The organism is Clostridium rhizosphaerae, assembly GCF_016765585.1.
In the GTDB taxonomy this organism is placed as follows: Bacteria; Bacillota; Clostridia; order Clostridiales; family Clostridiaceae; genus Clostridium_AT; species Clostridium_AT rhizosphaerae.
This window is the reverse complement of sequence record NZ_JAESWC010000002.1, coordinates 403,700-519,042: the sequence shown is the minus strand read 5'-3', so window position 1 is coordinate 519,042 and position 115,343 is coordinate 403,700. Positions and strand designations below refer to the sequence as shown.

Here is a 115,343-nt window from a genome sequence, read left to right as displayed (position 1 = left end):
TAAGTCTGCCATAGCCTTATCAGTATTTTTTTCAAAAATCCTATATATTTTTTTGAAACCAGGATTAGTAATCTTTTCTTCATTTTCGCTGATTTTTATTTTTGGAATAATTTGATTACCATCTTCAATAGCAACTAATTTGTAAACCCCTCCAAATACTGGTTCAGATTTTGCGGTTATAAGTCTTTCGCCTACACCAAAAGCATCAACTTGTGCTCCTTGACTTAGAACATCCCTTATTATATATTCATCAAGAGAATTTGAGATAACAATCTTACAGTCAGGATATCCAGCTTTATCTAAAAATTCCCTGCACTTTTTAGTTAAATAAGTTATATCTCCACTGTCTATTCTAATTCCTTTAGGTCTGAATCCCTGAGGTTTTAAAACTTCATCAAATACCTTTATAGCATTTGGAAGTCCCGATTTTAATACATTATAGGTGTCAATTAATAGTGTGCAGTTATCTGGATAGGTTTTCGCCCAAGCTGCAAAAGATTCGTATTCAGTAGCAAATAGCTGAACCCAACTGTGAGCCATTGTCCCAGCAGCAGGTATACCGAACATCTCTTCAGCAATAGTACATGCAGAAGAAGAACACCCGCCTATAACAGCGGCACGTGCACCATAAATAGCACCATCATAGCCTTGAGCCCTTCTTGAACCAAATTCCATAACGGGCTTTGCTTCAGCAGCTCTGCATATTCTATTTGCTTTTGTAGCAATTAGGGTTTGATGGTTTATTGTAAGAAGTATCATAGTTTCTACAAATTGTGCCTGAATAATAGGACCTTTCACCATAACTAAAGGTTCGTTAGGGAAAACTGGATTACCTTCTGGTATAGCCCATACATCACAGGTGAACTTAAAGTTTTCAAGGTAGTTTAAAAAGTTATCAGAAAAAGTATTTTTAGATCTTAGATAATTTATATCATCCTTTGTGAAGCTTAGACTAGACATATATTCAATAAGCTGTTGAACCCCAGCCATAATGCAATAGCCTCCGCCGTCTGGTACTCTTCTGAAAAACATATCGAAGTAGGCGATTTTATCTCCTACATTATTATCTAAATATCCATTTGCCATAGTTAGTTCATAGAAATCTACAAGCATTGTAAGATTTCTTTCATTTCTAACATTAAAGTTTTTAATATATTCCATTATGATTCGCTCCTATGCCAAAAAATAGTTTTTTATAGACATTCTTATTTTAATCCTCTAAAGTAATTATTACAATAGAATTTTGTTTATATGCATTGTATATATTATGTAAAATAGATTTTATGTCAATAATTATGAGTAAATTAGATAAGGGTGAAGTTGTATGATGAAAAATAGTATAAATAGTGAATACTTTAAGATGAGAGACTCAATTATTGAGATGGAATTTGACTATCTTGACGAGCAGCAGAAAAAAGCTGTTTTTAACAATAATAAGAATTCCTTGGTTCTCGCATGCCCGGGTTCAGGTAAAACTACAGTACTTATTAATAGAGTAGTATATTTAGTTAAGTATGGTGAAACATATCAAAGTGAACATGTTCCAGAAAATATTAGTCTAAGTGATATAGAAAATTTGAAAGAGTATGTTATAAATAAGAAAGCTAAAAAGAAGGTAACATTAGATCAAAGACTTACTTATCTTCTAGGCTTTAAAAAGGTTAATTCTAATAACATAATTGTAATAACTTTTACCAAAGCCGCTGCAGCTAATATGAAGAAAAGATTTGAAAACTTAAGTAAAGGTATGGAGGGAATGCCTTTTTTCGGGACCTTTCATGGCTTGTTTTATAAAATTCTATTAAGGCATTTCGGAAAAATTCATTTAATAGATAGTAGTGAAGGTTATAGGTTAATATCTAATATATTATTATCTCATATGGAGGAGATAAACGAAGATAAAATTAAGGAAGTAAGAACTAAAATCTCTCTATTTAAATGCGGGGACGGTGATTTAGAAAGTTTTGATACAAATATTGATAAAAAAATATTTACAGATTGTTTTGAGTCTTATGAAAGATATAAAGAAGAAAAGAATCTTATGGATTTTGACGATTTGCAAATTAAGTTTAGAGAATTTATAAATAGCAATTCTAAAATACTTAATTATTACAGTAAAGGCTTTAAGTATATGCTTATAGATGAATTTCAAGATTGTGATAATATACAGCTTGAAATTTTAAAGCTATTGAATCAATATAATTCAATATTTGCTGTTGGTGATGAAGACCAATGCATATATTCTTTTAGGGGCTCAAGACCAGATTATATGGTAGATTTTAATAAAAAGTTTACTGATGGAAACAAATTGTATCTGTCTACTAATTACCGGAGTACTAAAAACATAGTCTCAGCTGCGGCTAATATTATTAAAAACAATACTATGAGAAATGAAAAGAGTATGAATGCGTTTAGAGATGAAAATAAGAGTTTTGAAATTTTAAGTTGTTATGATGACAATTCTCAGGCTGAGACTATAGCTTTAAACATTGAAAAACTTAAATCATTAACAAATTACAGCTACGAAGACAATGCAGTATTATATAGAACAAACATTGAGAGCAGAAGCCTTATTGATGCTTTTATACGAAAGAAGATACCTTTTAAGCTTTTAGATAAAGAGTACAATTTTTTTGATCATTTTATTTGTAAGGATTTGATTGCCTATCTTAAGTTAAGTATATATCCAGAGGATGCAGTTTGCTTTAAAAGAGTAATCAACAAGCCTTTTAGATTTATTAGTAAGTTAAGTTTGGAGAAAGTTAGCAGCTCTTTTATTAAAATAGATTGCTTTGAAATAATTAAGAATCTTGAGAGTACCCCTGTTTTTCAAATTAAAAATTTAGAAAAGCTTCAAAAGGATATTAACAGACTAAATAAAATGTCTCTCTATTCTGCAGTTCAATTTATTAGCGCAGATTTAGGCTATCACGACTATATAGTAGAATACAGCAAGAAATTCAAAATACAGCTTTCAGAACTTGAAGATATTATTTTTGAATTTAGGGAGGCAGCCTCACAATATAATTCTATAATTAGTTTTATGGCACACGTAGAGCAAGTAAAGGAAGAGCTTCAAAATAACAATAAAAACTCTAATAAAGATGCTGTTACACTTAGCACTGTTCACGGGGTAAAAGGAATGGAATTTAAAAATGTGTTTATTATTAATTGTGTTGAGGAATATATGCCTCATGTTAACAGCATGGAAGATAGTTTGGAGGAAGAGAGAAGGCTATTTTACGTAGCTTTAACAAGAGCTATAGATAATGAATTTATATGTATTCCTAAAAACGTTAGAGGAAAGCTTAAGAAGCCTTCAAGATTTATTGAAGAATGTAAAATTAATATCTTTGAAAATCTTCAGGCTATGTATGCTGAAGGTGAAGAGGTAATTCATAATTCTTTTGGAAAAGGCAAAATTTTAAATATAGACAACAATGTAGTAGAAATACAGTTTGGAAACAGTATAAATAGAAAATTCGATATTGTAGTACTTCATAACAATGGTATTATAAAAAAGTTAAGCTGAGTTAGCAATTTACAAGTCTTAATTTGTTGAATAGTGATAAATATTGGTATATAATTTTATTATAAGTTTTGCTCATATTCATAGAATATGAGCTTTTAAATTATGTATAAAAGAGGTATAAAATATGGAACTTACAAATATTAATCCTAATGATATAATATTTGCACTTGATATAGGTACACGTTCTGTAATAGGAACTGTTGGTATAGTTAGAGAAAAAAAATTTCACTGCATTGCAGAACAATATATAGAGCATGAAGAAAGAGCTATGCTTGATGGGCAAATACATGATATTAATCTAGTGGCACTTGCAGTTAACAATGTTAAAAAGAGTTTGGAAGAACAGTTAGGATTCAAGCTTAATAATGTAGCGATTGCAGCGGCAGGAAGATTCTTAAGAACTTCTGTAGCAAGATCAGACCTGCAGCTAGAATATGATAGAGAAATAGATAAGGACGTTATAAGAAGTTTAGAGCTTACCGCTGTAAAGTCAGCGGAACAGCAAATAAACAAGCAAACGGATGGTAAATTATACTGTGTTGGCTACAGTGTGAAAAATTATTATTTGAACGATTATATAATAAGCAATTTATTATCGCACAAGGGTGACAAAATATCAGTAGAAGTTATAGCAACATTTCTTCCAAGATCTGTTGTTGAAAGCTTATATGCAGTTATGAATAAGGTTAATTTAACTGTAGTAAATCTTACTCTTGAGCCTATAGCAGCTATGGAAGCAGCAATTCCAAAAAGCTTAAGACTTTTAAATCTTGCCCTTATCGATATAGGCGCGGGAACTTCTGATATAGCAATAAGCAGTAAGGATTCAATAAGTGCTTATGGAATGGTTTCTACTGCCGGAGATGAGGTTACTGAAACTATAGCTCAAAATTTTCTTGTGGATTTTAATACAGCAGAAAAGATTAAAAAAGAATGTCTAATCAAAGAAACAATTACATATATTGATGTTCTAGGTATTGAAAATGAAATAAATAGTGAAGAAGTAATAAAAGTAATAAATCCTGTTGTTAATAAAATAAGTGAAGAGATTGCCTCAAAAGTAATTGAATTAAATGGAGGAAAAGCACCTAATGCTGTGTTTCTAGTGGGCGGAGGTGCTCATACCCCAAATTTAAAAGATACACTTGCTCAAAAGTTAAACCTTCCAATGCAAAGAATTGCCATTAAAGGAAGGGAGTCGGTAACTGAATGTATATGTGTTGATAATGAACTTGGCAGCATAGGTGTTACTGTACTTGGTATAGCATTAGTGTCCATAATGAGATTAGGGCATGATTTTATAGATGTAACTCTAAATGGCAAAGTCATTAGTCTTTTTAATTCACATAAGCATACAGTTTCCGATGTTATGGTTCAAGCAGGAATAAATCCTAAGGTTCTTATTGGTCGTAATGGAAAAAGTATAAGATTTGTTTTAAATGGAATTAAAAGAATTTCTTTTGGAAGCCTAGCTTCAAATGCTGAAATAAAAGTTAATAATATTCTAAGAAACATAGATTCAGAAGTAAAAGAGGGAGACAATATAGAAATAGAGTTTGCAAAGGATGGAAGTGATGCCTGTCCAAAAATCTATGAATTTCTTCAAAAGGTTGACACATTAAGTTTCTATGTAAATGATATACTGCAAATTATTGAGCCTAAGGCCTTAGTAAATGGTGCTGAAAAAGATCTGAATAAAATAATAAATGATGGAGACGAGATTAATATCATATTTCCTAAGTCTATTAAAGATTATAAAATGTACATTGATAATAAAGAAAGTAGCTTTTTTATTGATGGAAAACCTCTTGAAAATGATTATGTTATACAAGAAGGGGATAGAATTTATAAGGAGACTTTATCTTATACAATAGAAAATAAGGAAATAGAAAAAAACTATGAGTATAAAGACGAAGAAGAACTAGAAAATCAAGAGTGCAAACCAGATGCTGTCAATTTTAAGAGCGGTGTTATAAATGTTATAGTCAATGAAAAACAGGTATATTTAAAGGATAAAGAAAAATATATATTTATAGATGTATTTGATTATATCGATTTTGATTTAACTAGAGCTAAAGGGAATCTGGTTTTACTTTTAAACAATATAAAAGCAGGTTATTATGATGAACTTAACGATGGCGATAAGATAGAAATATATTGGGAATAACTATAAAAGGATTGTATGGGAGGTAGCTACAATGAATTTTTTAGATAAAGCAAACAGTATTAAAGCTGAGCTTGTGGCTTTAAGAAGGAATTTTCATTCTCATCCGGAGCTGGGATTTGAGGAATATGAGACATCAAAAAAAATTAAAAAGTTTTTAGAAACAGAAGGAATAGAATACAAAGAAACAGCGGGTACAGGGATTTGTGCTATTATAAGAGGAACGGGAAATAAGACTATTGGACTTAGAGCAGATATAGATGCCCTGCCACTAAAGGATAATAAAGCTTGTGAATATTCTTCTAAAACACTTGGAAGAATGCATGCTTGTGGCCATGATGGTCATACTACAATTCTTATGGGCGTTGCAAAAATTTTAAACAGCATGAAATCAGAGCTTAAAGGAAATGTAAAGTTATTTTTTGAACCAGCTGAAGAAACTGTGGGCGGTGCAAGGTTTATGATTAAGGAAGGAATACTTGAAAATCCTTATGTAGATTGTGTAATCGGGCTTCATGTTGATGAAAACACAGAGGTTGGTACTATAGCAGTTAAAAGAGGAGTAGTAAATGCTGCTTCAAATCCTTTTACTATAAAAATTAAAGGAAGAGGAGGACATGGAGCTCATCCTGAAGATACGATAGATCCTATTGTTATTGCCAGTAATGTTATTATAGCTCTGCAAACAATTGTAAGCAGAGAAATACCTCCTACTGATCCAGCGGTTATAACTGTTGGAAGCATACATGGCGGAACTGCGCAAAACATAATACCGGAAGAAGTTACTATTTCGGGTATTATAAGAACGATGAGAAGTGAGCATAGAGAATATGTTAAAAAGAGGCTTGTTGAGATAGTCTCCGGGATTTCTTCTTCAATGAGAGGAATAGCGGAGATAAATATTGAGGAAAGCTATCCTTGTTTATACAATAATGATGATATGTTAGACTTAGTAGAAAACAGTGCAGGAAACATTATAGGCTTTGAAAATATTAAGAAACTTAGCAGCCCAAGCATGGGTGTGGAAAGCTTCGCGTATTTTTCTATGGAAAGGCCTTCTGCCTTCTATTATCTTGGAGTGAGGAATGAAGAAAAGGGTATAATACATCCTGCTCATGGAAGCTTGTTCGATATAGATGAAGATGCATTGCCAATAGGTGTTGCAATTCAATGTCAGGCAGCTTACGACTATTTGTCTAAATGAAACTATTAATGTTGATTTATGTAATAATATTAGTATATAATTAGTTGTCTTATTTATATACTGCAGGAGGAAATAATGAGAATTGAAATAGGAACAAATGAAGCAGGTCAAAGATTAGATAAATTTATAAGAAAATGGCTTAAGGATGTACCTTTAAGTGCTATATATAAAAGTATCAGAAAAGGTGATATAAAGGTAAATGGAAAAAAGGCAAAGGAAAAACAGTTTCTTTCTGAAGGTGATATTGTTGAAACAAGAGAAATTACAAGTTCAGCGAAGAAAGAAAAATTTGAAAGAGTCGATAACAGTCATATTAAAATAACTTATGAAGATGAAAATATGGTGATTGTTGAAAAGTGGCCGGGGGTTTTGGTACATTCAGATAAGAAAGGCGGAAGCCCAACATTAACTGATTTTATGCTTTCTTATCTTTTTGATAAGGGAGATTATCTTCCGGAAAAAGAAGTAACTTTTACTCCTGCACCGTGTAATAGACTTGATAGAAACACGTCAGGTGTGGTTATATACGGTAAAAATTTTGAGAGTTTAAAGCTTCTAAATGAAATGATCAGGGAACGAAGAATAAAAAAATATTATACTTCTCTAGTAAAGGGAAGAATAAAGGATGGACTTTACGAGGCTTATATATCAAAGGATGAAAATGAAAATATATCAATGGTATATGATACGAAAAGGCCTGACACAAAAAAAATTGCCATGGAGGTTAAAACCATTCAAAGCTGCGGTACTTTTTCCCTTATAGAAATAGACTTAATAACAGGAAGAAGTCATCAGCTTAGAGCACACTTAGCCCACCTAGGCAATCCAATTGTTGGTGATGGAAAATATGGAGAACAAAAGCTTAATAGTTTTTTCATTAATAAGTATGGATTAAACTATCAATTTTTATATGCCTATAAATTAGTTTTTAAAGATTGTCCTGAAAAATTAGAGTATCTTGAAAATAAAACTATAACTGAAAGTTTACCGCCAATCTTTAAAAAGATAAAAAATGATGTATTTAAGTTTTAAAGTTTAAGGAGAAAGCTATGAAAACTCAATCTACTACAAAGGGTTTTGCAATACTTTCTGCAGCAGGGATGGTAGTTAAGCTGTTGTCTCTGCTCTATGTTCCTTTATTGCAGCATTATATTGGTGAAGATGGATATGGAGTTTATTATGCTGCTTATACTGTCTTTGCTTTTATTTATATTATTACTAATACAGGATTGTCTTCTGCAATATCAAAAATTGTATCAGAATTAATTGCTTTAAAAAATTATAAAGATGCAGTTAGAGCTTTTAAAATGGCTAGGCTTATATTACTGGTAATAGGAACTTTTATGTCAATAATGATGCTGGTTTTAGCTAGCAGCATGGCAAATCTGACACATTTTCCTAGAGCTTATCTAGCTATAAGGGCATTAGCTCCAGCAGTGCTTTTTACTTCAATAGCTTCTGCATACAGAGGGTACTTCCAAGGCAGGGGGAATATGAATGCCACTGCTGTTTCACAAGTACTTGAGCAGGTTATAAATATTATATTTTCAATTGTATTTGCAGCTATATGGAGTAAGTATGGGGTTGTTTACGCTTGTGCAGGAAGTACTATAGGAACAACTCTAGGAGCTTTAATTTCTGTTATATATTTAATGTTTTATTTCAAAAGAAATAAGGGTTTTTATGTTGATAAGATACAGAATGATGAAAATCTAACAAGGCATAGTAATGAACAGCTTTTAAAAAAGCTTTTAAATTACGCTGTTCCTTTAACTATAAGCTGGGGACTTCAGAATGCCGGCAATGTAATTGATGCAGGAAATACAAAAGGAAGACTACTCGCAGCTGGGTTTAATGACATTCAAGGAGATGTAAAATATAATTACTTAGCCAAATATCAAGTTTTAATTAATGTACCAATAACTATAATTTCTGCATTATGTGCAGCAGTACTTCCTTTAATATCTGGAGCTGCAGCTTTAAAAGATAGAAACGAAATTAAGAGGGGTATTGATTATGCTTATAAAACTTGCTTATTAATAGCAATACCATCAGCTGTTGGACTAGCAGTTTTAAGTCAGCCGATTTTCAATACTATATTTGCTAAATATTCGTCAGGTGCTGTTCTTATGAGATATGGCTCTGTGGTGCTAGTGTTTATGGCACTTGTTCAAATTCAAGCTACAATTTTACAGAGTATAGGGAAACTATATATATCTACATTTTATATAGTAATAGGTATTGGAGCTAAAATTGCATTAAATTATATATTAATTGCAAAACCATCAATTAATATTTTAGGAGCTGTTTTTGGGAGTATGGTTGGATTTTTAATCCCGCTTCTTTTAAATAACTTTATAATTAAAAGAAGTTTAAAAGTAAAATATAATCTTATACTCTTAGCTATAAAACCTCTCATTGCGTCAGCATTAATGGGTGTGACTGCTTACCTTGTTCAATTTGATGTTGAGTATGTATTGAGTTTTATTCACAAAGGGTATTTTACAATGATGCTTTCAACTCTTGCTGCCATTGCTGCTGGAGTATTTACATACTTGTATGGATTAATTTTAATAGGTGGAATAACTTCAAGAGAGCTTCAAGCGATACCTGTAAGAGTGAGAAAGTTTATACCTAAGACTTTACTAAATAGAATAAGATAAAAGGAAAGCTTAATTAAAGCTTTCCTTATTTATTATATGTATGCATAAAAAGTAAGAGGTAAATCCTAGAGTTATAATAAAAATATTTTTAAGTGCAAATAATGTAGAAGGAATTAAATTATTTGCTATAAGTAGTATAAAGTATATAAGTATACTCAGTAATATGTATATAATGAGTTCTGCAGGAGAGAAGGATATTCTGCAGTATTTTTTTATTTCTATAATATTTAATGTCAGCAAAGTTAAAGAAGTAATAATAAGTGATATTCCATATCCAAAAATATTAATGCTTGGAATCCCTGTAAATATGTATAACAGTATAACTTCTTCAATAGACACTATAAGAGAATTTCTAAGTACTATACCTTGGCGACCTAGTCCATTAAGTATGCTGAATGTAGTAGCTGATGTATAAGTCAATGGAACAGACAGAGCGGCAAATCTAATATAAGGTCCAAGATCATTTCTATTAAAGAACAGCTGCCCTAATGAGTCAGGTATACTGATTGAAATTATTAATGTTATTACGCCTAGGAGAAAAGCAATTTGCATAACTTGTGATATTCTGTTTTCTAAAGCATAGTAATCTTTTTTATCTAGAGTTTGTGATAAATCTGGTATTAAAACTGTAGACATAGAATTTACTACTATTAGTGGGAAGAAAATTATAGCCATGGACATCCCAGTAAACTTTCCGATTAAAGAAAGTGCTGTGCTGTATTCTATGCCTGCACTTATTAGTCTTCTAGGAACTATAAGGGTAGATAAAGTATTTAACCCAGTTGATATAAATCCGTTTAAACAAAGAGGAAAAGAAATAACTAGGACATCAAATAAAAGCTGTGCTCTACCTTCTTTTTTTAACGAATTATATGCTGTAGTTCGTTGCCTATTAAATCTATAAAATATGTACAACAGTATTAGACTTATAAATTCTCCTATACACAGTGCTATGTAAGCTACAGTAACAGTTTCTGTAACAGAAGGAGCAGACAGCATACTAATAACGGATACTATTACAGCTATTCTTACAGCTTTTTCAAATATATCTATAAAAGCAGGTACTTTAACCTGTGATATACCATAGAAATAACCTTTAAGTATAGAAGACAAACCTACAAATAAAAGTGCAGGAACAATAACCTTAAGAGAATATAATGTTCTACTATCCTTTATTACATGAGAGCTTATAAAGGATGAAAAAGTAAAAAATATAATACATATAATTGTTCCCCAAATAAGATCGAACATTAATGATGTATGTATAGACTTATTTAAATTTCTATAATCGTTTTTTCCAAAATAGACAGCAGCGACTTTTGATATAGCCGTTACCATACCGCCGCAAATTAAGCAAATAAATAAATTATATATAGGCATTATAAGTCCATAAAGTCCCATACCTTCGGCTCCAAGTTCCTTTGATAATATTATAGAGAACATGAAACCAAGAACACCCGTAGTTAAATTGGACAAAGTAAGAATTAATGACTCTTTAAAAAAACTATCTCTTTTCATAAAACTACCCCACATAATTAGTAACATTAATAATTATGTGGGGAATTTTGATTATATTCTATTATTTTAGATTTTCAGGGTTTAAGCATTTTAATTCATCAATAACAAAGATACCATCTTTTCTTATTAAAATATCATCAAAGTAAATTTCTCCACCGCCGTATTCAGGTCTTTGTATAAGAACCAAATCCCAGTGAACAGAAGACTTATTTCCATTTTCAGCATTATCATAGCAGGTTCCAGGAGTAAAATGTATAGAACCAGCTATTTTTTCGTCAAATAAGGTATCCTTCATTGGCTTTAGTATGAATGGATTAACGCCAATAGCAAATTCTCCAACAAATCTTGCACCTTCATCAGTATCAAAAATTTTATTTATTCTTTCTGTATCATTAGCAGTGGCTTTTACTATTTTACCATCTTTAAATTCTAATCTGATATTTTCATAAGTATAACCATTGTATACAGCTGGAGTATTGTAGGTTAAATAACCGTTAACTGAAGTTTTTACTGGAGCAGTATAAACCTCACCATCAGGTATGTTAAGCTGGCCATCGCATTTTATCGCAGGTATACCTTTAATTGAAAAAGATAAGTCAGTATCCTTTCCGGTTAGTCTTACCTTATCTGTTTTTTCCATTAATGCCACAAGTGAATCCATAGCTTTAGACATCTTACTGTAATCTAAGGTACATACATCAAAGTAGAAATCTTCAAAAGCCTCTGTACTTGTTCCAGCAGCTTGAGCCATGGAGTAATTTGGATATCTAAGTATTACCCACTTGGTTTTAGGAACTCTAATAGCTCCATGAACAGGGCTCCAAAAATGTTTCATATAAGCGGACATATTCTCCCCGGGAACATCTGAAGTTTCGGTTATGTTATGACCAGCTCTTATTCCTATATAGGCATCCATGTCAGACATTCTTTGAGCTTCATATTTAGCCATTAGTTCAAGCTGCTCAACTGAACAATTCATAAGAATAGCTCTATCTATCTCCTTATCTTTAATTGTTACAAAAGGTACTGCACCAGCTAGATATGCCTGTCTAACAAGCTCAGTAACAAGTGGAGTTTCAAGTCCAATAGCTTCAATAAGTACTTTTTCTCCCTTTTGTAAATTACATGAATAGTTAATTAAGTTTTTTGCTAAAGTAACAATTCTAGGATCTTTCATTTTTTTATTCTCCTTGTCTTTTTTATAAATTAGATTATGTTTAATCTTTTGTTAGCTAATTTATTATTATACATTAATTTATCAACATGTTCAAAGAGTGCTTTACTATTTTCAAAACTATTTGTGCAGCTGCCCACACCGTAAGAAAAATCTAAATATATTTGGAAACCGTTTAAAAGAATAGGGCACTCGCTGCATAAGTTTTTTGCCTTTGAGATATATTCTTCAGCTTCAGATGCTGAAAATCTTGGAAATATAATTACAAATTCATCCCCGCCATATCTAATTATGTCATTAGGAGAAGGAATATTAAGCTTTAGAATTTTAGAAAAATATTTTATTGCTTCATCCCCAGAAAAATGTCCATAAGTATCATTAATATGTTTAAAATCATTTAAATCCAAAACACCTATAGAGAAATCAGCATTCATATTTTTATATAGTTTTAATAATTCATCCAGCTTATTCCACATATATTTTGCATTATACAATCCTGTAGAATAATCAATAAAATTATTATTTTTTAGTTTTTCTGTATATTGAATAGTTTTAAGTTTTAAAAAAAGGTTTTTAACAAGAATAAGCCCAACCTCAGCATCTTCTTTAGAATATACCCAATCTGAGCTTTTATTGTTAAAAATAGCAAAATAATAAGTAGTTGAATTTATTTCATCATAGATAAAGTATAAGATCATAGATTTAATATTTATAGTATCATCATTTGTAAAATTAAATATATCATAGTTTCTTCCATGGGAATTTAATATAAGATTATTATCATATATTAAATTTTTAAAAAAGCCTAAGATTTCATTTTTGCTATTAGAAGTTTCTGTATGTAAATATGCTTTAGAACTTATACCTGTTTCGAAAGCGTGCTTGGTCATTATTATTCCTTTGGATAAAAAATATTTATTAAACATATTTTTTACTTCTTCATAAAGTATATCTTCAGAAAAAATTGTACTTATTTTATTGGAAAAGTTTTGAACAATCTCAAAATCATTTGCTTTTTTGCTTTCTTTTAAAGAATTTCTCCGTTCCTGTGATAAAACAAAAATAAGATTTAGTTTATATTTATTTTTAACGTAATTTATAGGCTTAAAGCATCTTTCGTTTATAAATAGATCAGTATAAAAATTAAAATGACTTTGAAGATTATAATTTTGGCTTATGACTTTCGCAGATTTTATAAGTGTATTAGTATATTCCTTAAGTTTTTTTGAAAAAGCTATATAATATAAAAGCAAAAGACTTTGTACATATATATTGCCGCTTCCATTAGAAATTAATAGGTCTGAAGCTCTAGAAAAACATAGATAACTTTCAGCAATATTTCCAGAAGCAAATTTTATATATGCTTCCAACATAACTATATTTGAAAGTTTTATAAAATGATCATTATTGCTTATATGAAGTCGTGCAAGATTATAATACTTCAAAGCATTTTCATAATCATTCATGAAAAGTCCATAGGTAATTCCTAAATCAGTATATTGTCTGCAGAGATTTTGTATATCAATTCTATTTCCGAAGTTACAGTCTTCCATAATTTTAACAGTAGCCTTAGAAAAATAAACTGCGTTATCAAAGTCACCAAGCATTTTAAAGCTTAAGGATAGGTTATCACAGGTTTTTACTGCTTCTTCTAATATTTCAGAAGCACTTGGTACCATTAACAAGGTATTTAGTGCATCGAAATGTATTTCAAGGGAAGAAGAAAAATCACCTTGAAGAAAATAGGTGTATCCTAAGGAGTTCTTAAGTTTTACTTTTTCGATAACAGAAAAGCTATCAATGCTTTTAGAGGACTCTATTGTACTTTTCATGTAATCAGAAGCTTGGCTATATTCTCCCGCTGTTGATTTTATAATAGATAATATTTTATATACAATAAAGTATAGTTCTGAAATCTTTAACTTTTCTGCAATTGACAAAGCATTAAATGCGTATTCTTCGGATTTTTCTCTTTGCCCTATATTGTGGTAGTAATAGGATAAAAGAGAAAGTATAGATAAAAGTGATATCTCATCTTTTAAATTTTCAGCTATATTTTTTGCAAGAATATAATAATTGTCGGCACCACTAGTAAACATATCATTAGTTTTTTCTAAGTATTTTCCGCAAATGATATAAACTATCATAGTTTCGTACTCGTTTACAGAGCTATTATAGTTTATATATTCAACACAGTGCTTTATATGAGTTTCAGCTAAATCAAAATTTTTTTCCTGCAGAAAGTAATCAGCTAATAAAATATTAACTAAAAATATTAGTCTATTATTAAAATTGTTCTTAGTATACTGCAGCAAAAATTCTAAAATATTAAGAGGAAGGTTTCTATTTTTAGAGTAGTAAGCGTAAATACTTGTAAGTATATTTTCAGTGAGCTCAGTGCTTATACTTCTTAATATTTCATCCGAATCAAAATCTAAAGCTAGCAGCTTTAATGAAGAATATAATTCTTTAGGAATATCTTTTTCATATTTTTGAATAAGATCGTTAATAATTCTGCTTTTTAGTTTAACTTCGGGAGAAATAAAATACAAAATATAATGTTCATTTAATACTAAATTTTCAAGTACATTTTTTATTCCATTATGTAAAATCAGCTTTTCATCAAGTAAAAGCTTTCCGTCTTTCAAATTTATCACTTCTTCTCCATAAATAATATATATATCATAACATAGAATTTTGAGATAATAAACCAACTATTTTGAATATATATGTAATAATAGGTCAATTAATGTTGAATTAATTTAGCTTTGTTATTTAATGATTATTATACATATACCTGTAAAAAAGAAAATATATATTAATAGAAAAGCATGTATTTTTATGGAGGAACTATGAAAAACTTTTTTAAGATCATTCTGCTTGGAGGAGTTGTACTAGCCTTATTTATTTTTTTAAAGAACTTTTATATAGAGAACAATATAGTTGTAAGGGACGAACAAATTGGATACTCTGAAAAATATAAAGGTTTAAAAGGTGCTGTTGATATTGTTTCTAATAATCAGGGGGATTTTTACATAGCATATAAAGATAGGATACAGTTTGTAGATGCTAAAGGTAAAAGTTATGATATATTAAAAAATAAAACGTTAAATATAAAGTCTTTAGAATACAAGGATAACATATTATATTACTCATCTGATACTAAAGTATATAGTTATAATTTAGCAGACAAAGAGGAAAAAGTTATAATTAATGCACTGCCGAATTTAGGAGATTATAAGGATAGTATTATTAGAATAAAAGGAAATGAACTTTATGTATCTATAGGAGCTGCAACCAATTCAGGTGTTGTTGGAAGAGATAATGAATGGCTTAAAGATAATCCATATTATTGCGATATATCACCTAGAGATATAACTATAAAAGGAAGAACATATGGAAACGAGAAAACGGGAGCATTTGTTCCTTATATGACTAAAAACGCTTCAGGTCAGCTTATATCAGCACACTCTCCAGGTAATGCATCTATTATACAATATAATATGGGAAATGGAAATTTAGAAACCTATGCCTGGGGAATAAGAAACGCAAAAGGGATGGCCTTCAATAGCGAGGGAAAGTTAATTGCTGCTATAGGAGGCATGGAAGATAGAGGCTTAAGACCAGTGAAAGGTGATGTGGATTATATATATGAAATTAAAAAAGGTTTATGGTACGGATGGCCGGATTACAGCGGCGGAGATCCTCTTACTTCTCCAAGATTTAAAGGAGTGGACAATAATAAATTAAGTTTTATTTTAGATAATCAGCCAACTACAAATCCTCCTGCGCCTATATATCAACATAAATCACTTTCTTCTTTGGGCTCAATGGATGTAGATACTAGAGGTATTTTAGGAGAAAAGAATTGCATATATTTTTATGATACTAGAGATAATATTATCTATAAATTAACCAATAAAGGCGTTTTAAGTGAAATGCTAGAGCTTAAGGATGCTTCTTTCGTAAGCAGTATAAAATTCAATGATAATTCAATGTTAATCCTTGATAGTGCAAATGGTATATTATACAGCATAAGCAAACAAAATAGCAGTCCTATATTTAACTTAAGCAATGATGTGATGTATTACTTAATAATAATAGTTTTAATTGGTATTATTACTGCTGTATGGAAATTTAATTATAACAATAACAAGTAAATTGTATAAGATAGTTTTTATAAATAGGAAGGAAAATGCTTAAGATGAAAGAAAGATTTGAAACAACTTACGGTATGGCAGTAAGAGGCGTAATGCATGCAGTTAATCCTATAAAAAAGAAAATACTTAAAACTAACTGCACTATACATAAATTTATTAATATGCAAGCTATAGAAATTCTTAGAAATGAAGGATATTTAAAAGAGCACGAATTCTTTAAAAAGCATATAAAGCCTTTAAATGAGGGTGTCACCTGGGCAGATCAAGATTTTAAAAGCTCCAATCATTTTTATCATTTCAGCAGCGGCAAAGGTTTATATGGATTTTCAGATGCGATGACTGAATGTAAGAAATACTATAACAAAGCTATTGCATACATGAAGATTAAGGAAGCAGATAAAGCTATGTTTTTTCTTGGCTCAGCCTGTCATTTAGTACAAGATATGACAGTTCCTCATCATGTTAATAATAGACTTTTAGATAGCCATAGAGGATTTGAAATGTGGATTATAAAGAGATTTATGTCCGACTACACATTCTTAATAGATAAAGGTATTTTAAGATATAAGACTTTAGAAGATTACATTAAGAATAATGCCTTAGTAGCAAACAATGTATATTTAAAGTATCTAAAGGTTCAAGATAAAGAAGAAAGATATGGAAAAATGGCAGCAACAATAATAAAGGAAGCACAAAATAGCACAGCAGGGTTTCTTCTTGATTTTTATGATGAGATTCATGGCAAAATTAATAAATAAGAAAATAAACAAAAATAATTCTTCCAAAATATGGAGGAATTATTTTTTGTTTGTAGAATTATATCTATAATTATTAATGCAAAAGGGGAAGAGTTTTGATGAAATTAGATATTTTAAATAAATCAAGAAAAGAAATATTTATTAATATGCAGCATGAAACATTTAAAGGAAATGTACTGGACATTGGTATGGATAACTATGGAATTATTTATAGTCTCTATAAGAAATATAATGAAGAAGCGGCTGTTGATTATGTATACGGAAAAGATGAAAAAAAGCTTATTGATAAGGAAGGTTATGATAGCTGTGTCATGCTTTTTTCCCTAAAAAATATTTGGCTGAAAGTTAATAAGAGAAAATTTTTAAAGGATATAAGTACTTTTCTAAAGGACAATGGAGTGATTTATATATGGGATATAGATAAAGGGTATTCAAAAGTATTTAGAGCAAAGATAAAAATAATGCTGGCAGAAAGAAAGCTTAAAGAAATTGTAATGGACGATTTTAATTTAGTAAAAGATAATTCTAAGGAGAGTACAATAAAACTTTTACAAGAATACTTTGAAATAATTGATTTAAAAGCATCAGATAATATATACTATATAAAGGCTAAAAAAAAGAGTTTAAAAACGAAGGAGTAAGATCCTAAAGATTTAAAGTTGAAAGGAAGTAAGAGTAATGAAGGTAGTATTGGCAGCAGTGAATTCCAAGTTTATTCACAGTAATTTAGCGGTAAGATATCTAAAGGAGTATACAAGTGATTTGAGTTATGAATGTGAAGTGATGGAATTTTCTATAAACGATAGGCTGGAAAAAATAGTAGAAGCAATTATAAGTGAAAAGCCAACGTTAGTGGCTTTTTCTTGTTATATCTGGAATATGTATTTTGTTGAACAGCTGTCTTCTATCATAAAGCTTATTGATTCAAATGTTAAGATATTATACGGGGGTCCGGAAGTTTCTTATGATAGTATAGAAACTATGAAAAACAGCAGAGCAGATTATATTATTGAGGGTGAAGGTGAGGAGAGCTACAGAGATTTTATTAAGAACTTAATTGAAGAAAAAAGTTTTAAAACCGTGAGAGGACTTTATTATAGGGAGAAAGATGAAATAATATATGGAGGGGCACGCGAGTTAATGGATTTAGATAAGCTTGTTTTTCCATATACAGACTTGGACGACCTTAACGATAAGATTGTATATTATGAAGCTTCAAGAGGATGCCCTTTTAATTGCAAATATTGCCTTTCTTCTACTATACATGGAGTTAGATTCCTAAATATAGAAAAAGTTAAGGTTGACTTGAAATTTTTAATAGATAAGAAAGTAAGGCTTGTTAAGTTTGTAGATAGAACCTTTAACTGCAGCAGTAAATTTGCTATGGATATATGGGAATACTTGATGAGTTTTGATACTAAAACAACTTTCCATTTTGAAATCTCAGCAGATATTTTAAGGGATGAACAACTGGAGCTTTTATCAAAGGCACCAAAGGGAAGGTTTCAATTTGAGATTGGTGTTCAAACAACCAATAATGAAGTGCTTAGAAATATAAATAGGTTTGTAGCTTTTAAACAAATTAAAGAACAGGTTGATAAATTAAAAAGCTTTGGAAATATTAAACAGCATCTAGATTTAATCGCAGGACTTCCAGGAGAAAACTTTGAATCTTTTAAGAAATCTTTTAATGATTTATATAGCATTGAGCCAGATGAAATACAACTTGGATTTTTAAAAGTTTTAAAAGGTACTGATATGAAGGAGGAAGCTGAAAAATGGGGTATTGTGCACTCTCCATATACACCCTATGAAGTATTAAGAACGAATGATATAAATTATGAAGAAATTATAATATTAAAAAGAGTAGAAGAAATGGTTGATAAATATTATAATTCCAACAAATTTAATAATATAATCGGCTTTTTCGTACACAGGTATAATACTCCTTTTGATTTTTATTTAGCTTTAGGTATGTTTTTTCATAATAAAGGCTATTTTAAAAGAAACATATCCTCAGTAGACTATTATAAAGTATTTGTAGATTTTTATGAGGAAATTATAGGTGAAAATTCTAGTATCTTAAAAGAAATAATAAAATTTGATTATTTAAGTTTCAATAGAAAAAAATGGCTGCCTGAATTTCTATATAGAGAAACGGATAAGAGTTTGGATAGAAATTTGAAAGATGCTGTTAAAAAAAATAACATCAGTATACCATTTGAAAGGTATCATTTAGAAAAGTTTAATATTGATATTTTAGCATTTATGAAAAACAAGACTATTAATGAAGGAAATTACTACTTGATTTTTGATGAAGATACAGATAATAATATAATAGATATAACTAATGATTTGGTTAGATTAAATTTGTTGAAGTAGAAATACACAGTATGTACTTAATTGAGATAAACATAAAGCTAAAGGGGAGGCAGTTATGGCAGTAAAAGAAATAATAATGTTTGGTAGTCCAAAGCTTAAAAGAGTTAGCAAGAGAATTGAGAAAATTGATGAAGAAGTAGTGAGTTTAGTTAAAGACTTAAAAGATTCATTATACAGCACAACAGGAATAGGGCTTGCCGCTCCTCAGATTGGGGTGCTGAAGAGAGCTATAATTATAGATCTCAGAGAAGGTGAAAAACCAATAATATTAATCAATCCTGCTATAGTTGCAAAGGTTGGAAAAGAGGAAAGCATAGAAGGTTGTTTAAGCTACCCGGGCTATGAAGGAAAGGTTATAAGGCCTAAAAAGGTTACAGTTAAAGGTGTAGACATTAATGGAAAAAAGGTTGAGTATACAGCAGAAGGACTTTTGGCAAAAGCCTTTTGTCATGAAATTGATCATCTAGATGGAATACTGTATACTGATAGAGCAAAAAAGGTATATAGATTAGAAGAATAGCATAAGGCTATTCTTTTTTTATTTTGTCTATTTACAAAACAAAGGTCGGTATGTATACTAGTGTATATACAGATGTAGATGGAGGGGTAAAATGAAAGACGTTAAAAAATTAACTTATACTGCACTTTTAACTGCATGGGTAATACTAATACCTATTTATTTTAAAGGACTTCAGGTTCAGCTGCCGCCTTTTACAGCTACAATAACTGCTCACGTTCCAATATTTATAGCTATGCTTTTAGGTCCTGAAGCAGCAGTTATGGTTGCACTTGGATCTGCACTAGGATTTTTTATTTCAGCACCTATAGTAGTTGCAGCTAGAGCTTTAATGCATGTTGTAGTGGCGTTAGCGGGAGCTTATGCTATTAAGAAGGGAATGTCTTTTAATAAGACTCTTATAATAACTGCACCAATACATGCAATATTAGAAGCTTTAATAGTTATTCCATTTGGATATACAATGTACAAGGTTCTTATAGTAGTTGGGATAGGAACATTGCTTCATCATGGGGTAGACGCAGTTATATCTTCAGTACTAGTTAAATCAATCTCAAAAGCAACACGAAAAGACCTTGTAAAAGAATTATCTGCTAAGTAATTTAGTGATAATCTAAAAACCTCCCTTTAAGCTAAAGCTTTAAGGGAGGTTTTTAGATTTATATACATCCAAGAGCAGCGTGTACTTCTTTTAGATGTTGTCTTATAGGAAGATTTTGAGGACATTTTGTCTCACAAAGTCCACATTCCTTGCAGTGATTAGCTCTATCATTTTCAGCCATAAAATTATTATAGGCGTGTGAATAGCCATTAATATCATTATACATTGAAGATTCATTTAAAAGGGCAAAATTTCTTGGTATATTAACTCCAAATGGACAAGGCATACAGTAATTACAAGCAGTACAATTTACTTTTATAAGTTCATTATATTTTTCTTTAACTTTATCTACTAATTCTAGCTCTTCCTTATTTAATGAGTCAGAAATAGAATTATCAGCTATTTTTATATTTTCAACTACTTGGTCAAAAGCACCCATTCCACTTAGTAAAAGAGTTACTTCCTTATGATTCCATATCCATCTTAATGCCCAGTCAGCGGCACTTCTTTTTACCTCTGCTGTATTCCATAAAGACTGTACCTCTTGTGGAGGATTTTTAGCAAGTTTTCCGCCCTTTAAAGGTTCCATAATTATAACTGCCATTCCTTTAGATGCAGCAAGCTTTAAACCTTCTTTGCCAGCTTGATAATCAGTATCCATATAGTTGTATTGAATTTGGCAGAAATCCCAGTTATAAGAGTTCACTATTTCTTTAAATACTGGAAGTTCATCATGGAAGGAAAAGCCTACATATTTTACTTTACCACTTTGAACAGCTTCCTCTAAGAACTTAAATACATTTAATTTTTTTAAGTCTTCCCATCTTTCTTTGCTTAAGGCATGCAAAAGATACATGTCTATATGATCTGTCTGAAGCTTTTCTAATTGCTCATTTAAATATTTGTTAAAGTCTTCATGGTTTTTAACAAGCCATACAGGGCATTTTGTAGCTAGTTTAACTTTTTCTCTATAACCATCTTTTAAAGCTTTTCCTACTAATAGTTCACTGTTGCCTTTATGATAAGGATACGCTGTGTCTAAATAATTAACTCCATTATCGATGGCATATCTTATTAGATTTATTGCTTCCTCTTCGTTTATTTTAGAATCATCTTCATCTAAAAATGGAAGTCTCATGCAGCCAAACCCAAGTGCAGACACCTTAAAGTCGTGCTTTCCAAACTTTCTATACTGCATTTAATTTTCCTCCTTCGCTCATATAAACAATATACAATTTATATTATACATCAATGTAATAACTATAAAAAGTTATTTGCGCAAATATTCTTTCAAGGAAATCTCCCAGGAAGGGAGCTCTATATCAAAACAGTTTTTAATAAGAGAGGTATTTAATATGGTGCATTTAGGTCTAAGCGCTTTATTAGAAATAAAGTTATCAGGGATTTCTATTACATCTGTTTTAATACCGATGTAGTCCAATATTGTTTTAACCCATAAAGATTTCTTAACTGCACCTGAGTTTACAACATTGTATGTACCGTATACATCAGACAGCATCATTTTTTCTATAACCTTGCTTAAATCTCCCAAAAATGTTGGAGTTGCAATGTCGCTTGAACTCATAAATATAGGAATATCTTTGTTATCTATAATGTTTTGAACAAAACAATTTTTTCCACCATATATCCAGGAAGTTCTAATAATAAAATATTTAGAACAAATTGTCTTTATCAGTTTTTCACCAGCAAGCTTTGTTTTTCCATATATATTTACAGGAATGCATTCGTCTGTTTCGTAGTAAGGACTAGTTTTGGAACCGTTATAAACATTATTGCAGGATATGTATATAATTGGAATGCTTGCTATGCTGCAGGCGTAGGCAACATTTAAACTTCCTATTGTATTTATAGTGTAAGCGGAAGTTTCATCTCTTTCGCATAAATCTATATTTGATAATGCTGCGGAATGGATAACAATATCTGGATTTAGTTTTTTTATTATTTCAGTGCATTGAACTCTATTTGTAATATCTAATGTATTTTTCTTTAAAGCAAAAACTTCATGGCTGCTAGAGAAATATTTAGAAAGGTAATGCCCAATATTACCATCAGTTCCAGTTATGAGAATTTTCATTATAGACCTCCTAAATTATAAAATAATACACTATAAATTATATGAATTACGATATGTTTACATTATCGATATTGACAATTATTTGAATAAAATATAAAATTATATTTTATGTTCAATATACAGGGAGTGAGATTAAATGTCTATTGAAGCTAAACAATTATTTATGGAAGAAGAAAAATTTGATTCTACAAAATCTTGGCTTGTTAGTGAAATAAATCTAATAGAAAATAATGATAAATATTTGCAAAATAAAATTGCAGCACTTAAAAAACAAGCAAAAGGAAAATATAGCGAGGAGTTGGAAACTTCCCAAAAACTATATGATATAACTCATAAGAACCTTCAAAATTATAATGAAGCATTATCTAACCCTTACTTTGCAAGAATAGATTTCAGAGAATATAGGAGAGAAACCGAAAGCTTTTATATTGGAAAATTTGGATTAGGAGACAGTAAAACTGGAGATGAAGTTGTAATTGACTGGAGGGCGCCAATCGCCGACTTGTATTATAGCGGCACTCAGGGAAAAGCATATTATAAAGCCCCTATTGGAGTAATAAATGGTGAGCTTTCACTTAAAAGAAAGTTTTTGATAAAAGATAATAAACTTCAGGATGCATTTGATGAAGGTATAAATGAAATAATTCTAAATAACTCAGGTGAGGAAGAAAATGCACTAATAGATGAATTTTTAAGGATAAATCTTGAGGAAAGCACAAGCAGCAAGCTTAAAGAAGTTGTTGCAACTATACAAAAGGAACAAAATGACATAATAAGAGCGGATAAAAATGGAGCACTTATAGTTCAGGGGTCTGCTGGTTCTGGAAAAACAACAATAGCACTTCACAGACTTGCATATCTTCTTTATAAGTATAAGGAAAAGCTCTCAGGCGATGACATACTTGTAATAGCTCCGAATAAATTATTTTTAGATTATATTTCTGAAGTATTACCTAATCTAGGAGTAGACAAGGTAATGCAAAAAACTTTTGAAGAAATATGTTTGGAAGTTCTTGATATGAAAGTAAAGGTATTTACAAAAGATAAAAAACTTTCTTATGTGCTTGAGGAAGCTGATGAAGAGAAAATAAGGTATGTAACAGGAGCAAGCAAGCTTAAGGGAACATTTTCCTATAAAAAAATAATGGATAGATATATAAGATATCTGGAGAAAAAAGATATAGAGGTAGCTAATATTGAAGTTGAAGGCTATACGTTGTTTGAGGCTAAAGAAATAAAAAGATTGTATGGCAAGGATATGGTTAACCTTCCTATAAATAAAAGAAAAGATGAGATAAAGAGATATTTTTTACTGAAGCTTAATGAAAAAATTAATAATATATTGGATAAGATAGATTTTTCTTACGAATATATGATTGCTAGAACAAAGAAAACTATGGAAGATGGTGAGGAGAGAAGGAAAAAACTAATTGAACTATATAATGATAGAGATTTTAAAAAAGATGAAATAAGAAAAAAATCAAAGGAAAAATTCAATGAGTATTTTGTATCTTGGAGAGAAATTGATACTGGCAAATTATATTTTAACTTGTTTAATGATATAGAGATTTTCAGTGAAGTAAGTGAAGGAAAAATACCAAATAAACTTTACGAATATATGAAAGAAGAACTAAATAGTAATATAGCTGCCGGAGTAATTGATAGCGATGATTTATCTTCCATGTTGTATTTAAAGTTCAAAATTGAAGGCATACCTGAGAAATATAGGTTTAAACATATTGTAGTTGATGAAGCTCAAGATTATAGTATGTTTCAATTATATATTCTAAAGAGTATGGCCAATAATAATTCTTTGACCATAGTGGGGGATATTGGGCAGGGAATATATTACTATAAAGGAATAGACAGCTGGAATAAAGTAATTAAAGATGTATTTGAAGAAGATGCTCTATATACACCTTTAACTCAAAGTTATAGATCAACTGTAGAAATAATTGAATTTGCAAACAAGGTGCTTAAAAAGCAGAATAATAGTCTAAAACCTGCTATGCCCGTATTAAGACACGGAAAAAAACCAAGCATAATTGAGTTTATAAGGAAAGAAGAATTTGCTGAAAGAGTAGATAGGATTGTTTCAGAAATAGAAGGTCTTGGCAAAAAAAGTACAGCCATTATTGGGAGAACCTATGAAGAATGCAAAGCTATAAAGGAAATTATGAAAAAATACAGCAGCAATAAGTGGGATTTAATAAAAGATACTAATAAGACAATGATTCTTAAAAATATAATAATTCCTTCTTATATGACTAAAGGTTTAGAATTTGACTGCAGTATTATATATAATTGTAATGAGGAAAATTATGCTGACAATGAATTAGATAAAAAGCTTTTATATGTTGCTCTGACAAGAGCTCTTCATCTTCAATATGTATTCTTTAATGGAAAAATTTCCAAAATATTATTATAATGATTTTAAAATAGGAGAAATATGATAAATATTTCTCTTTTTTTACATAAAATCAAAGGACGCATTTAAAAAAAATATATATTGTGTTAGAATATCAAAGGTGACAAAATAAATATTATAATTTAACCAATGATTATGGAGGTATAATGGATGGGGACTGTAAAATTAAAGGATAATATTTACTGGATAGGAGTTCGTAATCCAGAGCTTAGAGTATTTGATATCATAATGGAGACCAAGAAAGGAACTACCTATAATTCCTACTTGATTGATGATGAAAAAGTTGCGGTTATTGATACAGTTAAAGATGGATATTTTGACGAATTTTTAGCTAATATTAAGGAGATAATTGGGAATCGAAAGGTAGATTACATAGTTGTTCAACATACAGAGCTAGATCACAGCGGTTCGCTTGCCAAGCTTATAAAAGAATATCCAGATGCAGTAGTAGTAGGTTCAAAGGCTGCTATTATGTACAGCAAACAAATTACTAACTTTGACTTTAAGAGTGAAGTTGCAGCTTGTAAACTTAACCTTGGAGAAACAACACTAGAATTTGTTTCTGCTCCAAACCTACATTGGCCTGATTCTATATTTACATATGTTCCAGAGAAAAGTATATTATTTACTTGTGACTTTATGGGATGTCACTATTGTCCAACAGATTCAATTAGTGATTATGATGAAGAAGAATACTTAAATGAAATGAAATACTATTTTGATGTAATAATGGGACCCTTTAAAAAGTTTGTTATTAGTGCTTTAGATAAAATTAATGGGTTTAGCCTTGAAATAGTGGCTCCAAGCCATGGTCCGATTCATACAAAAAACATTGAAAAATTCATAAAACTATATAAAGAATGGGCTGTAGTAGATGCAGCAAAAGAAAAAAGTGTAGCTATATTGTATGTTTCAGCTTATGGTAATACTGAAAACATGGCAAAATTTCTAGAAAACAATATAAGAAATAAAGAAATTGAGGCCAAAGCTTTTGAAATAACATCAATGAAGCCTGAGGATTTAATACAAATTGTTGAGAAATCATCTGGCGTACTTCTAGGTTCTCCAACAATCAATCAGGACGCAGTTAAACCTATATGGGATGTTTTATCTCTTGTGTGCGCCATTACAAACAGGGGTAAGGCAGCTGGTGCATTTGGTTCATATGGCTGGAGCGGCGAAGGTGTTCAAATGATGACTGATAGATTAAAATCTTTAAAATTTAAAACTACTGAGCCGGGTTTAAGGTTTAATTTTGTTCCAAGTGAGGAAGACTTTAATAGAGCAAATGAATTTATAGATACTTTTGTAAGTAAGCTTTAATATTTTAAAAGATTAATATAAAAGGAAAGGAGGGAAAGTCATGGAGGAAAAAGTAGTAATGTCCTTTAAAAATGAGAATGGTGAGAAGGTAGATTTTGAGGCTGTAGCAGAAATTTATTTAGATGAGAAAAAATATCTTATACTTGCACCAGTCGAAGGCGATGAAGAAGATGCCTATGTTTTTAGGGTTGATAATGAGAATGATCAGGAAGTTCTTAACTTAGTAGAAGATGACAACGAGTTTTTAATGGTTAACAAAGAATATAAAAAACTGCTATATAATGAACAGTAAGATCTGCTTAACGAAGGTAGGTTACTTAATACTTAGCATGAAGGAGGAAATACATCATGAATAAAGAAACTTTAATACAAGTTTTAGACAAAAACGGATTTAGTGAAATAGAGGAAATAGATTACAAAGAAGATGCTGTAGTAGTCAGTTTTATTTATGAATTTGATAATGATGAAGTTGAAGCTGCAAGAGCATATGCTAATGATGAAAGTGAAGATGAAGAAAATGGAGACACTTGGTATGAGGAGTTTTTTCTACCATATTTAAATGACTTGGCTGTAGATAATGTAGGTGAAGTAATAGAGAATATGATGGAAGAAATGCAGATAGAAGCTCAATATGTTTCTTATGAACTTGATGAAGAAGAATACAGTTATAATGAATTTATAGCAGCATTTTTCCCAAAAGGTAAAGTTATAGAAATTGAGCAGGTTTTAGATGAATTAGAAATGTAATTTTAAAATGCAATAATATACTAGTTGAAAAAATATTTAAAAGTGATATAATAAAATTACAATAAAACCTAAGATGTTCGCAAGGCTTATATCGTTCAACCACAGTAATTAATAGGGATTTGCAACAGTTCTAAAGGATGTCAGGCTTCTTAAGATATGAAGTAGGCAGAGAATAGATGCGTAAAACCAACCTGCGAGAGTGCGGGTGTGAACAAGTAAGCTAACGGCATATTTGGGCATTAAAACTAAAGTAAATAAAACCACAAGCAAATGCTTGTGGTTTGTTTTTTATGCTGCATCTTTTGCTTTAAGTTCTTTTTTTATTTTTTCGTATTCGGTCAGGAGCTTGTCTAGTTTTTGGCTACAATCTACTACTTTTTTATCTGTCAATTGTCTGTCACTGTCTACCAAATTATTTAGTTTTTTTCTTAATTTGTCTATTTTTTTGATTATCAGCACTATATTCAGCTCCATAATACTCACCTCGTTTGCTTTAGTATTGGTGTATTTATATTGTACCATGTTTATTATAATGAAAAAGAAAAATTATAAGCCATTATTAATCATAAAGTTACATAAAATACCATATAAATATAATATCTTAATATTTGTATAGTACTAAATTTTACTATAGCACGAGTGTAAATGTTGAAAAAAGCCATAAGGAAATATGTGGAAATGACGAAGAAAGTCATAATTTTTATATAAATTAAAAGTAGAGATTTACGAAAATCTCTACTTTTAATATTTTCTAGACAACAGCATTTCAGCAAGTTCTCTTAATATATTTTTGTTATCACAGTCAGGCAATTTAGCTATTCTGTCAAAAGATCTTTTAGTGTATCTTTTAGCTAGTGCTCTTGCGTTATCAATCCCACCTAATTTATCTGTAATATCTATTATTTTACATACATCTTCATCAGTATATTCATTCTTTAAAAGTTTTTCTAAAGATGAAGTTTTATCAGCTTTAAGAGCGTATATTAGAGGAAGAGTATAAATACCTTCTTTCAAATCATTTCCTACTGGTTTTCCTACTAAATCAGCTTGTCCAGTGTAGTCAAGTATATCATCGATAATTTGAAAGGCCATTCCAATATCGTATCCGATTTTTGATAGATTACTTACCACTTCCTTTGAGCAGCCACTTTCAGCTGAGCCTACATAAAAACTAATAGAAAATAAAGCAGCGGTTTTGGCAGCTATTCTCTTTAAATATTTTTTGACACTAACTTCTTTTGAAAATTGAGAAGAAAACTGTTCGATTTCTCCTGTACATATATTAAAAATTGCTTCAGAGAGCAATTTCATATTCTCCATTGAAGTATTACTAGATAATAACATAAAACATCTGCTAAACAATAAATCTCCCATAAAAACTGCATAGTCTTTTCCGTATTTAGATTGTATAGTTTGATTCCCTCGACGAGTTTTAGCATCATCTACTATATCATCATGTACCAGAGTAGCCATATGAAGCATCTCTACCACAGCTGCCAAATTACAAAACTTTTCAGAAACATAATTTCCAAAACCAGCAGAAACAATAAGAAACGCAGGTCTTAGTAATTTGCCGCCTGAGTTTATCAAATCCAAAAGAGAATTTTCTATAGTTTTTTCACGATTAACAGCATTATTTTTCATTATATCAACTACATTTTCAAGTTCAGAATATATAAAAGGATATTTATTCCAAAGTGTATTCATTTAATCACCCTTAAAATAGTTATTATTATTTATAGTAGAATAGAAAGGTAATTTCTTTACGTATATCATTAAGTACCTCGAAGTTATACCTACAAAAAATCCGGTTCCTATCCCAGCGATAGAAAGAATAGGAAGATATACTATTATATTAATATTATGAATTACAAGTGCCGCAATTAAAACTTGACCAACGTTATGAAAGAATGCTCCAGTAATACTTACACCAATGATACTAATATAATCTTTCCCTAAACGTTTAATAAAATACATGGCTAAAAAGCTAAGTATACCACCAGATATACTGTATAGAAAACTTGAAAGCGTACCTCCAAATAAAGTGGATAATATTATTCTTAGTATAATAACAGTAAAAGTATCTCTTAAGTTAAAAATATATAAACAAACCACGGTAACTATATTTGAAAGACCTAGTTTTGCTCCGGGAGCTATGAAAGGAACGGGCAGCATTCTTTCTATTAGGTAAAGTATTAAGGCTTGAGCTACAAGCACAGAAATAAAAGTAAGCTTTTGTGTTTTCTTCATGAATACCTCCGTTAAAAGGATAAAACATCCGTATCGCTATTTTCACCTTTAATTTGAACCACAACCTTGTGGGGCAGACATACCAAAATATCTCCTGGCTTATTTATAGAACCGTCTTTTATACAAATTTGATCTCTGCAGTCAGCATCTGAAATTCTAACTTTTCCATTAGAAATTTCTATAACATTTTTGCCAAGATCAGTATCAATTGTAATTCGCTCATTACTGCTATTATCTAAGGGAAGCTTTTTAAAAAGCTTCCCTTTAACTTCAATTTCTACATATTTATTATTAAAGTTTCTGTGTGAGTTAATAAAAGCAGCTGTTGAGGAACCCAAGGCTATAACTAATAACACAACTATTACAACAATATCAAGTGGTTTTAATTTCATGGAAATTCCTCATTTCTACTTGAATTTTGTATAACTAAAAATTAATTAATCTTTAGTTATATGATGTTCCATATAAAAATATGTTTTCTTGGCTAGTGTAGTATTATTCCACCATCTTTTAAGCCAAGGCATTACATAATAGTCAAGACCTAAGGCTCTTCCTGCTCCGCCCATTAATGCTATTCCAGCAAATATAAACCAAACCTTATCCCATCCAAACATAGCTGAAAGTATAAAGTTAAGACAGAAGAATACTGAAGCTGCACTAGCTAAGAATGTAAATAGTCCAGCGACTAATGCAAGACCGATACCTATTTCAGCAACAACCACAAGTATCTGGAATTGCAAACCAAAAGGTCTAAGTAATCCCATAAAGTTTGAGAAAAACTGAGGTGGTGCACTTAATATAGCAGGTGCTTGCTGAACAGCAGTAGCAGCACCATCTGCAACTGAAGCAGATGAAGTAGCATCAGCCATAAACATAGGTATTTTAATATCTTTTAGCCAGCCTTCTTGCACTTTATTAATACCTTCAATTAACCACATAATACCAACATAAACTCTAAGTATAGCAAGCCAAAAGCTGTGTGATTTAGCCGAAGCATGACCTCCAATAATTGAACGTCTTTCTTTTACATCAAAAAATTCATGTACTATATATGACCAGCAAGCATTGAAACCAGCAACACCAAATAAATAGTGCAAGTTTACAAGATGCTTCATAGCCATAGCGATGAAACCGGAAAGTGACATACCCATAAGACTTGCTACCGCATATCTGCTGCCTATAGAAACCATTAAGCCGTGATAATTGGACTTATGAGCTTTCTTTTCTTTGTTTTCCATTTCTGCAGCAATATTATCTACAGCAGTTTCAGCTGTTTGTAGTGCAGTTTCAACAATTTGAGGAAGACCTTTTCCATCTTCTTCTAAGTATGAGTTGTCTCCAACTACATAAACATTATCATAATCAACCGATTGCATATATTCGTTTGTTTGAATTCTTCCTGCTCTTGATGTCTTAAGACCAAGGCTTGAAGCAAATTTGCTTGCTTGAACACCACAAGTCCAGATTAGAGTATTTGTTTTTATTTCATTGCCATTTTTTAAGTTTATAAAGTTTTTATCTACATTAGTTATTGGAGAACTTTTTATAATTTCAACTCCATGTTTAAGTAAGTATCTTTCTGATTTAGCTATAAGATTATCATTTAATATAGGAAGTATTTTATCTAATGCTTCTACTAACACTAATTTAACTTCGCTTTCATTAATATCATAGTTTCTGCAAAGTTTTTTCTTCCATTCTACTAACTCGCCTATAGTTTCAACTCCAGTAAAACCAGCACCTGCTACTACGAAAGTAAGCAGCTCACTTCTTTTTTCAGGATTTACTATTTTAGATGCTTTTCTAAACATGTTTTCAACATGTTCTCTTATTCTTATAGCATCTTCAAAAGACCAAATGGTAAATCCGTTTTCTTTTACTCCAGGAACACCAAAGAAAGCAGGTTCACTTCCAGCACCTAGAATCAAGTAGTCATATTCATAAGTAGATTCTTCAGAAGAAAGTATTCTTTTATTAAAGTCTATTGCTTTTATTTCATCTAGTACTACGTTAACCCTCTTACCACCAAATATTCTTTTTAAGCTTATTTGAACACTATCATGTTCAACTCTCCCGCCAGCAACCTCATGAAGCTCTGTCATAAGAGTGTGATAAGGATCCTTGCCTATGAGTGTAATTTCTACATTAGTATTCTTTTTAAACTTCTTGTGAAGCTTTTTAGCTGCAGTAACTCCTGCATACCCAGTTCCGAGTATGACAATTTTTTTTGTCTCTCCCATTTTTGACCTCCTCAGTTTGATAATATTTTATTAATGTTTTTAATGAACACTTACTTCATATATTATTTTAAACAAAAATGAGAGGCGTGTCTACATTTAAAATGAAGGAATTTCATAAATTATTAAAGATACAATAAAAATTAACTAAATTTATCAAAAACCATAAAAAAATTATATAATTTGATAACATGTTGACAATGTTTACATCTAATGTTAAAATATTAACGATGGATAAATTTAGATGTAGGGGGATTTTTTATGAAAAAAGTATTAACATTAACAATAGTGGCAGCTATGTCAATATCAGTACTAGCTGGCTGCTCAAAGGCTGCACCTGCAGCTAACAATAACACCAATACTAACTCAAATACCACTGCTGCAGCAGGAAATTTGAAAGATGGAAAGTATTCCGCAGCATTTGACCATATTGATGGAAAAGGATGGAAGCCTTTTTTAGAGATTGAGGTTAAAGGTGGAAAAATCGAAAAAGCAAACTTCAACTACAAGAGCCCAGATGGAAAATTAAAGACTGACGATGCTAATTATGAAAAATCAATGAAAGCAAAAAATGGACTAGGTCCAGTGGAATATGTTCCAAAAATAAATGAAGCTTTTGTAAAAAAGCAAGCAGCTGAAATAGATACAGTAACTGGAGCTACACATTCAGTTGAAAACGCTAAAGCATTAGCTAAAGCTCTTCTAGAAAAAGCAGCTAAAGGAGATACTTCCGAAACTGTAATTCAAATGAATGATACTTATACAGCAACTGCTAAAGACTTTGATGAACGTGGATGGAAACCACAAGTATCAGTAACATACAAGGATGGAAAAATAACAAGCGTTGTTTATGAAGAGTTAAATAAAGAGGGTAAGAAAAAGACAGAAGATACTCAATACAATACTCAAATGAAAGCTGCATCAAAGGTTTCAATGAAGGAAGCAGCTGAAACATTAGGAAAGAAATATCTTGAAACTGGTAAGGTAGACACAGTAGCTGGAGCAACAACAACTTCAAAGAATTTTGCTGATCTTGTTCAAAAGGCTATTGATTCTAGAAAATAGTATAAATACAGCAAAGGGCTTTAGTGTAAAATCTAAAGTCCTTTATTTTGTTCAAAAATTAATTTACTGTGATATAATATATTAAACATATATAGAATTTAAAAATTAGCGTAGACATGCAGATGGAGGAAGTTATGAATATTGATGAATTGATAGCAAAAATAAATTATCTATACAAAAAAAGTAAGGAAGAGGGCTTAACTGAAGAAGAAAAAGAAGAGCAGAAGATTCTTAGAAGAGAATATGTTGAAAGAGTTAAACAAAACTTTAAAGCACAACTTAACCAAATAGAAAGAAAAGTTCCAGGTAAAGGACTAAATTAAAGGAGCGATAAATATGTCCGTAACAATAGAAAATCTTATTGAGGATTTAAAACTTGAAATTATAGTTCAAGGAAAAGCTGAGAAAGAGATAAGTTTAAGTGATCTAAACAGACCAGGACTTCAATTCTCAGGATTCTATAACTATTTTGCAAATGAAAGGGTTCAAGTTGTTGGTATGGCGGAATGGAGTTTTTTAGATGCTATGCAGCCAGAACTTAGGAAGAAAAGACTTAAAAAGTTTTTTCAGTTTGAAACACCATGCGTAGTCGTAAGTAGAGGATTGGAACCGCACACTGAGCTTATAGAAGCTGCAAAGGAAAATGCTAGATGGGTACTTAGGACTAATAGTATTACGACTAGATTTATAAGCAAACTTACAAATTACTTAGACGATAAACTAGCAGCCGAAACTAGAATGCACGGGGTGCTTGTGGATGTTTATGGTATTGGAATGATGATTACTGGTGAAAGCGGTATTGGAAAGAGCGAAACAGCACTAGAGCTTATTAAGAGAGGACATAGACTAGTTGCAGATGATGCTGTGGATATAAAAGAAATTGATGGCATATTAAAAGGAAGAGCTCCGTATATTACATCAGGAATGATGGAAGTTAGAGGAATGGGCATAATAGATGTACCAGCTTTATACGGATTAAGCTCGGTATTAAATGAAAAGACTATTAATATGGTAATATATCTTGAGCAGTGGAAGGATGAGGAAAGTTATGACAGATTAGGCATTGATCAGACATTTGTTGAGATATTGAATGTACCTATTCGAAGAATGGTTCTTCCTATAAGACCAGGCAGAAACTTGGCAGTTATTATAGAAGCTGCTGCAGCCAACTATAGATACAGTCTTAACTCTAATATCACGCCGGTTGATACCATAAACAGCAGAATTGGGTTGGGCTAATTGAGTTAACGGAAATTAAAGAATTATATTTATTTATGCTAGCATGACTTTAGTAACAGATACACATTGTATAATTAATAGAGCATTCGAGGATAATAAAATAGTATGTGTAACTAAAGTTATAAATAAAGGTGCTGTTTAGTAATAGTGTTGATATAAGCATGTTTTTTAATACTGTAGAAAGCAAATCTACTGCAAACCAGCATGGTTGCAGTAAATATAAAAATATTTAAATATTTTTATAGGTTTATATTTAATTTTATTACCTGTAAAAAAGAAGCCTTTAACGCGGCTTTGGCATACAGTTTTCAAATTTTATATAAGACTTTGATGGAAGAATATGATGTTTATATTGATGAGGTAATTACAGATAAGTAAGTGCAAGAAAGTTTAGGCTGGTGAGTTTATGCTTGTATTTGATATATTAAATAACTTTAAACAGGTTGAAGAAAATTTTCAAATAGGAAACAGTCATTATTGGTTGATTTTAAAGGCTGACGAACTTTATAAAATTAAGGATATTCTTGTTTTAGATGAAGAAAGTCTTCAAGAATGTGTAAATTTAGATCAGTTTCCTAAACTAAGTTTTTATTCTGGATACATGTTTATAGTTTTTAATATTCTAGATTATAGTAATATGGAGGTTGTTTCAAAGGAACTTAATATTTTTTTAAGCAGAGACTACATTATAACTGTTTATAAAGAAGAACTGAATATTATCAGTGGTTTAATTGGCGATATAAGAGAATCTAAAAACACTTTTATCTTAAAGGAAAAGCCAAATGCTTCAATTGTCCTTTATTATATACTTGACAGAATTATATTGAGAAATTATGAGGTTATTTCTTCGATTGAAGCTCATGCTGATAAAATTGAAATAAGCATACTTAAAAGCCCGAGAAACGAACACCTAGAAGAACTTATCCACCTGAGGCGTCAGGTTTATAAAATCAGAAAATATTTAAATCCCTTAAGATACATAGGTGACGGTCTTATAAGCAATGAAAATTATATTATAGAAACCGAAAATATAGGCTATTTTAAAAATCTTAGCACTAAGATTGAGAAACTTATGCTTTCACTAGAAAGTTTAGTCCAGGATTTAGCATTAGTAAGAGAAGCCTTCGAATCTGAAATATCTAATAAAACAAATGAACTTATGAAAGTTTTTACACTTATTGCAAGTATATTTTTGCCTCTAAATTTAATAACAAGCATGTATGGTATGAATTTTAAAAATATACCTTTTGTTGAATTGGAACATGGATATTATATTGTAACAGTCATAATGCTTACAATTTCTTTTGGACTATTAGTGTTATTTAAAAAAAAGAAGTGGTTATGATTTGTATTTTTCATCAATATTTGATAGAATGTAAACGTAATACATATTTTAACGATAGGGGGAATAAACATGGCAGAAAAAAATATGGATCTAAGCAAAAAATACGAATATGCTTGGGATAAGTACTCAAAGGAAGATTTAAAAAAGGTTTTTTCACTTAGTGAAAATTATAAGAAATTTATGTCTGACTGCAAAACTGAAAGAGAGTGTGTTGATGAGTTTGTAGCTTTAGCTGAAAAAGCAGGTTATACAAATATTGATACATTAATTGCTGAAAATAAAGCTTTAAAAGCAGGAGACAAGGTTTATGCAAATAATATGGGAAAAACCCTAGCTTTATTTGTGATAGGAACTGAGCCATTTGAAAAGGGTATGAAAATACTTGGAGCTCACGTTGATTCACCAAGACTTGATTTAAAGCAGAATCCTTTATATGAAGATACCGATTTAGCTATGATGGAAACACACTATTACGGCGGAATAAAAAAGTATCAGTGGGTTACTATACCTCTAGCTATACATGGAGTTATAGTTAAGAAGGATGGAACTGTTGTAAATGTAGTTATAGGAGAAGATGAAAGTGATCCTGTAATAGGAATTTCAGATCTTTTAATACACTTATCTGCTGATCAGCTGCAAAAGAAGCTTGATAAAGGAGTAGAAGGTGAAGATCTTAATATCTTAGTAGGCAGCATGCCAATTGAAGATAAAGAAGCTAAAGACAGAGTTAAGGCCAATGTGCTAAAAATATTAAATGAAAAATATGGAACAGATGAAGAAGATTTTGTTTCAGCAGAGCTTGAAATAGTTCCTGCAGGAAAAGCTAGAGACTACGGCTTAGATAGAAGTATGGTACTTGCATATGGACATGATGACAGAGTTTGTGCATATACTTCCTTTGAAGCTTTAATGAAAGTTGAAAGTACAGATAAAACTTGTGTAGCTTTATTTGTAGATAAAGAAGAAATAGGCAGTGTTGGAGCTACTGGAATGCATTCAAAATTCTTTGAAAATGTAGTTGCTGAACTTATGGAACTTAAGGGTGAATACAGCGGTATCAAATTAAGAAGAGCATTAGCAAGTTCAAAGATGCTTTCTTCAGACGTGAGTGCTGCTTTTGATCCAAACTATCCATCAGTAATGGAAAGAAAGAATACTGCTTACTTTGGAAAAGGAATAGTATTTAACAAGTATACTGGTGCTAGAGGAAAAGGCGGCTGCAATGATGCAAATCCAGAATTTATAGCAGAACTTAGAGCTATAATGGAAAAGCATGGAGTAATTTGGCAAACAGCTGAACTTGGAAAAGTTGATCAAGGCGGCGGAGGAACAATAGCATACATATTAGCTGAGTATAATATGCAGGTTATAGACTGTGGTGTTGCTCTTCAAAACATGCATGCCCCATGGGAAGTAGCAAGCAAGGCTGACATATATGAAGCTGTTAAAGCTTACCATGCATTCTTATTAGAAGCATAATCAAAAACAAAAATCCATGGCTGTTAAAGCAGCCATGGATTTTCTAAATTTTTATATTAATAGAATAAGCTATTACAGGGGGTACATAATGAATAAAAAAGAGCTAAACAAAATGAAAAAAGAATTTAAACTAGACAGCGTGCTGTTAAGTATAAAAGAAATATATAATTTGTACATAAAAAAGGATAATTTATCAGTTATACATTCAGATATGACCTATTTTCAAATGCTTGATAGTGAGGCTCAGGAGATTTATCTTAACAATTTCAAAAAAATAATAGGAGGGTCTATAGATACAAAGCTTTTTGAACTGTCATTTACAACAGAGAATGAAGTGAATGAAACTCAAATTTTGCTTACAGAGGCTTTAAATTCAGAAACTAATGAAGATTTAATAAAGCATATGGATACTCTAGCTCAAGGGTTAATAGACAACTATTCCTATGATGCAGATATAGTAGTCACATTCATTAAAGGAGATTATTGGAGCAGCAAAGGAAGGAAGGATGATGAGTATGAAGCTATAGAGGACTATGTAAATTCACTTCCATTTATTATGGGAAGTGTTAACAAAGTAGAGCCTTTTAAAAAGACATTAATGTTCAATTATGAAGAGAAGGAAATAAGGACAAGCAGTGTGCTGGATACTTTCATAAATCTTAATTCTCCAATAGATGGATTTATGTTTCCAAGCTTTGAGAATGGATTTGCAAATATGAATAAAGTTATATATTACAATTCAAAACCAAAGGATATTAATTACAAATTTATTGATAATGTATTAAAATGTAGTATGAAGCTTACTGCTGAGGAAGAAAAAAGCTGCTTTACTGATATAATAAGAAGTGTTGTAGGAGAAAGCATAAAATCAGAAGTAATTGAAGATATTTATTCAAAGCTTGAACTTATGAAAGAAGTTTGTGAGGAAGATGAAAAACCAGTTATAAGTTTAAATGATGTGAAAAATATAGTAAAAGATATTGACTCTAAAGATATAGAAATTTTAGAATCTGCATTTGAGGAGACTTGTGGTAAGGACTATGAGTTTAACATAACCAACATACTTCCTGCGTCAAATGCAAAGTCGGTAAAAATATGGAACGATAATATATCAATAAATATGAACCCTAAAAACTTAAATGGTATAAAGCAGGTAAAATCTGAAAATGGAACGAGATGCTTAGTAATTGAGCTTGATGATGATGTAGTGATAGAAGGATTTAAACTAAAGACAGAAGATTAAAAAATGCCCTTAGAAAAGGGCATTTTCTTATTTCATTAACAATTGAATTAAAGTTCTAGTAGGCATTCCTGTGGCTCCTGACTCAAATATATCTGAACCAGAAGAGGAGCCCGCACAGCCGGCAATATCCAGATGAGCAAAATTTACATCCTCAGCAAAGCTTTGAAGAAATAAACCAGCAACAATAGCTCCACAGGATGTTCCTGTATTTTTCAAATCAGCACTGTCAGTTTTTAGCTGCTCTAAGTATTCTGAATTATGTGGAAGTCTCCAAAAGTTTTCTCCTGTCTCTGTTCCACAGTTAATAATTTCTTTTGACAATTCATCTGAATTACTTAAAAGACCAGCATTAATTCCGCCGAGAAACTGGGCACAAGAACCAGTCAGTGTAGCTATATCTATAATATTGGTAGCACCTAATTCTTTTGCGTAGGTAATAGCGTCACAAAGAATTAATCTTCCCTCAGCATCTGTTGAAATTACCTGCACGGTTTTTCCACTGTAAGTAGTTATTACATCTCCTGGCTTATAAGAGCTGCCTGAAGGCATATTTTCAACTACTGGAATAAGCGCAAGAACGTTTTTCTTGGGTTTAAGGTGGTTTAGTATTTTCATTACACCAAGGACAGAAGCAGCACCAGCCATATCTGAAACCATGCGTTCCATACCTTTTCCTGGCTTTAAGGTTATACCCCCACTGTCAAAGGTCACTCCTTTTCCAATAAGAGCGGTAATATTTTTACTTGAAGGATCTCCAAAATACTGCATAACTATAAGTCTTGGACTATGCAGGCTTCCTTTACCTACATATAGAATAGAATTCATTCCCATTTGTTCAAGCTTGTACTTATCTATAACAGCTATATCTAAGTTTTCATCTTTAGCTATAGCTTCAGCCTGTTGTGCCATAAATTTAGGAGTAACATAATTTGAAGGTAAGTTTACAATTTGACGAACATAATTTACAGCATTTCCTACTATTAAACCATTATTGATGCTATCTTTATATGAAGAAATAATATTTATGTTCTGAAGCAAGACTTTATCTTCATTTTGTTTTATGCCTTTAAATTTATACAAAGACATTTCTAATGCTTGGCCTATTATATAGCCTAAATCTTCATGCAAGTTATCATAAATATCAAGCTCTTTAATAGTGTTTTTTAATGATTTTATTGAACTTCCTAAAGCCTTTAATAATCTTATGGAGTTGAATTCTTCTGTAGAACCAAGGCCTAGAACAAATATCTTTCTATATTCAGACCTACCTAAGGTATTTAAGATTTCAAGCTCTTTATACTCTCCGATATTTTCTGAAAAAGAAAGTATTTCTGAAAGTTCAGCTGGATATTCTAATTCAAAGTTATTGAATTTAAAAATTAAAAGATTAGAATACATTTTGGTATCGTTTACACCTATCATAGATACACCCCCCAATAAATAATAACATAATTCTGTTTAAATGTTTACTTAAAAATTATATTATTTGTTTAGAAAAAAGATTCTTTTAAAAGGATTTTACACGATTAATGTAGAATTATTTATCTCAAGAGGTGGATTTATGTTTGATATAAATATAGATTTAAATGATGTTAGTATTTCAAGTATTGAAAGAGATGATATTGTTTTTATACAAAAATGGATTAACGAGCAAAATAGCAGCAATGCAGGAAATGAAAAACCTTTAGGACTTAAAGAAATTTACGAAAGGTTTTTGGAGTATTATGTAAGTGAGGGTGAGTTTTTTTTAAAGATAACAAAAAAAGAAAAACTTATCGGTGTCTTAAAAGGCAGAATTGAATTTAAAATAATAAATGAAGTATGGTTTTGGTACTTTTTATTAGATAATCAATATAGAGAACTTGGAATAGGCAGTAATATTATTAAAAATGTTAAAGATTATTTTATGAATGAACTAGGCATATATGACTTTTATACAGGAGTTTGTGAAAAAGATTTAAGAATTCTTAAGTTTTGGAATAAGAATAAATTTTTGATTACTAGAATTTCTAAGGGATATTTTAATATTAACAATGAAGATCTTGATATGATTGTTTTAAAAAACTGCCCAAAGGCTGATTAAGAAATTCAAATATCATACCAAAATATGGATATATTTATTAAAATATCATTAAATACCATTGACAGCTAAACTGATGATAAACTATAATGAACTTATGCTGAATCCTTTTATAGGTACGGAGGAACCAAAATGTTGGGGTTAATCTGATTTATCAGTAGGGAACCTTCACCCGCACCCGTCAGCTAACTCCGGAGGCAAGAAGGGGGGATGAACAAATGAAATTCTCTAAATCAAAGCCATTCATTTTTGTTGTTACTCTAGTGGCTCTTGGCATTACTGCTAAAGTTAATTCTTATGAGGTTAAGGCAGATGCAGCTATTAAAGATCAACCAAGTGTGGTTGTCCGTTCTGTTGATTTAAACTCGGACAAGGTTATAAAGGTTCCAGAGAGAAGTGTACCAAAAGATAACCAAAAGACCAACACTGCAAAGAAAACAACCTTAAACAGAGGGGGAAGCGGATTAAATCAAGCAGGTCCCACAGCTCCAGCAGGCAGCGGTAGTGTAGTTTCCTATGCGTATAAGTTTTTAGGAAGACCATACATATGGGGAGCTTCAGGTCCAAATGCGTTTGATTGTTCTGGATTTACTTCATACGTCTACAGATCTTTTGGCGTTAGTCTTGATCACTATACTGGAAGTCAATTCGGTCGTGGTCAGGCAGTGGGTAAAGGTAATCTTTCTCAAGGAGACTTAGTATTTTTTAATACTTATGGTTCAATTTCTCATGTTGGTATTTATATTGGAAATGGAGACTTTATTCATGCGGCAAACTCCAGAACAGGAGTAATTGTAAGTAGTTTGTCAGAAGGGTATTATGCATCACATTATGCTGGTGCAAAAAGAGTATTAAAATAAATGGTTGTTCTCGGCAGGTTTTGCCGAGTTTTTTTTATCATAAATTTGTATTTCATTTAATAATAATATAAAGAATATGCTTGTACATAAAAATTCAAGATATAATTCTTTATAACCAGGAGGTATAAAATGAAATACACAAGATATGATATGAAACGAAAAAGGAATGGGAATTTTACTTTTGTTTTTATAATGGCAGCTACTCTTATATTTGCATTTATTATTGGAACTGCAATTTTTAATCTGATGTTTAAAAATGCTGCTATGAGTGAACTGATACCTAAACCTAGCAAAAGTGCTTTGGAGGTTGCTAAAACCTCAGAAAAATCAATCGCTAAGTATATTGCTGTACAACATGGCTTATTTCAAAAGCAGGAATATATAGAACCGGGGAAAAATAAGTTAGTACCCTATGGAAATCCTTTTACTATTAGTGAAGACCAAAAGGGTACCAGAATATTTTTAGGAATATATAATGAGGCTGAAGGTATAAAAGCTATAAAAACTTTAACCGATAAGGGAATAGCTAATTCCAAGATGACTTTTGAAATAAATACGGCATCAAGTCCGTGCGAAGAAGAAATCTCTGCTGTTATAGATGCTGAGCTTACAATTTTATCAAAGCTTAGCGATAATAATATTAAATCAATACCAACAGAGGATTTGAAAAAATGGTGCTCAACTGAGGTTAAAGAGGTTGATAAAAACAGCAAAAACATAAATGTATTAAATGAATTAAAAGAGCATGTTAATGGACTGCCTAAGGAGATTTCAAAAGATAAAGTTCCAGAATGCTATATATATATATATAATGTATTAAAAAAGATTAATAATAAGTAAAGATTTAGGCACCTTTCAAAAGGTGCCTTTATTGGCATTTTATTAAATAAAATGTCATGAAAAGCCAAATTTCTAAATAATTCTTAAATAATTTACTAAGCACTTGTTTATGCATATATTAAATGTTAAACTATAAACGATGTATAATCAAGGTGGGGATAATCATTGAAAGGTTCAAATAAAAGTTCAGCTTTTTTTATTTTTATTGTGCTTTTAGGTTCTATTTGCGGAAGCTTAATTGGAGACTTGTTAGGTTCAAATATAAAAGTGCTTTCATTCCTGAAGAATGTTTACTTTATAGGTATGAATAAGCCCTTAGTATTAGACTTGAAAGTAATTAGCCTTTCTTTTGCAATAAACTTTAATATTAATTTGATGTCTATAATTGGCATAATTGTGGCAATAATACTATATAGGAAATTCTAAAATATAGGATGTGGTACAATGAAGTTTATTTTGGCTTCAGCTTCAGAAAGAAGACAAGAACTTTTGAGCAGAATTATAAATAATTTTGAAATTATTGTGAGTAATTTTGATGAAGAGTCGGTAATTTTTCAAGGAGACTGTGAGGAATACGTAAAAGAACTAGCATTAGGAAAAGTAAATACTGTATCTAAAAATATAGGTGATCAGTGCATTATTGTGGGTTGTGATACAATAGTTTATCATAATGGTAAGATATTAGGAAAACCAAAAGATAAAAAGGATGCATATAAAATGCTTCAAACCTTAAGCGGAAATTCCCATAAGGTTTATTCAGGCATTGCTGTTAAAAATACAGCTACAAATGAAATAAAAGCAGACTTTGTGTGCACAGATGTATACTTTTCCAAGATATCCTCAAGTGAAATTGATAAGTATATAGAAACCAATGAGCCTATGGATAAGGCTGGAGCTTATGGAATTCAAGGATATGGTGGTATTTTTGTTGAAAAAATAATTGGTTGTTATTATAATGTTGTAGGGCTTCCTTTAAATAGGCTTTACAATATGCTTAGGGAGATGGGGGTAAATCTATAAAGGAGCAAAGTTATGGAAAGAACACTTAGAGTTATGGATTTACCAGAAAACGAAAGACCAAGAGAGAAGCTGTTAAAGTATGGAGCTGAAACTCTGTCAAATGGGGAGCTTATTGCTATAATATTAAGAACAGGCAGTTCTAGTGAAGATATACTTAATTTAAGTAATAGAGTGCTTAAAGAAACTGGAGGGCTAAATGGTCTTTTAGCTTCTGATGCTCATGAGTTTTTAAGCTTAAAAGGTATAGGTGCTGCTAAAGCAGCACAGCTTATGTCACTAGCTGAAATATCAAAAAGATTTAGGACATTTAGGTCAGGAGAAGAGTATAAAATAACTCAGCCTAAAGATGCTGCTGAATTACTAATGGAAGATATGAGGTATTTAAAGCAGGAACATTTAAAGGTTATTATGTTAAATACTAAAAATATTGTGATAACCGTAAAAAGTGTTTCAGTTGGAAGTTTAAATTCTTCTATAGTACATCCTAGAGAAGTCTTTTGTGAAGCTATAAAAAAAAGCAGTGCTTCCATTATAATAAGCCACAATCATCCTTCGGGAGACCCTTCACCAAGCAGTGAAGATATAAGCCTCACGCAGAGAATAAAAGAAAGCGGCAAGTTACTTGGGATTGAACTTTTGGATCACATTATAATTGGAAATGGAAATTATGTAAGCTTGAAAGAAAAAGGTATTATATAACACGTAAGTTGAAAGGAGAAATTTTTAATGGGATTATTTGGAATGTCAAAGGACATGGGAATAGATTTAGGAACTGCAAATACTCTAATATATGTAAGAGGGAAAGGTATTCTGCTTAGAGAGCCTTCTGTTGTGGCTATAAATTGCGATACTAAAAAGGTTCTTGCGGTTGGACTTGAAGCAAAGCAAATGATTGGCAGAACGCCAGGAAATATTGTAGCTATAAGACCACTTAAGGATGGGGTTATAGCTGATTTTGATGTTACTCAAACAATGATGAAAAAGTTTATAGATAAAATTAGTCCTAAGAGTGCTTTTACAAGCCCAAGAATAGTTGTGTGTTTTCCTTCTGGAGTAACTGAAGTTGAAAAAAGAGCTATAGATGAGGCTACTAAGCAGGCTGGGGCTAGAGAGGTTCTTTTAATGGAAGAGCCTATGGCTGCTGCTATTGGTGCAGGACTTCCTGTAAATGAGCCAACTGGAAGCATGATTGTTGATATTGGTGGAGGAACTACCGAAGTTGCTGTTATATCTCTTGGAGGGATTGTAACCAGTAAGTCTTTGAGGGTTGCTGGAGATGAACTAGACCAGTCAATAATAAGCTACATAAAAAGAGAATATAATTTAGCTATTGGAGAAAGAACTGCAGAAGCTGTCAAGATGGAACTTGGTTCAGCTTATCCTTCAGAGAACGAAGGTACTATGCAGATTAAAGGTAGAGACCTAATAACTGGACTTCCTAAAATTGTAGATATAACTGAAGGTGAAGTAAGAAATGCTTTAAAGGAGCCTGTAGCATCAATAATTGATGCTATTAAGACTACTCTTGAAAAAACTCCCCCAGAGCTTGCTGCTGATATTATGGATAAAGGAATAATGCTTGCAGGAGGAGGAGCTCTTCTGAAAGGATTAGACAAACTAATAAACCATGAGACTCATATGCCTGTACACATTGCAGAATCACCTCTTGACTGCGTTGCTTTGGGTGCTGGGAAAGCACTAGATAATGTAGATAAAGTGAGCAGAAAAAGATAGCATATGGCATTTTTAAAGAACAAACTGGCAGTAACTATTATTGTGCTGTCAGTTAGCTTTTTAATATTAATTGGCATAAGCGTCAAGAGAGAAAAAGCATCTATTATTGAAAATGGTGCAGGGGCTACCTTAAATGCGGTTCAGGGATTCAGTTATAAGGCAGGAAATGTAATTAAAGAAAATTTGAGTTTCATATTTAATTTTTCCAAGGTTAAAAAAGAAAATGAAGAGCTCAGAGCTAAAAATAGCGAGTTAGAACAGAAAGCATTAGAAAGTGATTCTTTAGCTAAAGAAAATACTGAACTGAGAGAAGCACTTAATTTTAAAAATCAGCATTCTGAATATAATTATGTGGGATGCGATATCATAGGCAAAAGTGGCGGAAATTATTTGGATGGGTATATAATAGATAAGGGGACTAAAGATAATATTAAAAAAGGAATGGTAGTTGTTACGGCAAGAGGTCTAGTTGGTCAAGTAACTTCTACTGCAAGCAATTGGTCTGTTGTACAATCCATATCAAATGAAAATATTGCAGTTAGTGCTATGGTAGAAAGTACAAATGAAACAAGTGGAATTTTAAAAGGATATAAGGATGCTGACAGCAAGCTTTTAGCTAAGCTTTATAATTTGCCGGAAGATTCTGCTATAAAAAAAGGCGATGTTATATTAACATCAGGTTACGGGAATCTTTATCCTAAGGGCATAAGGATTGGACAGGTAGTAGATGTAGAAGAGGATAAGGGTAAGATTATGAAAAATGCTGTCATTGAACCTTATGTGGACTTTAATAAATTAGAAGAAGTGTTAGTTATAATACCAAAAGATATAAGAGATATAAAATATTAAGGTGAGAAATATGAAAAAAATTTTTACTTTATTTTTATTATGTGTGTTTCTGCTAGTTGTTGATAACACACTTGTTCCTTTTTTTGCACTAAGAGGATATTATCCGAGTCTTTTATTAGTGTTTGTTATTTTGTATTCTGTTATTAACGGAATGTGGGAAGGTATCTGGCTGGGAGCATTTTCAGGCCTTCTTCAGGATATATATTTTTTTAATGGATTTGGAATAAATGCATTTACCAATATTCTTATATGTACAGCAGCAGGTTTTATAGGCATTGGAATTTTTAAAGAAAAAGGTTTAATACCAGTGGTGTCTTCCTTTGTTTTATGTTTTGTTAAGGGAGTGCTTGTATTTTCGCTGCTTTATCTACTAAAAGTATATGCGCCTTTTAGTCATATTCTGTATAATAGCATTTATTCAATGTTTATTTCTGTATTTGCTTATAGGCCAATATATAAGCTTTGTCAGAAGGAATTTATGCAAAGAAAGTGGAGCTTTTATGATAAATAATAATCAAGTGAGGGGAAAGTATGAAAAAGAAGAAAAAAATATTTAATAGATATATTTCTTTGCTAATAATTATGATATTGATCTTTACAGCGATTATATCTAGACTTACAATTCTTCAAGTTGTAAAAGCAGATGAATATAAAGATAAAGCAAATACAAAGGCAATAACTGAAGTACCAGAATTTGCTCCCAGAGGACAAATATTGGATAATACAGGAGAGGTTCTAGCCACAAATAAGCAGAGTTATAATGTTACATTTACAGAAACAGAAGATAGTCTTAATAGCTTTTATGATACAATGGACGGCTTGTTTAAAATATTGGATGATAATAAAGCTATACAAAAGGATGATCTTCAGCTTAAGGTAAATCCGTTTAGCTTTCAATTTGCAGCCTCAGATGAGGATACAAAAAAATCACTTGAAATTAGGTTTAAAAGAGATAGAGGGCTTAATGAAGGTATTCAGAGTAAACTCTTTCCAAAGGCAAAAGATAAGCTTACGGATGATCAGGAAGATGAAATAAATAATAAGCTTTTAGAAATTACTCCAGAGCAAACCTTTAATTATTTAGTTGACTTTTATAAAGTTTCTCCAGAGGAAATTTTTCAAAGTATTATAGATCAATATGGAAAATCACCTGAGGACACAATAACAAGACTTCAGGAAAGATATAAAATAACTGTGGATGATAGTACAAAGGTATTGCTTGATCAGTATATTAAAACTTCAAAAAAGCAAATAAAAGATGATTTATTAAAGCAGCTTATCGAAAAATGCAATGTTGAAAAAAATAAGCTTTCTCCTGAAAAGCAGGTTGAACTTGAAAGAAGATATATTCTCGTAAAAGATGCTTTAAAGATGCAGAGCTTTTCCGGCTACAAACCTGTTGTAATAGCAAGTAATATTAGCAAAGAAACAGCTGATATTATTTATCAAAAACTTAATGATTTTTCAGGAGTAGATATATCTATGCAACCTATGAGAACCTATCCTTATGGTCAGCTTGGCTCAGCTGTACTTGGATATATATCAAAAGTTGGTTCAGACAGTAAATATGAAGAAAAAGGCTATGATGTTAATACAGACTATATAGGTGTTCAAGGTATAGAAGGTGCCTTTGAAGACAGGCTTAGAGGTTCTAAGGGCGGAAGTATTGTTAAGCTCAATAGATACGGAAGAGTTATTGAAGAACTTGGAAGAAGAGAACCTTATCCGGGACAATCAATACAGCTTACAATAGATAAAAATGTACAGTATGCAGCTGAGACTGCTTTAGATAAGGTTATGGCTGATTTACAAAAAAGAGGAAGACAAAAGGACGTTAATACAGTTAATGCAACAAGAGGTGCAGCTGTTGCTATAGATGTAAATACTGGAGCGGTGCTGGCTCTTGCTTCAAGACCTGGATTTAATCCTAATGATTTTTCAAATCCAAGCGGATTGACTACGGATACTTTTAAGAAATACTTTGATCCTGATTATGCAGAGTATGGAAAGTCAAGAGGACTTCCAAGCAGCTTAATAGAAAAACTTTTCCCTGTAAGTGTAAAAACACAGAAAAGGTATGACAGATTTGATTTTGCACCTAAACCTCTGTACAATTATGCAACATACTCTTTAGTTCCTCCTGGATCTACCTTCAAACCAATGACAGCAGTTGCTGGACTGGAGTCTGGAGTAGTAACTCCGGGAGATACTGTAAACGACCATTCTATATTTGATGATGGGAAAGGTTATAAACAAACGTTTTATGACAATGGTTCAGGTTCAGGAATAGTAAATTTGACAAAGGCATTGGAAAAGTCAAGTAACCCTTATTTTATGACTGTTGGTCAGAAACTCAGGGAAGCCAAGGGTGATGATATCTTAGCAAACTATGCATGGAAATTTGGTTTAGGAGAAAAACCTCAATCTAATGCAAAGTACTCAACCGGAATAGAAATAGGAGAAAATTTTGGTCAGGTTTTTAATACTTACAGTATAAAAAATAATTATGCCGAAAATTATCTGCTTGTAACTATGGAGGAGTTAAAATCCGGGAAAGGTCAATATAAAATAGCGTCCTTTACGCCTATTGATTTATATGATAATGACGGTGATATTCAAAAGGTAAAGGATATAAAAACCGATTTTAAGAACCAAATTAAAGAATTTATACGAAATGGCGGAAAGGACAATGATGTAATAAAGTCATATTCAGATTATCTGAATAAACTAATAGCAGCAGACCCAATTTATAAAGGCAAAAATATTTCTAAGGACGAGATCTCGGCAGTAGCTAACGAGATGCTTATGATTACTATATATGATGGCAACTTCCAGAGCAAAGCGCCATTTAATATGTATAATGCTGCTATCGGTCAGGGTATGAGCAATTTTACTCCGCTGCAATTAGCAAATTACGTTTCAACCCTAGTAAATGGGGGAAACAGGTATAAACTTCACCTTGTAGATAAAATCTTAGATGCAAATGGAAATGTTGTTCAGCAGATAAAGCCAGAAGTAGTTGAAAATGCTGGCATTAAGCAAAGTACCGTAGATGCAATCAAACAAGGTATGAGCGCCGTTACAGGTGAAGACGGTACAGCAGCTGGAGTATTTAATGGATTCCCAATAAAAACTGCAGGTAAAACAGGTTCTGCAACTTATAGCAAGACTCAGGATGAAATTGACAGGACATCATATGGTGTTTACATTGGTTTTGCACCATATGATAAGCCGAGAATCGCTGTAGCAGTGATTGTGTTCGATGGTGGTCACGGTGGATTTATAGCACCAGTTGCTAGGGCTATGTATGAGGCTTATTTTAAAACAGAACTTGATGCACAGGGTTATACACCGCAGAATGATGTCGTTTCTAAGCCTATTCAATAAAATTAGACGGATTTTATCCGTCTAATTTTTTTGTCTATTAATATTTAAATTAAAGAAGGATTTTAGTAATATTTGTTGAATTGTAAGATATATCTTCCTAAGTATAATAGTGGTTATAAAACATATAAATTGAAAAGAGTTTAATTTATGTAAACAATAGTTTCATTATAAATATAAATCAAGAATAAGGAGATATTATGAAGAAGAAAAAAATATTTAACAGATACATATCCTTGCTAATAATTATGATATTAATTTTTGCGGCGCTTCTATCTAGACTTACAATACTTCAAATTGTAAAAGCAGATGAGTATAAAGATAAAGCTAATACAAAAGCTGTAACTGAAATTGCAGAAAATGCGCCAAGAGGCCAAATACTAGATAATACCGGTGAAGTTTTAGCAACAAATAAACAAAGCTATAATGTTACTTTTGCAGAAACAGAGGATAGTCTTAACAGTTTTTTTGATACAATGGATGGACTTTTTAAAATATTAGACGGAAATAAGGCTGTCCAAAAAGATGATTTTCAGCTTAAAGTAAATCCATATAGTTTTCAGTTTACTGCCTCTGATGAAGATACTAAAAAAGCTCTTGAAATTAGATTTAAAAGAGATAAGGGACTTAATGAAAAGGTTAGGAAGAAGGTTTTTCCAAAGGTGAAAGACAAGCTTACTGATGATCAGGAAGATGAAATAAATAATAAGCTTTTAGAAATTACTCCAGAAGAAACCTTTAATTATTTGGTTGATTTATATATGGTATCTCCAGAGAAAATTTTTGAAAGTATTATAAATCAATATAAAAAATCACCTGAGGATACAATAACAAGACTTCAGGAAAGATATAAAATAACAGTGGATGATAGTATAAAAGTATTGCTTAATCAGTATATTAAAGCTTCAAAAAAGCAAATAAAAGATGATTTGCTAAAGCAGCTTATTGAAAAATTCAATATTGAGAAAAACAAGCTTTCACCTGAAAAGCAGGTAGAACTTGAAAGGAGATATATTGTCGTAAAAGATGCTTTAAAGAAGCAGAGCTTTACAGGATATAAGCCTGTTGTAATAGCAAGCAATATAAGTAAAGAAACAGCAGATATTATATATCAAAAACTTAATGATTTTCCTGGAGTAGACATATCACTGCAGCCTATGAGAACATATCCTTATGGTCAGATTGGATCAGCTGTTCTTGGATATATATCGAAGATTGGCTCAGATAGTAAATATGAAGAAAAAGGCTATGATGTTAATACAGACTATATAGGTGTTCAAGGTATAGAAGGTGCTTTCGAAGACAAACTTAAAGGTTCCAAGGGTGGAAGTGTAGTTAAGCTTAATAGAAATGGAAGAGTTATTGAAGAACTTGGAAGAAGGGAGCCTTATCCGGGACAATCTATACAACTTACCATAGATAGAAATGTACAGTATGCTGCAGAAACAGCTTTAGATAAGACAATGTTGGAACTCCAAAAACAGGGAAGAGTTAAAGACGTAAATACTGCAAACGCAACAAGAGGAGCTGCTGTAGCTATAGATGTAAATACGGGGGCTGTGCTTGCTCTTGCATCAAGACCAGGGTTTGACCCTAATGATTTTTCAAATCCAAGCGGTCTTTCAACTGATATATTTAAAAAATATTTTGATCCTGATTACGTTGCCTATGGCAAATCAAGAAATTTGCCAAGCAGTTTAATAGAAAAACTTTTTCCTGTAAATCCTAAAACTCAGAAAAGGTATGATGCTTTCGATTTTGTTCCTAAGCCGTTATATAACTATGCAACCTATTCTTTAGTTCCTCCTGGTTCTACATTTAAACCCGCTACTGCGGTTGCGGGTCTTGAATCAGGAGCTATCACAAGAGGATTTGGTATAACAGACAATGGTCATTTTAAAGGTGCAGATGGAAAGGATATTCATTTTGATGTTGGCGGGTATAATTACGTTGATCTAACAAAAGCTTTAGCGGTTTCAAGCAATCCCTACTTTATGACCGTAGGTGATAAACTTCTTCAATTATCTGACTATAAGGATTACGATGTACTTGCACAATATGCGTGGAAACTAGGACTAGGAGAAAAACCATCAGCTAATGCAAAATATTCTACAGGTATTGAAATAGGAGAAAACTTCGGTCAGGTATTTAACAGTGTAAGTAATAAAAATGTTTTTGCAATAAACACTTATTACCAGGTAAGAGAGGTTCTCAAATCAGGTAAGGGAAGCTATAGAGTTGCTAACTTTACTCCTATTGATTTATATGATAATGATGGAGATACCCAAAAGGTAAAAGACATTAAGACTGACTTTAAAAATTTAATTATGGGATTTGTAAAAACAGGCGGTTTTGACAGTGATGAGTTAAAAGCTAGTCCTGGAAAAAGAGATAGTTATGTAGTTAAGGGTTATGTAGACAGCATAAATAAGTTAATAGCTGCAGATCCTCAGTATAAGGGAAAGAATATATCAAAAGATGAAATATCAGCCATTGCGAATGAAATGTTAATGATTACTATCTACGATGGCTATACTCAGAGTACACTTCCATTTAATATGTACTACGCTGCTATAGGTCAAGGAATGAATAACTTTACTCCGCTTCAACTAGCAAATTATGTTTCAACAATTGCGAATGGAGGAACTAGATATAAGATACATCTTGTGGATAAGATATTAGATGCTGACGGAAAAGTAATTCAGCAGACTAAGCCTGAAGTTGCAGAAAACACAGGAATCAAGCCTTCAACGGTTGAAGCAGTAAAGGCGGGCATGCAGGCTGTTAACACTGGGGAAGATGGTACCGCAAGATTTGCATTTAGTGGATTCCCTATACCGACAGCAGGAAAAACTGGATCTGCTACGTTTAATGAAAAAACTCAGGATGAACTTGGTAGAACTTCATATGCTGTCTATATAGGTTTTGCACCATATAATAATCCAAGGATTGCTGTTGCAGTAATGATATTTGATGGTGGTCACGGTGGCAATATTGCTCCAGTAGCTAGAGCTATGTATGAAGCTTACTTTAAAACAGAACTGGATGCTAAGGGCTATACTCCAATAAATGTTGTTATAGCAAAAAAAGCTGGTCAATAAAATTAGACGGATTACCCGTCTAATTTTATTTTTTGAATAGTTATTTTCAAATTAAAGAAGGATTTTAACAATATTTGTTGAATAATACACTGTATGCTCTTATACTTTGGAGGTTTGTTATGGTAGACGACAAAATAATTATTAAAGGCAATAAAGACGGCTTATATGCAATTATAAATATGAATAAATTTAAAGACTTTGATGAAATGCTTGATAGCCTAATAGAGAAGCTGTCTAGAGGTAAGAAATTTTATAAGGGCTGTACTCTAAAGATAACTATGGAGCTGAAAAATTTAAGTGAAAGAGAACTAGCTAAACTTAGAGACGTTCTTTTTGACGAATTTATGATTAAAGATTGTATTTTTGAAGATAGGGAAGAAAAACCCAGCAAGGTGTTTTCAGGTATCTATGAAGGCCGCACAAAGTTTCTTAGAAAAACTGTAAGAAGTGGTCAATGCATAAATTATTCGGGAAATATTGTTATTATAGGGGATGTTAATCCAGGTTCGGAAGTTTATGCAGGTGGAAATATAGTTGTTCTCGGAGCCTTAAAAGGACATGCTTATGCAGGCGTTGGCGGTAATGAAAAAGCTATAATTGCAGCATTTAGTCTGCAGCCTGAGATACTTCAAATTGCAGATATAATGACAAGGTCACCTGAAGATGGAATGAAACCTCAATATCCAGAGGTTGCGAAAGTAAAGGATAACAGCATAATTGTTGAACCATATTTATTTAATAAGTTCATTTAAGATATAGTTTGAAGAATTAAAAACACAAATATAAAGTTATGGGAGGAAAATTAAATGGGAGAAGCTATTGTAGTAACTTCAGGTAAAGGTGGAGTTGGAAAAACTACGACTACAGCAAATATTGGTACAGCACTAGCTGCTATGGGAAAGAAGGTTGTTGTTGTCGATGGAGATACAGGTCTTAGAAATTTAGATGTTTTAATGGGACTTGAAAACAGGATAGTAAATACTTTGGTGGATGTTATTGAAGACAGATGCAGACTAAAATCTGCATTGATTAAAGATAAAAGATTTAATAATTTATTTTTACTTCCTACAGCACAAACCAGAGACAAGAATGATATTGAGCCTAAAAAAATGCTTCAGCTTATTGATCAATTAAAAGATGAATTTGATTATGTAATTATTGACTGTCCTGCCGGAATAGAACAAGGATTTGAAAATGCTGTTATAGGGGCTGATAGAGCAGTTGTTGTAGTAAACCCGGAACTAACTTCTGTCAGAGATGCAGATAGAGTAATTGGAAAACTTGACTCAAAAGGCTTAGAGAGACAAGAGCTGGTAATTAACAGAATAAATTATGAGATGACTAAAAAAGGAGACATGCTTGATATAAATGATATACTGGAATGTTTGGCAGTAAAGCTCTTAGGGGTTGTTCCAGATGATAAAAATGTTACTGTATCTACTAACAAAGGTGAACCAATAGTATTAGATGAAAAGGCTTTATCTGGACAAGCGTTTAAAAATATAGCAAGAAGAATTACTGGAGAAGAAGTTCCGCTGTTATCACTTGATATTGAAGAGGGTGGTTTCTTGTCTTCTCTAAAGAAGTTATTCTTTAAATCAAGATAGGGGGGGAGCTTAAATGGATTTATTTAAATTTTTTTCATCAAAGCCATCTCCTAAGGAAGTAGCGAAGGATAGGCTTCAGCTTATATTGATACATGATAGAGCCGATGTTTCACCAGAATTTTTAGAAATAATCAAGGGAGAAATATTAAAGGTATTATCTAATTATGCTGATTTTGATAATAAAGATATAGAGGTTAAATTAACAAGAACTGAAGAAGGTGAAGGATCTTCACCAGCCTTGGTTGCTAGTATTCCAATAAAGAATATGAAAAAGAAGATCTAAACTATATGCTGTGTATAATTCAAAAGTTATACATAGCTTTTTTTTGTGGCTGCTGTTATAATGTAATTGTTACTGGAGGGATATAAATGTTAGATAAGCTAAAGATAAATGGTAAGCTCTTAAAGGAGTTAGATTTCGGTGTAATAATAGTAGCTATAATAATAGTCTTATTTGGAGCAATAAATATTTTTAGTGCTACCCATAATAAATTTGGATTTTATTATTTTAAGCTGCAAATAGTATGGCTTATTATTGGTCTTGGGATTATGTATGCCATAATATTGTTTGATTACTCTTTGATAATGAACTACGCAACTCTTATATACTGGGCCTCCATAATATTTCTTTTAATAAATGATACCCTGGGAAAGGTTACAAATGGAGCGAGATCTTGGATTTCTCTTGGTAGCAGAGGAATTCAGCCCTCTGAGTTTGCTAAAATAGGAATGATCATCATTCTTGCAAAAAAGCTTGAAGATATGGAAGGAAATATAAACAACATAAAAAACTTTCTTGTATTATGCTTTTATGCTTTGGTTCCTATGGCATTGATTGTAATACAGCCTGATATGGGTATGACAATGGTGTGTTTTTTCATAGTTTTAGGTATATTTTATATAGCAGGACTTAATTCTAAGGTTATCGCCTGGGGATTTGGCGCAGTAGCTGCTGCTATAGCTGTACTATGGAATACTCCAGTTATGCAGGGATATTGGAAGACAAGGCTTACCTCTTTTTTAAGTCCTGAAGCAGATGAGCTTGGTACAGGCCTTCAGCTCATATCTTCTCTTATAGGAATAGGCTCTGGAGGACTGTTTGGCAAGGGCTTCTTAAAAGGGACTCAGGTATCAGGCGGATTTATACCTGAAGCTTTTAATGATTTTATTTTTGCTGTAGTTGGTGAAGAATGGGGACTTATAGGAGCAGCTTTCTTATTGATACTCTATGGAATATTAATATATAGGCTCATTAAAATAGCTCATGTGTCCAAAGATATATTTGGGTCAATACTTTGTGTAGGTATAATATCTACCTTTATGTTTTCTATACTTCAAAATATAGGAATGACTATAGGAATTATGCCTATTACAGGAATAACACTGCCTCTAATGAGTTACGGTGGAAGTTCAATACTCACATACTTTATTTCCTTAGGGTTAGTATTAAATGTTGGTATGAGAAAGAAAAAAATCAATTTTTAACTTATGAATTACATTAATACAAGGGGGAATTGACTATGAAAATTGCATTGATTGCTCATGACAAGAAAAAAGATGATATTGTTGAATTTGTAACCAGATACAGAGACATTTTTAAGGAACATGAGTTATATGCAACAGGTACAACAGGAAGATTAATATGCGAAATAGTAGGACTGAAGGTTCATAGGTTTTTATCAGGTCCTCTAGGAGGGGATCAGCAAATAGGTGCTAAACTAGCTGAGGGAGAAATAGATTTTGTTATATTCTTAAGAGACCCTCTTACTGCTCAGCCTCATGAACCTGATGTAAGTGCACTTCTTAGAATTTGTGATGTTCATCATGTACCGCTTGCTACTAACATAGGTTCTGCGGAAGTCTTTATAAAAGCTTTAAAAAACCGTAATAATTAGCTATAATAACAAGCTGCCTAGTGCAGCTTTTTTATTTTTGGAATATATGTCCTTCTGTAAAAATATATATAAGTAGAAAAAATAATAATTATATATAGTGCAAAAGCTCTGATGCATTAATGCTGTCCGAAAAGCACTTAAAGATTGGATATTTTATAGCGGCATTTATGTAAGAACTTAATTACATTATATATAATCACAGTTTGTGCTTGAAGATAAAAAATATAAATACAGGAGGGGCAAAATGGGAAACTATAATTCACAGTATGAAAACTACTATAGCAGTTTAGTAAAGAAAAAAAGCTATAGAGGATATAACTATGCAAATGGAGGAAGAGGCGAGCTTAATACATACGGCAATTATTTTCTTAAAAGACTATTTAGGGATTTGATAGGTGTTTTTATACTATTTATATTTATTATTATATGCAAACTAGTTGTAACACCCCAAACAACATTGATATACAATTACTCAAAAACCGTAGTAAATAAAAATTACGATTATAATACAATGATAAATAATATAAAGACTTTAGACTTAAAGAAGCTTGAGGATAGTTCTACAGACTTTCTAGAAAATGTTAAAACAAAACTGACAGGAATAAAGCCGCTCAAAGATAGATTGAAAAACGAATTTCAAATACCTGTGGAAGGCAATATTATTTCAAGCTTCAGTAATAAAAGTAATAGCGGAATTGATATAGGGGCGAAGAACGGCACTGAAGTCATAAGCCCAAGCGAAGGAAAAATAAAGGATTTAGGAGAGAATGAGCAATTAGGTAAATATATTGTTATTGATCATGGTAAGGGAATCGAAACAAAATACAGCAGCTTAAGCGAGGTGTTTATTAAAAAAGATGATGTAATTCAGAAAGGACAAGTTATAGCAAAGACGGGCGACGTTCCAAAATCAGGAACACCACATCTTCACTTTGAGGTGCTCTATATGGGAGAGAATAAAAATCCAGAAGACTATATAAGTTTTATAGGAAGGTAATTTGGCTAACAACAATTTTTTGGAGGCATTACTTGATAAAAGTAAACAAATTTTTTTTCCCTTATATAATTTTATTACTATTTCTTGGTTTTAAAGGTCAAATTATTCTGGCCTTTTTAATTGTGTTTTTTCATGAAGCAATTCATTATTTAACAGCAGTTTTTTTAGGCTTTTCTGGATTTGATATGGAGATTTTGCCTATTGGAGCAAGATTATCTTTAAATGAACTGGAGGATGCTACAGCAAAACAAGACATGATAATTTCATTGTCCGCTCCTATTTTCAATATAGCAGCGGCAGTAATTTTTTATTATATAAATAAGAGTTTCCCTAGCGAAATTTTATACTTGCTTTATAAAGGAAATATAACTGTTGGCTTATTCAACCTTATACCTGCATTTCCATTAGATGGAGGTAGGGTCCTAAGAAGCTTTATGTGTTACAGGACAATATATAGAAAGGCAAATGAACTTACAATTAAGTTCAGCATTATTCAAGGAGCAGGATTTTTATTTATTTATTTTTTACTGCTACTTTTAAAGATAAACAATGTTAATATTGCAGTCATTGCAGTTTTAATAATTTATTCATCGTATAAAGAGAAGGAAAGGATAGTTTATATTATCATGGGTGATATAGTAAAAAAAAGATATAAATTTCTTAAAAATAGATATATGGAGAATAAGAATCTGTCTATTCATTATAAATGTGATTTAATAACAGCATTAAGCATAATTGATAAAAATAAATTTAATATTTTTACTGTTCTTGATGATGAAATGAAGTTTATGGATATAATTTATGAAGACGAGTTAATTGAAGGACTGAAGGTATTTGGAAATTTAACCATAGAAGAATTTATAAATACTAGGGAGTAAAACTTAAACATTGTTAAAGTGGCTCAAGTTATGATAAAATATATTGTCTAAGCAAAGACCTTATGGTATTTTAAAATACAAATGAGGATGTTAAGCTTCTAAAGGACTTTAGTCAGTAACATGCTTGTGAAAACAAACAGAAAGGTTACTCAGTGTTTTAAGCGAAAGGAGAAAAATATGAATAGAATTACAGATGATATTTTATATAGAGTTGAAAAGCCTGCCAGATATATAGGCGGCGAATTCAATTCTTATAATAAAGATAAGAATGCTGTGGACATAAGATATGCTTTTTGCTTTCCTGATGTTTATGAGGTAGGAATGTCTCATTTAGGAACAAAAATACTTTATTATGTTTTAAATGAAAGAAAGGATACCTTTTGTGAAAGAGCTTTTGCTCCATGGCCTGACATGGAAAAGCTTATGAGAGAAAGCAATATTCCTTTATATGCGCTAGAAAGCAAAGATTCCTTAAGTGATTTTGACTTTTTAGGTTTTACGCTGCAGTACGAAATGAGCTATACAAATATATTAAACATGTTAGATATGGCAGGAATACCTGTAAGGGCTTCACAAAGAAATGAAAATCACCCAGTTGTTATGTGTGGTGGACCTTGCGCTTACAATCCAGAGCCTCTTTATGATATAGCGGATATTTTTGTAATAGGCGAAGGCGAAGAGATTATAAATGAAATTTTAGATTTATATAAAGAATATAAAACTAAAGGTAAAAAAGAATTTTTAAGGGCAGTATCAAAGATTCAGGGTATTTATGTTCCAAGTCTTTATGAGGTAACTTATAAGAAAGATGGGACTATAGATGAATTTAAGCCCTTATATGATGATGTTCCAAAGAAAGTAAAAAAGAGGATTATAGCTGACTTAAATGATAACATATATCCAGATAAGCTTATTGTTCCGTATACTGAAATAGTTCATGATAGAATAATGCTTGAAACCTTTAGAGGCTGTACAAGAGGCTGCAGGTTCTGCCAGGCTGGAATGATTTACAGACCTGTTAGAGAAAAAAATACTTCAAAGCTTATGGAGCAGGTAGATGACTTAATAGTCAACACAGGTTACGAAGAAGTATCGCTAACTTCACTAAGTATTTGTGACTATTCAGATATTGAAAACCTTGTTAATTCTGTAGTTATGAAATATAAAGATAAAAATGTTGGGGTAACTCTACCTTCATTAAGAATAGATTCCTTTTCTGTTGATTTGATTAAAGAAATTCAAAAGGTAAGAAAAACCGGGCTTACTTTTGCTCCAGAAGCTGGTTCACAGAGAATGAGAGACGTGATCAATAAGGGAGTTAATGAAGAAGATTTAATAACTTCAGTTAGAAGTGCCTTTGAATCGGGCTGGTCAACTATAAAACTATATTTTATGATAGGACTTCCTTATGAAGAAATTGACGATGTTAAAGGAATAGCTAATTTGGCAGAAAAGGTAGTAGAGGAGTATTATAAGGTTCCTAAAGAAATTAGAAATAAGGGCTTAAAAGTTACTGCAAGTACTTCAATCTTTGTTCCTAAACCTTTCACACCTTTCCAGTGGGCTCCTCAGGATACTATGGAATCTGTTAGGGAAAAGATAAATGCAATAAGAAGCACAATAAAGAGCAGATCTATTAACTATAACTGGCATGAATCCTTAGTAAGCTATACAGAGGCAATTTTTGCAAGAGGGGACAGAAGACTTTGTGACGTGATTGTTAAGGCTTTTGAAAAAGGTGCCAAGTTTGACGGATGGTCAGAGTATTTTGATTTTAATATATGGGAAGAATCTCTTAAAGAGTGCGGTGTGAGTGGAGATTTTTATTCTTATAGAGAAAGAAGCTATGAGGAAGTTCTTCCTTGGGACTTTATTGATATAGGAGTAGATAAGAGTTATTTGATAAGCGAAAATGACAGAGCTAAAACTGCAAGCCTTACACCTGACTGCAGGTTAGGCTGCACGAAATGCGGAGTAAATGTAAACTTTAGAGAAGGGAAGTGCTTTGCAGGTGCGATATCTAATAAAGTTCAGTAAGGAAAGTCATATAAAGTTTATTTCTCATTTAGACTTAATGAGAACCATTCAAAGGGTTATTAGAAGAGCAGAGCTTCCTGTAGAGTATTCTAAAGGTTTTAACCCTCATATGAATCTCTCTATAGCGCAGCCACTTTCAGTTGGAATGTATTCTATAGGGGACTATATGGATGTTGTGCTTACAGAAGAACTTGATGAAAATTATATTAAGGATGCTTTAAATGAAAATATGCCTTCAGGGATAAAAGCATTTGAAGTTGTAAAAGTAAAGGATAGTAATGATGGCAGAAAAGTTCCTCAGTCCATGGCTTTAATTGATGCAGCTAAATATATTATAAAAATTAAATATGCACAAACAGAAAGGCTTAATGAGGAACTTAAGGCAATAGAGGAAAAAAATGAATGGGGTATTATGAAAAAGAGCAAAAGCGGAGAAAAGCTTGCTGATATAAAGCCTTTAGTTAAGAATATTGATTTCCAAATTAATGATAAGCTTTTAATAATCACAGCAATTATTAGCTGCGGCAGCAAGGAAAACTTATCTGCTGAGCTTTTGTCAAGGTATATAATAAACAATACTTCCGCAGTATGCAGTGAAGCTTTTGTTGATATAATGAGAGAAGAAATGTATGTTGAAAATAAGGAGAGTCTTATTCCAATATATAAATATTTAGCATAATAAAGTGGAGGATGTAATTCCTCCACTTAAAATTATTGATACATATAAAAAAACAGGGGTGATTTCCTTGAAAGAAGTACTTATAGAAAGAAATTATGGAATACTTAGAGCAGCAATTACTGAAGATAAAAAACTTATTGAATGCTTCATCGAAGAAGAGAGCACAGATCCACAGCCAGGTGAAATATATAAGGGTATAGTAAAAAATATTGTACCTGCTATTAAATGCGCCTTTATTGATATCGGACTAACTAAGAGCTGTTATATGTATTTAGATAGAAAGTTTAATAACATGAAGCTTAAAAAGAATGATGAGATAATTGTGGAAGTGCTAAAAGAAAATGTAGGAGATAAAGGGGCAAAGGTAACAAACGCTATAACTATACCAGGAAGATATGTGGTATTAGAAACCTTAAATAAGGAAATAGCTTTTTCTAAGAAAATTATTAATGAAGGTTTTAAAACCTTCATTAGAGGGAATATAAAGAGACCTGAAGATGTTGGTCTTATGATTAGAACAAATGCAGAAGCCGCTGACTTTGAAACTATAAATAAAGAAGTAGATAAATTATATAGTATATATAAAGACATAATAAGAACATTTAACTATTCATTAGGAACAAAGCTTTTATATAAAGGCGAAGGGGTACTGGATAAAATAGTAAGAGACAGCTTGGATGAAAAGGTTGAAAGTATTGTTGTTAATGATGAAACAGATTATAATTATTTGAATGAATTTTTCAAAATAAATAAGGAACTAAATAATTGCAGCTTAAAACTTTATAAGGATAATAATATGTCTTTATTTAGCACTTATAAAATAGAAAATCAGATATTGAGTCTACATAACAATAAAGTTAAGCTGTTAAGCGGAGGATATATAGTAATTGACAAAACAGAAGCTATGTATGTAGTTGACGTGAATTCTGGTAAAAATATAAAAGGTACTTCTATAGATAAAACTATATTAGAGACTAATATAGAGGCGGCAAAAGAAATAGGACGGCAGATAAGGCTGAGAAATTTATCTGGGATAATTATTATAGACTTTATTAATATGGACAGTTCATTACATAAAGAAAAAGTTTTAAAAGAGCTAAGCAGTGCATTAGAGGGGGATAAAAGCAAGACTATTATATATCCCTTTACTGATCTTAACTTAGTGCAAATATCAAGAAGGCGCAGGGGAAAGCCTATTTCTGAATACATAGAAGACACATGCCGAAATTGTCATGGGGGAGGCAGTAAGTTTAAACTTGCCTACTTATGTTTACTTATAAAAAATGAAATGCTCAAGCTAAGCAAAGAGTTAAGCATAGAAAATATTTATTTAGAGATTGGAAGTACTTATAAAGAAGAGATAATTAAGGATATTGTAAACTTTGCAGATAGTATTGGCTGCAGTAATAAGAAGCTTTACGTGAATTTTGTTGAAAATATGGATTTTTTTAAACTTGAAGCTTTAATTTTCAAAAATGACATAGAAAACTTACAAAAATTCAGGATATATGGATAAACTTACTTTACAAAGCGGATATACTGTGTTAAAATGGCTTTTGTAGACCGCACACGCAAGGTTTTAAATCACTTTATAAGTGTACCTGAGATGGCGAGACTGGATCGAGGAGGTGTATTTTATGTACGCAGTTATAGCTACTGGAGGAAAACAATACAAAGTTCAAGAGGGAGACGTTATATACGTTGAAAAGTTAACTGGTGAAGTTGACTCAACTGTTGAATTAACAAATGTTTTAGCAGTGGGTAAAGAAGATGGTTTAGTAGTAGGTAAGCCTGTAGTTGAAGGAGCTAACGTTGTTGCTAAAGTATTAGGACAAGGAAAAGCTAAGAAAATTATAGTTTTCAAGTATAAGAGAAAGAAAGACTACAGAAGAAAACAAGGACATAGACAACCATACACTAAGCTACAAATTGAAAAAATAAACGCATAATATTATGATTATTGCAAAATTCGAGAAGAATTCAGAAAAGATAGTATCTGTTGATTTAAAAGGTCATGCAGATTCTGCTGATGAAGGATACGATATGGTATGCAGTGCTGTTTCTGCAATTTCATTAACTATTGCTAATGGGATTACAGAAGTGCTAAAAATTAATCCTTCAATTTCTTTAGAAGATGGATTTTTAAGTGTAAACTTGAAAATGCTCTCTTTAGAGGAAATAGATAAATGCCAGATACTGCTTGAGACTATGCTTGTTGGATTACAAGGTGTAGAAATAAGCTACGGTGAATATATAGAAGTGGAAGTAGAGGAGGTGTAATACCATGCTAGTTATGAACCTTCAGTTATTTGCTCATAAAAAAGGAGTAGGTAGCTCAAGAAACGGAAGAGACAGTGAATCCAAAAGACTTGGTGTTAAATGTGCTGATGGACAATTTGTTTTAGCTGGTAACATATTAGTTAGACAAAGAGGAACAAAGCTTCATCCAGGAGAAAACGTAGGTAAAGGCAGCGATGATACTCTTTATTCTAAGGTAGACGGTATCGTTAGATACGAAAGAGTTGGAAGAGACAAAAAGAAAGCTAGTGTTTACCCTGTAGATGTTGAAGTACAAATAGCTGAGTAATGATTAAAGCACCCATTATTTGGGTGCTTTTTTAAAATTGTAAAAACTTATTAATTAAATAATGTAATTTAGTTAATAATATATGTATATCTTTACAAGTGTTTATAAAGGCTTGTTTATATAAAGAGGTGAAATTTATGTTTATTGATAGAGCTAAGATTTATATTAAATCAGGAGATGGAGGAGATGGTGCCATTTCCTTTAGAAGAGAAAAGTATGTTCCGTTGGGTGGACCAGATGGTGGTGACGGAGGAAAAGGCGGAGATATTGTTTTAGTAGCAGATCCTAATATGACTACTCTTTTAGATTTTACTTACAAGAGAAAGTATGCTGCTGAAAGAGGTACTAATGGATCAGGATCAAACTGTTATGGAAAAAACGGCGAAAGTTTGTACATAAAAGTACCTATGGGTACTATTATTAGAGACATCGAAACAAATAAAATAATGACAGATCTATCTCATGCTGGAGATACTTTTATAGTAGCTAAAGGCGGTAAGGGAGGAAAAGGAAACTCCAAGTTTGCGACACCAACTAGACAGGCGCCTAATTTTGCAGAACCAGGTATGCCGGGGGAAGAAAGAAACATTGAGCTTGAATTAAAGCTTTTAGCTGATGTGGGCTTAATTGGCTTCCCTAATGTAGGAAAATCTACTCTTTTATCAGTAGTTTCCAAGGCAAGACCTAAGATTGCAAATTATCATTTTACTACTCTAAAGCCTAATTTAGGAGTAGTAGATGTAAAAGGTATAAAAAGTTTTATAATGGCTGATATACCAGGTATAATAGAGGGTGCGGCTGAAGGTGTTGGACTAGGGTTAGACTTTTTAAGGCATATAGAGAGAACAAGAATATTAATACATGTAGTAGATATTTCTGGAGTAGAGGGAAGAGATGCTTTTGATGACTTTTTAAAGATCAATGAAGAGCTTAAAAAATACAGCGTCAAGCTATGGGATAGACCTCAAATAATAGCTGCGAACAAAGCAGATATGCTTTATGATGACTCAATTTATGAAGATTTTAAGAAAAAAGTAGAAGAACTTGGCTATACTAGAATATTTAAAATTTCCGGAGCTACCAATACGGGATTAGATGAACTTTTAAAGGAAGCAGCTGAAATGTTAAGTAATATTCCTGTAGAAGATTTGGAAATCAGTGAGTCAGAAAAGTTTGTTCCAGAAGAAAAACGATTTACTTATGACATAAGAGTAGAAGATGGAGTTTATATAGTAGAAGGAAGCTTTGTTGACAGATTACTTGCAAGTGTTAATGTAAATGAACCCGACTCTTTGAAATATTTCCATAAGGTGTTAAGAAATAAAGGTGTTCTGAATGAATTAATTGAAATGGGAATTAAGGATGGAGATACCGTTAGATTAAATGATTTTGAATTCGATTTCTTATTGTAGTTATAATTAGGAGGATTTTTATTGTATGATAACTAGTAAACAAAGAAGCTATTTAAGATCTCTTGGACACAACCTAGAGCCTATATTTCAAGTAGGAAAAGGCGGACTAGAAGAAGGTTTCTTAAAGCAAATTGATGATGCACTAGAGGCAAGAGAAATAATAAAAATAAGTGTATTAAATAACAGCGGCTATGAAGCAAGAGAGGCATCAGATGCGATATGCAGTGAATTAAATTGCGAAGGCGTTCAGGCTATAGGAAATAAAATTGTGCTTTATAGAAAATCTGAAAAAAAACAAAAAATACAACTTCCATAACTTTAAACTGTTGATATAGCATGTGTTTATTATATAATAAATACATGCTAATTTTATAAAGAGAGGATATTTTATGGTTAAGAAAGGAATTTTTGGAGGAACTTTTGATCCGATTCATAATGGTCATCTTTATATAGCACATGAAGCTTTGCATAGACTTAATTTAGATGAAGTTATTTTTATGCCCTCGGGAAATCCACCTCATAAAACAGAAAAGAGAAAAACTGACGCTGCTATAAGATATGAAATGGTAAAAACAGCTGTACGAGATGAGAAGTATTTTACTGTGAGCAACTATGAAATAAAAAACTCTGGCTTGAGCTACACATATAAAACTTTAGAACACTTTAATAATATTGAGAATGATACAGAGTGGTATTTTATTACCGGGGCTGACTGCTTGGTAGAACTTGATTATTGGAAAAGCGTGGACAGGATATTAGATTCCTGTAAATTAGTAGTGTTTAATAGACCAGGGTATCCAAAAGAAATTATTCTTGAGCAGAAGAAAAGGGTAGAAGAAAAATATAAAAAAGATATCATTTTTTTAGATTTTAGCCTTTTTGACATATCTTCAACTTCTATAAAAAAAATGATAAAAGAACAAAAGGATGCCAGTTACTTAATGCCCCAGGGAGTTTATAATATTATACTAGAACTTCAATTATATAAAGATTAGAGGTGAAATTATGTGGAATGAAGCTGAAATTGAAATGTACTTGAAGGAGCATCTAAATGAACAAAGGTTTAATCACAGTTTAAGAGTAAGAGATATAGCTGTAAAATTAGCTGAGTATTATGGTGAAGATAGAAATAAGGCCAGAATAGCAGGACTAGTTCATGATGCTGCTAAAAATATGAAAGATGAGGAAATTATTAATATTTTAGAAGATAATGGTTATAATATAGATAAAATACATAAGAGAACTCCAAATATAATGCATGGATTAGCAGGCGGTATTATTGCTAAGAACCAAATGGGAATTTTAGATGAAGATGTATTAAATTCAGTAGTATATCATACTACTGGCCGAAAAAATATGTCTACTTTGGAAAAGATAATATATATATCTGATTATATAGAACCAATGCGGAACTTTCCAGGGATTTTTGAACTTAGAGAACTTGCCTATAAAGATTTGGATGATGCGCTCTTATTGTCTTTTGATAATACTATAAAATATGTGATTTCTAGAGGCCAGCTGCTTCACTATGATACTATAGAAGCTAGAAACTACATACTTTTTAATAAAATGTAGGAGATAAAATATGGGGAGAATAAAAAAGAGGCACAGGTTTAGAAATTTTATACTTGTAGTTCTTACACTTATAATATGTTTAGGTCTAGCTACTGGAACTTCATTATATAACTACATGCTAAAACTAAGCAATCAAAGCAGTAATCAAGGTGAAAAAGTAAAGCCAAAAACAGTAAGCAAAGATGAACCGGTAAACATACTAGCTATGGGGGTAGACATAGGTGTTGTTGGTTCAGAAGATAAAGATAATCTTAAAAGGACAGATACAATTGTTCTTATTAATTATAATCCTAAGCTTGAAGAAGCGAATGTTATATCTATACCAAGAGATACTTTAATTGAAGTAAATAATAAATATAAAAAAATAAACGAAGCCAATGTTATTGGGGGACCGGCATTTTTAATTGATGCTGTAGAAAATATGCTTAATATAAAAGTAAATTACTACGGAAAGGTAGATTATGCTGGCTTTAGAAAAATAATAGATATAATAGGCCCTGTAGAAGTAAAGATAAATAATAAAATGGATTACGATGATTCTACTCAGAATTTACATATACACTTTAAAAAGGGTGAGACAGTTCAACTTGATGGAAAGAAAGCTGAAGAGTTTTTTAGATGGAGAAAAAATAACGATGGCACTGGATTAGCTGATGGAGACTTAGGAAGAATAGAAAATCAACACTTATTTATGAATAAGGTTATTGATAAATTTAAAAGCCCCGCTATAATCCCTAAAATACCTAGCATAATGTCTTCTCTACCTAATTATATAGATACTAACATGAGTGCACAGGATATGGTAAGGAATGGATATGCTATAATGAAACTTGATAAAGCAAAGATAAATATGTATACCTTAAAAGGTGATGCTGAATATATATCAGGTATATCTTATTTAATATATGATGAAAAGAAGAATAAAGATGTCTTAATGAAATTACATTATGAAACTGCAAAAAAATAAATTAATATATACAAAATGGCTGGATTTGATATAATTGATAAAGTAAGAAAGAAATTAACTGTGTTATGTCACAGTTAATTTTTTGTTGAGGTGAAACTTAATGAGTAAACTAAAATTTGAAGTAAAAAATGATGAAGCAGGAATGAAGCTTAGAGAATACCTTAAAAAGAATGCACAGTTATCAACAAGGCTTATTAAAGGGGCAGCGATACAGGGCAGAATTGAGGTTAATAATAAAGTCGAAAAGCTCAACTATGTACTAAAGGAAAAGGATGTTATAGGCTTTGAGGTTAGAAAGGAAGAAAGTCAAAATATAGAACCTGAAAAAATGGATTTGGAAGTAATATATGAAGACTGCGATTTAATCGTTGTAAATAAGTCTCCAGGTATAGTAGTACATCCTACCAAAAGCTATCCTCATGGAACACTTGCCAATGGACTTATATATTACTTTAGGGATAAGGGAGAAGATTGCATAGTAAGACTGGTAAGCAGGTTGGATATGGACACTTCGGGACTTATAATAGTTGCTAAAAATCAATTTTCGCATATGGCTTTAGCTCGTGACATGCAAAAGGAAGAGTTTAAAAAAAGCTATTTGGCAGTTGTTCATGGGAATATTAAAGAGTCAGAAGGTACAATAGATTTACCTATTTACAGACCTACTGACGACAGCATTAAAAGAGTAGTGGACGAAAGAGGGCAAAAAAGCATTACGCATTTTAAGGTTGTAAAGAGTTTTGAAAAAGGAGATTTAGTGAGGTTAACCTTAGAAACCGGGAGAACTCATCAAATAAGAGTTCACTTGAGCCATTTAGGACATCCTATATTTGGTGATAATTTATATGGAGTAGAAGATGACAGCCAATTAATTAAAAGACAAGCGCTTCACGCATATAGATTAGTATTTCCACATCCGAGAAGTGGAGAATTAATTGAGCTTGAAAGTAGTATTCCTAAAGATATTGAAGAGCTTATAAAAGAAATAAGCAGTTAATCCTGCTTATCTTCTATAGGCTCTTCTTTTATTTATTATTCGTACAGCAAGAAGCAAGACTATCATTCCTAGTACCGAGTCAATAATGTAAGACGTTATATTTCTATTTTTATTATGGCTTGTTACATTAAAACTTAAGGCGGATTTTGTCTCATGATCTATACCGCTTATAAGCATTATATTTGAAAGAGGATTATTTTTAAATTTTATTGAAGCCTCCATAATACTGTCACCTTTTTTAAAGGAAATATCCTTTAAAGACTTATTGATTAAATTTGTTACAGGCACTTCGGAAGCATTTTTTTCTTTTACGTAATAGTAATCATCATCAGCTAGAAGAGGTATATTCAAGTTATCCTCTGAATAGGTTGCTACTGTATCGCCTTTACTATAAAGCTTTACTAAATCAAAATTATTAAAACCATAGTTAAATAAATTTTTTGCATCAACATAGAAATTTTTCTGGCCGTCATGTACAAAAGCAGCGATTAATCTATGACCATTCTTTGAGGCACTGGCAACGTATGAGTGCTGTGATTGAATAGTATAGCCAGTTTTTCCTGCTTCAGCAGGAGCGTAATAATACATTGAATTTTTATTTATTAATTTATTTTCGTTAGCAAGATTAATTCCATCAGGATGCAAATTAGTTGGCGGAATTTTATAAGAGAAAGTTGAAGATATTTCTCTGAACTCTGGATGTTTGATAAGTTCCCTCATAATAAGAGCCAAATCTTTTGCAGAAGTTTTATGATTACTGTCATAAAGACCACTTGGATTTACAAAATTGGTATTCTCACAGCCAAGTTCTTTAGCACGTTTATTCATAAGCTTAGCAAAGTCGTCAATTGATCCTCCAACATGTTCCGCTAAAGCTTCTGCACAATCATTTCCAGATAGAAGGAGCATACCATAAAGCAAATCTTTTACATGCATTTCCTCGCCTTCGTATAAACCTATTTTGCTGCCGTCAACAAAAGGAACCTTTTTACTTACTTTAACAATATCGTCTAATTTGGTATTTTCCAGAGTCAACAGAGCAGTCATAGTCTTTGTAGTAGATGCAGGCGGATAGGCTGCATTCATATTTTTTGAATATAATATAGTTCCGGTAGTTGCATCCATTAAAACTGCACTATCAGCAGAAACTGAAGGCTCAGCATCTTTTGCGGATACTTTATAATTTATATTGGAAATCAATAAAATAATCGAAAGAAAAAAAACAATATACTTCTTCATCATATCCCCCTTGTATTTCTTAATAGCGTCATAATCAACATTATTACAGACCTAAAGCACAATTAAATAAATTATATCAAAAAATATTTAATTAGGCGACAAAAAAATAAAAAAGTTGTCAATAATTTAATAAAGATGAACAACTTCATCTATAACTAGAATTATAGGAAATAGGGAGGTCATTTATGAAGACTAAACAAAAGATAATTGGCTCCATAGTAATAGTAGTGCTGCTAGCAGCTTTTCTAATAATTGGGTTTGTAAATAGTAAAGCTAAAACACATAAATTGAATGAAGATGATATTTTTGTGGAAAGCATTGAAAAAAATGAAGCTAAGACGGATAACAGCAGTATGATTACTGTATGTATCAAAGGAGAGATTAAGAAACCGGGAGTATACAAACTAAAATCCGGCAGTATCGTTGATGATTTAATAAAGCTCTCAGGGGGACTTACTGAAGATGCAAACCTAAACAGCAAGCTTAATTTAGCTAGGAAGTTAAAGGATGAAGATTATATCTATGTTGAAAAAAAGATAGAAACGGCTAACAATGGTGCTTCTGTGCAGACAGCTTCGCAAAATGTACAGGAAAATGATAAAATTGATATTAATACAGCAACTTTAGAACAGCTTGACAAGCTTCCTGGTGTCGGGCCTTCTACTGCTCAAAAGATAATAGATTATAGAGAAAAACACGGGAATTATAATTCAATAGAAGATTTAAAAAAATTGGGAGGAATAGGAGACAAGACTATAGATAAATTAAGGGATAAGGTAGACATTAGATAATTAATATTATACAATTGTTTTGTTACTTTATATAAGTTAGTTTATATAATTTACGATAAAACCTGCACTGACAGGATTAAACTTGTAGTATCCTTTGAAAGGAGAGATAATAGATGACTAAAAGACTTACTGAAATGTCTAGAACTTCAGGCTGAGCAGCTAAAATAGGGCCGGAGACCCTTTCGAAAATTTTAGGTAATTTGCCTGTAATGCAGGACAAGAATTTAATTGTAGGAATAGAAACTTCTGATGATGCTGCTGTATATAAAATAGATGATGAAAAAGCTATCATACAAACTTTAGATTTCTTTACGCCTATAGTGGATGACCCTTATACCTTTGGACAGATTGCTGCAGCAAATTCTTTAAGCGATGTTTATGCAATGGGAGGAAAGCCTCTTGTAGCTTTAAACATAGTTTGCTTTCCAATGTGTCTGCCTATTGAGGTTTTAGGAGAAATATTAAGAGGCGGTGCGGATAAAGTGCTTGAAGCAGGTGCAGTAGTAGTTGGAGGACATACTGTGGATGATAATGAACCTAAGTATGGACTTTCTGTAACTGGAATAGTGCATCCTAATAAAGTTCTGAAAAATTATGGTTCAAAAGTCGGGGATGTAATTATTCTTACCAAGCCATTGGGAACAGGAATTATAAACACAGCAATTAAAGGTGGAATTGCTTCAGAAGAGGCTTATAAAACTGCAGTAAAAGTAATGGCTGAGCTTAATAAATATGCTGCCGAGGCGATAACTGATTTTAACATAAGCGCATGTACAGATATAACAGGATTTGGATTTTTGGGACACAGCTATGAAATGGCAAGTGCTTCAGAGGTTACCTTTAAATTTAATAAGGATAAAATACCTTATATTTCTGAAGCTAAAGAATATGCAGAAATAGGGCTTGTTCCAGAAGGAACCTACAATAATAAAGCTTATCTTGAAGGAAAATATGAGCTCAACAACGTACCTGAGTGGTTCTCTGATATTTTATTTGATCCTCAGACTTCAGGTGGACTTTTATTCACTTGCAGTGCTGAAGAGGGAGAAAAAATAGTTGATGATCTTAAGAAAAAGAATATAACTGCAGAAATTGTGGGAGAAGTATTTGAAAAAGAAGTTAGCTATATTAAGGTTCAATAACTAATGATTATCTATAGCTTAAGATGTGTATTTTAAGCTATAGATACCTTAAAGGGAGGATGCACAGCAATAATGGATAATAAAAGCTTGCTTAGAAAGCTGCCTAAAATAGATGAACTTTTAAAGGAAGACATAGTTTCTGAAAAAATGAAATCCATTTTAAGACCTTTAGTAATTGATGCTCTAAGAGAGACAATAGATAAATTTAGAAATGATATATTAAATCAAAAGCTTGAAGATTTTGAAAGAGAAGATATACTAAATTATTTTATTTATTTAGTTGAAGAAAAAAATACTCCAAGGCTTAAAAAAGTAATCAACGGAACCGGAGTTATAATACATACAAATTTGGGAAGATCTATTTTGTCTAGAGAAGCAGTTCAGAATGTGCTTACCGCCTCTGAAAACTTTAACAATCTTGAGTATAACCTTGAAAATGGTGAAAGGGGCTCAAGATATTCTCATGTTGAAGGTATAATAAAGAAAATAACAGGAGCAGAGGCTGCTATGGTTGTAAACAATAATGCTGCTGCAGTAATGCTTGTACTATCAACTCTTTGCAAAGACAAAGAGGCAATAGTTTCAAGAGGACAATTGGTTGAAATAGGAGGATCATTCAGAGTACCTGATGTTATGACTTTCAGCGGTGCAAAACTTGTTGAAGTTGGTACAACAAACAGAACGCATTTATATGACTATGAAAACAATATCAGTGAGGATACAGGCGTTTTTTTAAAGGTACATACTTCAAATTTTAAAATCATGGGCTTTACAGAAGAAGTTTCTATTGAAGAACTTGTTGAGCTTGGAAGAAAGCATCATATCCCTGTGGTTGAGGATATAGGCAGCGGAGTTCTTATAGATTTTTCAAAGTATGGTTTTACTTATGAACCTACAGTTCAGGAAAGTTTGAAAAAAGGAATAGATGTTGTCACCTTCAGCGGAGACAAAATGCTTGGTGGACCTCAGGCTGGTATTATAGCAGGAAAAAAAGAATATATAGATAGAATAAAAAAGAATCAGCTTACTCGTGCACTTAGAATCGACAAGATGACTTTAGCTGCTTTAGAAGGCACTCTTAAATATTATTTAGATGAGCAGCAGGCTGTTTTAAACATACCTACTCTTTATATGATTCTAAGCTCTAAAGAAGAGCATAAAAAAAGAGCTGCAAGACTTAAGAATAAACTTAAAAAAGCAGTGCCTCATGTTGATGTTAATATAGATACAGACTTTTCTATGGTAGGCGGAGGATCTATGCCTACAGAAAAAATACAAACTTATGTGTTAAAAATTAAAAATAACAACTATACAGCAAAGCAGCTTGAAGAAAAACTAAGAAAAAATAATACACCTATTATAGCAAGAATATATAATGAGGAAATTATTTTAGATTTAAGAACTGTTTTTGACAGAGATTTTGATACAATTACTGAAGCATTTAAAAACATTATGTAGTGGAGATGGGAATACATGAAACATGTTATTATAGGAACTGCAGGACATATCGATCATGGTAAAACAACTCTTATAAAAGCATTAACAGGAAGAGAAACTGATACTTTAAGAGAAGAAAAAGAAAGAGGTATCTCAATAAATTTAGGCTTTACTTTTTTTGACCTTCCTTCTGGCAAAAGAGCAGGAATTATAGATGTACCTGGGCATGAAAAATTTATTAAAAATGCCTTGGCTGGAGTAAGCAGCATTGATGTAGTTCTGCTTGTGATAGCAGCTGATGAAGGTATAATGCCTCAAACTAAGGAGCATTTTGATATACTTCAGCTTCTAAACATAAAAAAAGGTATTATAGTTTTAACAAAAGCAGATTTAGTAGATGATGAATGGCTTTCAATGGTTCAAGAAGAAATTAAGGAATATTTTAAAGGAACTTTTCTTGAGAAGGCTCCAATACACTCTGTATCCTCAAAAACAGGAGCGGGAATTAAAGAGCTTGTTCAAGATATTGACAAAATTACTGAAGAAGTTGAAGCAAAGGATACTGAAGGTCATTTTAGACTTACAGTAGATAGAGTGTTCTCTGTAAGTGGTTTTGGAACTGTAGTAACGGGGACAATTATAAGCGGAAGAATAAATGAGGGCGAAGCTGTTCAGGTATATCCATCTATGCAAATAAGCAGAGTAAGGGGAATACAAGTCCACGAGAATTCTGTAAAGTATGCTGAAGCAGGCCAAAGATGTGCAATAAATTTATCAAATGTTAAGGTTGAAGAAATTAAAAGAGGAGATATTATATCAAAAGAGGCTATTATGGAATCTTCTCTAATGATAGACTGTAAGCTTAATTATTTAAAGTCCTGTGATAAGCCTTTAGAAAACAGACAGAGGGTAAGAATTTATCACGGAACAAGCGAAATACTCTGTAGAGTCATAATACTTGACCAGGAACAAATAATGCCTGGAGAGTCTGCATATGTTCAGCTTAGACTTGAAGAGACCTTAACAGCTCAAAGAAATGACAGATTTGTTATAAGAAACTATTCTCCTATGTATACAATAGGCGGAGGAATAATAATTGAGCCTGCTGCCAAGAAGGCAAAAAGGTTTGACAGCAATTATATAGAAGAACTTAAGATAAAGGAAAGCGGAAGTGCAGAAAGCATATTAGAAAAGACAATTGAAAAATTAAGCTCTGAATACCCTGATGAAACTATTATACTAAAAGCTCTTGGGAAGAATGAAGAAAACCTTGAGGAAAAATTGAAGGTTTTATTAAAGGATAAAATTATAGTAAAGCTTATCTCCTTAGACAAGCCGTTATATATTCATAAAAATTTTATAAAAGAGAAAACTTCTGAGATTGAAAAAATGCTTTTAAAATATCATTTAGATAATCCCTTAAAAGTAGGAATATCTAAAGAGGAAATTAAAAATAAAATTTTTGGCAAGAATATTAAACAGAAAACTTATGATGAAATACTAAAACTTTTAGAGGAAAGAAACATATTAAGTTTCCACGGAAGTTTTATAGCTTTAAAAGAATTTCAAATTAAATACAATAAAGATCAGCAGAGAATTAAAGATAAAATTATTGCTGCGTTTGAAGAAAGCAGATACAATCCTCCTAAATATGAAGATTTAGCAGCAGCTGAAAAGGATAAAAAGTCCTTTAAGATGGTGTATGATTCTCTTCTTGATATGGGAGAATTAATAAAAACTTCTGAGGATTGCATATTCCTAAATGAATATTATGAAGAGGCAAAGAAGCTTGTAGTTGATTTTATAAATGAAAAGGGAAGTATATCTGCTGCGGAAGCAAGAGATTTATTTACTACAAGCAGAAAATTTGCTGTAGCACTTCTTGAAAATTTTGATAATCTTAAAATCACAAAGCGTGTTGAAGATGTAAGAGTGCTTTATTAGTAATTAATCATTAAATTCTTAAATTCTTATCTTCTTATCGCGATATCTTCTTATCATGAAAAGAAGATATCGCGATGGAAAGTATATCACCAATTTCCTTTAACATTATTTGTTATTGACATTTATAATATTTTCTAATAAAATCGTTATGGATGTTGTAATAAAATATTATGGGAGTAGATAAGTGCTGGTGTGCTTGCCAGTCTTCAAAACTGTGTTGTGGCGCTAATAACGTCATGGGTAGGTTCGATTCCTACATACTCCCGCCAAATTCAGCAAAATCAATGACTCATGAGAGTTTTATAAAATTCTTATGAGTCTTTTTTCATGCCTAAAAATTAAAAAACTGTTAGGCAGAAAGACTCACTACTAAAATTAAGAAAGTGAGTGTTTTCAATGATTAAGAAAAAAGTTAAAATTAACAACAACATCAGTTTTGAAACTGATATGCAAAATGACCGACACAAAAATAAATTGCTGGATTTGGAGGATTTTTTTAATCTGCATGATAAATTTATGCAAGACAAAGCCTTGGAAGGACTAGCGACGAGGACTCTTATAGAATATAACGTAAATCTAAATTATTTTAAAAAGTACTTAGAGGGAGCATATCAGTCTGATTATGACTGTATTGCAGTAAATGGAGAAATATTTAAAGGATATCTGTATTTTATGGTACAGGAAAAGAAATTATAGTCCTTTTACAGTAAATATTAGAGTAAGGACTATCAAGGCATATTTAAGATGGTTGTATAATGAAAAATATACACAAGATAATTATGCTCTAAAATTTAAGTTAGTTAAAACACCTGTAGATGTTGTTCAACCATTATCGGATGAAGATATTAGAAAAATGCTGAAAGCTTGTGATACAAGTACATATAATAGATTTCGAAATTACTGCTTAATTTAGATTGTGGAATAAGGATAGGAGAAGCTTGTGAATTAAAAGTTGAAGATATAGACCTAAAGCAACGTTTAATAAATGTTAGGGCAGAAGTAGCCAAGACAAGAACTTTTAGACAATTGCCTATAAGCGAGATTACTGCTAAATTACTATAAGAATTAATTGATATAACAAAATCTAATGAATGTGAATATGTATTTAGGCATACATTCGCTACTAATGCAGCTAAATCAGGAAAGATGGACTTATTTACGATTCAAAGAATCATGGGGCATAGCAGATAAGTAGTCACGACCTTTATATTTTTGAATTCTACTCAAAATTAGCTGAATATGTCTGTAAAAGTATCGACTTTATTAAGAATCCTAAATATCTTAAAGGAAATATTGTTTCGGATGGTTTCTTTAAATTTCAATACGATGATTGCTTATATTTTTGCTTACTTGAAGTAGATTTTAAAAGAGTTATTAACTACTTAGAATTATTTATTTGACTTTCAAGCCGATGTTTATATATCATCGGTTTTATTTATTTAAATAATGAAATATTGTTGAATTAATGGTAATATATGTATTGAAGATGATTTAAAGGAGAGAGAAACTATGAAAAAGATATTAAGTTTATTATTCATTTTAGCTTTGTTTTTAAATATGATTGGGTGCAGTAGTAAGGAAACAACTAACAATAATTCACTACAAAATAATCAAATTTCCAAAAAAGAACTTACACCAGATGAGGCAAAAAAGCAACTTGAGGATAAATATAATACACCGTTTAATACAAAAAACTTTTTAACTATGATAAAGAGTAATGATATTGATAAAGTAAATCTATTTTTAAAAGCAAAAGTAGACCCTAACTTAAAAGACTTAGAGGACAAATCTTGGTACGGAAAGACTGCTATAATGATAGCAGCAGGATTAGGATATAAAGATATAGTAGAATTATTAATTAGAAATGGTGCAGATGTAAATGCAATTGATGATAAAAGTAGAAATATACTTTGGACTGTAATAGATAATGATAAGCCAAATATGATAAAGCTTTTAGTTGATAATAAAGTTAATATTGAATATATCGAACCGAAAGATAATAAAAATCCTTTATACTATGCATTCTCATTTAATAAGAAAGAATGCATAAAAGCACTAATTGAAGCAGGTGCAAATGTTAATATTACAAGAGAGGACAGCAGTATATTACAATTTGCAGTATTTAGAGATGCAGACTTAGATATAATAAAAATGTTAATCGATAAAGGCGCGAATATCAATTATCAAGATAGTATTGCGAAATTTACACCTTTACATATGGCTATTTATCTTAATAGAACAGAAACAGCTAAGATATTAATTGAAGCTGGTACAGATTTAAATATTAAAGATAAGAATGGTTTAACACCATTAAAACAAGCTGAAACATTGGATAGGACTGAAATAATAAATATACTAAAGAGCAAAGGGGCTAAGTAATTATATTATAAAACAGGAGCAATAAACTCCTGTTTTTTTATTTTAATAGATATATAAAATTGGCCAATTAAAAAACTCTTCAACAAATCAATTCTAGGCTACTTAAATTTCTATCTATACAATTCCGATAATTTATATAATTGTTCGTCATACAGCTTGTACGTACCATATTGATACTCAATTAGGCAGAAGAAATCTAACACCCATTCAAAGAATTGCAATAGCTGAGAAGTACAGACCAATATTTAAAAGAAGAGCAGAAGAAAATTTATCAAAAGGAGGTAAAAGCTTTTCCCAAAAGGAAGGTTTGAAGATTTCTGCCAAGGTTTCAGAGAATATACACACCTGTGATGAACTAGCTAAAGTCGCAGGAGTGTCTCACGACACATATTCTAAAGGTAAAAAGAATTCTACCTATAAACGAAGAAATGTAGACATTAACGAAAGAATGTGAAATATAACGAATTAATTTCATTAACGAGAAAATGTAACAATGAACGAAAATCTCACACGTATTCAAAGAATCGCGATTACCGAAAAATATAGACCAATATTCAAAAAAACAGAAGAAAATTTAAAACAGAGTGGAGAAATTTTCGGAAAGGGTTTGAAGAAATCTTCTAACCCTATAGAACAAGTTCACACTAGAGTTATATATATATTAAACAAAACAAGTTCCCCAATCCAATATGTTTTGTTAGTTGTCAATAAAAAGCTGTTGTCTATATTTTAATAGATAGCTGTTTTTTATTTTTTGTCGATTATGTTTTTTTTGAATATACACTGGATTAATTCTAAAATATATAAATAGAAGAATTTTTTTAAACTGTTATTCAGGATGACTGTAAATTACTTATGAGTTATTGATATACATAGGATTAGAGTAGCATATATCAGGAGCCAGTCTTCAAAACTGTGTTGTGGCGCTAATAATGTCATGGGTAGGTTCGATTCCTACATACTCCCGCCAAAAATTGATTTATAAAGGGTTTTAGCTGGATTTTATAATTCATTTGAAACCTTATTTTGTGTTTTAAGTTAGATTTAAGATTAGGATGGAAAAGTGAGGCATATTACTAAGTAATTTTCTTAGGAAAAAGGTCATCTAAGAGAAAACAGGTGTTATTTTGTTAACTTAATATTAAAAGTTAATTAATATATAGTTTTTATAATTGTCATGGAACTGTCACATTTTGAACTTATTATATATATTGAACAAAATAAGATCCCCAATCTAATATGTTTTGTTAGTTGTCAATAAAAAACAGTTGTCTATAGTTTATAGATAGCTGTTTTTTATTTTATATATCAAATTAATATATTTGTAATGTAGTTGTAATTAAAATGTAATAATTAAAATGTATTATATTAATTAGAGAAGGAAATAGTTCATCCCAAACAAATAGTTTTATAGCACTAAAAAGTTGATTTTTCTTTAAATCAACTTTTTTAGTTTAAGTTTAAGTGAAGCATATTTAACTATAAAAATAGATTGCAAAGGTACAGCTTTACTTTTAAGATAAATGGAATTTTATAGCGATTTTATAAAAGGCACTTTACAAGTATTTATACTCTATGCTATAATTTCAATGTAATAAACATGAAATATGTTTAATAAAAACCAAATGGCGTATAGAGCGCTGTAAAAATGCGAGAGTGGCGGAATGGCAGACGCGCACGTTTGAGGGGCGTGTGGGAGACCGTACGGGTTCAAGTCCCGTCTTTCGCACCATTATTTTGTCTAAAATTAATGTTTGAACATATTTTATAAGCAATACGTCTGTAGATTAAGTCTTTACAGGCGTATTGCTTTTTAACATGAAAATCATATATTGCTAAAAAATTTGATTTGTGCATTTATAAAGTTCTTATCAAGTTCAAGTATTATTATTGAATACCAGCGTTCTTTTCGCTTACTTGTCGGAGAACCGGGATTTAACATTAGAGTTTTATTCATGGTTTTAATAATAGGCAGATGACTGTGCCCAAAAACTATAATGTCCACTTTATCCTCTTTAAAAACTTCATAAGCTTTGTCAATTGTGCTTTTCCCTTCTCCATGACCATGATATATCCCAATTTTATATCCATTCAGCTTTATGATTTCTTTTTCTCTTACAAGTTCTTTTACTGCATTTCCATCATTATTACCGAAAACACCAATAAAGGGTTTATACTTTTTTATGGTTTCTATAACTTTGCTGCTCTTGTAGTCGCCTGCATGTATTATAATATCAACCTCATTAAAATATTTTTTTAAAAGCTCATCTATTTTATAATTATCTTTTGATATATGTGTATCAGACAGTATTCCTACTTTTATTTTAGCCACCTCCAAATTAAGCATCTATTATAAGGTATTCTTATGCAGTTAGGTGTGTTATATGTATTGTAAAGTTATTTGTAAATACTTTTGATTAAACTAATAGCTTTTGGATAAAATAAATATGAAAGCATGATAGTCATAAAGCGTATACAAAGAATACAGGAGGATTATTAATATGATAGAAAATATTATGGAAACAACTGTAATGGGAAGTAATATTGTTTTTTTAAATATACCTGAAGAAGATTATTTTTTAAGTTATGATTCTGTAACAAGAGAGGCAGCACAGGAGATAACAAGCAATTATTTTTTAATGAGAGCTAGAGAAGGGGTTCCTAAGGTAAAAGATATTCAATTTGACGAACCAAGTCATAGAGTTAAGATTACACTTGAAGTAGATTTAGAGGATAACAACTACTCTGGATTAAAGGGTTACAAAGTGCCGGACTCATTGAATATAACAAGGAATAATGAAAAGCAATGAAGCCTGTTAAACCTTTGATTTATTATGCAGTGAGTCTGTATTTAAGCTGCATAGCCTTTATAGTATTTACAGAGAACAAATCTTTAGGTGCAGTTATAGCTGCATCTTTTTTAATTATAATTTTCTTCACTATAGATAAACGATTTTTCACATTAATTTGCTGTTTTTTTGTAATTGGTCTTATGGCTAATTTCATATACTATAAAGCTGTAAACCTAAATAATATTGAAAGCGTAAGGATTGTAAAAATTAACGAATTTTCTTCAATAGCCAAGGTTTATGGAAGAAAAGTTCTTATTAATGGTAATTTGAAAGACACTCAAGAGGGAAATAATATTTTTATCAAGGGTAAATTTGAACCAAAAATTGATTACCTAAAGGGCACACTTGGAATTTTTTATGCTGATGAAGTGAAAGAAGGAAAAAATGATTTTTTATCTTCCTTATATGACTTGAAACGAAAAACCTTTAATAAATTTAATCAGCACTTAACTAAGGAAAAATCAGCATTGGTAATGTCTTTATGTTTTGGAGATACGAGCTATTTAAATGAAGATCAAAAGAATAACTTTAAACAATTAGGAGTAATACATGCCATAAGTGTATCAGGCTTTCATATGGCTGTTATTTATAAAATACTAGAGAGATTTTTAGGTATCGAAGGCTCAATTGTCGTGTCTCTTTTATATGTGATTTTTACCGGAACGCAGCCTGCCACAGTAAGAGCTTTTCTTATGATCTTTATTCTTAAGCTTTCTAAAAAGGTATATAAAAATTATGATAATTTATCTGCATTAAGTTTATCAGCTATTTTAATTATCATAATTGAACCTTTTTATGCTGTAGATATAGGCTTTGTTCTTTCTTATTTATCCACCTTAGGAATAATACTCTATTATAATAAGATTAGAAGGTTTTTACATAAGCTGCCGAATACCATTAATGAAAGTCTGAGTTTAACTCTAAGTGCTCAGGTATTCTCTATGCCTTATGCAGGAATGACTATTGGAAACCTTAGTTTTGGATTTTTAGCGGGTAATTTAATATTACTGCCCATATATACTGCATTGGTTATAACTGGAAATGCTGCTTTAATTGTATTAAACTTTGAATTCATATTTAGTTTAATATGCAAACTTATTAATATAATAACAATTACCCTAGATGGGGCTGATTATATACTGCTAAAAATTACGCCTAAAGTAAGTGAAGTTTCGTATATAGATTGTATTGCACTTCTATGCTTGGTGATATCTTTTATATTAGTAAAAAGAGGGTTTAATAAATTTAAATATATGCCTTTATTTGTATTAGGTATGATTCTTATTCAAAGTTATAACTTTTTTCCAAAGATAGAGTATGTAGATTTAAAATTTAATGATGGAGTAATTATAAGCTATAAATATGAAAAAATACTAATATGCAGTAAAGAAATAAAAAACACTAATGATTTAAAAAAGCTTAAATATACAAGGCTTATACCTGAATTGAAGGAAAATATTATTATCAATCTAGGAAGGAACTATTCTGTAAAAGCATTCTCTTTAAAAAATGATAAAAACAAATCAATAAATCTAGAGGTCTCTGCGCATGATTCCAATATTATTTTAACAAGAAACAGCGAGGAATTTATGGATATAGATTTAAAAAAGTATGATATAATTAGAGTGCCGAAAAAAACATATTTTACTTCAAATAAAAGCTTTAATTCAAATTCTGAGTTAAAGGAATATAGAATTATATTTGACAAAATATATACTTTAAATTAGCTTGAAAGGGGTAACAGCTGTTGCTTGAATATTTAGATCTAGAACAAAGACTTAAAGGTAATAAATTCGATAATTGCTATATCTTTTGCGGGGCTGATGAAGCTTTAATAAAAGAAAATATAAAACTTATAAAGGATAGGAATTTGCAGCCAGAGTTTGAGGACTTAAATTATGTTCAGTTTGACGGACTTACTGCAAATATGGAAGCTGTGATTAACACCTGTGAAACTGTTCCTTTTATGAGTGAAAAGAAGGTTGTTGTAGTCTTTAGAGCAAATTTTCTTGGAGGTGCCGAGGACAGAGAAGCAAACAAAAAATTTGAGACTATAGGCAGGTATATTGAACAACCAGCAGAACACTGTATTTTAATTTTATATTATGTTTTTGAAAATGATAGGGAAAAGCCAAGCAGCAGGGTAAAAAAGCTGGACAAAAAAGCTTGCACAGTTAAGTTCGATAAACTTAAGGGTGTTAATTTCGAAAAAAAGGTAAAGTCTATATTTGAAGAAAAGGAAAAAAATATAGGAAAGATTGAATTAAAACTATTTTGTGAAGGCCTGAATAATGATATGAATATTGTTCTTAATGAAATTGAGAAGCTGTGCTGCTATACTTATGGAAGAGAGATAAATAAAAAAGACATATTTGCTATGCTCCCTCAAAAGACTGATAATGACATATTCGGATTGGTAGATAATATTTCCCAAAGAAAACTTGAAAAGGCTTTAGAGATACTTAATGAACTTATTTTTAAGGGAGAAAAAATACCATATATACTGTATATGGTTGAAAGGCAGTTTAATTTGCTGCTTCAGATAAGATACGGAATAGAAGAGGGTAAAAACAAAGAAATACTTTCTAAAGAATTGAAGCTTAACCCATATATTTGTGAAAAAATGATAACCCAGAGTAAGAAATTTTCGCTAGGCGGACTAAGAAATGCTATTAACTTATGTTTGAGTACAGAAGAAAGATTGAAAAGTTCTTCTGTTGAAAGTAAAACCGAAATGGAACTTTTAATATTAAATGCTATCAGCGCATAAAATAAATAACCGGTATAAAAACCGGTTTATTTATTAAGCGTTCATAGCATTTAATTTTGCTGCAAGTCTTGATTTTTTTCTAGCTGCCATGTTCTTATGGATTATTCCCTTTGAAGCAGCCATATCTAAAGCTTTTACAGTATTTGAGAATGCAACTTTAGCTTCTTCAGCATTTCCTCCTACAACTGAAGCTTCAAACTTCTTTATTGTAGTTTTTAATGATGATTTTACCATTTTGTTTCTAAGTGTTTTAACTTGAGTTACTTTTATTCTCTTTTGAGCTGATTTTATATTTGCCATTTGTTATTCACCCCCTTATATTATTATAGGGTCTCGGCAGTTTGGGGAAATCTGCGTACGAGTTTCTACATTAACAAAGCATATTATAGCACTTATTTATATTCACTTCAAGTAAAATTTACAAATTTAGCATTTTGCTAAGTTGCTATTAAATTGAATAGGATAATGTATAATGGAAAAACTAATTTTAATTATATTAGTAAAGGGGTGAATTTGCTCAGAATATAAATTCGAGAGCAGAGGGTGCATGAGAAATATTAGAACAGATTTAGCTATAGAAGCAAAGGAGATATACCAAAAGGAAAGCGGTGGCAGGATATCTGGAGTTAATGTAGAAGAAGAAAATGAAGGAGATATAAAAGTTTCCAGAGTTAGAATATTGGATGAAGTTGGAGAAAGAGCTATGGGAAAACCAATCGGTACTTATGTAACTATTGATATTCCCGAGGTGACTCACTACGACAGCGACACTATGGATGAAGTCAGTGAAATAATGGCTAAGGTACTCACTCCGCTTGCCAGTCTAGATAAAAGTATGACTGCTCTTGTAGTCGGGCTTGGAAACTCAAATATAACTCCAGACGCCCTAGGACCTAAGGTTATATCAAAGCTTATGATTACAAGGCATTTAAAGGAGCTTGTGCCGGACAGCATTGACGAAGATATAAGGCCTGTATGTGGAATTTCTCCTGGAGTTTTAGGCACTACTGGTATTGAAACAGGAGAAATTATAAAAGGTGTAGTAGAAAAGATTAAACCAAACTTAATTATATGCATAGATGCTTTAGCGTCTCGCAAAATGGAAAGGGTAAATAGAACAATACAAATAGGAGATACAGGAATATCACCAGGGTCTGGTGTAGGAAATAAAAGAATGGAAATAAGTAAAAGAACTTTAGGAATACCGGTTATAGCAATTGGCGTTCCTACAGTTGTAGATGCTGCAACTATGGCAAATGATACAATAGACCTGGCAATAGATGAAATGATTAAACAGTCTACAAACGGTGGGGAATTTTATAATATGCTTAAATCAATAGATAAAAATGAAAAACAGAGGATGATTGAGGAAATATTAAATCCTTACATAGGAAATCTAATGGTAACTCCTAAAGAAGTTGATTTGGTTATAGATTCACTTTCAAAGGTTATTGCAAATGGTATAAATATAGCGCTTCAACCAGCTTTAGGGCTAGAAGATATAAATCGATATATGAATTAATACTTTGGGAAATATTACCTGATTTATAATTTTAATGAATAGAAACTTACCAAAAAGTACATCCTTATAAAAAAGGAGGTACTTTTTGGAATGAAAAAAATTAAATTTATTATAATATTTTCTTTGTGTTTTCTAATAGTTGGATACGGGTTTATTAAAATAAGCAGCGACCTACCGGATTTTATAAAAAATAGGTCTTATATAAAAGTCTCTTTTCATCCTAATCCTTTTGATTTAAAGTTTGATATAGGTAATTATATTATTTATATAAATAACGATGCTTTCAAAAATATTAACGACAGTAGTGTAGGGAAGATTAAGAATGCTGTAGAAAACAGCATTTTCAGAGATTTTATAAAAGGCGAAATCAGAAATCCATAGCTTGACGCAAGCAGATATAAAATAACTTTATACTATATTGTAGTATTTATTGACAGAATCTCGGACAGTTATGGTATAATTTATTTTGACTTAGTATAAACGGGGGTAAAGATATGCAGACTGATAAGCAAAAACATATAAGAAATTTCTCTATTATTGCACATATAGATCATGGAAAATCTACGCTTGCAGATAGACTATTAGAAAGAACAGGAACTTTAACTCAAAGAGAAATGGAAGAGCAGGTTCTTGATAATATGGAGCTTGAAAGAGAAAGAGGAATAACAATTAAAGCTCAAGCAGCTAGATTGGTTTATAAAAGAGAAGATGGTGAAGAGTACATATTAAATCTTATAGACACCCCAGGTCATGTGGATTTTAACTACGAAGTTTCAAGAAGCTTGGCTGCTTGTGAGGGAGCTGTTTTAGTAGTAGATGCTACACAGGGAATACAGGCACAAACATTAGCTAACTGCTATTTGGCTTTAGATCATGATTTGGAGATAGTACCAGTAATAAACAAGATAGATTTAGCTAGTGCTAGGCCTGAAGAGGTAAAACATGAAATAGAAGATATTATAGGTATAGAAGCAGCAGACGCTCCTTTAGTATCAGCAAAATCAGGATTAAATATTGAACATGTATTAGAGGCTATTGTGGAAAAGGTTCCTGCGCCTGTTGGTGATGAAGAAGCACCTCTTAAAGCTTTGATTTTTGATTCCTATTATGACAGTTATAAGGGAGTAGTATGCCATCTTAGAATCAAAGAGGGAACTGTAAAAGCAGGAACAAAGGTAAAACTTATGGCAAGCAATAAGTTTTATGAAGTTGTAGAAGTTGGAATATTTGCTCCTCAGATGGTGCCAATTGAGGAATTAAGAGCAGGAGATGTTGGATATTTAACGGCTTCAATTAAAAATGTAAGAGATGCAAGAGTTGGCGACACCATAACCGAAGCTGACAGGCCTGCTAAAGAAGCTTTAGAGGGATATAGACCAGCAGTACCTATGGTGTTCAGCGGAATATATCCTGTTGATGGTGCGGAATATGAAGAGCTTAAAGAAGCATTAGAAAAGCTTCAGCTAAATGATGCTGCTTTAAATTTTGAGCCGGAAACTTCTATAGCTTTAGGCTTTGGGTTTAGATGCGGATTCTTGGGACTTTTACATATGGAGGTTATCCAAGAGAGAATAGAAAGAGAATTTAATATAGACATTATAACTACAGCACCATCTGTTATATACAAAATAACTCAAACAGATGGAGAGGTTATAGATTTGACAAATCCAACAAATATGCCGGAAGCCTCAAAAATTCATTATATGGAAGAACCTATAGTTAATGCTTCTATTATAACTCCTACAGATTATGTTGGAGCAGTTATGGAGCTTTGTCAAAGCAGAAGAGGAAACTTTAAGGATATGCAGTATCTTGAGGCAACAAGGGCTGTTCTTCATTATGATATGCCGCTTAACGAAATAATATATGACTTTTTCGATGCATTAAAATCAAGAACAAGAGGATATGCTTCATTAGATTATGATTTAAAAGGATATGCTCAAAGCAAACTTGTAAAGCTGGATATTTTATTAAATGGTGATACAGTGGATGCATTATCAATGATTGTTCCTGAAGAAAGAGCATATAACAAGGGCAGAAATATTGCAGAAAAATTAAAGGAAATCATACCAAGGCAGCAGTTTGAAATACCTATACAGGCAGCTGTAGGAACTAAGATTATCGCCAGAGAAACAGTAAAGGCTTTAAGAAAAGACGTATTAGCGAAATGTTATGGCGGAGATATAACAAGAAAGAAGAAACTTCTTGAAAAACAAAAAGAAGGTAAAAAGAGAATGAGACAGATAGGTACTGTTGAAGTTCCTCAAGAAGCATTTATGTCCGTATTAAAAGTAGATTAAAAAGGAGAGTCAGTATGGAAAACAAAACAGCACTTTATATACACATACCTTTTTGCAAACAAAAGTGCTTATACTGTGATTTCCCCTCCTTTGCTGGAAAAGAAGCATTAATGATGGATTATATTAAGGCATTATGCAGCGAAATAAAGAATAAGGTAAAAAAAGAAGTAAGTACTATATTTATAGGTGGGGGAACTCCCACCTATTTATCTTTAGAATGTCTATATGAGCTGAAAAATTGCCTGGATGGGATAAAAAAAACTCATGATGTTGAATTTACAGTAGAAGGGAATCCGGAAAGCTTCAGCAAAGAGAAACTAGAAGTTTTTAAAAGTATGGGAGTGAACAGATTAAGCATAGGTCTGCAGGCTTGGCAGAATAGACTGCTTAAAAGTATAGGAAGGATTCATGATTTAAATAGTTTTACAAATAGTTTTAAATTGTCTAGAGATGCAGGTTTTAAAAATATAAATATTGACTTGATGTTTGGACTACCTGGGCAAAATATTGATGATTGGAAGGAAACACTGCTTAATGTTGCTGAATTAAATCCAGAACATATATCTTGTTACAGCCTTATTGTAGAAGAAGGAACGCCATTTTATGGTATGAGTTTAAAAAATAAACTTGATTTGCCTGAAGAAGAGATAGAAAGACAAATGTATGAATATGCTTTAATCTTTTTAAAGAAGAGAGGTTATGAGCATTATGAAATATCTAATTTTTCAAAACATGGCATGGAATCAAAGCATAATATGGTGTATTGGAGCATGGATAACTATATAGGATGTGGTACTGGTGCACATTCGTTTATGAACGGAATAAGGTATAGAAATATTGAAGATATAGAAAAATATATTTATATGATGAATTTAAAAAATAGTGCAGTTGTAGAAGAATATACAAATACAGATAAGGATAATATGGAAGAATTTATGTTCATGGGTCTAAGAAAGATAAATGGAATAAGCAAAAATGAATTTAAGGAGAAATTCAACATAGATATCCATTCAGTATATGGGACTGTTATTAATAAATTTTTAAATAATAAATTGCTTTTAGAAGATAATGAAAGAATATATCTGTCTTCAAGAGGGATTGAGCTGTCAAATCAGGTTATGTGTGAATTTATATTGTAATATGGAGAAAATTAAAGAAAAAATAAGCAAATAAAACTTAAAAAAAATTATTGAGACTATATGATTTATTATGGGCAGATATACAAAATTGACAAAAATTAATCAACATGATATGTTTTAATCATAGCGATTAGCACTCAACGATGACGAGTGCTAACAAGTGGGGTGAGATTATGGAAATGGATGAAAGAAAGATAAAAATACTTCAGGCTATAATAAATGATTATATTAATACAGCAGAGCCTGTGGGATCCAGAACCATAGCTAAGAAATATAATTTAGGAATAAGTTCTGCTACTATAAGAAACGAAATGGCTGATTTAGAAGATATGGGTTATCTTGAACAGCTTCACAGTTCTTCGGGCAGAAAGCCTTCTGATAAGGGATATAGATTATATGTAGATAAGCTAATGCAGCTGCCTCAGCTTACTATTGAAGAAGAGATAATGATTAAAAGTCAAATTTTAAATGCAGCTATTTTTGAAGTTGATAAAATAGTAAAGCAGGCTACACAGTTATTATCAGAACTTACAAAGCTAACATGCATAGTTGAAGCCCCTTCAGCTAAAAAAAGCTTTATAAAATCTATACAGCTTATAGGTGTAGATAACAATAATGTACTTTCAGTGATAATTACAGATACCGGGCTTATTAAAAATACGATTATAAGGCTTAACAGGCCTGCAAGTATAGAAAATCTTTTTAAAATTACAAACATTCTAAATGCAAGGCTTAAAAATTTGAGTGTTGAGGAAATTAATTTATCTGTTATTAATAGCTTAAAGGTTGATTTAGAAGGCCATTCTGAAATATTTGATGCCATAATACCTGCATTATATGAAAGTTTGACTGAAGCTGAGTCCTCAGAAGTTTATTTAGAAGGCACCACGAATATATTCAATTATCCTGAGTATAATGATATCGTCAAAGCTAGAGAGTTTTTGTATTTATTAAATGATAAAGAAAACATAAAAGGCTTATTGAATAATACAAGCAGTATTTCCATAAGCATTGGAGAAGAAAACTTTATACAAGGAGCAAAAGACTGCAGTATTATTTCAGGTGTATATAGTTTAGGCGGAAGGCCTTTAGGTGCAATTGGAGTTATCGGACCTACAAGAATACCATATTCAAAGATAGTTTCCGTTTTAACTAAGATTGTAAAAGAAATTAATGATTCGCTTAATCAAACTTATCTAGATGATAGATAATTTTTTATATATTGAATTATTACAGAAGGGAGTAAATTAATGGAGAAATCAAATGATGTAAAATATGATGATGCTCAGCAGGCAGAAATACTGGAGGATCAAGAATTTGAAGGTATTGATGAAGAAGAGATAGTTTCTCTTGAAGGTTTAGTAGAGGAACTTCAAAGCTCCAATAGAAAGCTTTTGGATGAAAATAACAAACTTGAAAATGAGCTTAGTGCAATGAAAGAAAGAATTGTAAGAATTACAGCTGAATATGACAACTTTAGAAAAAGAACAGCAAAAGAAAAAGAAGGTATATACACTGATGCCTGTGAAGATGTTCTTAAGAATATGTTTCCAGTTTTAGATAATCTCGAAAGAGCCTCTAACGTAAATGGAAGCATAGAGGATATTAAAAAAGGCATTGATATGACCATTAGGCAGTTTAATGATAGTTTGTCAAAGCTTCAGGTTGAAGAAATTCCAACTGACCAAGGCTTTGATCCGAATATGCATAATGCAGTTATGCATATAGAAGATGAAAACTTTGGTGAAAAGGCTGTTGTGGAAGTATTCCAAAAGGGATATAAAAGAGGAGAAAAAGTTTTAAGATACAGCATGGTAAAAGTAGCAAATTAAAATTATAAGATTGTTTTAAATGTTAAGGAGGAATAAAAATGTCAAAAGTAATAGGAATTGATTTAGGAACAACAAATTCATGTGTAGCAGTAATGGAAGGTGGAGAACCAGTAGTTATACCTAATGCCGAAGGTGCTAGAACTACTCCTTCAGTAGTTTCCTTTCAGGCTAATGGAGAAAGATTAGTAGGCCAGGTTGCTAAAAGACAGGCAATCACAAATCCAGACAAAACAATTATATCTATAAAAAGACATATGGGTACTAATCATAAGGTAAATATCGATGGAAAAGAATATACACCACAAGAAATATCAGCAATGGTTCTTATGAAAATAAAAGCTGATGCAGAAGCTTATCTTGGTGAAACAGTTACACAGGCAGTTATAACAGTACCTGCATATTTTAATGACAGCCAAAGACAAGCAACAAAAGATGCAGGAAAGATAGCAGGACTAGAAGTATTAAGAATTATAAACGAGCCAACTGCAGCATCACTTGCTTATGGCCTTGACAAACAAGACGAAAGTCATAAAATATTTGTGTACGACTTAGGTGGAGGTACTTTTGACGTATCCATACTTGAACTTGGTGATGGAGTATTCGAAGTTAAGTCTACAAATGGTAATACCAAACTTGGAGGAGACGATTTTGACCAAAGAGTTATGGATTATATAACTGATACATTTAAAAAGGAAAATGGAATAGACCTTAGAAATGACAAGATGGCTCTTCAAAGATTAAAAGAGGCTGCTGAAAAAGCAAAAATAGAGCTTTCATCTTCATTACAGACTAATATAAATCTTCCATTTATAACTGCAGATGCTACAGGACCAAAGCATATAGATATGAATTTAACAAGAGCTAAGTTTAATGAACTTACTCATGATTTAGTTGATGCTACTATTGAACCAATGAGAAAAGCCTTATCAGATGCAGGACTATCAATGAACGAGGTTGATAAGATTATATTAGTTGGTGGTTCTACAAGAATTCCTGCTGTTCAAGATGCAGTTAAGAATTTTACTGGAAAGGAACCATCAAAGGGTGTTAATCCAGATGAATGTGTAGCAGTTGGTGCAGCTATTCAAGCAGGTGTTTTAACTGGAGAAGTTAAAGATGTATTACTTCTTGATGTAAGTCCACTAACATTAGGTATAGAAACTATGGGAGGAATTGCAACTTCATTAATCCAAAGAAATACTACTATACCAACTAGAAAGAGCCAAGTATTTTCAACTGCTGCTGATGGCCAGACATCTGTTGAAATTAATATTGTTCAAGGTGAAAGACAAATGGCTGCTGATAATAAATCACTTGGAAGATTTACTTTATCAGGTATCGCTCCAGCTCCAAGAGGAATTCCTCAAATCGAAGTTACTTTCGATATAGATGCTAATGGAATAGTAAATGTATCTGCAAAAGATAAGGGAACAGGAAAAGAAGCTAACATTACAATAACTGCATCTACAAATCTTAGCGATGATGAAATTGATAAAGCAGTAAAAGAAGCTGAAAAGTTTGCAGAAGAAGATAAGAAGAGAAAAGAAGCTATAGAAGTTAAAAATAATGCTGATCAGATGGTATACCAATGTGAGAAAACTCTAAAAGAGTTAGGAGATAAGGTATCAGCTGAAGATAAGAATAAAATCGAAGATAAAATTAAAGCTGTTAATGCTGTTAAGGATGGAAATGACTTAGAAGCAATAAAGAAGGCTACAGAGGAATTAACTCAAGAGTTCTATGCTATATCTTCAAAGCTTTATCAAGCTAACGGTGGGGCAGAAGGTGCTGGCTTTGATCCAAACAACATGGGCGGAGCTAATGCTGGAACTCAGGAACCTAAGGATGATAATGTAGTTGATGCTGATTTTAAAGTAGAAGATGACAAATAATAAATAATCAGTATAATATATAAGGGATGGGTAACAGTGCCCCTCCCTTAATTTAAGTTATGTAGTATAATTATGAATAATGTTCTATAAATGCAGGTGGTGAATACAGGGATGGCAAAAAAAGATTATTATGAAATTTTAGGACTTCAAAAAGGTGCGAGTGACGACGAAATAAAAAAAGCATTTAGGAAGCTTGCTATTAAATATCATCCTGATAAAAATCAAGGAGATAAGGAAGCAGAAGAAAAGTTTAAGGAGATAAATGAGGCTTATCAGGTATTGTCAGATTCTGAAAAGAAGGCACAATACGATCAGTTTGGAACTACGGACTTTAATGGCGGCGGTGGCTTCAACGGCGGCTTTGACTTCTCTGATATGGGAGGCTTTGGTGATATATTTGAAAGCTTTTTTGGCGGCGGCTTCGGCTCAAGCGGCAGAAGAAGAAATGGACCTGAAAGAGGTGCAGATGTTGAATATACACTTAATTTAACCTTTGAAGAAGCTGTTTTTGGCGTTGAAAAGGAAATTTCAATAAATAAGCATGAAAGATGTGAAACTTGTTCTGGAAGCGGTGCGAAGCCGGGCACTTCTCCTAAAACTTGTGACAAGTGTGGAGGTTCTGGTCAAGTTAGAGTTCAAAGAAATACTCCTCTTGGAAGTTTTGTAAGTGTAAATGCTTGTGATAAATGTGGAGGAAAAGGAAAAATTATTTCAGAACCGTGTCCTACATGCAGAGGTACTGGTAAGGAAAGAAAAAATAGAAAAATAAAAATAAATGTACCTGCTGGTGTAGACACAGGTAATGTAATACCATTAAGAGGTCATGGAGAACATGGTGCTAATGGAGGCCCTCCAGGAGACTTATACGTTAATATAAGAGTGGCAGCTCACTCTCTATTTAAGAGAAAAGGCTTTGACATTTCTATTGATAGGCATATCAGCTTTGCTAAGGCTACCTTTGGGTGTGAAATTAAAGTTCCTACAGTTGATGGAGATGTTAAATATGAAATTCCAGCAGGAACACAACCTGGAACTGTATTTAGGCTAAAAGGTAAGGGTGTTCCTAGAGTTAACAGCTCTGGAAGAGGAGATCAATATGTGACTGTAATTGTTGATGTTCCTAAAACTTTAAATGATAAACAAAAGGAAGCTCTAAAAATGTTTATGGAAGCAAGCGGTGAAAACAAAGAGGAAAGTAAAAAATCTTTTGTCAATAAAATAAAAGATAGCTTTAAGTAATCAGCAAAACTTCGTTCTAGTTGTAGGGCGAAGTTTTTGTATGTTTTTTTAAAGTTATAAATAGATGACAACTTTAATATTTAAGTTTACTATAGCCGTTATTTTGGTATAATAAATAATAAAACTACGGATAAAGAGAGGATTTGATACAATGCAGGGAAAATGGATTGAAGTTAAAATAGTAACAACCAGTGATGCTTTAGAGCCTATATCAGGAATTTTTTATGGCTTAGACGTTAAGGGGGTTGCTATTGAGGATCCTAGAGATATTTTAGAGAGAGAACAAGGTCCTTTAAGCTGGGACTTTGCAGATATAAATATTTTTGAGTATGGAAAAGATGCGGCTGTTGTTAAGGGATACTTTAATGAGGAAGACAATATTTCAGAAATTGAAAAATACATAAATGATAAAATAGATGAACTTAAAGAAATGGGAATAGATGTTGGAGAAGGTAAGGTTGTAATTAAAGCTGTATTCGAGGAGGATTGGGCAAACAATTGGAAAAAGTATTATAAGCCAACAAAGATAGGAGAAAAAATTGTAATAAAACCTATTTGGGAGGAATACTCTCCAAAAGAGAACGAAGTTATAGTTGAGATGGATCCAGGAATGGCTTTTGGTACAGGAACTCACGAAACTACGAAAATGTGTATAGAAGCTCTAGAAAAGTATGTTACAAGAGATAAAACTGTGTTTGATATAGGAACAGGATCAGGAATACTTGCTATAACCGCAGCAAAGCTTGGCGCCGAGAAAGTAATAGGAGTAGACTTGGATCCAGTAGCTGTAGATTCTGCAAAAAATAACGTAGGATTTAATGATCTAAATAATATTGAAATCCGCTACGGAAACCTTATGGAGGTCATTAACGGAAAAGCTCAGATAGTAGTTGCAAATATAATAGCAGATGTTATTATATTTTTATGCCAAGATGTGAAAAAATTTATAGAAAAAGACGGATATTTTATTTGCTCTGGTATTATAAGAGAAAGAAAAGATGATGTTGTTAATAAACTAACGGAGGAAGGCTTTAATATAATAGAGGTAAATACCCTTGGAGAATGGGTATGTATAGTAGCTAAAATGTAAGGAGTAGGTTCTATGCACAAATTTTTTGTACAAAGGGAGTTTATAACTGAAGATACAGCAATAATAGAAGGCGACGATGTAAAACATATATATAAGGTGCTTCGTCTAGAGACTGGAGACAAGGTGAGCATTAATGATTGTCAAGGAAATGAATATCTTGGAGATATAAATGAAATCAATAAGAAGCAGGTAATTGTTAATCTTTTAGAGAAACTTCCTATAAATAATGAAAGTCCAGTAAATATTCATCTATATCAGGGTCTGCCGAAGTCTACTAAAATGGATTTAATAGTTCAAAAGGCTACAGAGCTCGGAGTCAAAGAGGTAACTCCTGTAGTTACTGAAAGAGTTGTAGTTAAAAGCGAACTTTCAGAGTTTAAGAAGGTTGACAGGTGGAATAGAATTGCTTTAGAGGCCTGTAAACAGTCAAAGAGAAGTCTTTTACCAGTCATTAATACTCCTATAGAGTTTGATGAATTAGTAAATAACCTTAATAATATGGATCTAATTGTTGTTCCATATGAGAATGAAGATGGATATGGAATAAAAAATATTGTAAGTGATCTAAATAAGAATATAAAAAATATTGCAGTAGTGATTGGTCCTGAGGGCGGTTTTGAGGACAGAGAAATTGAAATTCTAAGGTCTATTAATGCACATATAGTTACATTAGGACCAAGAATATTAAGAACAGAAACAGCAGGATTTGTGTGCGTAGCTATGTTGATGTATGAACTAGGAGACATTGGGGGCACAGCTTACAGGGAGGGTTAATTAAATGAAGGTTGCATTTGCTACACTAGGCTGCAGAGTTAATCAGTATGAATCAGAGGCAATGACAGAAAAATTTTTAAGAGAAGCCTATGAGGTTGCAGATTATGACTCCTTTGCAGATGTATATGTTATAAATACTTGTACAGTTACAAATATGGGAGATAAAAAATCCAGGCAGATGATAAGCAGAGCGAGAAGACAAAACCCTGATTCTATAATTGCAGTTGTTGGATGCTACTCTCAAATTGCTCCTGATGAAGTAGCCAAAATCGAAGGTGTGGATGTTGTGCTTGGTACAAGGAATAAAGGCGATATTGTCTACTGGGTAAATAGAGCCAGAGAAGTAAAATCCCAAATGGTTGAAGTTAATGATGTACTAAGAAATAATGAATTCGAAGAATTAAATATTGAAGAGTATCAAAATAAAACGAGAGCTTTCTTAAAAATACAGGATGGCTGCAACAGATTTTGTTCTTATTGTTTGATACCTTTTGCTAGAGGAGCAGTATGCAGCAAGAAACCAGATAAAGTTATTAATGAAGTTAAAGAGTTAGCAGCTCATGGGTTTAAGGAAATTATTTTATCAGGTATACACACTGCTTCTTATGGAATTGACCTTGAGGAAAAAGTAACTTTACTAGACTTGATGGAACAAATCGATGCAATAGAAGGTATAGAAAGGGTTAGAATAGGTTCAATAGATCCTACCTTTTTCAGTAATAATGTGATTGAAAGAATAGTTAAGCTAAAAAAACTCTGTCCGCATTTCCATTTATCATTACAAAGCGGCTGTGATATAACGCTTAAAAGAATGAATAGGCATTATACTTCAAAGGAGTATAAATATGTTGTAGAAGAACTTAGAAAAAACATAAAAGATGTATCTATTACAACTGATGTTATAGTTGGTTTTCCTGGGGAGACTGAAGAGGAATTTAATACTACATATGAATTTTTGAAAGATATAAGGCTTTCTAAAATGCATATTTTTAAATTTAGCCCTAGAAAAGGAACAAGAGCTGCTGAAATGAAGGAACAGGTAGATGGAATAGCTAAGGAAGAAAGAAGCAGTAAGCTTATTAATTTAAGTAATGAATTAGAAAAAGAATTTATGAAAAAATATATAGGAACAACAATGAAAGTTTTGTTTGAACAGGTGCATGATAGTAACAGATATGAAGGGTATACTTCAAATTATATAAAAGTATTATCAGAAAGTATGATAGACATAGAAGGCGAGATACTTGAAACAGTAATAGATGATTATGAAAAAGACTACTTATTAGGTAAATTATTATAAAAAAATATTACCTTAAAGGAGGTGGAAATATGGAAAATTGTATATTTTGTGGTATAATTGAAGGTAGAATTCCTTGTGAAAAAGTATACGAGGATGAAAACGTACTGGCTTTTAAGGACATAAACCCAGAAGCACCAGTCCATGTGCTTGTTATTCCTAAAAAGCATATAGAAAGCATAAATGCTTTAGATGAAAGTAACATCAGTATTTTAGCTCCTATTTACAGAGCTTTGAAAAAAATAGCTGTAGACTTTAATATTTCAGAAAGCGGATACAGAGTTGTTACAAATTGTGGAGAAGATGCAGGGCAAACGGTGCAGCATATACATTTTCATCTTTTAGGTGGAAGAAGCCTAAATTGGCCTCCTGGCTAAATAAAAGCTTAAAATGAAATTGTTGACAGTTTATAAGCTTTTATTGTATAATAAAAAATGTGCTATTTAGCCCACAGATGCTGCATTTAATTTTTATTAGTTAATTTGTGCTAGCGGAGGGAGGGATAAGATATGTCAGAAATTAGAGTTGGAGAAAATGAATCACTAGATAGTGCATTAAGAAGATTTAAGAGAAAATGCGCTAGAGCAGGAGTTCTTTCAGAAGTAAGAAAGAGAGAACACTATGAAAAGCCAAGTGTAAAAAGAAAAAAGAAATCTGAAGCTGCAAGAAAGAGAAAGTTTAAATAGAATTCTTTGAAAGAGGGTACTAAGGATGTCTCTTAAAGAAAGACTGCAAGAAGATTGGAAGCAAGCTTTAAAAGCTAGAGATAAATTTAGAGCTGATACGATAAGTATGGCTAAAGCGGCTGTTTTACAGGTTGAAAAAACTGATGGTTTAAGCCTTGATGATGATGGAATCATTGAAGTTTTAGCCAGGGAAGTTAAACAGAGACGTGAAGCTATTCAAGAATTTGAAAAAGGAAACAGGCAAGATTTAGTTGATAAATCTAATGATGAAATTGAAATCTTGTTTGAATACCTTCCTCAGCAGTTAACAGAAGAAGAAATTTTAGTTTTTATTCAAGATGCAGCTGTTGAAGTTGGTGCAAATAGCATAAAAGATATGGGAAAAGTAATGCAGGTATTAGCTCCGCGAGTAAAAGGAAGAGCTGATGGCAAGCTTGTTAGTCAAATGGTAAGAGAACATTTAAATAAATAATAAAACGTGTTAAAGGTTCAGGAAACTGAACCTTTTTTATTTTTTGTTGTCATTTATTATCTAATAGGTTCATAAATTTAGTATGAAGTAATTTCTAGGGGTGTAAAGCGTGGAGGACAGATTATCTAGAACAAAGGAAACCATAGCGGAAAAATTGGATTTACCAAGAGATGTTGTACTTAATATACCTAAAATAGTTATAACTGGCGACAACGAAATAATTATAGAGAATCATAAAGGAGTAATACTTTTTGATGAAAAGGAAATAAAAATAAATTCTAATGTTGGTGTAATAGATATATATGGAAGTGGGTTTGAAATATTATTTATGGGAGGCAGTACATTAACTGTCAGAGGAAAATTTAAATCGGTGGTGTATGAAGGAAATGAGTAAGGTTAATAAATTTAAAAGAGGAACTATGACTGTCGAAATTCAATCCCACATTCCTGAAAAGTTTTTGAACTTAGCTTGGAAAAATAATATTCAAATCAAAAATATAAGAAAAAGAAGCATAACTACTATAGTTATGGATATTAATTTAAAAGATTTCAGCCTTATTGAAGACATTGCTCAAAAGACGAAAAGTAAAATTAAGATTGTTAATAGGAAAGGGGTTACTTTCTTCTTATTGAAAATAAGAAGGCGTTTTGCTCTTGTAGGAGGCGTATTCATATTTGTATTTATATTGTATTTTCTATCTGGATTTATTTGGACAATAGACATACAGACAGAAAATAATTTATCTCCTTATGAGATAAGGCAACAACTCATTAATTATGGAGTTATGCCCGGAATAAGAAAAAGTAAAGTTAATGTGTATCAGCTTCAGGATAATATGATAAAGAGCAATGAAAATATTATGTATTTTAACGCTCGTGTTGACGGCTCAAGACTTTATGTGAAGGTGATTGATAAAGTTACTCCTCCAAGTATTATAACTGATAATGAACCATGTAATTTAGTTGCAAAAAAGGATGGACAAATAGTAAGGGTATATACCTCAGCAGGCTCACCAACTGTAAAAAAGGGTGATACTGTTAAGGCGGGAGATATCATTGTAAAAGGAGAGCAAGGTAAAGAAGGAAGTACATATACTGTTCATGCCAGCGGCAATGTAATTGCTAGAACTTTTTATGAGCAAATTAAAGAAGTTCCAATTAAGGGCGTAAAAAAAGAAAGAACGGAAAATAAAATAGAAAATTTATATATAGAAGTTCTAGGTAAAAAGATTTATTTTAAAAATAGTATAAATAAATTTAAAAGTTATGATAAAATAGTAGAAAATAGTGGATTTATTAAGAAAGAGATATATTATGAAGTTAAAGAAACGAAATACAATATGGATTCGCAAAAAGTGGTTGATTCCACTGCTGAGGAATTGTATTCAAAAATCGTTCAATCTTTAGACAAATCAATTAAGGTAGTTGACAAACAAGTACAGTCAGAACCTAATGGAGATAATGTAAAGGTTCGTGTATTAGTTGTGGCCGAAGAAAATATTGCACTTGCTCAAAAACTCCAATGATAAAGGTCTATAAAAACAAAAGGTGGGATAGTTGTGGGGACTATAAACTTCAAGGATTTTTTAGTAAATAATAAAGTAAGGCATATTATAATTTATATATGTACATTTTTAATTATATACTTTACTTTAATAACTTCTTTAAGTACTAAGACATATGATATTAAAGAAGGTGAAATAGCCAAGGTCAGCATAAGAGCTCAAAGAAACACCATAGACGAGGCAAGTACATCAGCTAGGAAAAAAGAAGCCGTAAGCCTTGTTCCTCCACAATATACTATAAAAACAGAAGTTAAGGATAATGCAATAAACACTATTAATACAGTATTTGCGAAGGCTATGCAGCTTAAGGAAAGCAATATAGATATAAAGGAGAAAGCTGTACAGTTGGCTAATACCTCAAATATTGGATTGTCAGAGGAAGATGCAAATACGCTGCTTAATTTAAATAATATAGACTTAGTTAATTTAAAGAATTCCCTTATAGAGACTATGAATGATGTTTATGAGTTGAGTATACAATTCAACCCCAACTTAAGTACTGAAGTGAATAATGAAAATTTAAAAAAAGCACAAGACATTGTGCAAATGAATTTCAATAAATCAAAGTTTTCCAGGTCTACAAGAGATTTGGGGACTGCTATTGGCGTTAGACTCGTAAAACATAATTCTTTTTATGATAAAGAGAAAACAGATGAAATGAGAAATAATGCTATTAATAATACGCCACCAGTAACAATAAAAAAAGATCAAATAATAGTTATGGAAGGTGAACAAATAACTCCTGAAAAATATGCGACTCTTAAAAGTGTTGGGTTAATAAATACAAACACTAAGTATGAGTGGTATATATATATCAGCCTTGGTGTAATTATTGCTCTAATCTTATTTATACAAAGTTTTTATATTTATAAATATCAAAATAATATTTATAATGACTGGAGCAAATTCCTTTTGGTAAATGTTATCAATTGTATATCTCTTATATTAGCAAGGGTTTTAGGAATGGTATCACCATTTCTAATTCCATTTGCTCTTGCGCCTATTCTCTTAACTCTTCTTTTGAATTATAAAATATCCTTAACAGTAAGTGTTATTAATGCAGTTTTTATTAGTGGTGCAATGAATTTTAATTCAGATGTTCTTATTATTGCATTACTTAATGCAGTAGTTGGTGCTCTTATTATCCAAAAGCTACAGCAGAGAAATGATATACTTTTTTCATGCTTGTATATTGCTGTAATAAATGTGATAACTACACTTTCGATTGGATTTTTACTTAGTAATAATATAAAGGACAATCTTACCAAGTCAGGTTTTTCTCTAATAGGGAGCGGATTATCTGGAATACTTACAATAGGTGTTTTACCTCTATTTGAAAGTGTTTTTGATATTGTTACCAATATTAAATTGCTGGAATTGTCAAACCCCAATAGCCCTTTACTTAAAAAGCTTTTGCTTGAAGCGCCAGGAACTTATCATCACAGCATATTGGTTGCCAATTTAGCTGAGGTAGCTGCAGAAGCCATAGGAGGGAACCCGGTCCTGGCTAGAGTTTGTTCGTACTATCATGATGTAGGAAAAATTAAAAGACCATATTTTTTCAAAGAAAATCAAATAGGTAATGATAATCCACATAATAAAATAACCCCTAACTTAAGTGCATTAATTATTATATCTCATGTAAAGGATGGATTAGAACTTGCTAAAGAATATAGACTTCCAAAAGTAATTCACAATATTATAGAACAGCATCATGGAACTTCTTTGGTTAAATATTTTTACATAACAGCTAAAAATAAAAGTGAAAGCCCTGAAGAAGTAATAGAAGCTGACTTTAGATATCAAGGTCAAATACCTCATTCAAAAGAGGCTGGTATAATTATGCTTGCTGATAGTGTTGAAGCAGCTGTAAGGTCTATTAATGAACCTACTCAGACTAAAATAGAGGAAATGGTTAATAATATAATGAAAAACAGGCTAAATGAAGGACAATTGGATAATTGTGATATAACTTTGAAGGATTTGAATAAAATTAAAGAAGCTTTCTTAAAAACATTGACAGGAATATATCATCAGAGAATTGAGTATCCTACTGATAAGTGGAATGTAACCTCAAAAAACACAATAGAAGTTAAATTATAAAGGAGTAAAAGCATGCTTTTAGTTGACAACAGACAAAATAAAATAGAAGTAACCAATGAACTTGAAGATTTATTAGAAAAGATTATTGATTTTACACTTAAAGAGGAAAAAGTATTAATAGACTATGAAATAAGCCTAATATTTACAGATAATAGTGAAATTAGAACTATAAATAAAGAATATAGAAAAATAGATAAAGAAACAGATGTTTTATCTTTTCCGATGCTGGAGTATCCCAAGAATAAGGTGTACAAAGATGTTTATCAAAATTTTAGTTTCGATGACAGTTATTTTGATGAGGGTAAGCTTGTTATGGGTGATATCGCGATATCTTTGGAGAGAGCAAAGGCACAATGTGAAGAATATGGGCACTCTTTCTTTAGAGAAGTCTGCTATTTATCCGTTCACTCTATACTTCATCTTCTTGGATATGATCACATGGAGGAGGATGAAAAAATAATCATGAGAGATAGGGAAGAATATATTTTACAAGAATTTAATATAGCCAGATAGCATTGTCTCAGAAAGAAGAACAATTGAGGAGAATGTTTTATGAAGGTAAGAAAACTTTTAGACAGCTTTAATTATGCTATAAATGGTATAATACATGCAGTGAGAACGCAGAGAAATATGCGAATTCATATGATTTCTTCACTTTTAGTTTTAACTGCATGTTTTTTTTATGATCTCAAAAAATTAGAAATTCTTATTCTTACTATAACAATAACTATGGTTATAGTAGCTGAGATGTTTAATACAGCAATTGAGTGTACTATAGATGTAGCCGCAAATTATTATCACCCATTAGCTAAGATTGCAAAAAATACAGCAGCAGGTGCGGTACTTATAACGGCTATTAATGCAGTTGTTGTAGGATATATAATATTTTGGGATAGACTTAATCAGTTTAGTTTTATTGTTATAAGAAAAATTAAGCAGTCTGATCCATATATGATATTTATAATATTAATTATTGTCCTGATTTCCACCTTAGTTATTAAGGCTGTTTTTGGAGAAGGTACGCCCCTTAGAGGAGGAATGCCAAGCGGACATAGCGCAATTGCCTTTTGTCTGGCGACGACAATTGCTTTAATATCACAAGATCCTTTAGCGATTTTGTTGAGTTATCTTTTAGCGTTTATTGTGGCTCAGAGCAGAGTTGATTCGCGCATTCATTCAGTTTTAGAGGTCTTGGCCGGAGCCGTATTTGGAACTTTACTCACAATTCTTTTATTTAAAATTTTTGGATAGAATGAGTTTACATAAATAAAGTTGAAATACTTTGAAATAGTGTTATAATTTATATACAAGTTTTAGAATTTAATGTAAATTGATACTCGGAGGTAACATTTATGGAATATAAAGACCTAATTTCTAAAGCTTTAGAAGCTAGAGAAAAAGCTTATGTACCATATTCAAATTTTAAAGTTGGTGCAGCTATTTTAGTTGAGGATGGAACAATTTATTCAGGATGTAATATAGAAAATGCTTCTTTTGGAGCAACAAACTGTGCTGAAAGAACAGCTATATTTAAAGCTGTTTCAGAAGGTTATGAATCTATAAAAGCAATTGCTATAGTTGGAGATACGTCAACTTATACTTATCCATGCGGAATATGCAGACAGGTTATATCTGAATTTGCAGATGGAACTATTCCAGTAATTCTGGCTAAAAATAATGAGGATTTTATAGTTAAAACTTTAGATGATGTTCTACCAGGAGCATTTACTAAAAAAGATTTGAATAAATAACAAAAGAGTGATATAAGGAGTGCATGACAAACAATGTTTAAATCAGGATTCGTAACAATAATAGGAAGACCAAATGTAGGAAAATCAACACTATTAAATCATTTGATGGGAGAAAAACTATCTATAGTATCAAGTAAGCCTCAAACCACAAGAAATAATATACAAACTATACTAACTAAAGAAGATTATCAAATCGTATTTGTTGATACCCCCGGAATGCATAAACCTAGACATAAGCTTGGCGAATATATGGTTAAGTCTGCAAGAGACACATTCAAGGAAGTTGATGAAATCCTTTTCTTGACTACTCCAGATATCGAAGTTGGAAAAGGTGATCAATTTATATTAGAGCAATTACGTGATTTGAAAATACCGGTTATCATGGTGCTAAACAAAATTGATGAAAATACGGAGAATAGGGTAGCTGAAACTATAAAAAATTATTCAGAGTTCTTTAACTTTACTGAATTTATTCCCATTTCAGCTGCAAAAGGAAAAAATACTGATAAACTTTTAGAACTTATGACAAAATATCTTAAAGAAGGACCTAAATTTTATCCTGATGATATGATTACAGACCAGCAGGAAAGGTTCTTAGTTTCCGAAATTATAAGGGAGAAGGCTTTAAGACTTTTAACTCAAGAGGTTCCTCATGGTATAGCAGTAGAAATCATATTGATGAAAAAAGAAGATAATAATATATATAACATAGAGGCAACTTTATTATGCGAGAAAGATTCACATAAGGGTATTATAATTGGAAAGGGTGGTGAAATGCTAAAGAAGATTTCCACCTACGCCAGACAGGATATAGAAAAACTTCTTGGTACGAAAGTCTATCTTAAACTTTGGGTAAAAGTTAAAAAAGAATGGAGAGATAATTCTAGCCTCTTAAAAGAGTTAGGATATAAATAAAATGTTTTTTAATTAAAAGTTATTTGAAGATAAATATTTTATTGTTATAGGGTATACTAACATATAGGAGATGATGTTCTGTCAATTTTCAAAAGTAAAGCAATGGTTATAAAAACAATAGATTTAAAAGAGAATGATAAAATAGTCTATTTATTTTCTGAAAAGCTGGGTAAAATTTCGGCTGTAGCAAAAGGTGCAAAAAAAGGTAAAAGCAAAATAATGCCTCTTACACTTCCTTTTTGTTTTGGAGAGTATGTAGTTTTTAAGGGCAGAAACTTATATACTATAAACGAAGGTGAAATAATTAGCTCTTTTCAATCACTGCTCAATGATTTAAATAGTTTAACTTATGCTTCTTACTTTTGCGAATTAATAGATATAGCTTTAGTTGAAGAAGAGAGCAACAGAGAATTGTTTAAAATTCTTGTCTCAGCTTTTTATTTGATGGAGAATAAAGCTGTAGATTTTGAGCTTTTAGCAAGAGCATTTGAAGTAAAACTTTTGCTATTTTCTGGGTTTAGATTTAATTTAGATAACTGCTCTATATGCAAAAAAAGAATGAACAGTTCAAATTTCATAAGCCTTGAATATCTTGGCGGAGTTTGTATGGATTGTAATAGAAGCAGGGGTATGAATATAAGCTACGCCGGATATAATGCCTTAAAGTATCTAATTGATGCTCCTATAGAAAATATATATAGACTTTCATTAAATAAAGAAACAAAAGAAGAGCTTTACAAGCTTCTGACATATGTTATTTCAAACAATTTTTCAAGGAAACCAAATAGTTTAGACGTGTTTAATTATATAAAAGGAGTGGAAGATAATGAATGATATTACGTTAGAAAAGATTGATATTGTAAGAGAGAGAACAGGTGCTACTTATGCTGAAGCAAAAGAGGCGTTGGAAGCTTCTGATGCTAATGTCGTTGATGCAATTATTTATATAGAAAAAAATAAAAAAACCACTTTTGATAATATATATACAACTAAAGATGAATTTCTATCATGGATAAAGGAATTAATAAACAAGGGTAATGTTACTAGAATCAAGATAAAAAAAGATGAGAAAATACTAGTAGATATGCCAGTAAATGCTGGAATTGCCGTTGGAATTGTAGCAGCAGCGATATGGGCTCCTCTAATTGCAATTGGTGTGATTGGTGCTGTTGTTACAAATATAACCATTGAAATAACAAAAAAGGATGGTTCCGTAGAAGTAATAAATAAAGTTATTAAAGCTACTATGCAGGACGTTAAAGAAAAGGTTAATGATGTAGCTTCAGAAGTTAAAGATAAAGTTAATGATGTAGCTTCGGATGTTAAAGAAAAATTTACTGGTAAAAAAAGTGAAGAAGAAACGAAGGAAAATGAAACTGTTTACACTTACACAGTTAAATTTGAAGACACAGAAAATACAGAACAAAAATAATTAAGTTTAGCCAGCAATATTTTATTGCTGGTTTTATTTGCTATATAGTTTTAAAATATATATTGAAATTGTATAAAAACTTAGGTAAAATATTTAAAGCATGATAAAAATTATGCATTATTACAAATTATAAAAACTAAAGAAAATAAGAGTAATATTAAGAAAAGTATATTAAAACAGGAATATTTTATAAAATTAGAGAAAAAATAAATAAAGTAGTGTATAATTTATTTGTTTAACATGCTATAATATCGTTGTATTATTGGGAAAGAGGGTGAACAGCATTAAACTTACGCTAAGACAGGAAGAAATAATTAAATTAGTTAAGAACAATGGACCAGTTACAAGTGAAGCCTTAGCTGAAAAGTTAAATGTTACGCGAGCTGCTCTAAGACCAGATTTAGCTATTTTAACTATGACAGGTATCTTAGAAGCAAAACCTAAGGTAGGATACATATATTCAAAGAAGCCTTCCTACAGCTTGGTATATGAATACATAAGAAACATTAAAGTTCAAGATGTTATGTCTAATCCAATTGTTGTTGATGAAAATACAACAGTATATGATGCTATAGTTCATTTGTTCCTAAATGATGTAGGAACTTTATTTATTCAAAATAATGGAATTCTTCTAGGGGCTGTTTCAAGAAAAGATTTTCTTAAAATTGCTATGGGCGGAACAGATATGCAGAAAGTTCCTGTTGGTGTTATAATGACAAGGATGCCTAATATTGTATTTGTGGAAAAAGAGGATACTGCTTATTTAGCTGCTCAAAGAATAATGGAGCATGAGGTAGACAGTCTACCTGTAGTTGAAAGAGTATTTGATGGTTCAAAAGAGAACTTGAAAATAATAGGAAAAATATCCAAAACCAATATTACAAAATTATTTGTTAAATTAGGTGAAGCTAACTGAAGCTAACTAATTTATTTTTAATGACCTAACCGGGACAAAAAACAACCCGTTAGTATATAAATTTTAATACAAAGGAGTGTTACAAACATGCAAAATAAAAAGTATGTTTACCTTTTTAGTGAAGGTACTGGTAAAATGAAAGAACTCCTTGGTGGAAAAGGTGCTAATCTAGCAGAAATGACTATTTTAGGTATTCCAGTTCCACAAGGATTTACAGTAACTACTGAGGCTTGCAATAAGTATTATGATGACGGAAAGGTTATTGCTCAAGAAATAATCGATGAAATTCATAAAACTATGACTAAGCTTGAAACAATATCAGGAAAGAAATTTGGAAGTGTAGAAAATCCATTGCTTGTATCAGTAAGATCAGGAGCTAGAGCTTCAATGCCAGGTATGATGGATACTATACTTAACCTTGGATTAAATGATGATACAGTAGAAGCTATGGCAAAATTAACAGGAAATCCTAGATTTGCTTATGACTCCTACAGAAGATTTATACAAATGTTTGCTGATGTTGTTATGGAAGTTGAAAAGAGAAACTTTGAAAACATATTAGACGAAGTTAAAGAAGCAAAAGGTGTTAAGCTTGATACTGAACTTGATGCTGATGATTTAAAAGAAGTTGTTAAAAAGTTCAAAGCTTTCTACAAAGAAGCCAAGGGAGAAGAATTCCCTTCAGATCCTAAACTTCAATTAATAGAATCTATTACAGCTGTATTTAGATCATGGGATAACCCAAGAGCTATTGTTTACAGAAGAATGAACGATATACCTTCAAGCTGGGGAACAGCAGTTAACGTTCAAGCAATGGTATTTGGTAACAAGGGAGAAACTTCTGGTACAGGAGTTGCATTCTCAAGAAATCCATCTACAGGAGAAAAGAAAATATATGCTGAGTACTTAATGAATGCTCAAGGAGAAGACGTTGTAGCTGGTATAAGAACACCAGAAGATATTTCTACTCTTGAACAAAGAAATCCAGAAGTTTACAAACAATTTATGGATATAGTACACACATTGGAAAACCACTATAAAGACATGCAGGATATGGAGTTCACTATAGAAGATGGCAAACTTTATTTCCTACAAACTAGAAATGGTAAGAGAACAGCTCAAGCTGCTTTAAAAATTGCTGTTGATCTAGTTGAAGAAGGAATGTGTACTAAAGAAGAAGCTATACTTAAAGTTGATCCAAAGCAACTAGACAGCTTACTTCACCCAGCATTCGATGCTGCTGATATGAAGGCTGCAAAAGTTATTGCTAAAGGTCTTCCAGCTTCTCCAGGAGCTGCTTGTGGTAAAATAACTTTTACTGCTGAAGAAGCTAAGGAAAGAGCTGAAAAGGGAGAAAAAGTAGTTCTTGTTAGACTTGAAACTTCTCCAGAAGATATCGAAGGAATGGTTGCTGCAGAAGGTATTTTAACTGTAAGAGGTGGAATGACTTCTCACGCAGCAGTTGTTGCTAGAGGTATGGGAACTTGCTGCGTTGCAGGTTGTGGAGATTTAAAAGTTAATGAAGAAGCTAAAACTGTTGAAGTAAATGGTTTAGTATTAGGCCAAAATGATTACCTATCAATAGATGGAAGCACAGGAAATGTATACGGTCAAGCAATAAAGACTGTAGAACCTGAAATAACAGGATACTTCGGAACATTTATGGCTTGGGCTGATGAGATAAGAACACTTAAGGTTAGAACTAATGCTGATACTCCAAGAGATGCTCAACAGGCTGTTAAGTTCGGCGCTGAAGGTATCGGTCTTTGCAGAACTGAGCATATGTTCTTTGATGAAAACAGAATTTCTGCTATGAGAGAAATGATAGTAGCTAAAAATGAGGCTGAAAGAAGAAAAGCTCTTGAAAAATTACTTCCAATGCAAAGAGAAGACTTTGAAGGTCTTTACGAGGCTATGGAATACAGACCGGTTACAATAAGATTCTTAGATCCACCACTACATGAGTTTTTACCTCATGAAGATGAAGATATAAGAGCATTAGCTAAAGAAATGGGCTTAACTTTTGAAGAGCTAAAGGCAACTGTTGAATCTTTACATGAATTCAACCCAATGATGGGTCATAGAGGATGTAGATTAGCAGTTTCTTACCCAGAAATAGCTGAAATGCAAACAAGAGCCGTTATAGAAGCTGCTATAAACGTTAAGGCTAGAAAAGGCTACAATATAGTTCCTGAAATAATGATTCCTCTTGTTGGAGAAGTTAAGGAATTAAAGTATGTTAAAGATGTAGTTACAAGAACTGCAGATGCTATAATCAAGGAAAAAGGCGTTGACCTTAAGTACATGGTTGGTACAATGATAGAAATACCAAGAGCAGCTTTAACTGCTGATGAAATAGCTAAAGAAGCAGAATTCTTCTCCTTCGGAACAAATGACTTAACTCAAATGACATTTGGTTTCTCAAGAGATGATGCTGGTAACTTCTTAAAGCACTACTATGACAAGAAGATATATGAGTTTGATCCATTTGCAAAACTAGATCAAACAGGTGTAGGTCAACTTGTTCAAATGGCTGCAGAAAAAGGAAAAGCTACAAGACCAAACATTAAGCTTGGTATCTGTGGAGAGCACGGTGGGGATCCATCTTCAGTTGAATTCTGCCATAATATAGGATTAAACTATGTATCCTGCTCACCATTCAGAGTTCCAGTAGCTAGACTTGCTGCTGCGCATGCTGAAGTTAAAAACCCAAGAAAGTAATATATAGACAAAATCACCAGAGAAATCTGGTGATTTTATTTATATTATAATAATTTAACCTGAAACCTATTTTCAACGTAATTTATTAAGTCTCTAATAAATTGTAGCTGTGAGTCTGATTTAGCACTGGTTTTGCTTAATACGGTTATAAATGAATTCTTATTGCATTTATTTATATTATTATAATAATCTCTAGAAATTTTCCAAAATTTTTGTGGAAATGCTAAGTAAACAATCAATGCTTTAAATTCATCTAATGTTAATGGATTATTTTCTTCATAAAGTTTTAAACAATTAATAGTTAGTTCAAGATCCCATTTTGTATTATCTCTTTTCAAAAGTCTTCTAAAGAAATATGAAATATCGTGTACTCGATAGTCAAATCTACATTTATCAAAATCTATAGTCCAAATATCTCCATGTTTATCAAAGATTATATTTTTATTAACATAATCTAAATGGCAGAGGCACTTTTTAAGATTGTTACTGTCTATTGTTGATGAAATATGCATAGAGATTTGGGCTAACGTTAAGTTAACCTCAAAAAATTGAAGAAATACTTTAGAGAATTTATCTCCATATTTAAAAGCATTATTTGAACATATTAGCAGTTGTTGAAAGTGTTTACTTAATGAAGAATATATATCTTCAAATTCCTCTCTGGTGCTGCTGCCTTCAATTGCGTTAAATAGTTCTGTGCGTTTATGTATCTTTGCCAGATTTGTACTTGCATCCAAAACATTTTGTATATTATCATAGCTGCATTTTTCACCATCAATCCAAGGTGTTAGTATAAAGAGCATATTTTCATAACATACAAATCGACCGCCATCTTTTGTGGGAAGAATTCTAGGTACTTTTACATCATTTCTATAGAGCCATTCAATTGCTGAATATACAAATAGTAAATCCTCTAATGAAAAGTATATTTTTTTTAAACAATAATCTTTTTCCAATTGTGAAACCTTATATACAGCTCTTTGTTTTTCTGTATCCTTAAATTTTACTTGTGTCACCTCTGAGTTGCTTAATCCATAATAAGGAAGGACATGTTTTCTTACATTATCTTCAGATAATAAATTTACACTATATGATGTTGCCTCATAGGGCATAATAACACTCCTTAATAGCGATATCACTATATGATATTAAAAAAGTTTTTATAATATACATATTAAATAAAAAAAGGGATTTTGATAATAATATAGAATACTTCATATTGAGTAATTTTAAGATTCATGTACCAGAGTTTGTAATATTTTTCAAACAAAAGAATAAAATTTGCTATATAATGGGTAAAATAATATTTGTCTAAAGAGGAAGGATTTTTAATATTTTTAAAGAATATATTATACAAATAAAAAAAAATCAATTTAAAGAAGGATTATAGTTATTTTTGTCGAATATAAATAATCTTGTCGGAAAATAAAAGTTAGGTAGGAGGATTTTCTTGATAATATCTGAAGAAATCATCCAGAAGGTAAAAGACAGCAATGATATAGTTGATGTTATCTCTGAAACTGTGAGGTTAAAGAGAGCGGGAAAATATTTTGCAGGATTATGCCCTTTTCATCATGAGAAGACCCCATCATTTACTGTTACTCAGGATAAGCAGATATACAAGTGTTTTGGATGTGGTGAAGGTGGAAATGTAATCACATTTATAATGAAAAACAGGAATTTGGAATTTGCCGAAGCTGTGAAATTTCTCGCTGAAAGAGCTAATATTGAAATAGAAAGTGAAAATCCTAAGGCGGTTAAGGAAAAAGAAGCAACCCAAAAACTATATAAAATTAATGTTGAAGCAGCAAGATACTTTTTTGCTAATATCAAAAAATTTAAAACAGCAGCTGGTTATTTTACCAATAGGGGCATATCAGAAAATACCATAAGGCATTTTGGTTTAGGTTTCGCACCTGACAGCTGGAATGGACTGATGAATTTTCTTAAGCATAAGGGGTATACTGAACTTGATATGCTTAATGCTGGACTAATAATTAAAAATCAAAATAATAGATTCTACGATAGGTTTCGTAATAGAGTTATATTTCCGGTTTTTGACTATAAAGGTAAGGTTATTGGGTTTGGCGGAAGAGTATTGGATGATTCTAAGCCTAAATATCTTAATTCGCCAGAAACTAATATATTTAAGAAGGGAACAAATCTTTACGGATTGAACTTTGCGATAAAAAATCTTAAAGAAAAAATGATTATTATTGTAGAAGGTTATATGGATTGTATATCTCTTCATCAGTATGGTGTTACTAATGTTGTAGCTTCATTAGGTACAGCACTGACAACATATCAGGCAAAGCTTTTAAAGAAGTATGTTAACAAGGTAATAATATCCTATGATGCGGATTTAGCAGGTCAAAATGCTACTATAAGAGGTCTTGAAATACTTAAGAATGAGGGCTTTGATATTAGAGTGCTAACAGTACCTAAGGGTAAAGATCCTGATGAATTTATAAGAGTTAATGGAAGGGAAGCTTTTGAAAAGCTGATTAGTGGAGCTTTGCCTCTTATAGATTATAGACTAAAAAAGGAAAAGGAAAATTTTAATTTGAATAATTCTGAGGAGCTTATATCTTATGCTAAAAATGCTGCTACTATTATTTCTGATTTGGACTCTGTGACACAAGATATTTATATTAAAAAAATATCTGAGGAAACAGGAATAAAAGAACAAGCAATTTACGACTTAATCAGCGGAAAAATACAAAAAAATGTAAGTAAGGATGTTGTTGTGAATATAGAGGGTGATTTTGGACAAAAATTATATCTAGAGCCTATATATATGAAAGCTGAGAGAAGTATTTTAAAACTTATGCACGAGAGAAAAGAAGTGTATGATTACGTTAGAGATAACTTTGATATTAATGATTTAATTAATCAAACCCATAAGAAGATATTTTCTTTAATTTGTGAATATACTGATTACGATATGATTGAAAGACAGAAGCATGTCGAGGCAAAATGCACAGACGTAGAGTCTTCTAAAGAATGGATAAATATACTAGAATTTGATTTAATATATAAAGATAATGACTATATTGCATTTGTTAATGATTGTTTTAAAGAACTTAGAAAATATAGATTAGAAGAAAATAAAAAAAGTATCATATCCAGAATTAAACAGTGTGAAAAAAATAATACTCTTGAAGAATCCCTACAATTAGCTAAGCAGCTAGTTGAAACAGAAAAGGAACTCTCTAAGCTGTAATTGCTGTGGAAGGAGGCAATGTAATGAAAGATAAAGGTGCAAAAATGCAATTGGTAAAAAAACTTATAGAAAAAGGGAAGAAAACTGGTACCCTAACTTATAAGGAAATAATGGATGAACTAGAAGAAATAGATTTAAATCCAGAACAAATAGAAAAGATTTACGAAGTGTTAGAAAATATGGGTATTGATGTTATAGGTGATATGCAGGATGCCGATGTTCCAGAAGAAGAACTTGATTTATCTATACCAGAAGGAATTGCCATAGATGATCCGGTAAGAATGTACTTAAAAGAGATAGGAAAGGTGCCTCTTTTATCTCCAGAAAATGAAATAGAACTTGCTAATAGAATAGAAGCTGGAGATCAAGTAGCAAAAAAGAAACTTGCAGAAGCTAATTTAAGACTTGTAGTTAGTATTGCAAAAAGGTATGTAGGAAGAGGTATGCTTTTCCTAGATTTAATTCAAGAAGGTAATTTAGGTCTTATTAAAGCAGTTGAAAAATTTGACTACAGAAAGGGTTTTAAGTTTAGTACTTATGCAACTTGGTGGATAAGGCAGGCAATAACTAGGGCTATTGCTGACCAAGCAAGAACAATAAGAATACCTGTACATATGGTTGAAACTATTAATAAGCTTATAAGGGTATCAAGACAATTGCTTCAAGAACTTGGAAGAGAACCTCAGCCGGAAGAGGTAGCAAAAGTTATGGAAATGCCTGTTGATAAGGTCCGTGAGATTATGAAGATAGCTCAAGAACCAGTTTCTTTAGAGACACCTATTGGTGAAGAAGAAGACAGTCATTTAGGAGACTTTATTCCAGATGATGAAGCTCCAGCGCCAGCAGAAGCTGCTGCTTTTACTATGTTGAAAGAACAGCTTATAAATGTTCTTGATACATTAACACCAAGAGAAGAGAAGGTCTTAAGACTAAGATTTGGATTAGATGATGGAAGAGCAAGAACACTTGAGGAAGTTGGAAAAGAATTTAATGTTACAAGAGAAAGAATAAGACAAATAGAAGCAAAAGCACTTAGAAAGCTTAGACATCCAAGTAGAAGTAAAAAATTAAAAGATTACCTTGATTAAGCACCTAACACTATCGGTGCTTTTTCATTTTTTATAATTATTTTCAAAGAATGGTTAAGAAGGCTATACTAAAATTATGATAAGGTTTTTAATAATTAAATTTATATGATATAATGATGTTCAAGGGGTGATGAAATGGTAAGATATAAACCAGAAAGAGGATATGGATTTTATCATATTTTAGGTACTATGATTTTGTATAACATTATAATAATTATAGCCTTAATATTTGTTCAGTCTTATGTGCTTATAAGCCTTTTAAAAGTTTCCCTTTTTGTTTTTAATATTTATGAATTATATTATATACTTTTAATAGGGACATTAAAATATGATGTTGATGATGAATTTATATATATTAACAGTATTGTAAAAAGAAGAAAAATTGTTTTTGGAGATATAGAAGGCTATAAGATTAATAGAGGCAATATTAATGGAATAAAATTATCAGGTTTCGGTACCAATTATTTTGCTATTGGAAAATCGGTTATAAAAAAAATTGGTACAACTAGTATGTATGTTACATCAAATAAAAATATTTTTTACCTAAAATCAGGAGATTTCAACTATGCTGTTTCACCAACGGAGTATTTAAAGTTTGAAGAATTGTTAAAAAACAAAAATATTAATATTATAGATTGGGAACATAAATACGCTAAGGATAATAATCTTCATAAGGACAAATCCTTTATGATACCTTTTATAATTGTAACTTTAATTGTTACAGTTCTAACTTTAAACCCATTTATGTTATATTTAATGAACAAACTTCCTCTTAAAATGCCATTAAATTTTGATTCGTCTTTTCTACCAGTAGAATATGGAACAGGAAAGCAGTTTGCATTTAATCAGATGGTATATGGTGTTTTAAATATGGCTATACAATTTTGCATGTATTACGCATCTCATTTTTATGCAAAATATGATAAGAAATCATCAAAAAAGTTTATTTATGCATCTTTAGTAATCGCAGCAGCATTTTTAATAATACAGATAAGAATCATTGTTACCTTCAGATAAATAGACAATTTTAAGTATAATTTTGGGAGGCAAAATGGAACTAAGTTTTAGACTAAAAAGTATAGCTTCGATAATTGAAAAGTGTGATGCTATAGCTGACATCGGTACAGACCATGCATATCTTCCTATCCATTTGGTAAAGAAAGGCGTCTGCAAATATGCAATAGCTTCGGATATTAATAAAGGTCCTGTTGAAAAAGCATTAAAAAATATTGTTATCGAAAATTTGGAGGATAAGATCGAATGCCGTCTAGGGGGAGGGTTTTCTACAATTGCACCTCTAGAAGTACAATCCGCAGTAATAGCTGGAATGGGCGGAAACTTAATAAGAGATATAGTTGAAGAAGGAATGGATGTATTTAAGGAACTGAATTATTGCGTTTTTCAACCAGTACAAAATCCTGACATATTAAGAGAGTACATTTACAGCAAAGGGTTCACAATCTTAGATGAAGAGTTGTGCATCGATGAAGGTAAGTTTTATGAAATTATAAAAGTTAAGTATAGTAGAAGTAAGTTAGCTGTTTCGCCTATCTACTATGAAATTGGAAAGAAATTGATTGATAAGAAACATCCTTTAGTAAATAAATATATTAATTTTAAACTCGAAAAATATTATAAGATATATAATAGTATTTTAGATAGTACTGATAATGCTAAAATAAGAAAAGTTGAAGTTATGGATAAAATTAAACAACTAAAGGAGCTGCTTATAAATGAGTCTTAAAGTACTTGATGTGAAAAGTATCATGGACGAAATTTCTCCGGAACATTTTAAAGAAAGCTATGATAATGTAGGTTTGATGGTTGGAAACTTACAAGACGAAGTTTCCTCAATACTTGTCGCATTAGATTGTACTTTAGAGGTAATAGATGAGGCAGTATTAAAAAATTGCAACTTGATAATTACACATCATCCACTGCTATTTAATAAGCCGCAGAGCATTACCACAGAAACTCTGTTAGGAAGAAAAATAATAAAACTTATAAAAAATAATATTAATGTTTATGCTGCACATACTAATCTTGACATTGTCAGAGGAGGATTAAATGATATTGTAGCTGAACTTTTAGGGTATACAAGTTGGACAATAATTGATGATTCTTATCAAAGTGATAGTACATCTAATCAAGGTATTGGAAGATTAGTTAGCCTTGAGAAACCATATACACTACTAGAACTTTGTGAAATAATTAAAAACAAACTAGGTATTCCGTATATTAAGTTTTCAGGCAACGAGGATATGACAATAAGAAAATTAGCTATAATTAACGGAAGTGGTGAGGATTATTTTAAGTCTTCATTTAATGCTGGTGCTGATTGTATTCTCACGGGAGATACAACATATCATTATGTAAGTGATTATAGTGAGATGGGTATAGGTATTATAGATGCAGGTCACTTCGAAACGGAATGGCCTCCAATGAAGTGTTTTGCTGGAATGTTAAAAGATAAATTAAATAAATTGGGTTATTCTAATCCAATAATTTTGTCAGAAAGATGCAAATCACCTTATAAATTTACTTAATTTTTACATTATATAATTTGAAGTGCCATATATGGTATAAAAATTAATTGCTTTATAAAAGTAATTGTGATAATATAATAATCGTTGAGTAACCCAGATGGTCGCTGCTTGATTCTAATTTGATTTAGAAGTCAAGGAGAGGAAAGTCCGAGCTCCACAGGGCAGAGTGCTGGGTAACCCCCAGTGGAGGCGACTCTAAGGAAAGTGCAACAGAGATATACCGCCGAAGCAATATTTTATTGCTTCGGTAAGGGTGGAAAGGCGAGGTAAGAGCTCACCAGCGCAATGGCGACTTTGCGGCTATGTAAACCCCACTTGGAGCAAGACCGAATAGGAAGGCATCATCTTTTAAAGATGAAGGAGCTGCCCGCTCCGCCTTCGGGTGTGTCGCTTGAGTCTATTGGTAATAATAGGCCTAGATAGATGACCGTCTAATACAGAACTCGGCTTATAGGATTACTCAGCCATAATATGAAAGACATCAGGTTTAAGCTTGATGTCTTTCTTTTTAAAATATTTCTAGGAGGCTAAAGTCCCAAATGGACTTTAACGGGCAACTTATGAGCGAAGCGAATGTTTTAAGTTGCCCAGTACCCGAAGGGAAACGAGCACTCTAAACTACCCAGTGTTTCGACTGAAAGGAGAAAATTATGGAACAAAATT

Annotated in this window: 109 protein-coding genes, 2 tRNA genes, 1 other RNA gene and 1 riboswitch (2 of these 113 running past the window's edge); of the genes, 96 read left to right on the top strand and 16 right to left on the bottom strand. The window is 31.6% G+C overall.

Annotated features, from left to right (window positions below; translation table 11 throughout):
• A protein-coding gene (locus JK636_RS05745) for a nicotinate phosphoribosyltransferase (RefSeq protein WP_202747865.1) crosses the window boundary here: on the bottom strand, positions 1–1,161 show its 5' portion. It extends 318 nt beyond the left edge of the window; the window shows 1,161 of its 1,479 coding nt (coding positions 1–1,161); it begins with the start codon at positions 1,159–1,161; its stop codon lies off the left edge, out of view.
• A 163-nt stretch (positions 1,162–1,324) separates the two neighbouring features.
• On the opposite strand from JK636_RS05745, the gene JK636_RS05740 reads away from it, so the two are divergent.
• The 5 genes from JK636_RS05740 (at position 1,325) to JK636_RS05720 (ending at position 9,563) form a co-directional block, all read left to right on the top strand.
• A complete protein-coding gene (locus JK636_RS05740) occupies positions 1,325–3,532 on the top strand; it encodes an ATP-dependent helicase (RefSeq protein ID WP_202747864.1) in 2,208 nt (735 codons plus the stop codon).
• Positions 3,533–3,656: 124 nt separating this feature from the next.
• Positions 3,657–5,699 carry a cell division protein FtsA gene (locus JK636_RS05735; protein WP_202747863.1) on the top strand — a complete coding sequence of 681 codons (2,043 nt, stop codon included), beginning with the start codon at positions 3,657–3,659 and terminating at the stop codon, positions 5,697–5,699.
• Between the two features lie 31 nt (positions 5,700–5,730).
• Complete coding sequence (locus tag JK636_RS05730; protein WP_202747862.1) at positions 5,731–6,900, top strand: M20 metallopeptidase family protein; 1,170 nt, start codon at positions 5,731–5,733, stop codon at positions 6,898–6,900.
• Positions 6,901–6,975: 75 nt separating this feature from the next.
• Positions 6,976–7,932 (top strand): RluA family pseudouridine synthase, encoded by a 957-nt coding sequence (locus tag JK636_RS05725; RefSeq protein WP_202747861.1) that lies wholly within the window; start codon positions 6,976–6,978, stop codon positions 7,930–7,932.
• Positions 7,933–7,949: 17 nt separating this feature from the next.
• The gene (locus tag JK636_RS05720) at positions 7,950–9,563 is read left to right on the top strand and encodes a putative polysaccharide biosynthesis protein (RefSeq protein ID WP_202747860.1); all 1,614 of its coding nucleotides are present in this window, start codon (positions 7,950–7,952) and stop codon (positions 9,561–9,563) included.
• Positions 9,564–9,572: 9 nt separating this feature from the next.
• On the opposite strand, the gene spoVB is transcribed toward JK636_RS05720, so the two are convergent.
• From spoVB to JK636_RS05705, 3 genes are all read right to left on the bottom strand, one after another.
• Entirely contained in the window at positions 9,573–11,081 is a 1,509-nt protein-coding gene (gene spoVB / locus JK636_RS05715) for a stage V sporulation protein B (protein ID WP_202747859.1), read from the bottom strand.
• A gap of 61 nt (positions 11,082–11,142) precedes the next feature.
• Positions 11,143–12,258 (bottom strand): aminopeptidase, encoded by a 1,116-nt coding sequence (locus tag JK636_RS05710; protein WP_202747858.1) that lies wholly within the window; start codon positions 12,256–12,258, stop codon positions 11,143–11,145.
• Between the two features lie 29 nt (positions 12,259–12,287).
• On the bottom strand, positions 12,288–14,912 hold the full coding sequence (locus JK636_RS05705) for a diguanylate cyclase (RefSeq protein ID WP_202747857.1): 2,625 nt from the start codon (positions 14,910–14,912) through the stop codon (positions 12,288–12,290).
• Positions 14,913–15,107: 195 nt separating this feature from the next.
• Here JK636_RS05705 and JK636_RS05700 point away from each other — a divergent pair, with 195 nt between their 5' ends.
• The 6 genes from JK636_RS05700 (at position 15,108) to JK636_RS05675 (ending at position 20,673) form a co-directional block, all read left to right on the top strand.
• The gene (locus tag JK636_RS05700; protein ID WP_202747856.1) at positions 15,108–16,415 is read left to right on the top strand and encodes a PQQ-dependent sugar dehydrogenase family protein; all 1,308 of its coding nucleotides are present in this window, start codon (positions 15,108–15,110) and stop codon (positions 16,413–16,415) included.
• A gap of 44 nt (positions 16,416–16,459) precedes the next feature.
• On the top strand, positions 16,460–17,173 hold the full coding sequence (locus JK636_RS05695) for a zinc dependent phospholipase C family protein (protein ID WP_202748751.1): 714 nt from the start codon (positions 16,460–16,462) through the stop codon (positions 17,171–17,173).
• 98 nt (positions 17,174–17,271) lie between these two features.
• Positions 17,272–17,814, top strand: coding sequence for a class I SAM-dependent methyltransferase (locus JK636_RS05690; RefSeq protein WP_202747855.1), 543 nt, complete (start codon positions 17,272–17,274; stop codon positions 17,812–17,814).
• 37 nt (positions 17,815–17,851) lie between these two features.
• Positions 17,852–19,555, top strand: coding sequence for a B12-binding domain-containing radical SAM protein (locus JK636_RS05685; RefSeq protein ID WP_202747854.1), 1,704 nt, complete (start codon positions 17,852–17,854; stop codon positions 19,553–19,555).
• 55 nt (positions 19,556–19,610) lie between these two features.
• Positions 19,611–20,075: a peptide deformylase gene (def, locus tag JK636_RS05680; protein ID WP_202747853.1), complete on the top strand. Its 465-nt coding sequence runs from the start codon at positions 19,611–19,613 to the stop codon at positions 20,073–20,075.
• 91 nt (positions 20,076–20,166) lie between these two features.
• A complete protein-coding gene (locus tag JK636_RS05675; RefSeq protein ID WP_202747852.1) occupies positions 20,167–20,673 on the top strand; it encodes an ECF transporter S component in 507 nt (168 codons plus the stop codon).
• Between the two features lie 58 nt (positions 20,674–20,731).
• Here the strand turns inward: JK636_RS05675 and JK636_RS05670 are convergent, their stop codons facing one another.
• Both JK636_RS05670 and JK636_RS05665 read right to left on the bottom strand, forming a co-directional pair.
• On the bottom strand, positions 20,732–21,871 hold the full coding sequence (locus tag JK636_RS05670; RefSeq protein ID WP_202747851.1) for an aldo/keto reductase: 1,140 nt from the start codon (positions 21,869–21,871) through the stop codon (positions 20,732–20,734).
• Positions 21,872–21,943: 72 nt separating this feature from the next.
• On the bottom strand, positions 21,944–22,768 hold the full coding sequence (locus JK636_RS05665) for an SDR family oxidoreductase (RefSeq protein ID WP_202747850.1): 825 nt from the start codon (positions 22,766–22,768) through the stop codon (positions 21,944–21,946).
• Positions 22,769–22,904: 136 nt separating this feature from the next.
• On the opposite strand from JK636_RS05665, the gene helD reads away from it, so the two are divergent.
• The 4 genes from helD (at position 22,905) to JK636_RS05645 (ending at position 27,266) form a co-directional block, all read left to right on the top strand.
• A complete protein-coding gene (helD, locus tag JK636_RS05660) occupies positions 22,905–25,196 on the top strand; it encodes an RNA polymerase recycling motor HelD (protein ID WP_202747849.1) in 2,292 nt (763 codons plus the stop codon).
• Positions 25,197–25,346: 150 nt separating this feature from the next.
• On the top strand, positions 25,347–26,519 hold the full coding sequence (locus JK636_RS05655) for an FprA family A-type flavoprotein (protein WP_202747848.1): 1,173 nt from the start codon (positions 25,347–25,349) through the stop codon (positions 26,517–26,519).
• Between the two features lie 40 nt (positions 26,520–26,559).
• Complete coding sequence (locus JK636_RS05650; RefSeq protein ID WP_202747847.1) at positions 26,560–26,811, top strand: DUF1292 domain-containing protein; 252 nt, start codon at positions 26,560–26,562, stop codon at positions 26,809–26,811.
• A gap of 56 nt (positions 26,812–26,867) precedes the next feature.
• Positions 26,868–27,266: a hypothetical protein gene (locus tag JK636_RS05645; RefSeq protein ID WP_202747846.1), complete on the top strand. Its 399-nt coding sequence runs from the start codon at positions 26,868–26,870 to the stop codon at positions 27,264–27,266.
• Between the two features lie 288 nt (positions 27,267–27,554).
• Here the strand turns inward: JK636_RS05645 and JK636_RS05640 are convergent, their stop codons facing one another.
• From JK636_RS05640 to JK636_RS05620, 5 genes are all read right to left on the bottom strand, one after another.
• A complete protein-coding gene (locus tag JK636_RS05640) occupies positions 27,555–27,740 on the bottom strand; it encodes an aspartyl-phosphate phosphatase Spo0E family protein (RefSeq protein ID WP_202747845.1) in 186 nt (61 codons plus the stop codon).
• Positions 27,741–28,007: 267 nt separating this feature from the next.
• A complete protein-coding gene (locus JK636_RS05635; RefSeq protein WP_202747844.1) occupies positions 28,008–28,973 on the bottom strand; it encodes a polyprenyl synthetase family protein in 966 nt (321 codons plus the stop codon).
• Entirely contained in the window at positions 28,974–29,516 is a 543-nt protein-coding gene (locus JK636_RS05630) for a Gx transporter family protein (RefSeq protein WP_202747843.1), read from the bottom strand.
• A gap of 11 nt (positions 29,517–29,527) precedes the next feature.
• Positions 29,528–29,908 carry a NusG domain II-containing protein gene (locus JK636_RS05625; protein WP_202747842.1) on the bottom strand — a complete coding sequence of 127 codons (381 nt, stop codon included), beginning with the start codon at positions 29,906–29,908 and terminating at the stop codon, positions 29,528–29,530.
• Between the two features lie 45 nt (positions 29,909–29,953).
• The gene (locus JK636_RS05620) at positions 29,954–31,756 is read right to left on the bottom strand and encodes an FAD-dependent oxidoreductase (RefSeq protein WP_202747841.1); all 1,803 of its coding nucleotides are present in this window, start codon (positions 31,754–31,756) and stop codon (positions 29,954–29,956) included.
• A 258-nt stretch (positions 31,757–32,014) separates the two neighbouring features.
• On the opposite strand from JK636_RS05620, the gene JK636_RS05615 reads away from it, so the two are divergent.
• The 6 genes from JK636_RS05615 (at position 32,015) to JK636_RS05590 (ending at position 38,124) form a co-directional block, all read left to right on the top strand.
• Complete coding sequence (locus JK636_RS05615) at positions 32,015–32,818, top strand: FMN-binding protein (RefSeq protein ID WP_202747840.1); 804 nt, start codon at positions 32,015–32,017, stop codon at positions 32,816–32,818.
• 134 nt (positions 32,819–32,952) lie between these two features.
• Positions 32,953–33,141 (top strand): DUF896 domain-containing protein, encoded by a 189-nt coding sequence (locus JK636_RS05610; RefSeq protein ID WP_202747839.1) that lies wholly within the window; start codon positions 32,953–32,955, stop codon positions 33,139–33,141.
• Between the two features lie 13 nt (positions 33,142–33,154).
• Positions 33,155–34,057: an HPr(Ser) kinase/phosphatase gene (gene hprK / locus JK636_RS05605; protein ID WP_202747838.1), complete on the top strand. Its 903-nt coding sequence runs from the start codon at positions 33,155–33,157 to the stop codon at positions 34,055–34,057.
• Positions 34,058–34,463: 406 nt separating this feature from the next.
• Entirely contained in the window at positions 34,464–35,402 is a 939-nt protein-coding gene (locus tag JK636_RS05600; RefSeq protein WP_202747837.1) for a magnesium transporter CorA family protein, read from the top strand.
• A gap of 69 nt (positions 35,403–35,471) precedes the next feature.
• Positions 35,472–36,881: an aminopeptidase gene (locus JK636_RS05595; protein ID WP_202747836.1), complete on the top strand. Its 1,410-nt coding sequence runs from the start codon at positions 35,472–35,474 to the stop codon at positions 36,879–36,881.
• 88 nt (positions 36,882–36,969) lie between these two features.
• Positions 36,970–38,124, top strand: coding sequence for a DUF4317 family protein (locus JK636_RS05590; protein WP_202747835.1), 1,155 nt, complete (start codon positions 36,970–36,972; stop codon positions 38,122–38,124).
• Between the two features lie 27 nt (positions 38,125–38,151).
• On the opposite strand, the gene JK636_RS05585 is transcribed toward JK636_RS05590, so the two are convergent.
• Entirely contained in the window at positions 38,152–39,546 is a 1,395-nt protein-coding gene (locus JK636_RS05585) for a leucyl aminopeptidase family protein (RefSeq protein ID WP_202747834.1), read from the bottom strand.
• Between the two features lie 139 nt (positions 39,547–39,685).
• On the opposite strand from JK636_RS05585, the gene JK636_RS05580 reads away from it, so the two are divergent.
• From JK636_RS05580 to JK636_RS05435, 30 genes are all read left to right on the top strand, one after another.
• Positions 39,686–40,207 carry a GNAT family N-acetyltransferase gene (locus JK636_RS05580; RefSeq protein ID WP_202747833.1) on the top strand — a complete coding sequence of 174 codons (522 nt, stop codon included), beginning with the start codon at positions 39,686–39,688 and terminating at the stop codon, positions 40,205–40,207.
• 85 nt (positions 40,208–40,292) lie between these two features.
• A riboswitch (cyclic di-AMP (ydaO/yuaA leader) is annotated at positions 40,293–40,418 on the top strand.
• A gap of 4 nt (positions 40,419–40,422) precedes the next feature.
• Complete coding sequence (locus tag JK636_RS05575; protein ID WP_202747832.1) at positions 40,423–41,064, top strand: C40 family peptidase; 642 nt, start codon at positions 40,423–40,425, stop codon at positions 41,062–41,064.
• Positions 41,065–41,193: 129 nt separating this feature from the next.
• Complete coding sequence (locus tag JK636_RS05570; RefSeq protein ID WP_202747831.1) at positions 41,194–41,904, top strand: hypothetical protein; 711 nt, start codon at positions 41,194–41,196, stop codon at positions 41,902–41,904.
• Between the two features lie 165 nt (positions 41,905–42,069).
• Entirely contained in the window at positions 42,070–42,330 is a 261-nt protein-coding gene (locus tag JK636_RS05565; protein ID WP_202747830.1) for a DUF4321 domain-containing protein, read from the top strand.
• Between the two features lie 18 nt (positions 42,331–42,348).
• On the top strand, positions 42,349–42,924 hold the full coding sequence (locus tag JK636_RS05560; RefSeq protein WP_202747829.1) for a Maf-like protein: 576 nt from the start codon (positions 42,349–42,351) through the stop codon (positions 42,922–42,924).
• 12 nt (positions 42,925–42,936) lie between these two features.
• Positions 42,937–43,623 carry a RadC family protein gene (gene radC, locus JK636_RS05555; RefSeq protein WP_202747828.1) on the top strand — a complete coding sequence of 229 codons (687 nt, stop codon included), beginning with the start codon at positions 42,937–42,939 and terminating at the stop codon, positions 43,621–43,623.
• A 27-nt stretch (positions 43,624–43,650) separates the two neighbouring features.
• Positions 43,651–44,658 (top strand): rod shape-determining protein, encoded by a 1,008-nt coding sequence (locus JK636_RS05550; RefSeq protein ID WP_202747827.1) that lies wholly within the window; start codon positions 43,651–43,653, stop codon positions 44,656–44,658.
• A gap of 3 nt (positions 44,659–44,661) precedes the next feature.
• On the top strand, positions 44,662–45,507 hold the full coding sequence (gene mreC / locus JK636_RS05545; protein WP_202747826.1) for a rod shape-determining protein MreC: 846 nt from the start codon (positions 44,662–44,664) through the stop codon (positions 45,505–45,507).
• 10 nt (positions 45,508–45,517) lie between these two features.
• Complete coding sequence (gene mreD / locus JK636_RS05540; protein WP_202747825.1) at positions 45,518–46,018, top strand: rod shape-determining protein MreD; 501 nt, start codon at positions 45,518–45,520, stop codon at positions 46,016–46,018.
• Positions 46,019–46,038: 20 nt separating this feature from the next.
• Positions 46,039–48,894 carry a penicillin-binding transpeptidase domain-containing protein gene (locus tag JK636_RS05535; RefSeq protein ID WP_202747824.1) on the top strand — a complete coding sequence of 952 codons (2,856 nt, stop codon included), beginning with the start codon at positions 46,039–46,041 and terminating at the stop codon, positions 48,892–48,894.
• A gap of 197 nt (positions 48,895–49,091) precedes the next feature.
• Positions 49,092–51,992: a penicillin-binding transpeptidase domain-containing protein gene (locus JK636_RS05530; RefSeq protein WP_202747823.1), complete on the top strand. Its 2,901-nt coding sequence runs from the start codon at positions 49,092–49,094 to the stop codon at positions 51,990–51,992.
• Between the two features lie 119 nt (positions 51,993–52,111).
• Positions 52,112–52,744, top strand: coding sequence for a septum site-determining protein MinC (gene minC / locus JK636_RS05525; protein WP_202747822.1), 633 nt, complete (start codon positions 52,112–52,114; stop codon positions 52,742–52,744).
• A gap of 54 nt (positions 52,745–52,798) precedes the next feature.
• Positions 52,799–53,599, top strand: coding sequence for a septum site-determining protein MinD (gene minD / locus JK636_RS05520; RefSeq protein WP_202747821.1), 801 nt, complete (start codon positions 52,799–52,801; stop codon positions 53,597–53,599).
• 13 nt (positions 53,600–53,612) lie between these two features.
• Entirely contained in the window at positions 53,613–53,882 is a 270-nt protein-coding gene (gene minE, locus JK636_RS05515; protein WP_202747820.1) for a cell division topological specificity factor MinE, read from the top strand.
• Positions 53,883–53,968: 86 nt separating this feature from the next.
• Entirely contained in the window at positions 53,969–55,084 is a 1,116-nt protein-coding gene (rodA, locus tag JK636_RS05510; protein ID WP_202747819.1) for a rod shape-determining protein RodA, read from the top strand.
• Between the two features lie 35 nt (positions 55,085–55,119).
• A complete protein-coding gene (gene mgsA, locus JK636_RS05505) occupies positions 55,120–55,494 on the top strand; it encodes a methylglyoxal synthase (RefSeq protein ID WP_202747818.1) in 375 nt (124 codons plus the stop codon).
• A 244-nt stretch (positions 55,495–55,738) separates the two neighbouring features.
• Positions 55,739–56,491 carry a M23 family metallopeptidase gene (locus JK636_RS05500; protein ID WP_202747817.1) on the top strand — a complete coding sequence of 251 codons (753 nt, stop codon included), beginning with the start codon at positions 55,739–55,741 and terminating at the stop codon, positions 56,489–56,491.
• A gap of 32 nt (positions 56,492–56,523) precedes the next feature.
• Positions 56,524–57,369 carry a M50 family metallopeptidase gene (locus JK636_RS05495; protein WP_202747816.1) on the top strand — a complete coding sequence of 282 codons (846 nt, stop codon included), beginning with the start codon at positions 56,524–56,526 and terminating at the stop codon, positions 57,367–57,369.
• A gap of 177 nt (positions 57,370–57,546) precedes the next feature.
• Positions 57,547–59,406, top strand: a complete 1,860-nt coding sequence (locus JK636_RS05490; RefSeq protein WP_202747815.1) for a TIGR03960 family B12-binding radical SAM protein — start codon at positions 57,547–57,549, stop codon at positions 59,404–59,406.
• A complete protein-coding gene (locus JK636_RS05485) occupies positions 59,375–60,085 on the top strand; it encodes a TIGR03936 family radical SAM-associated protein (protein WP_202747814.1) in 711 nt (236 codons plus the stop codon). Before JK636_RS05490 ends, JK636_RS05485 begins: the two co-directional genes overlap by 32 nt.
• Positions 60,086–60,152: 67 nt before the next feature.
• Positions 60,153–61,601, top strand: a complete 1,449-nt coding sequence (locus JK636_RS05480) for an Rne/Rng family ribonuclease (protein ID WP_202747813.1) — start codon at positions 60,153–60,155, stop codon at positions 61,599–61,601.
• 121 nt (positions 61,602–61,722) lie between these two features.
• Positions 61,723–62,034, top strand: a complete 312-nt coding sequence (gene rplU, locus JK636_RS05475) for a 50S ribosomal protein L21 (protein ID WP_202747812.1) — start codon at positions 61,723–61,725, stop codon at positions 62,032–62,034.
• 4 nt (positions 62,035–62,038) lie between these two features.
• Positions 62,039–62,365, top strand: coding sequence for a ribosomal-processing cysteine protease Prp (locus JK636_RS05470; RefSeq protein ID WP_202747811.1), 327 nt, complete (start codon positions 62,039–62,041; stop codon positions 62,363–62,365).
• Between the two features lie 4 nt (positions 62,366–62,369).
• A complete protein-coding gene (gene rpmA, locus JK636_RS05465; protein WP_202747810.1) occupies positions 62,370–62,672 on the top strand; it encodes a 50S ribosomal protein L27 in 303 nt (100 codons plus the stop codon).
• Positions 62,673–62,809: 137 nt separating this feature from the next.
• Positions 62,810–64,084 (top strand): GTPase ObgE, encoded by a 1,275-nt coding sequence (gene obgE / locus JK636_RS05460; RefSeq protein ID WP_202747809.1) that lies wholly within the window; start codon positions 62,810–62,812, stop codon positions 64,082–64,084.
• A gap of 25 nt (positions 64,085–64,109) precedes the next feature.
• Positions 64,110–64,400: a ribosome assembly RNA-binding protein YhbY gene (yhbY, locus tag JK636_RS05455; protein WP_202747808.1), complete on the top strand. Its 291-nt coding sequence runs from the start codon at positions 64,110–64,112 to the stop codon at positions 64,398–64,400.
• A 73-nt stretch (positions 64,401–64,473) separates the two neighbouring features.
• Positions 64,474–65,079 carry a nicotinate-nucleotide adenylyltransferase gene (gene nadD / locus JK636_RS05450; RefSeq protein WP_202747807.1) on the top strand — a complete coding sequence of 202 codons (606 nt, stop codon included), beginning with the start codon at positions 64,474–64,476 and terminating at the stop codon, positions 65,077–65,079.
• Positions 65,080–65,089: 10 nt separating this feature from the next.
• Entirely contained in the window at positions 65,090–65,659 is a 570-nt protein-coding gene (gene yqeK / locus JK636_RS05445) for a bis(5'-nucleosyl)-tetraphosphatase (symmetrical) YqeK (protein WP_202747806.1), read from the top strand.
• Between the two features lie 10 nt (positions 65,660–65,669).
• On the top strand, positions 65,670–66,626 hold the full coding sequence (locus JK636_RS05440) for an LCP family protein (protein ID WP_202747805.1): 957 nt from the start codon (positions 65,670–65,672) through the stop codon (positions 66,624–66,626).
• Positions 66,627–66,726: 100 nt separating this feature from the next.
• Positions 66,727–67,623 (top strand): RluA family pseudouridine synthase, encoded by an 897-nt coding sequence (locus JK636_RS05435; RefSeq protein WP_202747804.1) that lies wholly within the window; start codon positions 66,727–66,729, stop codon positions 67,621–67,623.
• Between the two features lie 6 nt (positions 67,624–67,629).
• On the opposite strand, the gene JK636_RS05430 is transcribed toward JK636_RS05435, so the two are convergent.
• Positions 67,630–68,862, bottom strand: coding sequence for a serine hydrolase (locus tag JK636_RS05430; protein ID WP_202747803.1), 1,233 nt, complete (start codon positions 68,860–68,862; stop codon positions 67,630–67,632).
• Between the two features lie 185 nt (positions 68,863–69,047).
• On the opposite strand from JK636_RS05430, the gene JK636_RS05425 reads away from it, so the two are divergent.
• From JK636_RS05425 to JK636_RS05380, 10 genes are all read left to right on the top strand, one after another.
• On the top strand, positions 69,048–69,653 hold the full coding sequence (locus JK636_RS05425; RefSeq protein ID WP_202747802.1) for a helix-hairpin-helix domain-containing protein: 606 nt from the start codon (positions 69,048–69,050) through the stop codon (positions 69,651–69,653).
• A 113-nt stretch (positions 69,654–69,766) separates the two neighbouring features.
• Positions 69,767–70,795 carry a selenide, water dikinase SelD gene (gene selD / locus JK636_RS05420; RefSeq protein WP_202747801.1) on the top strand — a complete coding sequence of 343 codons (1,029 nt, stop codon included), beginning with the start codon at positions 69,767–69,769 and terminating at the stop codon, positions 70,793–70,795.
• Positions 70,796–70,867: 72 nt separating this feature from the next.
• Positions 70,868–72,253: an L-seryl-tRNA(Sec) selenium transferase gene (selA, locus tag JK636_RS05415; RefSeq protein WP_202747800.1), complete on the top strand. Its 1,386-nt coding sequence runs from the start codon at positions 70,868–70,870 to the stop codon at positions 72,251–72,253.
• 15 nt (positions 72,254–72,268) lie between these two features.
• Positions 72,269–74,176 (top strand): selenocysteine-specific translation elongation factor, encoded by a 1,908-nt coding sequence (selB, locus tag JK636_RS05410; protein WP_202747799.1) that lies wholly within the window; start codon positions 72,269–72,271, stop codon positions 74,174–74,176.
• 172 nt (positions 74,177–74,348) lie between these two features.
• Positions 74,349–74,445: transfer RNA gene (locus JK636_RS05405), tRNA-Sec, on the top strand.
• A gap of 127 nt (positions 74,446–74,572) precedes the next feature.
• Positions 74,573–74,872, top strand: coding sequence for a hypothetical protein (locus tag JK636_RS05400; protein WP_202747798.1), 300 nt, complete (start codon positions 74,573–74,575; stop codon positions 74,870–74,872).
• A 192-nt stretch (positions 74,873–75,064) separates the two neighbouring features.
• Positions 75,065–75,238, top strand: coding sequence for a site-specific integrase (locus tag JK636_RS24125; protein ID WP_202748749.1), 174 nt, complete (start codon positions 75,065–75,067; stop codon positions 75,236–75,238).
• A gap of 447 nt (positions 75,239–75,685) precedes the next feature.
• The gene (locus JK636_RS05390) at positions 75,686–76,555 is read left to right on the top strand and encodes an ankyrin repeat domain-containing protein (RefSeq protein WP_202747797.1); all 870 of its coding nucleotides are present in this window, start codon (positions 75,686–75,688) and stop codon (positions 76,553–76,555) included.
• A 307-nt stretch (positions 76,556–76,862) separates the two neighbouring features.
• Positions 76,863–77,009, top strand: coding sequence for a hypothetical protein (locus JK636_RS05385; protein WP_202747796.1), 147 nt, complete (start codon positions 76,863–76,865; stop codon positions 77,007–77,009).
• A gap of 1,196 nt (positions 77,010–78,205) precedes the next feature.
• Positions 78,206–78,287 (top strand) — tRNA-Leu (locus JK636_RS05380).
• A 93-nt stretch (positions 78,288–78,380) separates the two neighbouring features.
• Here JK636_RS05380 and JK636_RS05375 read toward each other — a convergent pair.
• On the bottom strand, positions 78,381–78,887 hold the full coding sequence (locus tag JK636_RS05375) for a metallophosphoesterase family protein (protein ID WP_338025753.1): 507 nt from the start codon (positions 78,885–78,887) through the stop codon (positions 78,381–78,383).
• A gap of 169 nt (positions 78,888–79,056) precedes the next feature.
• On the opposite strand from JK636_RS05375, the gene JK636_RS05370 reads away from it, so the two are divergent.
• From JK636_RS05370 to holA, 3 genes are read left to right on the top strand one after another with little or no spacing between them, the layout of a single operon-like run.
• Positions 79,057–79,365: a hypothetical protein gene (locus JK636_RS05370; RefSeq protein WP_021657256.1), complete on the top strand. Its 309-nt coding sequence runs from the start codon at positions 79,057–79,059 to the stop codon at positions 79,363–79,365.
• Entirely contained in the window at positions 79,362–81,134 is a 1,773-nt protein-coding gene (locus JK636_RS05365; RefSeq protein ID WP_202747794.1) for a ComEC/Rec2 family competence protein, read from the top strand. The genes JK636_RS05370 and JK636_RS05365 overlap by 4 nt, the downstream gene beginning before the upstream one ends.
• 20 nt (positions 81,135–81,154) lie before the next feature.
• Complete coding sequence (gene holA, locus JK636_RS05360; protein WP_202747793.1) at positions 81,155–82,177, top strand: DNA polymerase III subunit delta; 1,023 nt, start codon at positions 81,155–81,157, stop codon at positions 82,175–82,177.
• 33 nt (positions 82,178–82,210) lie between these two features.
• Here holA and rpsT read toward each other — a convergent pair whose 3' ends face one another.
• Positions 82,211–82,477, bottom strand: a complete 267-nt coding sequence (gene rpsT, locus JK636_RS05355; protein WP_202747792.1) for a 30S ribosomal protein S20 — start codon at positions 82,475–82,477, stop codon at positions 82,211–82,213.
• Between the two features lie 247 nt (positions 82,478–82,724).
• Here rpsT and gpr point away from each other — a divergent pair, with 247 nt between their 5' ends.
• The 25 genes from gpr (at position 82,725) to ppdK (ending at position 107,823) form a co-directional block, all read left to right on the top strand.
• Positions 82,725–83,699, top strand: coding sequence for a GPR endopeptidase (gene gpr, locus JK636_RS05350; RefSeq protein WP_202747791.1), 975 nt, complete (start codon positions 82,725–82,727; stop codon positions 83,697–83,699).
• A 90-nt stretch (positions 83,700–83,789) separates the two neighbouring features.
• Entirely contained in the window at positions 83,790–84,080 is a 291-nt protein-coding gene (locus JK636_RS05345) for a hypothetical protein (protein ID WP_202747790.1), read from the top strand.
• A gap of 113 nt (positions 84,081–84,193) precedes the next feature.
• Positions 84,194–85,999: a translation elongation factor 4 gene (gene lepA / locus JK636_RS05340; RefSeq protein WP_202747789.1), complete on the top strand. Its 1,806-nt coding sequence runs from the start codon at positions 84,194–84,196 to the stop codon at positions 85,997–85,999.
• A gap of 14 nt (positions 86,000–86,013) precedes the next feature.
• Entirely contained in the window at positions 86,014–87,138 is a 1,125-nt protein-coding gene (hemW, locus tag JK636_RS05335; protein WP_202747788.1) for a radical SAM family heme chaperone HemW, read from the top strand.
• 173 nt (positions 87,139–87,311) lie between these two features.
• Positions 87,312–88,349: a heat-inducible transcriptional repressor HrcA gene (gene hrcA / locus JK636_RS05330; protein ID WP_202747787.1), complete on the top strand. Its 1,038-nt coding sequence runs from the start codon at positions 87,312–87,314 to the stop codon at positions 88,347–88,349.
• A 39-nt stretch (positions 88,350–88,388) separates the two neighbouring features.
• Complete coding sequence (gene grpE, locus JK636_RS05325; RefSeq protein WP_202747786.1) at positions 88,389–88,970, top strand: nucleotide exchange factor GrpE; 582 nt, start codon at positions 88,389–88,391, stop codon at positions 88,968–88,970.
• A gap of 38 nt (positions 88,971–89,008) precedes the next feature.
• Positions 89,009–90,862 carry a molecular chaperone DnaK gene (dnaK, locus tag JK636_RS05320; protein ID WP_202747785.1) on the top strand — a complete coding sequence of 618 codons (1,854 nt, stop codon included), beginning with the start codon at positions 89,009–89,011 and terminating at the stop codon, positions 90,860–90,862.
• A gap of 111 nt (positions 90,863–90,973) precedes the next feature.
• On the top strand, positions 90,974–92,101 hold the full coding sequence (gene dnaJ / locus JK636_RS05315) for a molecular chaperone DnaJ (RefSeq protein WP_202747784.1): 1,128 nt from the start codon (positions 90,974–90,976) through the stop codon (positions 92,099–92,101).
• 151 nt (positions 92,102–92,252) lie between these two features.
• Positions 92,253–93,191 (top strand): 50S ribosomal protein L11 methyltransferase, encoded by a 939-nt coding sequence (gene prmA, locus JK636_RS05310; RefSeq protein WP_202747783.1) that lies wholly within the window; start codon positions 92,253–92,255, stop codon positions 93,189–93,191.
• 12 nt (positions 93,192–93,203) lie between these two features.
• The gene (locus tag JK636_RS05305) at positions 93,204–93,965 is read left to right on the top strand and encodes a 16S rRNA (uracil(1498)-N(3))-methyltransferase (RefSeq protein ID WP_202747782.1); all 762 of its coding nucleotides are present in this window, start codon (positions 93,204–93,206) and stop codon (positions 93,963–93,965) included.
• Positions 93,966–93,969: 4 nt separating this feature from the next.
• Positions 93,970–95,265 (top strand): tRNA (N(6)-L-threonylcarbamoyladenosine(37)-C(2))-methylthiotransferase MtaB, encoded by a 1,296-nt coding sequence (mtaB, locus tag JK636_RS05300; RefSeq protein ID WP_202747781.1) that lies wholly within the window; start codon positions 93,970–93,972, stop codon positions 95,263–95,265.
• Positions 95,266–95,294: 29 nt separating this feature from the next.
• Positions 95,295–95,639 carry a histidine triad nucleotide-binding protein gene (locus tag JK636_RS05295; protein WP_202747780.1) on the top strand — a complete coding sequence of 115 codons (345 nt, stop codon included), beginning with the start codon at positions 95,295–95,297 and terminating at the stop codon, positions 95,637–95,639.
• Between the two features lie 132 nt (positions 95,640–95,771).
• On the top strand, positions 95,772–95,948 hold the full coding sequence (rpsU, locus tag JK636_RS05290) for a 30S ribosomal protein S21 (protein WP_021657240.1): 177 nt from the start codon (positions 95,772–95,774) through the stop codon (positions 95,946–95,948).
• A gap of 25 nt (positions 95,949–95,973) precedes the next feature.
• Positions 95,974–96,420, top strand: coding sequence for a GatB/YqeY domain-containing protein (locus JK636_RS05285; protein WP_202747779.1), 447 nt, complete (start codon positions 95,974–95,976; stop codon positions 96,418–96,420).
• A gap of 109 nt (positions 96,421–96,529) precedes the next feature.
• Positions 96,530–96,814 carry a sporulation protein YqfC gene (gene yqfC, locus JK636_RS05280; protein ID WP_202747778.1) on the top strand — a complete coding sequence of 95 codons (285 nt, stop codon included), beginning with the start codon at positions 96,530–96,532 and terminating at the stop codon, positions 96,812–96,814.
• The gene (gene yqfD, locus JK636_RS05275; RefSeq protein ID WP_202747777.1) at positions 96,798–97,946 is read left to right on the top strand and encodes a sporulation protein YqfD; all 1,149 of its coding nucleotides are present in this window, start codon (positions 96,798–96,800) and stop codon (positions 97,944–97,946) included. Before yqfC ends, yqfD begins: the two co-directional genes overlap by 17 nt.
• A gap of 33 nt (positions 97,947–97,979) precedes the next feature.
• Positions 97,980–100,088 (top strand): HDIG domain-containing metalloprotein, encoded by a 2,109-nt coding sequence (locus tag JK636_RS05270; protein ID WP_202747776.1) that lies wholly within the window; start codon positions 97,980–97,982, stop codon positions 100,086–100,088.
• 12 nt (positions 100,089–100,100) lie between these two features.
• Positions 100,101–100,601 carry an rRNA maturation RNase YbeY gene (ybeY, locus tag JK636_RS05265; protein WP_202747775.1) on the top strand — a complete coding sequence of 167 codons (501 nt, stop codon included), beginning with the start codon at positions 100,101–100,103 and terminating at the stop codon, positions 100,599–100,601.
• A 39-nt stretch (positions 100,602–100,640) separates the two neighbouring features.
• Positions 100,641–101,339 carry a diacylglycerol kinase gene (locus tag JK636_RS05260; RefSeq protein ID WP_202747774.1) on the top strand — a complete coding sequence of 233 codons (699 nt, stop codon included), beginning with the start codon at positions 100,641–100,643 and terminating at the stop codon, positions 101,337–101,339.
• A 101-nt stretch (positions 101,340–101,440) separates the two neighbouring features.
• Positions 101,441–101,839, top strand: coding sequence for a cytidine deaminase (locus JK636_RS05255; RefSeq protein ID WP_202747773.1), 399 nt, complete (start codon positions 101,441–101,443; stop codon positions 101,837–101,839).
• Between the two features lie 33 nt (positions 101,840–101,872).
• On the top strand, positions 101,873–102,754 hold the full coding sequence (gene era / locus JK636_RS05250; protein WP_202747772.1) for a GTPase Era: 882 nt from the start codon (positions 101,873–101,875) through the stop codon (positions 102,752–102,754).
• Between the two features lie 63 nt (positions 102,755–102,817).
• Positions 102,818–103,588, top strand: a complete 771-nt coding sequence (recO, locus tag JK636_RS05245) for a DNA repair protein RecO (protein ID WP_202748747.1) — start codon at positions 102,818–102,820, stop codon at positions 103,586–103,588.
• On the top strand, positions 103,581–104,186 hold the full coding sequence (locus tag JK636_RS05240) for a DUF4342 domain-containing protein (RefSeq protein ID WP_202747771.1): 606 nt from the start codon (positions 103,581–103,583) through the stop codon (positions 104,184–104,186). Before recO ends, JK636_RS05240 begins: the two co-directional genes overlap by 8 nt.
• 274 nt (positions 104,187–104,460) lie before the next feature.
• Positions 104,461–105,102, top strand: a complete 642-nt coding sequence (gene ccpN / locus JK636_RS05235; RefSeq protein WP_202747770.1) for a transcriptional regulator CcpN — start codon at positions 104,461–104,463, stop codon at positions 105,100–105,102.
• 87 nt (positions 105,103–105,189) lie between these two features.
• Entirely contained in the window at positions 105,190–107,823 is a 2,634-nt protein-coding gene (gene ppdK / locus JK636_RS05230; protein ID WP_202747769.1) for a pyruvate, phosphate dikinase, read from the top strand.
• A gap of 44 nt (positions 107,824–107,867) precedes the next feature.
• Here ppdK and JK636_RS05225 read toward each other — a convergent pair whose 3' ends face one another.
• The gene (locus JK636_RS05225) at positions 107,868–108,935 is read right to left on the bottom strand and encodes a CotS family spore coat protein (protein ID WP_202747768.1); all 1,068 of its coding nucleotides are present in this window, start codon (positions 108,933–108,935) and stop codon (positions 107,868–107,870) included.
• Between the two features lie 338 nt (positions 108,936–109,273).
• On the opposite strand from JK636_RS05225, the gene dnaG reads away from it, so the two are divergent.
• From dnaG to JK636_RS05190, 7 genes are all read left to right on the top strand, one after another.
• Positions 109,274–111,046 (top strand): DNA primase, encoded by a 1,773-nt coding sequence (gene dnaG / locus JK636_RS05220; RefSeq protein ID WP_207751697.1) that lies wholly within the window; start codon positions 109,274–109,276, stop codon positions 111,044–111,046.
• Positions 111,047–111,069: 23 nt separating this feature from the next.
• Complete coding sequence (gene rpoD, locus JK636_RS05215; RefSeq protein WP_202747767.1) at positions 111,070–112,134, top strand: RNA polymerase sigma factor RpoD; 1,065 nt, start codon at positions 111,070–111,072, stop codon at positions 112,132–112,134.
• Positions 112,135–112,269: 135 nt separating this feature from the next.
• Positions 112,270–113,151, top strand: coding sequence for a PH domain-containing protein (locus JK636_RS05210; protein WP_202747766.1), 882 nt, complete (start codon positions 112,270–112,272; stop codon positions 113,149–113,151).
• Positions 113,152–113,185: 34 nt separating this feature from the next.
• The gene (locus tag JK636_RS05205) at positions 113,186–113,878 is read left to right on the top strand and encodes a tRNA (adenine(22)-N(1))-methyltransferase (RefSeq protein WP_202747765.1); all 693 of its coding nucleotides are present in this window, start codon (positions 113,186–113,188) and stop codon (positions 113,876–113,878) included.
• On the top strand, positions 113,868–114,680 hold the full coding sequence (locus JK636_RS05200; protein WP_202747764.1) for a Nif3-like dinuclear metal center hexameric protein: 813 nt from the start codon (positions 113,868–113,870) through the stop codon (positions 114,678–114,680). Before JK636_RS05205 ends, JK636_RS05200 begins: the two co-directional genes overlap by 11 nt.
• An 85-nt stretch (positions 114,681–114,765) precedes the next feature.
• Positions 114,766–115,147, top strand: an RNA gene (rnpB, locus tag JK636_RS05195) — RNase P RNA component class A.
• 183 nt (positions 115,148–115,330) lie between these two features.
• Positions 115,331–115,343 carry the 5' end (the start) of a (2Fe-2S)-binding protein gene (locus JK636_RS05190; RefSeq protein ID WP_202747763.1) on the top strand. It continues 200 nt past the right edge of the window, so 13 of the gene's 213 nt are visible here — the first part of the coding sequence; the start codon lies at positions 115,331–115,333; its stop codon lies beyond the right edge, outside the window.

Excerpts from the sequence above, each read along its gene's own strand:
- JK636_RS05740 (WP_202747864.1), top strand. The coding sequence starts at position 1,325 with ATGATGAAAAATAGTATAAATAGTGAATACTTTAAGATGAGAGACTCA.
- JK636_RS05735 (WP_202747863.1), top strand. The coding sequence starts at position 3,657 with ATGGAACTTACAAATATTAATCCTAATGATATAATATTTGCACTTGAT.
- JK636_RS05730 (WP_202747862.1), top strand. The coding sequence starts at position 5,731 with ATGAATTTTTTAGATAAAGCAAACAGTATTAAAGCTGAGCTTGTGGCT.
- JK636_RS05725 (WP_202747861.1), top strand. The coding sequence starts at position 6,976 with ATGAGAATTGAAATAGGAACAAATGAAGCAGGTCAAAGATTAGATAAA.
- JK636_RS05720 (WP_202747860.1), top strand. The coding sequence starts at position 7,950 with ATGAAAACTCAATCTACTACAAAGGGTTTTGCAATACTTTCTGCAGCA.
- spoVB (WP_202747859.1), bottom strand. The coding sequence starts at position 11,081 with ATGAAAAGAGATAGTTTTTTTAAAGAGTCATTAATTCTTACTTTGTCC.
- JK636_RS05710 (WP_202747858.1), bottom strand. The coding sequence starts at position 12,258 with ATGAAAGATCCTAGAATTGTTACTTTAGCAAAAAACTTAATTAACTAT.
- JK636_RS05700 (WP_202747856.1), top strand. The coding sequence starts at position 15,108 with ATGAAAAACTTTTTTAAGATCATTCTGCTTGGAGGAGTTGTACTAGCC.
- JK636_RS05695 (WP_202748751.1), top strand. The coding sequence starts at position 16,460 with ATGAAAGAAAGATTTGAAACAACTTACGGTATGGCAGTAAGAGGCGTA.
- JK636_RS05690 (WP_202747855.1), top strand. The coding sequence starts at position 17,272 with ATGAAATTAGATATTTTAAATAAATCAAGAAAAGAAATATTTATTAAT.
- JK636_RS05685 (WP_202747854.1), top strand. The coding sequence starts at position 17,852 with ATGAAGGTAGTATTGGCAGCAGTGAATTCCAAGTTTATTCACAGTAAT.
- def (WP_202747853.1), top strand. The coding sequence starts at position 19,611 with ATGGCAGTAAAAGAAATAATAATGTTTGGTAGTCCAAAGCTTAAAAGA.
- JK636_RS05675 (WP_202747852.1), top strand. The coding sequence starts at position 20,167 with ATGAAAGACGTTAAAAAATTAACTTATACTGCACTTTTAACTGCATGG.
- JK636_RS05670 (WP_202747851.1), bottom strand. The coding sequence starts at position 21,871 with ATGCAGTATAGAAAGTTTGGAAAGCACGACTTTAAGGTGTCTGCACTT.
- JK636_RS05665 (WP_202747850.1), bottom strand. The coding sequence starts at position 22,768 with ATGAAAATTCTCATAACTGGAACTGATGGTAATATTGGGCATTACCTT.
- helD (WP_202747849.1), top strand. The coding sequence starts at position 22,905 with ATGTCTATTGAAGCTAAACAATTATTTATGGAAGAAGAAAAATTTGAT.
- JK636_RS05655 (WP_202747848.1), top strand. The coding sequence starts at position 25,347 with ATGGGGACTGTAAAATTAAAGGATAATATTTACTGGATAGGAGTTCGT.
- JK636_RS05650 (WP_202747847.1), top strand. The coding sequence starts at position 26,560 with ATGGAGGAAAAAGTAGTAATGTCCTTTAAAAATGAGAATGGTGAGAAG.
- JK636_RS05645 (WP_202747846.1), top strand. The coding sequence starts at position 26,868 with ATGAATAAAGAAACTTTAATACAAGTTTTAGACAAAAACGGATTTAGT.
- JK636_RS05640 (WP_202747845.1), bottom strand. The coding sequence starts at position 27,740 with ATGGAGCTGAATATAGTGCTGATAATCAAAAAAATAGACAAATTAAGA.
- JK636_RS05635 (WP_202747844.1), bottom strand. The coding sequence starts at position 28,973 with ATGAATACACTTTGGAATAAATATCCTTTTATATATTCTGAACTTGAA.
- JK636_RS05630 (WP_202747843.1), bottom strand. The coding sequence starts at position 29,516 with ATGAAGAAAACACAAAAGCTTACTTTTATTTCTGTGCTTGTAGCTCAA.
- JK636_RS05625 (WP_202747842.1), bottom strand. The coding sequence starts at position 29,908 with ATGAAATTAAAACCACTTGATATTGTTGTAATAGTTGTGTTATTAGTT.
- JK636_RS05620 (WP_202747841.1), bottom strand. The coding sequence starts at position 31,756 with ATGGGAGAGACAAAAAAAATTGTCATACTCGGAACTGGGTATGCAGGA.
- JK636_RS05615 (WP_202747840.1), top strand. The coding sequence starts at position 32,015 with ATGAAAAAAGTATTAACATTAACAATAGTGGCAGCTATGTCAATATCA.
- JK636_RS05610 (WP_202747839.1), top strand. The coding sequence starts at position 32,953 with ATGAATATTGATGAATTGATAGCAAAAATAAATTATCTATACAAAAAA.
- hprK (WP_202747838.1), top strand. The coding sequence starts at position 33,155 with ATGTCCGTAACAATAGAAAATCTTATTGAGGATTTAAAACTTGAAATT.
- JK636_RS05600 (WP_202747837.1), top strand. The coding sequence starts at position 34,464 with ATGCTTGTATTTGATATATTAAATAACTTTAAACAGGTTGAAGAAAAT.
- JK636_RS05595 (WP_202747836.1), top strand. The coding sequence starts at position 35,472 with ATGGCAGAAAAAAATATGGATCTAAGCAAAAAATACGAATATGCTTGG.
- JK636_RS05590 (WP_202747835.1), top strand. The coding sequence starts at position 36,970 with ATGAATAAAAAAGAGCTAAACAAAATGAAAAAAGAATTTAAACTAGAC.
- JK636_RS05585 (WP_202747834.1), bottom strand. The coding sequence starts at position 39,546 with ATGATAGGTGTAAACGATACCAAAATGTATTCTAATCTTTTAATTTTT.
- JK636_RS05580 (WP_202747833.1), top strand. The coding sequence starts at position 39,686 with ATGTTTGATATAAATATAGATTTAAATGATGTTAGTATTTCAAGTATT.
- JK636_RS05575 (WP_202747832.1), top strand. The coding sequence starts at position 40,423 with ATGAAATTCTCTAAATCAAAGCCATTCATTTTTGTTGTTACTCTAGTG.
- JK636_RS05570 (WP_202747831.1), top strand. The coding sequence starts at position 41,194 with ATGAAATACACAAGATATGATATGAAACGAAAAAGGAATGGGAATTTT.
- JK636_RS05560 (WP_202747829.1), top strand. The coding sequence starts at position 42,349 with ATGAAGTTTATTTTGGCTTCAGCTTCAGAAAGAAGACAAGAACTTTTG.
- radC (WP_202747828.1), top strand. The coding sequence starts at position 42,937 with ATGGAAAGAACACTTAGAGTTATGGATTTACCAGAAAACGAAAGACCA.
- JK636_RS05550 (WP_202747827.1), top strand. The coding sequence starts at position 43,651 with ATGGGATTATTTGGAATGTCAAAGGACATGGGAATAGATTTAGGAACT.
- mreC (WP_202747826.1), top strand. The coding sequence starts at position 44,662 with ATGGCATTTTTAAAGAACAAACTGGCAGTAACTATTATTGTGCTGTCA.
- mreD (WP_202747825.1), top strand. The coding sequence starts at position 45,518 with ATGAAAAAAATTTTTACTTTATTTTTATTATGTGTGTTTCTGCTAGTT.
- JK636_RS05535 (WP_202747824.1), top strand. The coding sequence starts at position 46,039 with ATGAAAAAGAAGAAAAAAATATTTAATAGATATATTTCTTTGCTAATA.
- JK636_RS05530 (WP_202747823.1), top strand. The coding sequence starts at position 49,092 with ATGAAGAAGAAAAAAATATTTAACAGATACATATCCTTGCTAATAATT.
- minC (WP_202747822.1), top strand. The coding sequence starts at position 52,112 with ATGGTAGACGACAAAATAATTATTAAAGGCAATAAAGACGGCTTATAT.
- minD (WP_202747821.1), top strand. The coding sequence starts at position 52,799 with ATGGGAGAAGCTATTGTAGTAACTTCAGGTAAAGGTGGAGTTGGAAAA.
- minE (WP_202747820.1), top strand. The coding sequence starts at position 53,613 with ATGGATTTATTTAAATTTTTTTCATCAAAGCCATCTCCTAAGGAAGTA.
- rodA (WP_202747819.1), top strand. The coding sequence starts at position 53,969 with ATGTTAGATAAGCTAAAGATAAATGGTAAGCTCTTAAAGGAGTTAGAT.
- mgsA (WP_202747818.1), top strand. The coding sequence starts at position 55,120 with ATGAAAATTGCATTGATTGCTCATGACAAGAAAAAAGATGATATTGTT.
- JK636_RS05500 (WP_202747817.1), top strand. The coding sequence starts at position 55,739 with ATGGGAAACTATAATTCACAGTATGAAAACTACTATAGCAGTTTAGTA.
- JK636_RS05490 (WP_202747815.1), top strand. The coding sequence starts at position 57,547 with ATGAATAGAATTACAGATGATATTTTATATAGAGTTGAAAAGCCTGCC.
- rplU (WP_202747812.1), top strand. The coding sequence starts at position 61,723 with ATGTACGCAGTTATAGCTACTGGAGGAAAACAATACAAAGTTCAAGAG.
- JK636_RS05470 (WP_202747811.1), top strand. The coding sequence starts at position 62,039 with ATGATTATTGCAAAATTCGAGAAGAATTCAGAAAAGATAGTATCTGTT.
- rpmA (WP_202747810.1), top strand. The coding sequence starts at position 62,370 with ATGCTAGTTATGAACCTTCAGTTATTTGCTCATAAAAAAGGAGTAGGT.
- obgE (WP_202747809.1), top strand. The coding sequence starts at position 62,810 with ATGTTTATTGATAGAGCTAAGATTTATATTAAATCAGGAGATGGAGGA.
- yhbY (WP_202747808.1), top strand. The coding sequence starts at position 64,110 with ATGATAACTAGTAAACAAAGAAGCTATTTAAGATCTCTTGGACACAAC.
- nadD (WP_202747807.1), top strand. The coding sequence starts at position 64,474 with ATGGTTAAGAAAGGAATTTTTGGAGGAACTTTTGATCCGATTCATAAT.
- yqeK (WP_202747806.1), top strand. The coding sequence starts at position 65,090 with ATGTGGAATGAAGCTGAAATTGAAATGTACTTGAAGGAGCATCTAAAT.
- JK636_RS05440 (WP_202747805.1), top strand. The coding sequence starts at position 65,670 with ATGGGGAGAATAAAAAAGAGGCACAGGTTTAGAAATTTTATACTTGTA.
- JK636_RS05435 (WP_202747804.1), top strand. The coding sequence starts at position 66,727 with ATGAGTAAACTAAAATTTGAAGTAAAAAATGATGAAGCAGGAATGAAG.
- JK636_RS05430 (WP_202747803.1), bottom strand. The coding sequence starts at position 68,862 with ATGAAGAAGTATATTGTTTTTTTTCTTTCGATTATTTTATTGATTTCC.
- JK636_RS05425 (WP_202747802.1), top strand. The coding sequence starts at position 69,048 with ATGAAGACTAAACAAAAGATAATTGGCTCCATAGTAATAGTAGTGCTG.
- selA (WP_202747800.1), top strand. The coding sequence starts at position 70,868 with ATGGATAATAAAAGCTTGCTTAGAAAGCTGCCTAAAATAGATGAACTT.
- selB (WP_202747799.1), top strand. The coding sequence starts at position 72,269 with ATGAAACATGTTATTATAGGAACTGCAGGACATATCGATCATGGTAAA.
- JK636_RS05400 (WP_202747798.1), top strand. The coding sequence starts at position 74,573 with ATGATTAAGAAAAAAGTTAAAATTAACAACAACATCAGTTTTGAAACT.
- JK636_RS05390 (WP_202747797.1), top strand. The coding sequence starts at position 75,686 with ATGAAAAAGATATTAAGTTTATTATTCATTTTAGCTTTGTTTTTAAAT.
- JK636_RS05370 (WP_021657256.1), top strand. The coding sequence starts at position 79,057 with ATGATAGAAAATATTATGGAAACAACTGTAATGGGAAGTAATATTGTT.
- JK636_RS05365 (WP_202747794.1), top strand. The coding sequence starts at position 79,362 with ATGAAGCCTGTTAAACCTTTGATTTATTATGCAGTGAGTCTGTATTTA.
- rpsT (WP_202747792.1), bottom strand. The coding sequence starts at position 82,477 with ATGGCAAATATAAAATCAGCTCAAAAGAGAATAAAAGTAACTCAAGTT.
- gpr (WP_202747791.1), top strand. The coding sequence starts at position 82,725 with ATGAGAAATATTAGAACAGATTTAGCTATAGAAGCAAAGGAGATATAC.
- JK636_RS05345 (WP_202747790.1), top strand. The coding sequence starts at position 83,790 with ATGAAAAAAATTAAATTTATTATAATATTTTCTTTGTGTTTTCTAATA.
- lepA (WP_202747789.1), top strand. The coding sequence starts at position 84,194 with ATGCAGACTGATAAGCAAAAACATATAAGAAATTTCTCTATTATTGCA.
- hemW (WP_202747788.1), top strand. The coding sequence starts at position 86,014 with ATGGAAAACAAAACAGCACTTTATATACACATACCTTTTTGCAAACAA.
- hrcA (WP_202747787.1), top strand. The coding sequence starts at position 87,312 with ATGGAAATGGATGAAAGAAAGATAAAAATACTTCAGGCTATAATAAAT.
- grpE (WP_202747786.1), top strand. The coding sequence starts at position 88,389 with ATGGAGAAATCAAATGATGTAAAATATGATGATGCTCAGCAGGCAGAA.
- dnaK (WP_202747785.1), top strand. The coding sequence starts at position 89,009 with ATGTCAAAAGTAATAGGAATTGATTTAGGAACAACAAATTCATGTGTA.
- dnaJ (WP_202747784.1), top strand. The coding sequence starts at position 90,974 with ATGGCAAAAAAAGATTATTATGAAATTTTAGGACTTCAAAAAGGTGCG.
- prmA (WP_202747783.1), top strand. The coding sequence starts at position 92,253 with ATGCAGGGAAAATGGATTGAAGTTAAAATAGTAACAACCAGTGATGCT.
- JK636_RS05305 (WP_202747782.1), top strand. The coding sequence starts at position 93,204 with ATGCACAAATTTTTTGTACAAAGGGAGTTTATAACTGAAGATACAGCA.
- mtaB (WP_202747781.1), top strand. The coding sequence starts at position 93,970 with ATGAAGGTTGCATTTGCTACACTAGGCTGCAGAGTTAATCAGTATGAA.
- JK636_RS05295 (WP_202747780.1), top strand. The coding sequence starts at position 95,295 with ATGGAAAATTGTATATTTTGTGGTATAATTGAAGGTAGAATTCCTTGT.
- rpsU (WP_021657240.1), top strand. The coding sequence starts at position 95,772 with ATGTCAGAAATTAGAGTTGGAGAAAATGAATCACTAGATAGTGCATTA.
- JK636_RS05285 (WP_202747779.1), top strand. The coding sequence starts at position 95,974 with ATGTCTCTTAAAGAAAGACTGCAAGAAGATTGGAAGCAAGCTTTAAAA.
- yqfD (WP_202747777.1), top strand. The coding sequence starts at position 96,798 with ATGAAGGAAATGAGTAAGGTTAATAAATTTAAAAGAGGAACTATGACT.
- ybeY (WP_202747775.1), top strand. The coding sequence starts at position 100,101 with ATGCTTTTAGTTGACAACAGACAAAATAAAATAGAAGTAACCAATGAA.
- JK636_RS05260 (WP_202747774.1), top strand. The coding sequence starts at position 100,641 with ATGAAGGTAAGAAAACTTTTAGACAGCTTTAATTATGCTATAAATGGT.
- JK636_RS05255 (WP_202747773.1), top strand. The coding sequence starts at position 101,441 with ATGGAATATAAAGACCTAATTTCTAAAGCTTTAGAAGCTAGAGAAAAA.
- era (WP_202747772.1), top strand. The coding sequence starts at position 101,873 with ATGTTTAAATCAGGATTCGTAACAATAATAGGAAGACCAAATGTAGGA.
- JK636_RS05240 (WP_202747771.1), top strand. The coding sequence starts at position 103,581 with ATGAATGATATTACGTTAGAAAAGATTGATATTGTAAGAGAGAGAACA.
- ppdK (WP_202747769.1), top strand. The coding sequence starts at position 105,190 with ATGCAAAATAAAAAGTATGTTTACCTTTTTAGTGAAGGTACTGGTAAA.
- JK636_RS05225 (WP_202747768.1), bottom strand. The coding sequence starts at position 108,935 with ATGCCCTATGAGGCAACATCATATAGTGTAAATTTATTATCTGAAGAT.
- rpoD (WP_202747767.1), top strand. The coding sequence starts at position 111,070 with ATGAAAGATAAAGGTGCAAAAATGCAATTGGTAAAAAAACTTATAGAA.
- JK636_RS05210 (WP_202747766.1), top strand. The coding sequence starts at position 112,270 with ATGGTAAGATATAAACCAGAAAGAGGATATGGATTTTATCATATTTTA.
- JK636_RS05205 (WP_202747765.1), top strand. The coding sequence starts at position 113,186 with ATGGAACTAAGTTTTAGACTAAAAAGTATAGCTTCGATAATTGAAAAG.
- JK636_RS05200 (WP_202747764.1), top strand. The coding sequence starts at position 113,868 with ATGAGTCTTAAAGTACTTGATGTGAAAAGTATCATGGACGAAATTTCT.